This is a genomic window from Candidatus Allofournierella excrementavium (assembly GCF_048526665.1).
GTDB lineage: Bacteria > Bacillota > Clostridia > Oscillospirales > Ruminococcaceae > Allofournierella_A > Allofournierella_A excrementavium.
In genome coordinates this window covers 1-93,614 of sequence record NZ_DBGFPE010000006.1, presented here as the reverse complement: position 1 = coordinate 93,614, position 93,614 = coordinate 1, and the positions used below count along the sequence as shown (strand labels likewise).

93 protein-coding genes, 2 tRNA genes and 1 pseudogene are annotated in these 93,614 nt (G+C 63.2%); 75 read left to right on the top strand and 21 right to left on the bottom strand.

Annotated elements, in window-relative coordinates; all coding sequences use genetic code 11:
* Positions 1 to 15: 15 nt before the first annotated feature.
* From ACMI1Q_RS02380 to ACMI1Q_RS02360, 5 genes are all read left to right on the top strand, one after another.
* Positions 16 to 174 carry a hypothetical protein gene (locus ACMI1Q_RS02380; protein WP_223474880.1) on the top strand — a complete coding sequence of 53 codons (159 nt, stop codon included), beginning with the start codon at positions 16 to 18 and terminating at the stop codon, positions 172 to 174.
* Between the two features lie 165 nt (positions 175 to 339).
* Positions 340 to 1,164 (top strand): purine-nucleoside phosphorylase, encoded by an 825-nt coding sequence (locus tag ACMI1Q_RS02375; protein ID WP_015536935.1) that lies wholly within the window; start codon positions 340 to 342, stop codon positions 1,162 to 1,164.
* 12 nt (positions 1,165 to 1,176) lie between these two features.
* A complete protein-coding gene (locus ACMI1Q_RS02370; RefSeq protein ID WP_005921378.1) occupies positions 1,177 to 1,512 on the top strand; it encodes a pyridoxal-phosphate dependent enzyme in 336 nt (111 codons plus the stop codon).
* Between the two features lie 237 nt (positions 1,513 to 1,749).
* The gene (locus tag ACMI1Q_RS02365) at positions 1,750 to 2,214 is read left to right on the top strand and encodes an Hsp20/alpha crystallin family protein (protein ID WP_419502677.1); all 465 of its coding nucleotides are present in this window, start codon (positions 1,750 to 1,752) and stop codon (positions 2,212 to 2,214) included.
* A 236-nt stretch (positions 2,215 to 2,450) separates the two neighbouring features.
* The gene (locus ACMI1Q_RS02360) at positions 2,451 to 3,488 is read left to right on the top strand and encodes an alcohol dehydrogenase (RefSeq protein WP_419502676.1); all 1,038 of its coding nucleotides are present in this window, start codon (positions 2,451 to 2,453) and stop codon (positions 3,486 to 3,488) included.
* Between the two features lie 82 nt (positions 3,489 to 3,570).
* Here ACMI1Q_RS02360 and ACMI1Q_RS02355 read toward each other — a convergent pair whose 3' ends face one another.
* The gene (locus ACMI1Q_RS02355; RefSeq protein ID WP_419502675.1) at positions 3,571 to 4,287 is read right to left on the bottom strand and encodes a YggS family pyridoxal phosphate-dependent enzyme; all 717 of its coding nucleotides are present in this window, start codon (positions 4,285 to 4,287) and stop codon (positions 3,571 to 3,573) included.
* Positions 4,288 to 4,322: 35 nt separating this feature from the next.
* Positions 4,323 to 4,880, bottom strand: coding sequence for a TIGR01440 family protein (locus tag ACMI1Q_RS02350; protein ID WP_419502674.1), 558 nt, complete (start codon positions 4,878 to 4,880; stop codon positions 4,323 to 4,325).
* A 283-nt stretch (positions 4,881 to 5,163) separates the two neighbouring features.
* Between ACMI1Q_RS02350 and ACMI1Q_RS02345 the strand changes: the two genes are divergently transcribed.
* The 9 genes from ACMI1Q_RS02345 (at position 5,164) to ACMI1Q_RS02305 (ending at position 13,146) form a co-directional block, all read left to right on the top strand.
* Positions 5,164 to 6,717, top strand: coding sequence for an amidohydrolase (locus ACMI1Q_RS02345; protein ID WP_419502673.1), 1,554 nt, complete (start codon positions 5,164 to 5,166; stop codon positions 6,715 to 6,717).
* A gap of 14 nt (positions 6,718 to 6,731) precedes the next feature.
* Positions 6,732 to 7,568, top strand: coding sequence for a sugar phosphate isomerase/epimerase family protein (locus ACMI1Q_RS02340; RefSeq protein ID WP_330056165.1), 837 nt, complete (start codon positions 6,732 to 6,734; stop codon positions 7,566 to 7,568).
* 14 nt (positions 7,569 to 7,582) lie between these two features.
* The gene (locus ACMI1Q_RS02335) at positions 7,583 to 8,425 is read left to right on the top strand and encodes a sugar phosphate isomerase/epimerase family protein (protein WP_330056163.1); all 843 of its coding nucleotides are present in this window, start codon (positions 7,583 to 7,585) and stop codon (positions 8,423 to 8,425) included.
* Positions 8,426 to 8,465: 40 nt separating this feature from the next.
* Positions 8,466 to 9,434, top strand: coding sequence for an SIS domain-containing protein (locus tag ACMI1Q_RS02330; protein WP_419502672.1), 969 nt, complete (start codon positions 8,466 to 8,468; stop codon positions 9,432 to 9,434).
* 26 nt (positions 9,435 to 9,460) lie between these two features.
* Positions 9,461 to 10,324: a PfkB family carbohydrate kinase gene (locus tag ACMI1Q_RS02325; protein WP_177522519.1), complete on the top strand. Its 864-nt coding sequence runs from the start codon at positions 9,461 to 9,463 to the stop codon at positions 10,322 to 10,324.
* Positions 10,325 to 10,407: 83 nt separating this feature from the next.
* Positions 10,408 to 11,208, top strand: coding sequence for a fructoselysine 6-kinase (frlD, locus tag ACMI1Q_RS02320; RefSeq protein ID WP_177522518.1), 801 nt, complete (start codon positions 10,408 to 10,410; stop codon positions 11,206 to 11,208).
* A 32-nt stretch (positions 11,209 to 11,240) separates the two neighbouring features.
* Positions 11,241 to 12,095, top strand: coding sequence for an amidohydrolase family protein (locus ACMI1Q_RS02315; protein WP_330056158.1), 855 nt, complete (start codon positions 11,241 to 11,243; stop codon positions 12,093 to 12,095).
* Between the two features lie 3 nt (positions 12,096 to 12,098).
* A complete protein-coding gene (locus tag ACMI1Q_RS02310; RefSeq protein ID WP_177522516.1) occupies positions 12,099 to 12,527 on the top strand; it encodes a secondary thiamine-phosphate synthase enzyme YjbQ in 429 nt (142 codons plus the stop codon).
* A 7-nt stretch (positions 12,528 to 12,534) separates the two neighbouring features.
* Positions 12,535 to 13,146, top strand: a complete 612-nt coding sequence (locus ACMI1Q_RS02305) for a GDSL-type esterase/lipase family protein (RefSeq protein ID WP_330056155.1) — start codon at positions 12,535 to 12,537, stop codon at positions 13,144 to 13,146.
* 55 nt (positions 13,147 to 13,201) lie between these two features.
* On the opposite strand, the gene ACMI1Q_RS02300 is transcribed toward ACMI1Q_RS02305, so the two are convergent.
* The gene (locus ACMI1Q_RS02300) at positions 13,202 to 13,942 is read right to left on the bottom strand and encodes a UTRA domain-containing protein (protein WP_177522514.1); all 741 of its coding nucleotides are present in this window, start codon (positions 13,940 to 13,942) and stop codon (positions 13,202 to 13,204) included.
* A 203-nt stretch (positions 13,943 to 14,145) separates the two neighbouring features.
* Between ACMI1Q_RS02300 and ACMI1Q_RS02295 the strand changes: the two genes are divergently transcribed.
* From ACMI1Q_RS02295 to ACMI1Q_RS02195, 21 genes are all read left to right on the top strand, one after another.
* Positions 14,146 to 14,958: a BtpA/SgcQ family protein gene (locus ACMI1Q_RS02295; RefSeq protein WP_330056151.1), complete on the top strand. Its 813-nt coding sequence runs from the start codon at positions 14,146 to 14,148 to the stop codon at positions 14,956 to 14,958.
* Positions 14,958 to 16,472, top strand: a complete 1,515-nt coding sequence (locus ACMI1Q_RS02290) for an FGGY-family carbohydrate kinase (protein WP_419502671.1) — start codon at positions 14,958 to 14,960, stop codon at positions 16,470 to 16,472. Before ACMI1Q_RS02295 ends, ACMI1Q_RS02290 begins: the two co-directional genes overlap by 1 nt.
* A gap of 24 nt (positions 16,473 to 16,496) precedes the next feature.
* The gene (locus ACMI1Q_RS02285; RefSeq protein ID WP_419502670.1) at positions 16,497 to 16,931 is read left to right on the top strand and encodes a hypothetical protein; all 435 of its coding nucleotides are present in this window, start codon (positions 16,497 to 16,499) and stop codon (positions 16,929 to 16,931) included.
* Positions 16,932 to 17,138: 207 nt separating this feature from the next.
* The gene (locus tag ACMI1Q_RS02280) at positions 17,139 to 18,563 is read left to right on the top strand and encodes a YfcC family protein (protein ID WP_177522510.1); all 1,425 of its coding nucleotides are present in this window, start codon (positions 17,139 to 17,141) and stop codon (positions 18,561 to 18,563) included.
* A gap of 540 nt (positions 18,564 to 19,103) precedes the next feature.
* Positions 19,104 to 20,333 carry an arginine deiminase gene (locus ACMI1Q_RS02275; RefSeq protein WP_330058079.1) on the top strand — a complete coding sequence of 410 codons (1,230 nt, stop codon included), beginning with the start codon at positions 19,104 to 19,106 and terminating at the stop codon, positions 20,331 to 20,333.
* Positions 20,334 to 20,385: 52 nt separating this feature from the next.
* Positions 20,386 to 21,378 carry an ornithine carbamoyltransferase gene (argF, locus tag ACMI1Q_RS02270; protein WP_330058081.1) on the top strand — a complete coding sequence of 331 codons (993 nt, stop codon included), beginning with the start codon at positions 20,386 to 20,388 and terminating at the stop codon, positions 21,376 to 21,378.
* 4 nt (positions 21,379 to 21,382) lie between these two features.
* Entirely contained in the window at positions 21,383 to 22,321 is a 939-nt protein-coding gene (arcC, locus tag ACMI1Q_RS02265) for a carbamate kinase (protein WP_330058083.1), read from the top strand.
* A gap of 100 nt (positions 22,322 to 22,421) precedes the next feature.
* The gene (locus ACMI1Q_RS02260) at positions 22,422 to 23,834 is read left to right on the top strand and encodes a YfcC family protein (protein ID WP_419502669.1); all 1,413 of its coding nucleotides are present in this window, start codon (positions 22,422 to 22,424) and stop codon (positions 23,832 to 23,834) included.
* A gap of 126 nt (positions 23,835 to 23,960) precedes the next feature.
* Positions 23,961 to 25,268, top strand: a complete 1,308-nt coding sequence (locus ACMI1Q_RS02255) for an AraC family transcriptional regulator (RefSeq protein WP_419502668.1) — start codon at positions 23,961 to 23,963, stop codon at positions 25,266 to 25,268.
* 160 nt (positions 25,269 to 25,428) lie between these two features.
* Positions 25,429 to 25,893 (top strand): arginine repressor, encoded by a 465-nt coding sequence (locus ACMI1Q_RS02250; protein WP_330058089.1) that lies wholly within the window; start codon positions 25,429 to 25,431, stop codon positions 25,891 to 25,893.
* A 54-nt stretch (positions 25,894 to 25,947) separates the two neighbouring features.
* On the top strand, positions 25,948 to 27,606 hold the full coding sequence (gene argS / locus ACMI1Q_RS02245) for an arginine--tRNA ligase (RefSeq protein WP_419502667.1): 1,659 nt from the start codon (positions 25,948 to 25,950) through the stop codon (positions 27,604 to 27,606).
* Positions 27,607 to 27,653: 47 nt separating this feature from the next.
* Positions 27,654 to 27,730, top strand: a tRNA-Arg gene (locus tag ACMI1Q_RS02240).
* Between the two features lie 294 nt (positions 27,731 to 28,024).
* Positions 28,025 to 31,162, top strand: a complete 3,138-nt coding sequence (locus ACMI1Q_RS02235) for an EAL domain-containing protein (protein WP_419502666.1) — start codon at positions 28,025 to 28,027, stop codon at positions 31,160 to 31,162.
* Positions 31,163 to 31,316: 154 nt separating this feature from the next.
* The gene (locus ACMI1Q_RS02230) at positions 31,317 to 32,258 is read left to right on the top strand and encodes a transglutaminase-like domain-containing protein (protein ID WP_419502665.1); all 942 of its coding nucleotides are present in this window, start codon (positions 31,317 to 31,319) and stop codon (positions 32,256 to 32,258) included.
* Between the two features lie 49 nt (positions 32,259 to 32,307).
* The gene (locus tag ACMI1Q_RS02225; protein ID WP_419502664.1) at positions 32,308 to 33,351 is read left to right on the top strand and encodes a type II secretion system F family protein; all 1,044 of its coding nucleotides are present in this window, start codon (positions 32,308 to 32,310) and stop codon (positions 33,349 to 33,351) included.
* 12 nt (positions 33,352 to 33,363) lie between these two features.
* Entirely contained in the window at positions 33,364 to 33,690 is a 327-nt protein-coding gene (locus ACMI1Q_RS02220) for a hypothetical protein (RefSeq protein WP_419502663.1), read from the top strand.
* 38 nt (positions 33,691 to 33,728) lie between these two features.
* Positions 33,729 to 34,196 carry a DUF4860 domain-containing protein gene (locus ACMI1Q_RS02215; protein WP_419502662.1) on the top strand — a complete coding sequence of 156 codons (468 nt, stop codon included), beginning with the start codon at positions 33,729 to 33,731 and terminating at the stop codon, positions 34,194 to 34,196.
* Positions 34,193 to 34,600, top strand: coding sequence for a hypothetical protein (locus tag ACMI1Q_RS02210; RefSeq protein ID WP_419502661.1), 408 nt, complete (start codon positions 34,193 to 34,195; stop codon positions 34,598 to 34,600). The genes ACMI1Q_RS02215 and ACMI1Q_RS02210 overlap by 4 nt, the downstream gene beginning before the upstream one ends.
* Positions 34,601 to 34,624: 24 nt before the next feature.
* Positions 34,625 to 35,044: a hypothetical protein gene (locus tag ACMI1Q_RS02205; protein WP_419502660.1), complete on the top strand. Its 420-nt coding sequence runs from the start codon at positions 34,625 to 34,627 to the stop codon at positions 35,042 to 35,044.
* A 21-nt stretch (positions 35,045 to 35,065) separates the two neighbouring features.
* Positions 35,066 to 36,136, top strand: a complete 1,071-nt coding sequence (locus ACMI1Q_RS02200) for a PilT/PilU family type 4a pilus ATPase (protein WP_177522364.1) — start codon at positions 35,066 to 35,068, stop codon at positions 36,134 to 36,136.
* 23 nt (positions 36,137 to 36,159) lie between these two features.
* Positions 36,160 to 37,368, top strand: a complete 1,209-nt coding sequence (locus ACMI1Q_RS02195) for an AfsR/SARP family transcriptional regulator (RefSeq protein ID WP_419502659.1) — start codon at positions 36,160 to 36,162, stop codon at positions 37,366 to 37,368.
* A gap of 795 nt (positions 37,369 to 38,163) precedes the next feature.
* Here ACMI1Q_RS02195 and ACMI1Q_RS02190 read toward each other — a convergent pair.
* Positions 38,164 to 39,180 (bottom strand): hypothetical protein, encoded by a 1,017-nt coding sequence (locus ACMI1Q_RS02190; protein WP_419502658.1) that lies wholly within the window; start codon positions 39,178 to 39,180, stop codon positions 38,164 to 38,166.
* Here ACMI1Q_RS02190 and ACMI1Q_RS02185 point away from each other — a divergent pair, their 5' ends adjacent.
* Entirely contained in the window at positions 39,181 to 40,854 is a 1,674-nt protein-coding gene (locus tag ACMI1Q_RS02185; RefSeq protein WP_419502657.1) for a hypothetical protein, read from the top strand.
* Positions 40,855 to 41,074: 220 nt separating this feature from the next.
* Here the strand turns inward: ACMI1Q_RS02185 and ACMI1Q_RS02180 are convergent.
* Positions 41,075 to 41,151, bottom strand: a tRNA-Arg gene (locus tag ACMI1Q_RS02180).
* Between the two features lie 261 nt (positions 41,152 to 41,412).
* Here ACMI1Q_RS02180 and ACMI1Q_RS02175 point away from each other — a divergent pair.
* Positions 41,413 to 41,919: a hypothetical protein gene (locus tag ACMI1Q_RS02175; protein ID WP_419502656.1), complete on the top strand. Its 507-nt coding sequence runs from the start codon at positions 41,413 to 41,415 to the stop codon at positions 41,917 to 41,919.
* Between the two features lie 58 nt (positions 41,920 to 41,977).
* Here the strand turns inward: ACMI1Q_RS02175 and ACMI1Q_RS02170 are convergent, their stop codons facing one another.
* Together ACMI1Q_RS02170 and ACMI1Q_RS02165 are read right to left on the bottom strand one after the other, a co-directional pair.
* Positions 41,978 to 43,360 carry an MATE family efflux transporter gene (locus ACMI1Q_RS02170; RefSeq protein ID WP_419502655.1) on the bottom strand — a complete coding sequence of 461 codons (1,383 nt, stop codon included), beginning with the start codon at positions 43,358 to 43,360 and terminating at the stop codon, positions 41,978 to 41,980.
* A gap of 114 nt (positions 43,361 to 43,474) precedes the next feature.
* The gene (locus ACMI1Q_RS02165) at positions 43,475 to 44,131 is read right to left on the bottom strand and encodes a Crp/Fnr family transcriptional regulator (protein ID WP_419502654.1); all 657 of its coding nucleotides are present in this window, start codon (positions 44,129 to 44,131) and stop codon (positions 43,475 to 43,477) included.
* Positions 44,132 to 44,220: 89 nt separating this feature from the next.
* Between ACMI1Q_RS02165 and ACMI1Q_RS02160 the strand changes: the two genes are divergently transcribed.
* A complete protein-coding gene (locus ACMI1Q_RS02160; protein ID WP_419502653.1) occupies positions 44,221 to 44,919 on the top strand; it encodes an ATP-binding protein in 699 nt (232 codons plus the stop codon).
* A gap of 106 nt (positions 44,920 to 45,025) precedes the next feature.
* On the opposite strand, the gene ACMI1Q_RS02155 is transcribed toward ACMI1Q_RS02160, so the two are convergent.
* Positions 45,026 to 45,907, bottom strand: a complete 882-nt coding sequence (locus ACMI1Q_RS02155) for a LysR family transcriptional regulator (RefSeq protein WP_419502652.1) — start codon at positions 45,905 to 45,907, stop codon at positions 45,026 to 45,028.
* A 149-nt stretch (positions 45,908 to 46,056) separates the two neighbouring features.
* Here ACMI1Q_RS02155 and ACMI1Q_RS02150 point away from each other — a divergent pair, with 149 nt between their 5' ends.
* The 6 genes from ACMI1Q_RS02150 to ACMI1Q_RS02125 are packed head-to-tail and all read left to right on the top strand — an operon-like array spanning position 46,057 to position 49,899.
* Positions 46,057 to 46,335, top strand: coding sequence for a hypothetical protein (locus ACMI1Q_RS02150; protein WP_330055713.1), 279 nt, complete (start codon positions 46,057 to 46,059; stop codon positions 46,333 to 46,335).
* Positions 46,336 to 46,337: 2 nt separating this feature from the next.
* Positions 46,338 to 47,504 (top strand): iron-containing alcohol dehydrogenase, encoded by a 1,167-nt coding sequence (locus ACMI1Q_RS02145; protein ID WP_419502651.1) that lies wholly within the window; start codon positions 46,338 to 46,340, stop codon positions 47,502 to 47,504.
* Positions 47,505 to 47,520: 16 nt separating this feature from the next.
* Positions 47,521 to 48,270: a carboxymuconolactone decarboxylase family protein gene (locus ACMI1Q_RS02140; RefSeq protein ID WP_419502650.1), complete on the top strand. Its 750-nt coding sequence runs from the start codon at positions 47,521 to 47,523 to the stop codon at positions 48,268 to 48,270.
* A 17-nt stretch (positions 48,271 to 48,287) separates the two neighbouring features.
* Positions 48,288 to 48,830, top strand: coding sequence for a flavodoxin family protein (locus ACMI1Q_RS02135; RefSeq protein WP_419068283.1), 543 nt, complete (start codon positions 48,288 to 48,290; stop codon positions 48,828 to 48,830).
* The gene (locus ACMI1Q_RS02130; RefSeq protein ID WP_419502649.1) at positions 48,827 to 49,369 is read left to right on the top strand and encodes a cyclophilin-like fold protein; all 543 of its coding nucleotides are present in this window, start codon (positions 48,827 to 48,829) and stop codon (positions 49,367 to 49,369) included. The genes ACMI1Q_RS02135 and ACMI1Q_RS02130 overlap by 4 nt, the downstream gene beginning before the upstream one ends.
* 56 nt (positions 49,370 to 49,425) lie before the next feature.
* Positions 49,426 to 49,899, top strand: a complete 474-nt coding sequence (locus ACMI1Q_RS02125) for a TspO/MBR family protein (protein WP_419502648.1) — start codon at positions 49,426 to 49,428, stop codon at positions 49,897 to 49,899.
* A 44-nt stretch (positions 49,900 to 49,943) separates the two neighbouring features.
* Here ACMI1Q_RS02125 and ACMI1Q_RS02120 read toward each other — a convergent pair whose 3' ends face one another.
* Positions 49,944 to 50,618, bottom strand: coding sequence for a cob(I)yrinic acid a,c-diamide adenosyltransferase (locus tag ACMI1Q_RS02120; RefSeq protein WP_419502647.1), 675 nt, complete (start codon positions 50,616 to 50,618; stop codon positions 49,944 to 49,946).
* Between the two features lies 1 nt (position 50,619).
* On the opposite strand from ACMI1Q_RS02120, the gene bcp reads away from it, so the two are divergent.
* The 4 genes from bcp (at position 50,620) to ACMI1Q_RS02100 (ending at position 53,595) form a co-directional block, all read left to right on the top strand.
* On the top strand, positions 50,620 to 51,084 hold the full coding sequence (bcp, locus tag ACMI1Q_RS02115; RefSeq protein WP_330055723.1) for a thioredoxin-dependent thiol peroxidase: 465 nt from the start codon (positions 50,620 to 50,622) through the stop codon (positions 51,082 to 51,084).
* Positions 51,085 to 51,088: 4 nt separating this feature from the next.
* The gene (locus tag ACMI1Q_RS02110; RefSeq protein WP_419502646.1) at positions 51,089 to 51,442 is read left to right on the top strand and encodes a rhodanese-like domain-containing protein; all 354 of its coding nucleotides are present in this window, start codon (positions 51,089 to 51,091) and stop codon (positions 51,440 to 51,442) included.
* Positions 51,439 to 52,182, top strand: a complete 744-nt coding sequence (gene yaaA / locus ACMI1Q_RS02105) for a peroxide stress protein YaaA (protein WP_419502645.1) — start codon at positions 51,439 to 51,441, stop codon at positions 52,180 to 52,182. Before ACMI1Q_RS02110 ends, yaaA begins: the two co-directional genes overlap by 4 nt.
* A gap of 147 nt (positions 52,183 to 52,329) precedes the next feature.
* Positions 52,330 to 53,595 carry an amidohydrolase family protein gene (locus tag ACMI1Q_RS02100; RefSeq protein WP_419502644.1) on the top strand — a complete coding sequence of 422 codons (1,266 nt, stop codon included), beginning with the start codon at positions 52,330 to 52,332 and terminating at the stop codon, positions 53,593 to 53,595.
* A 64-nt stretch (positions 53,596 to 53,659) separates the two neighbouring features.
* Here the strand turns inward: ACMI1Q_RS02100 and ACMI1Q_RS02095 are convergent, their stop codons facing one another.
* The 5 genes and pseudogenes from ACMI1Q_RS02095 to ACMI1Q_RS02075 all read right to left on the bottom strand — a co-directional run.
* Entirely contained in the window at positions 53,660 to 54,496 is an 837-nt protein-coding gene (locus ACMI1Q_RS02095) for a carbohydrate ABC transporter permease (RefSeq protein ID WP_419502643.1), read from the bottom strand.
* Positions 54,497 to 54,508: 12 nt separating this feature from the next.
* A complete protein-coding gene (locus ACMI1Q_RS02090) occupies positions 54,509 to 55,399 on the bottom strand; it encodes a carbohydrate ABC transporter permease (RefSeq protein WP_419502642.1) in 891 nt (296 codons plus the stop codon).
* Positions 55,400 to 55,497: 98 nt separating this feature from the next.
* Positions 55,498 to 56,370: an extracellular solute-binding protein gene (locus ACMI1Q_RS02085; protein WP_419502641.1), complete on the bottom strand. Its 873-nt coding sequence runs from the start codon at positions 56,368 to 56,370 to the stop codon at positions 55,498 to 55,500.
* A 533-nt stretch (positions 56,371 to 56,903) separates the two neighbouring features.
* Positions 56,904 to 58,325, bottom strand: coding sequence for an FAD-dependent oxidoreductase (locus ACMI1Q_RS02080; protein WP_419502640.1), 1,422 nt, complete (start codon positions 58,323 to 58,325; stop codon positions 56,904 to 56,906).
* A gap of 298 nt (positions 58,326 to 58,623) precedes the next feature.
* Positions 58,624 to 59,061: pseudogene (locus ACMI1Q_RS02075) on the bottom strand (FAD-dependent oxidoreductase); the annotation flags it as partial.
* Positions 59,062 to 59,331: 270 nt separating this feature from the next.
* Here ACMI1Q_RS02075 and ACMI1Q_RS02070 point away from each other — a divergent pair.
* The 14 genes from ACMI1Q_RS02070 (at position 59,332) to ACMI1Q_RS02005 (ending at position 72,586) form a co-directional block, all read left to right on the top strand.
* The gene (locus ACMI1Q_RS02070) at positions 59,332 to 60,267 is read left to right on the top strand and encodes a helix-turn-helix domain-containing protein (protein ID WP_419502639.1); all 936 of its coding nucleotides are present in this window, start codon (positions 59,332 to 59,334) and stop codon (positions 60,265 to 60,267) included.
* 136 nt (positions 60,268 to 60,403) lie between these two features.
* A complete protein-coding gene (locus ACMI1Q_RS02065; RefSeq protein WP_177521822.1) occupies positions 60,404 to 61,072 on the top strand; it encodes a lysoplasmalogenase family protein in 669 nt (222 codons plus the stop codon).
* Between the two features lie 258 nt (positions 61,073 to 61,330).
* Positions 61,331 to 62,101 carry a metallophosphoesterase family protein gene (locus tag ACMI1Q_RS02060; RefSeq protein ID WP_417026496.1) on the top strand — a complete coding sequence of 257 codons (771 nt, stop codon included), beginning with the start codon at positions 61,331 to 61,333 and terminating at the stop codon, positions 62,099 to 62,101.
* Positions 62,098 to 62,811 carry a tyrosine-protein phosphatase gene (locus ACMI1Q_RS02055; RefSeq protein ID WP_419502638.1) on the top strand — a complete coding sequence of 238 codons (714 nt, stop codon included), beginning with the start codon at positions 62,098 to 62,100 and terminating at the stop codon, positions 62,809 to 62,811. The genes ACMI1Q_RS02060 and ACMI1Q_RS02055 overlap by 4 nt, the downstream gene beginning before the upstream one ends.
* A gap of 257 nt (positions 62,812 to 63,068) precedes the next feature.
* Positions 63,069 to 64,391: a sugar ABC transporter substrate-binding protein gene (locus tag ACMI1Q_RS02050; protein ID WP_330058541.1), complete on the top strand. Its 1,323-nt coding sequence runs from the start codon at positions 63,069 to 63,071 to the stop codon at positions 64,389 to 64,391.
* A gap of 63 nt (positions 64,392 to 64,454) precedes the next feature.
* The gene (locus tag ACMI1Q_RS02045; protein ID WP_419502637.1) at positions 64,455 to 65,357 is read left to right on the top strand and encodes a carbohydrate ABC transporter permease; all 903 of its coding nucleotides are present in this window, start codon (positions 64,455 to 64,457) and stop codon (positions 65,355 to 65,357) included.
* A 5-nt stretch (positions 65,358 to 65,362) separates the two neighbouring features.
* The gene (locus tag ACMI1Q_RS02040) at positions 65,363 to 66,217 is read left to right on the top strand and encodes a carbohydrate ABC transporter permease (RefSeq protein ID WP_394978582.1); all 855 of its coding nucleotides are present in this window, start codon (positions 65,363 to 65,365) and stop codon (positions 66,215 to 66,217) included.
* 117 nt (positions 66,218 to 66,334) lie between these two features.
* Positions 66,335 to 67,312: a LacI family DNA-binding transcriptional regulator gene (locus tag ACMI1Q_RS02035; RefSeq protein ID WP_419502636.1), complete on the top strand. Its 978-nt coding sequence runs from the start codon at positions 66,335 to 66,337 to the stop codon at positions 67,310 to 67,312.
* 105 nt (positions 67,313 to 67,417) lie between these two features.
* A complete protein-coding gene (locus tag ACMI1Q_RS02030) occupies positions 67,418 to 68,314 on the top strand; it encodes an adenylylsulfate kinase (protein WP_419502635.1) in 897 nt (298 codons plus the stop codon).
* A 6-nt stretch (positions 68,315 to 68,320) separates the two neighbouring features.
* Positions 68,321 to 69,982 carry a glycosidase gene (locus ACMI1Q_RS02025; RefSeq protein WP_419502634.1) on the top strand — a complete coding sequence of 554 codons (1,662 nt, stop codon included), beginning with the start codon at positions 68,321 to 68,323 and terminating at the stop codon, positions 69,980 to 69,982.
* A 132-nt stretch (positions 69,983 to 70,114) separates the two neighbouring features.
* Positions 70,115 to 70,618, top strand: a complete 504-nt coding sequence (locus ACMI1Q_RS02020; protein WP_419502633.1) for a GNAT family N-acetyltransferase — start codon at positions 70,115 to 70,117, stop codon at positions 70,616 to 70,618.
* A gap of 65 nt (positions 70,619 to 70,683) precedes the next feature.
* The gene (locus tag ACMI1Q_RS02015) at positions 70,684 to 71,541 is read left to right on the top strand and encodes an AraC family transcriptional regulator (RefSeq protein WP_419502632.1); all 858 of its coding nucleotides are present in this window, start codon (positions 70,684 to 70,686) and stop codon (positions 71,539 to 71,541) included.
* A 151-nt stretch (positions 71,542 to 71,692) separates the two neighbouring features.
* Positions 71,693 to 72,076: a rhodanese-like domain-containing protein gene (locus ACMI1Q_RS02010; protein ID WP_419502631.1), complete on the top strand. Its 384-nt coding sequence runs from the start codon at positions 71,693 to 71,695 to the stop codon at positions 72,074 to 72,076.
* Between the two features lie 54 nt (positions 72,077 to 72,130).
* Entirely contained in the window at positions 72,131 to 72,586 is a 456-nt protein-coding gene (locus ACMI1Q_RS02005) for an arsenate reductase ArsC (RefSeq protein ID WP_419502678.1), read from the top strand.
* 52 nt (positions 72,587 to 72,638) lie between these two features.
* Here ACMI1Q_RS02005 and ACMI1Q_RS02000 read toward each other — a convergent pair whose 3' ends face one another.
* From ACMI1Q_RS02000 to ACMI1Q_RS01970, 7 genes are all read right to left on the bottom strand, one after another.
* Complete coding sequence (locus ACMI1Q_RS02000) at positions 72,639 to 72,989, bottom strand: DUF2200 domain-containing protein (protein ID WP_419502630.1); 351 nt, start codon at positions 72,987 to 72,989, stop codon at positions 72,639 to 72,641.
* A 15-nt stretch (positions 72,990 to 73,004) separates the two neighbouring features.
* Positions 73,005 to 73,511 (bottom strand): AAA family ATPase, encoded by a 507-nt coding sequence (locus tag ACMI1Q_RS01995; protein ID WP_419502629.1) that lies wholly within the window; start codon positions 73,509 to 73,511, stop codon positions 73,005 to 73,007.
* A gap of 148 nt (positions 73,512 to 73,659) precedes the next feature.
* Positions 73,660 to 74,589 carry a thioredoxin-disulfide reductase gene (gene trxB, locus ACMI1Q_RS01990; RefSeq protein ID WP_419502628.1) on the bottom strand — a complete coding sequence of 310 codons (930 nt, stop codon included), beginning with the start codon at positions 74,587 to 74,589 and terminating at the stop codon, positions 73,660 to 73,662.
* 13 nt (positions 74,590 to 74,602) lie between these two features.
* Complete coding sequence (locus ACMI1Q_RS01985) at positions 74,603 to 74,926, bottom strand: thioredoxin family protein (RefSeq protein WP_177521593.1); 324 nt, start codon at positions 74,924 to 74,926, stop codon at positions 74,603 to 74,605.
* A 133-nt stretch (positions 74,927 to 75,059) separates the two neighbouring features.
* A complete protein-coding gene (locus ACMI1Q_RS01980; protein WP_419502627.1) occupies positions 75,060 to 75,674 on the bottom strand; it encodes a DUF6553 family protein in 615 nt (204 codons plus the stop codon).
* Between the two features lie 75 nt (positions 75,675 to 75,749).
* Entirely contained in the window at positions 75,750 to 77,870 is a 2,121-nt protein-coding gene (locus tag ACMI1Q_RS01975; protein WP_419502626.1) for an FtsX-like permease family protein, read from the bottom strand.
* A gap of 6 nt (positions 77,871 to 77,876) precedes the next feature.
* Positions 77,877 to 78,620 carry an ABC transporter ATP-binding protein gene (locus tag ACMI1Q_RS01970; protein WP_419502625.1) on the bottom strand — a complete coding sequence of 248 codons (744 nt, stop codon included), beginning with the start codon at positions 78,618 to 78,620 and terminating at the stop codon, positions 77,877 to 77,879.
* Positions 78,621 to 78,854: 234 nt separating this feature from the next.
* On the opposite strand from ACMI1Q_RS01970, the gene ACMI1Q_RS01965 reads away from it, so the two are divergent.
* The 13 genes from ACMI1Q_RS01965 to ACMI1Q_RS01905 all read left to right on the top strand — a co-directional run bounded on the left by ACMI1Q_RS01965 (position 78,855) and on the right by ACMI1Q_RS01905 (position 93,458).
* The gene (locus tag ACMI1Q_RS01965; RefSeq protein WP_419502624.1) at positions 78,855 to 79,568 is read left to right on the top strand and encodes a LytR/AlgR family response regulator transcription factor; all 714 of its coding nucleotides are present in this window, start codon (positions 78,855 to 78,857) and stop codon (positions 79,566 to 79,568) included.
* Between the two features lie 4 nt (positions 79,569 to 79,572).
* Positions 79,573 to 80,841, top strand: coding sequence for a sensor histidine kinase (locus ACMI1Q_RS01960; protein WP_419502623.1), 1,269 nt, complete (start codon positions 79,573 to 79,575; stop codon positions 80,839 to 80,841).
* 200 nt (positions 80,842 to 81,041) lie between these two features.
* Entirely contained in the window at positions 81,042 to 82,775 is a 1,734-nt protein-coding gene (locus tag ACMI1Q_RS01955) for an ABC transporter ATP-binding protein/permease (protein ID WP_419502622.1), read from the top strand.
* Positions 82,772 to 84,433, top strand: coding sequence for an amino acid ABC transporter ATP-binding/permease protein (locus tag ACMI1Q_RS01950; protein WP_419502621.1), 1,662 nt, complete (start codon positions 82,772 to 82,774; stop codon positions 84,431 to 84,433). Before ACMI1Q_RS01955 ends, ACMI1Q_RS01950 begins: the two co-directional genes overlap by 4 nt.
* Positions 84,433 to 84,768, top strand: a complete 336-nt coding sequence (locus ACMI1Q_RS01945) for a nitrous oxide-stimulated promoter family protein (protein ID WP_419502620.1) — start codon at positions 84,433 to 84,435, stop codon at positions 84,766 to 84,768. Before ACMI1Q_RS01950 ends, ACMI1Q_RS01945 begins: the two co-directional genes overlap by 1 nt.
* Positions 84,768 to 85,145 carry a YbaN family protein gene (locus ACMI1Q_RS01940; protein ID WP_419502619.1) on the top strand — a complete coding sequence of 126 codons (378 nt, stop codon included), beginning with the start codon at positions 84,768 to 84,770 and terminating at the stop codon, positions 85,143 to 85,145. Before ACMI1Q_RS01945 ends, ACMI1Q_RS01940 begins: the two co-directional genes overlap by 1 nt.
* An 83-nt stretch (positions 85,146 to 85,228) precedes the next feature.
* The gene (locus tag ACMI1Q_RS01935) at positions 85,229 to 86,164 is read left to right on the top strand and encodes a type I phosphomannose isomerase catalytic subunit (protein ID WP_419502618.1); all 936 of its coding nucleotides are present in this window, start codon (positions 85,229 to 85,231) and stop codon (positions 86,162 to 86,164) included.
* Between the two features lie 319 nt (positions 86,165 to 86,483).
* Positions 86,484 to 87,434 carry an ROK family protein gene (locus ACMI1Q_RS01930; RefSeq protein WP_419502617.1) on the top strand — a complete coding sequence of 317 codons (951 nt, stop codon included), beginning with the start codon at positions 86,484 to 86,486 and terminating at the stop codon, positions 87,432 to 87,434.
* Positions 87,435 to 87,508: 74 nt separating this feature from the next.
* Positions 87,509 to 88,519: a Gfo/Idh/MocA family protein gene (locus tag ACMI1Q_RS01925; protein ID WP_419502616.1), complete on the top strand. Its 1,011-nt coding sequence runs from the start codon at positions 87,509 to 87,511 to the stop codon at positions 88,517 to 88,519.
* Entirely contained in the window at positions 88,516 to 89,277 is a 762-nt protein-coding gene (locus ACMI1Q_RS01920; RefSeq protein ID WP_177522506.1) for a DeoR family transcriptional regulator, read from the top strand. The genes ACMI1Q_RS01925 and ACMI1Q_RS01920 overlap by 4 nt, the downstream gene beginning before the upstream one ends.
* Positions 89,278 to 89,471: 194 nt before the next feature.
* Positions 89,472 to 90,230, top strand: a complete 759-nt coding sequence (locus ACMI1Q_RS01915; protein WP_419502615.1) for an N-acetylmannosamine-6-phosphate 2-epimerase — start codon at positions 89,472 to 89,474, stop codon at positions 90,228 to 90,230.
* Positions 90,231 to 90,259: 29 nt separating this feature from the next.
* Positions 90,260 to 92,539, top strand: a complete 2,280-nt coding sequence (locus ACMI1Q_RS01910; protein ID WP_419502614.1) for a pyruvate formate lyase family protein — start codon at positions 90,260 to 90,262, stop codon at positions 92,537 to 92,539.
* 10 nt (positions 92,540 to 92,549) lie between these two features.
* Positions 92,550 to 93,458 (top strand): glycyl-radical enzyme activating protein, encoded by a 909-nt coding sequence (locus ACMI1Q_RS01905; RefSeq protein ID WP_419502613.1) that lies wholly within the window; start codon positions 92,550 to 92,552, stop codon positions 93,456 to 93,458.
* Positions 93,459 to 93,614: the final 156 nt, after the last annotated feature.

The window sequence follows — 93,614 nt, the reverse complement described above, 5'->3', positions numbered from 1 at the left end:
CGCAATGCGGTCTCTCTGGGCGGCGACAGCGACACCCTTGCCTGCATCACCGGCGGCATTGCCGAAGCTTTTTACGGGATGCCGCAGGAACTGCGGGACGAGACTTTGAAACGTCTGCCGGAGAATATCCGGGAAGGATATGAGCTGTTTCGGTGGAACATCGGCCAGAGATAAGACATTCGGAGAACCAAGGAGCAGATACAACACACTCGTGATGTGAAGTATCTGCTCCTTGGTTTTTAATAAGACTCGATGAAGGGCGTCTTGCATCGGCCTGAAAAATCCGATATACTGAACCCAGAGAGTATATCGAATTTTTTGGGAAAAGGAGAGAACGGTATGGAACATCTTTATGAAAAGGCACTGGAAAGTGCGGAATATATCAAGACGCACACGAAAAAGCGCCCGAAGATCGCGGTGGTGCTGGGCTCCGGCCTTGGCAAGCTGACCGCGGACTTTACGGACACGGAAGAACTGTCCTACAAGGATATCCCCAACTTCCCGGTATCCACGGTGGCAGGACACAAAGGCGCATTGTTGGCTGGCAAGCTGGGGGACACGGAAGTCTACGCCATGGAAGGCCGCTTCCATTTCTATGAGGGCTACTCCATGAAGGAAGTCTGCTACCCGTTCTATGTGTTCAAGCTGTTGGGCGTGGAAAAGGTGGTGTTGACCAACGCCTGCGGCGGCATCAACCGGGAGTTTGCGCCGGGCACCCTGATGCTCATTACCGACTTCATCAACATGATGGGCACGAACCCCCTCATTGGCCCCAACGATGAGCGCTTCGGCCCCCGCTTCCCGGACATGACCGAATCTTACAGTCTGGAACTGCGGAACCTTGCCAAGCAGACTGCCGATGAACTGGGCATTGCCTACAAGGAGGGCGTTTACATGGGCTTTATGGGCCCTTGCTATGAAACGGCGGCTGAAATTCGCGCCTTTGCGGGGATGGGAGCCGATGCCGTGGGCATGAGCACCGTGCCGGAAACCATGGTCTGCAACTACATGGGCATGAAGGTACTGGCCGTCAGCTGCATCACTAACATGGCCACCGGCATCCAGACGGTCAAGCATAGCCACGCCCGCGTGCTGGAGATCGCAAATCAGGCAGGCGATACCCTGTGCCGATGGCTGGGTGCGGTGATTCAGAGAATGAAGTAAAAAAGATATACCATGAAAATCCTTTCGTTTGGTTCCCTCAACTACGATTATGCGCAGAGCATAGATGGCGTTTTGCCGGCGTATGATGTGCCGGAAAGCGCACTTTCCGACTATCTGCGGCCAGACTGGAGCGATGCGTGCATCAATGTCCGCACCGAGGAAGCCTACGAAACGGCCCATGAGGTGCTGCGGGCGGAAGGACTGTTTCTGGGCACATCGGCAGCAGCGGCTTTGCACGCAGCGGTGCAGGTGGGCCGCAGACCGGAGAATCAGGGAAAGAACATCGTGGTCATCGTCCCGGACAACGGCATGAAATATCTGTCTACGCCGATGTACCGGCAGAAATGATAAAAACACGATGATGCGACTGAATTTTGAAAAGATTGCATAGGATTTTATAAAAGTATTATTCTTTCATGAATTTTAGCACTCTTCTATTGACACTGCTAATGAACGGTGCTATAACAGTGGCGTGCTCAGGAGGAAGGGCAAAAGGAGAGCCGCAGGGCTCCCCGGAAAGCCTTTCTGAGTGGACGCTTCAGATTTTTTGCCCCGACCCGAACGCCGGGATTGGAGGAATGATTTATGCTTATGCCGACTGTTTTCCATGAAAACCTGTTCGATGATTTCTTCGATCCGTTCTGGAATGACGCTGCACTGGAACGTATGATGAACCGTGAGGCTCGTGGTGCCTTTGGTAAGCGTGGTGCAAACATGATGAAGACCGATGTCAAACAGACGGACAACGGCTACGAAGTAGCGGTTGACCTGCCGGGCTGCAAGAAGGAAGACGTTCAGATGGATCTGAACGACGGCTACCTGACCATTCAGGCAGTGCGCAGCCACAGCAACGACGAAAAGGATAAGAAGGGCCGCTATCTGCGGCGCGAATCCTTCTCCGGCACCTGCGCGCGCAGTTTCTACGTGGGCGATGTGAAGAAGGAAGACATCCACGCAAAGTTCGAGGATGGCGTCCTGCACGTCGAGCTGCCTGCTCCTCAGCAGACGAAGGCTTTGCCTGAGAACCCGAACCTGATCGAGATCGAGTAAATGCCGACCGTGTGCGCCAAGGCACAACGTACATAAGATGCCCCCGGAGAGCCGCAACAAGCTCTCCGGGGGCATTTTTGTTTCGCTATCTTTTCCGCAAGGGAAAACCATGGTATACTGAGAACAGCAACTCAGAATTTATGGAGGTACCTCACTATATCCTGTGAGCCGGGACAGCGGCTGACTTTTGCGGTATACTCCGTTCGGAAAGATCAAAGCGCATGGAGGTAAAAAGCATGCTGACCTATACCTATGTTTCAGAGGGAACGTTTGCCCTGATGGAAAAACCAAAGCCGGTGCTGCAGCACGAGCGGGACGCCATTGTAAAGGTGACCCTTGCCAGTATCTGCTCCAGCGATCTGCACATCAAGCACGGCAGCGTGCCCCGCGCGGTGCCCGGCATCACCGTGGGCCATGAGATGGTGGGCGTGGTGGAGCAGGTGGGCGCCGCCGTGACCACCGTGAAGCCCGGCGACCGGGTGACGGTGAATGTGGAGACCTTCTGCGGCGAGTGCTATTTCTGCCGCCACGGCTGGGTGAACAACTGCACCGACCCGAACGGCGGCTGGGCCCTGGGCTGCCGCATCGACGGCGGCCAGGCCGAGTATGTGCGGGTGCCCTATGCGGACCAGGGCCTGAACAAGATCCCGGACGCGGTGAGCGACCGGCAGGCGCTGTTCGTGGGCGACGTGCTGGCCACCGGCTACTGGGCGGCGCGCATCTCTGAGATACAGCCCGAGGACACGGTGCTCATCATCGGCGCGGGGCCCACCGGCCTGTGCACCCTCCAGTGCGTGCTGCTGCACCGGCCCCGGCGGGTCATCGTCTGCGACGTGGACGAGAGCCGCCTTGCCTTCGTGCGCGCCCACTGGCCCGATGTGCTGACCGCCGCCCCCGAGGGCCTCAGGGAGTTCGTGCTGGCGCACAGCGACCACGGCGGCGCCGATGTGGTGCTGGAAGTGGCGGGCAGCGACGCAACCTTCCGCATGGCGTGGGACTGCGCGCGCCCCAACGCCATCGTCACGGTGGTGGCCCTCTACGACGGGCCGCAGGTGCTGCCTTTGCCGGAGATGTACGGCAAGAACCTCATCTTCAAGACCGGCGGCGTGGACGGCTGCGACTGCGAAGAGACCCTGTGCCTCATCGCGGAAGGCAAGATCGACACCACCCCGCTCATCACCCACACCTATCCCCTGAAGGACATCGCCGCGGCCTATGACCTGTTTGAAAACAGGCGGGACGGCGTTATCAAGGTGGCGGTTTCCATCGGCTGAACGGCACTGTGAAAAACAAAGGAGGCGGCCCCGCGCCATGGCGCGGGGCCGCCTCTTTTTTGCTTTGTGGTCCGGGCCTGCCTCACGGGCGGCTGCCGTAGTCCCGGGGGCCGTAAATGGCCGTGCCGATGCGCACGATGGTGGCCCCTTCCAGGATGGCGGCCTCAAAATCGCCGCTCATGCCCATGGAGAGGGTGTCCGGCAGGGCCGTCTGGTAGTGCTTTTCCTGCAGGCGGGTCAGCAGGCCGCGCATCTCGGCAAAAAAGGCGCGGGTCTCGTCGGGGGTGGCCCCGGCGGGTGGAATGGCCATCAGACCCCGCAGCCGCAGGTTCGCCGCCGCCTCGGCGGCTTCCGCCAGGGACCACAGCCCCTCGGGGGCGACGCCGCTCTTGCTGGCCTCGGCGCCGATGTTGATCTCGATGAGGATGTCCTGGGTCAGCCCCAGCCGGGCAGCGGCAGCGTCCACCTTGCGCAGCAGGTGCTCGCTGTCCACGCTCTCGATCATGGAGACGCGGCCCACCACCTTGTTCACCTTGTTGGTCTGCAAATGGCCGATGAAATGGCTGGGCTTGCCAAGGTAAGCCCCCGCGTCGCTCTTTTCCGTCAGCTCCTGCTCGTGGTTCTCACCGAACAGGTCGATGTCCAGCAGGGCGCTCTCCCGCACCTCTTCCACCGTGCGGGTCTTGCAGGCGGCGCACAGCAGCACATCCGCCGGGTCACGCCCCGCGGCGCGGGCCGCCTGCGCCATGCGGGCGCGGATGTCCTCCACCGCACGGGCCATCTGTTTCTTCGTTGCCATTGAAAAAACCTCTTTCCCACAGCCCTTCTTCGGGGTCACATTTGCTGATAGACGGCGCGCTCGCCGCCGATGTACTTGGGCCGGCAGCGGGCGCACAGAAAATGCGCCTTGCCGATGTGGTCAAAGCTCAGCCGCACCGGCACCGCCACCCGGCGCAGATGCATGCCGATCAGTGTGCCGCCGATGTCCAGCCCGGCTCCGGCGCGTATCTCCTCCACCAGCACCGGGTCAGTGAACGCCTGCCAGCAGTTGGTGGCCCAGCTGCCGCCGGCATGGGGCTGAGGCACGGCGTTGACCTCTTCATAGCCGTATTTCTCCGCCGCGGCCCGCTCCAGCACCAGGGCGCGGTTCAGATGCTCGCAGCACTGGGCGGCGAGCCAGAGCCCCCGCGCCTGCACGGCGGGCAGCACGCCCTCCAGCACGGCCCGGGCCGCCTCCATGCTGCTGTCCTTGCCGATGTGGCCGCCCACGATCTCGCTGCTGGAACAGCCCACCACAAAAATGTCGCCGGGCTTCAAATCTGCGGTGTCCAGAAGTTCCTCCGCCGCGGCGCGCGCCTGGCGGGTGATCTCGCAAAGCATTTCCTGCTCCATGCGAATGCCTCCCTTTCCCTCAAAAGTCCCTCCGGGGCGGCCGGCGCCCGCCGGCCGTCCTCTTTTTTGCTGTGACTACAGCATAGCATCGCGGCCGGGGCATGTCAAATCAAGTCTCCCTTTATATATATGTACGGCCGCCGCGGCGGCCTTTCCGGCAATTGAACAGAACGGACAAAAAACCGCCCGCAAACTTGTACAGTTTTTAACTTGTATTATAACGTTATATTATGATATTATGAGTTTGGAAAAAATACCACGGAGGAAAGGTGAGGTTTTGGGCATGAAAGAACGTCAGAAATGTCTTGTTCTGCTTTCGAAGAACGTGTTCCCGGCCACCGGCGAAGCGCCCTTCGACGGCTTTGTGGCGGTGGAGGGCAACCGCATCGCGGCGGTGGGGCCCCGGGCCGAGGCCGGCGAATGGGTGGAAAAGGCCACCCAGGTGCTGGAACTGGGCGACCGGGTGGTGACGCCCGGCTTTGTGGACGTGCACACCTTCTTCACCGGCTGGGCGCTGCTGAGCCTGGGCGCGGATTTCTCCGATGTGAAAACCGACGTGCAGAGTGTGGCCGCGCTGAAAGAATACGAAAAGACGGCCCCCGAGGGCACGGCGCTGTTCGGCCACAGCTGGCAGCCGGACGGGTTTGAAGTCACCGACGAGGCCCTGCTGGACAAGACCTGGCCGGACAAGCCGGTGGTGGTGTTCACGGCGGACCGGGGCACCTGCTGGATGAACAGCGCGGCCCGCCTGCGCTACGGCTTCGGACCGGAAAAATGCTATGCAGAGATGATCTGGAAGATGATCCGCGAGTATCTGCAGCTGCCCGGCATGAAGGAAAAGTACAAGGAATACATGCAGATGCTCAACGAGCGGGGCGTCACCACCATCAAGGAGATGACCTTCGACACCTACTACGGCTTTGCCGACAAGATGGAGGAGCTGGAAAAGGAGGACGCGCTGACCGTGCGCGTTTCCATGATGAGCCAGCCGGTGGGCGAGGGCATCAACATCGAGCACGGCAAGGAGATGTGCCGGCGCTTCACCGGGCCCTTCGTCTCCTTCTCCGGCTACAACCGCATGACCGACCGCTCTATCCCGTCCTCCATGGCGGAACTCATCGAGCCCTACAAGTCCCACCCCGGCATGACCAACACCGTGCCGGTGGAGTGGGACCTCATCGAGAAGGAGACCCACCTGGCGGACGAGAACGGCTTCCGCTACTCGCTGCACTGCCAGGGCGACGGCGCCATCCGCCACACGGTGGCCCTGTTCGACTCCTGCCAGAAGGATGAAAACGGCAAGCTCAAGCACCGCCACGCCATCACCGACCTGGAGTATTCCAACCCCGCCGACCTGGAAAAGTTCGGCGCGCTGGGCGGCATCGTGGAGGTCTATGCCCAGATCCAGTCGCTGGACAACAAGCAGGACGTGCTGGACATGATCGACGCGCAGCTGGGCGGCGACCGGGGCAAGAACTACTGGAACCGCCGCAAAATGTGGGATTCCGGCCTCACCGTCACCTGCGGCACCGACCTGCCCCTGCTCATCCCCAACATCCCCGAGGCCATCTACTGCGGCGTGGGCGGGCACTTTGCCGACGGCGGCACCTACAACGAGCAGAACATGCTCACCGTGGCCGAGATGCTCACCGCCTGGACCCACAACGGCCAGTACAACTGCTTCAACGAGGACCGTCTGGGCACCCTGGAGGCGGGCAAACTGGCGGACATCGCCGTGCTGGACGCCGATGTGTTCACCCTGCCGGTCGAGCAGGTGAAGGACGTGAAGGTGGCGCTCACCATCTCGGACGGCCGCATCGTCTACGACGCGCTTTAAAAAAGGAGGACCTTATGGCACACATCAGGCGGGAACAGCTGGCGGCCATCGGCATCCATTATGTGTATTACCCGCTGGACTACATGCTGGACGCCCAGGCCAAAGCCGGCTACAAGACCATCGAGATGCTGGGCATGGCGCCCCACTACCTCATGGACGAGACGGGCTTTCAGGACCCGGTGGAACTTCGGAAAAAGGTGGAGGCCCGGGGCATGACCATCGGGTGCTTCACCCCCGAATGCGCCACCTATTATTACACCATGAACGCCCCGGAAGGCGGCTTCCATGACCGCAGCATGGAATACTTCAAGCGCGGCATCGAAGCGGCGGAAAAGATGGGGGCAAAAAAGCTGCTGACCAACTGCATCGGCGCGCCCTTTGACGAAGAGTACGACCGGGCCTATGACCGGGCGGTGCGCAGCCTGCGGGAGCTGGCCAAAACCGCCGCCGACCACGGCGTGACCATCGCGGTGGAGACGGTGCGCCCGGAGGAGAGCCGGGTGGTCATCACCCTGCCGGAACTGGTGCGGCTGCTGAAGGATGTGGACAGCCCCTGGGTGAAGGCCGGCCTGGACACGGTGGCCATGGGCGTGGCGGGGGAGACGCCCCGCCAGTGGTTCGAGACCCTGGGCAGGGACATCGTGCACACCCACTTCATCGACGGGCGGCCCTACGCCCATCTGGTGTGGGGCGACGGGCTGTATCCCCTGGAGAAATACCTGGACGTGCTCAACGAGTTCGGCTACGAGGGGCTTCTTGGCCAGGAGATCACCGACGGGCGCTACTTCGACGACCCCGCGGCGGCGGACGCGCGCAACTTCCGGGCGTTCGAGCCGTTCTTTGAAAACTGAAAGGGGGAGACGAGATGGCGACGCCGAAACTCCGCCGCGAACAGGTGGCGGGCATGAACATCCACTATGTGAACTATTCGCTGGACTACTTCCTCGACGCGCAGCAGCGCCTGGGATTCAAGACCATCGAGCTCTGGTGCGCGGCTCCCCACGTCTGGCTGGACCACATGCGCTATTATGACGCAAAGGACATCCGCCGCAAGATCGAAAGCCGCGGCCTGGCCGTGCATGTGCTCACACCGGAAAACTGCACCTATCCTTATCAGTTCGCGGCAAAGGAGCCGGAGCACATCCGGCGCTCCTTCGGCTATTTTTCCAACGGCATCCGCCTTGCCGCCGAGCTGGGCTGCGAGTACATGGAAGTGAACTCCGGCTGGGGCTACTGGAACGAGGACAAGGAAGAGGCCTGGAAGCGCAGCGCCGACATGCTGCACCGGCTGGCCGAGGTGGCCAAAGAGAACAACGTCACGCTGGTGATGGAGTCCATCCGCCCGGAAGAGAGCCAGCTGGTGATCGACCTGCCCGCGGCGCAGAGGATGCTGCGGGAGGTGGACCACCCCAACCTCAAGGCGATGGTGGACACCTGCGCCATGGGCGTTGCGGGCGAAACGCTGGAGGACTGGTTCCGGGCCCTGGGTCCCGACATCCGGCACATGCACTTCATCGACGGCACGCCCTACGGCCATCTGGTGTGGGGCGACGGCAGCCATCATCTGGGCCGGTTCATCGAGACCCTCAACCGCTGCGGCTACGAGGGGTATCTGGGCCAGGAGATCACCGACGGCCGGTATTTCATGGACCCCGCCGCGGCGGACGCGCGCAACATGAAGAATTTTGAGCGCTACATCGAAGATTGACTTTTTCAAACCATATTCACTGCAAAAGGAGAAGAGAATCATGAAAGCAAATGAAGTTATCAAGAAGGTACTGGCGGAGCACGGCGAGATCACCGAGGTGTACTGGGTGGCCTGCGGCGGCAGCCTGATCGACCTGTATCCCTCCCACTTCATGATGACTGTGGAGAGCGCCAAGACCTCCTCCGGCTGGCACACCGCCAAGGAGTTCCTGGTGGCCACCCCCAAGAAGCTGGGCAAGCACAGCATGGTGGTGATGTGCAGCCACTCCGGCAACACCAAGGAAGCGGTGGACGCCGCTGTGCTGGCCTATGAGCGGGGCGCGGCCGTGGTCACCCTGACCGACAACGCCGGTTCCAAGGCGGACGACCCCCGTTTCATCGCCTGGGTCTACCCCTGGGGCGACGGCGTGCCCACCGCCGAGGTGCCGCTGGGCATCTGCCCCATGCTGGCCGCCGAGCTCATCAAGGCCCAGGAGGGCTTTGACAAGTACGACGCGCTGGTGGAAGGCATCGCCAAGATGGACGGCATCATCGCCAAGGCCAAGGTGAAGGTGAACGCCGAGCTGGGCGAGAAGTTCGCCGACCTGTGCGAGGAGAACAAGTTCTTCTACATCCTGGGCTCCGGCGCCAACTTCAGCCAGACCTACGGCTTTGCCATCTGCAGCCTGATGGAGATGCAGTGGCAGAACTGCTGCTACATCCACTCCGGCGAGTATTTCCACGGCCCCTTCGAGTGCACCGAGCCGGGCGTGTTCTACTTCCTGCAGATGGGCTCCTCCTCCGCCCGGGTGATGGACGAGCGGGCGCTGGCCTTCCTCAAGACCCACACCGACCGCCTGATGGTGCTGGACGCGCTGGAATACGGCATGGCCGATGTGGACGAGGGCGTGCGCGCCTATCTGGAGCCGGCCCTGTTCTACGCCATGAACGTGGAGCTGCGCGCCGCCCGCGGCAAGCGCTTTGACCACTCTCCCGAGATCCGCCGCTACATGGGCATCGAGAAGTATTGATTTTTAAGAAAAGGAGCGAAAGAACGATGGCATATCAGGTGAAGGTCCTGGGCTTTGGTGACAATGTCGTGGACAAATACGAGCACATCAAAACCATGTACCCCGGTGGCAACGCGGTGAACTTTGCCGTGTTCGCCAAAAAGCTGGGGGCCGAGCGCAGCGCCTACATGGGCATCTTCGGCTCGGACAAAGAGGCCGAACACGTCATCGCCTCCCTGCAGGAGGAGGGCGTGGAGCTGGTGAAGTGCAAACAGGTCATCGGCGAGAACGGCGCGGCCCGGGTGACGGTGAACCCCGAAAACGGCGACCGCATCTTCCTGGGCTCCAACGAGGGCGGCATCCGCGGCGACATGCTCTATGCGCTGGACCGCTTCTCCATCGAGTATGTGAAGGGCTTCGACCTGGTGCACTCCGGCAACTACTGCTTCACCGAGCGGGAGCTGCCCAAGATCAAGGCCGCGGGTGTGCCCATCAGCTTTGACTTCTCCGACGATTCCACCGACGAGTACTACGAGCGCATCGCCCCGCTGGTGGACTACGCCTTCATGTCCTGCAGCGACATCTCCAAAGAGGAGACCTACGAAAAGCTGAAGAAGGTGTCGGCCCTGGGGCCCAAGTTCGTCTGCGCCTCCCGCGGCGACGAGGGATGCATCGCCTATGACGGCGCCGAGTTCTACGTCCAGGGCATCAAGCCCGTGGAGAACATGGTGGACACCATGGCCGCCGGCGACAGCCTGCTCACCGCCTTCCTGGTGAACTACCTCGCCCGCGAGAAAGAGGGCAAGGGCGGCCCCGAGGCCATCCGGGAGAGCCTGGACCTGGCCGCCGGCTTTGCCGCCAACACCTGCGGCCTGGCGGGCAGCTGGGGCCACGGCAAAGTGTACGAATAAAAAGCACCGCCTTGTTACCAGAGCGGGAGCGGCGGCGCCGCTCCCGCTCTGCGCTATTTTGCAGCAAAAGGAGGAGAAAGAGAATGGAAAAAACTGTGGCGGCCGTGGGCTTCTGCTGCGCGGACGTGTACGAAAAGCTGAACAAGTTCTATCCCACCGGCAACGGCGTGGACTGGGGCGTGCATCTGGCCCGCATGGGCGTGCCCGTGAGCGTGGTGAGCGTGGTGGGCACCGACAGCTACGGCGAGAAGATGAAAGAGGCCCTGGCGGCGGAAGGCATCGACATCTCCCATCTGCGCACCGAGCCCGGCGACACCTGCAAGATGATGATGGACCTGAAAAACGGCACCGACCGGGTGCATCTGGAAGAGATCGAAGGCGTCATGGCCGACTACGCCCTCACCGATGAGGAATTCGGGTTCGTGGCGGGCCACACCATGCTGCACACCGACCTGTTCGGCAAAGTGCTGGACCGCCTGCCCGCCTGGAAAGCCAAGGGCGTGCAGGTGGTGATGGACTTCTCGGTGTTCAGCGAGGACCCGGAATACCAGTGTGAAACTCTGTTCCCCTATGTGGACTATGTCTTTCTCTCCTACGACGGCAAGAAGGACGAGCACATCAAGGAGTGGGTGAAGAAGATCCACTCCTACGGCCCCAAGCTGGTCACCGCCACCATGGGTGAACTGGGCAGCATCTGCTACGACGGCACCACCCTGTATGAGTACGGCATCGTGCCCACCGAAGTGGTGAACACCGTGGGCGCGGGCGACAGCTACATCGCCGGCTTCACCTACGGCATCCTGAACGGGTGGAGCGTGCCGGAGTGCATGAAGAAGGGGGCGGAAGTCTCCAGCGCGGTGGTGGCCCGGTTCGAGCCGTACTGAGCGCGGAAAACACAGAAAGAAGGGAAACGACCTTGCTGATCGATATGCACATCCATCCCATTTTTTACGGGCCCATCTGCGGGGATGAAAAGGAAGTGGCCTTCCGGGGCGACACCTTCGGGGTGTGGAAACAGGGGCCCATGGAGTTCGACGAGCTGTTTGCCGAGTGGGACGTCTGCGGGCTGACCCAGGCGGCGCTTCTGCCGCTGGACGTGACCACCACAGCCGGCGGCTGGGTGGTGAACAACGACCAGGTGGAGGCGCTGTGCAAACTGCACCCGGACAAGTTCTACGGCTTTGCCAGCGTGGACCCCCACCGGGCGGATGCGCTGGAAGTGCTGGAACGGGCCTTTTTCCAGCAGGGGCTGCGGGGGTTGAAACTGAACCCCGCCAAGCAGCGCTTCGACCCGGCGGACGAAAGGATGGAGCCCATCTACGCCTTGTGCGAGCGGGAGAACAAACCCATCATCTTCCACGCGGGCCTCTCCTGGGAGCCCAACACCCCCAGCCGCTTTGCCCATCCGCTGGCCTTTGAGGAGGTGGCCATCCGCCACCCGGGCCTGCGCATCTGCCTTGCCCACTTCGCCTGGCCCTGGGTGCGGGAGATGGTGATGCTGATGATAAAATACCCCAACGTCTACACCGACACCGCCCTGCTCTATGTGGATTCCCCCGAGGAGCAGATGATGGAGCTGTTCACCAAAGACATGGGCCCCATGTGGTTCGAGCGGTGCTTCCCCCGGCAGGTGATGTTCGGCTCCAACGGGCCCCGCTTCCGCGCCTTCAAGCTCAAGCGTGCGCTGGACAAGGTGCCCATGCGGGAGTTCGCCCGGGAGGATCTCTACTGGAAAAATGCGCTGCGCTTTCTCAGCGGCGGGGAGGTGTGAGTCATGGTCGTGCTGAAGACCATCCGGCATTTGAGCAAGGATGTGGAAGAGTATTTCAACATCACCCGGCAGGTGCATGACATCGTGCGCCAGAGCGGCGTGAAAAACGGCCTTGTGGCGGTCATCACCGCCCACACCACCACAGGCATCCTGGTGAACGAGGCGCTGCCCTGCGTGGAGGCGGATATTTCGGAGATGCTGGAAAAAACAGTTCCGCTGGAAGCGCCCTATCTCCACGCCCATTTCCTGCCCACCTACGGCGCCACCAGCAACAACTCCCAGGGGCATCTGAAAAGCGTGCTCACCGGCAACCACTGCCTGTTCCCCGTCATCGACGGCGAGATCGTCTGCGGCGGGGCGCAGGACATCTATCTGGCGGAGTTCGACGGCCCCCAGCTGCGCAAGGTGTATGTGGAAGTGATGGGGGAGTGACGGCCCCATGAAAACGATTTTGTGCTTCGGAGATTCCAACACCTTCGGCAGCGTGCCCGGCACCGGCGGGCGCTACGGGCGGCAGGTGCGCTGGCCCTGCCGCATGGAGCGGCTCTTGGGCGAAGGATACGAGGTGGTGGCGGAGGGCCTTCCCGGCCGCACCACCGTCTTCACCGATTACATCGAGCCGTACCGCGCCGGCATCGAGCAGATCGTTCCGGCGGTGCAGAGCCACGCGCCCGACGTGCTGGTCATCATGCTGGGCACCAACGACACCAAGGCCCGCTATCATGTGAGCGCCGCGGAGATTGGCTTCGGCATGGAGGAGCTGCTGCTGCGCCTGCGCACGGCGTATCCCTTTTCCGATGTGCCGCAGGTGGTGCTTGCGTCGCCCGCGCCGCTTCGCTGCGCGCCGGGGGCGGAATTCTCCGCCGAGAGCGTGGAGAAGTCCCGGCTCCTAGCCCCCATCTATGAGGACATTGCCCGGCGGTTCGGCTGCGCCTACTTCGACGCGGGCGCGTTCGCGGCCCTGGGGCAGGACGGCATCCACTTCACCCCGCAGGACCACGAGGAGATGGCCCGGCGGGCCGCGGCCGCCGTCAGAGCGCTGTTCGAATGAAAGGAAAAAGCCTGTTCCGGCTGTGCCGGAACAGGCTTTTGCAAAAGGGCGGGATTCAGATGTTGAACACGAAACGGCTGCCCACGATGTACTGCCGCCCGATCACCAGCGGCTTGCCCTCGCCGTCCAGGAAATAGGCGTTCATATAGAACATGGGGTCGCCGGTGATGACGCTCAGGTAAGAGGCCTGCTCCGAGGAGGCGCGCACGATCTCCAGCGTGCAGGACACGGTGGATTCCGGGCGGCGGCCGTAGCGGCTCTCCAGATAGTCGAACAGGGAGGCGTTCGTCAGGTCCTCGTAGGCGGTGAGAAGCCCCTTGAAGGGCTCGTAGGGGAAGAAGTTGTTCTCCAGCATGATGGGCTCGCCGTCCGCCGTGCGCACCCGCTGCAGAAAGATCACATCCGACTGGGGCGGCAGGCCCAGAAAACGCACTTCGTCCGAGCGGGCGGGGCAGCGCAGAATGTTCACCACCTGGGCGCCCGGCTCCATGCCGCAGGCGCGGCAGGCCTCGGAAAAGCCCATCACGTCCTTGTCATGGGTGATCTTGCGGATGACCTTGGGCTGGCTGACATAGGTGCCTTTGCCCTGCTTTTTCACAAGATAGCCCTCGCTGCAAAGCTCCTCCACCGCGCGGCGCACCGTGATGCGGCTGACGTGATACAGCTCGGACAGTTCCGACTCGGAGGGGATCTTTTCATCCGGGGCATATTTGCCTTCCGTCAGCGCGGCCTTGATGTCCTCCATCAGCTGCTGATACAGCGGAATGAGCGAATCCTCGTTGAGTTGAAAATCCATGGTTTGGGTTCCTGCCTTTCGCCCCGCGTCCACGGCGCGGGAAGTTGGTATACAGTATTCTATCGTATTTTGCTGAATGTTTCAAGAAGCGGTTGGGCAGAACGACAAATTGCTGTGTTAAATTTGAAAAAAACTGGTGGATTGTGTTATAGATATGTTATATTATGTAACATAACGTTATAAAACAGCATGGAGGGAAAACAATGTCGTTTCTCAAGGAACTGTTTAAAACGGAAAAACCCATCATCGGCCTGCTGCACCTCAAACCGCTGCCGGGCGACCCCTTTTATGCCCCCGGCGGCAGCATGGACGATGTGATCGCCTGCGCCCGGGCGGACCTGGACGCGCTGCAAAAGGGCGGGGTGGACGGCGTGCTGGTGACCAACGAGCTCAGCCTGCCCTATGAGAAAAAGGTGTCCGGCGTCACGCTGGGGGCCATGGGCATGGTGGTGGGGGTGCTGCGGGAGCAGTTCCGGGTGCCCTTCGGCGTGGAGGCCATCTACGACGGCGACGCCACCATGGAGCTGTGTGCCGCCACCGAGGCCGACTTCACCCGCTGCCTGTTCACCGGCGCGTGGGCGGGCGACCTGGGCCTTGTGGACCGGGACGTGGCCAAAACCCTGCGGCTCAAAGCCGCCCTGCGGCTGGACGCGCTGAAACTGTTCTACTTCGTCACCAGTGAGGGCGAGGTGTATCTGAACGACCGCTCCACGGTGGACATCACCAAGAGCATGCTGTTCAACTGCCGGCCGGATGCGCTGGTGGTGGGCGGCGCGGCGGCGGGGGTGGGCCCCGGCGGCGAGCTGCTGGAGCAGGTGCGCGCCGCCGCCGGAAAGGTGCCGGTGGTGTGCGGCACCGGCTGCCGCAGAGAGACGGTGGCGCAGATCCTTCAAAACTGCGATGGGGCCTTCGTGGGCACCACCTTCAAAAAGGACGGCGTGTTCGAAAACCGGGTGGATGAACAGCGGGTGAGGGAGTTCATGGACGCGGTGAAAGCGATGCGGGGGGATGCGTGATGAAATACTTTATGGGCATCGACGTGGGCACCAACGAGACCAAAGGCGTGCTCATCGACCAGACCTGTGCCATCGTGGCTTTCGCCAGCCGCGGGCATGAGCTGCTGAATCCCCGGCCCGGCTTTTTCGAGCATGACGCGGAGGCCACCTGGTGGGGCGATTTCTGCGCCGTCTCCCGCCAGCTGCTGCAGGAAAGCGGAGTGTCCGCCGCCGACGTGGGCTGTGTGGGCCTCTCGGCACTGGGGTGCGACTGCGTCCCGGTGGACGCCGAGGGCACGGCGCTGTGCAATGCCATCCTCTACGGGGTGGACAGCCGCAGCCACAAGGAGATCGAATGGCTCTATGACTACTATGGCAGGGAAGAGGCCGAGCGGCTCTACGGCCACGAGCTCTGCTCCTCGGACATCGCCCCTAAAATTCTGTGGGTGAAGAACAACCTGCCCCAGGTCTACGCCAAAACGGCCAAGTTTCTCACCGGCTCCTCCTATCTCTGCGCCAAGCTGACGGGGGAGTACACCATCGACCGCTATCTGGCCGAGGATTTCGCGCCGCTCTACGACCTGAAGCGCGACACGGTGGACGAGGAGCACTGCGGCCTCTACTGCCGGCCGGACCAGCTGGCCCGGGTGATGAACGCCACCGACGTCGCCGGCACGGTGACGGCAAAGGCGGCGGCCCAGACCGGCCTTGCCCAAGGCACCCCGGTGCTGGTGGGCACGGGGGACTCCGGGGCGGAGGCCATCTCCACCGGCGTGTTCCGCCCGGGAGACATCATGGTCCAGATGGGCTCCAGCTGCTACTTCGTCTACCTCACCGACCATCTGCTGAACGAGCCCCGGCTGTGGCCCGGCACCTTCATCATCCCGGGGGTCTATTCGGTGTGCGCGGGCACCAACACCGCCGGCACCCTGACCCGGTGGATGCGGGACGAGTTTTACAAGGACGCCCTGGCCGCCGAGGCGGCGGGGGGCGAAAACGCCTACACCGCAATGGTGCGGGAGGCGGCGGCCATTCCCGCCGGCAGCGAGGGACTGGTGTGCCTGCCCTACTTCGCGGGCGAGCGCACCCCGCTGAACGACCCCTTTGCCAAGGGGGTGTTCTTCGGCCTTTCGGTCAAGCACACCCGAGCCCACATGGTCAAGGCCGGGCTGGAGGGCATCGCCTACACCATCGCCGCCCACCTGGACCTTCTGGAAAAGGAGCACGGCGAGCCGCTGCGCCGCATCATGGCGGTGGGCGGCGGCACCAAGAACCCCGTATGGCTGCAGGCGGTGGCAGACGTGACCGGCCGCCAGATCTGCACCGCAAAGGTGACGGTGGGCGCGGCCTTCGGCGACGCCATCATGGCGGCGCTGGCGGGCGGAGCCTACGCGGACTGGGACGAGCTGGCGAAGGTCATCACCGCCGACCGGGTCATCTGCCCGGACATGCAGGCCCACGCCGTCTATGAAAAGCAGCGGGTGGTGTTCAACGAGCTGTATGCCCGCAACCGGGACCTGATGAAGAGCCTGTGACGGGGCGGAAAGGAAGATGTGAAAATGGAACAGTGCGAATTGTGCGGCCGGCGGGAAGGCGTGCGGGAGGCCGCCGTCTATCTGGACGGCGAGAAAAAGACCGTGCCGGTGTGCGCCCCCTGTGTGTATGAGGCCATGCGCAAGAACCGCTACGGCCTCGGCTTCGGCCTGGGGCTGCAGCTGTGCTGGTTCGTGGTGGCAGGGCAGGGGCTGCTCAGCGTGGCGGGGGCCTTTGCCGCGGTGATGGCGGTCTATGGCCTTGTCCGCCTTGTGCTGTTGCTGGCGGCGCATCTGGCGCTTCGGGCGGGCGGGGAGAAGCCCGTGCCCGACTGGGTCTGGAAATACGCCATGGCCCAGGCTGTGACCGAGGACGCACTGCGGGACGCTTTTTCAGAGAAAATATGCAACGTGAAGGTGCAGACGCCCCGGGAATACGAGCGCACTCACACCGCAAAATAACGGGCCTGTCCGGCCTGCGCGGACAAAGTGTAAAACCGCTTTTTACAAAACGTCAAAAAATGAACCGAATATTTATAATAAACTCTGAAAATGACCCGACAGGGTTGACGAAGGTAATAACACGTTATATTCTATATATAACGTTATAATACAACTTAGAGCGTTGTATTATGGCCCTGCGGGGCGAATCTTTAAGGAGGGTATCGTATGCAGAAAAAGAAGAAATTCGAACTGCCTCATGTCTATACGATCGCGTTCTTGCTGATCATCCTGTTCGCGGTGTTGACATGGATCGTTCCTTCGGGCCAGTTCGAGCGCACCGAGATGGAAACGGCCGCCGGCACCCGTGAGGTCGCGGTGGCGGGCACTTATCAGGAGGTGCCCAAGGTGGACGAGGAGGGCAATGACCTGCGGCAGGGCCTTGCCGAAGTCCTGATGGCGCCCACCCGCGGCATTCAGCAGGCCAGCGACGTGGTGGCTTTCGTTCTGCTGATCGGCGGCTCCTTCGCCATCCTCACCAAGACCAACGCCATCAACGCCGGCATGAGCCGCGTCATCAAAAAGCTCAAGGGCAAGGACATCCTGCTCATCCCCGTTGTGATGATCCTGTTCAGCATCGGCGGCACCACCTTCGGCATGTCGGAGGAAGCCCTTCCGTTCTATGCCATCTTCATGCCCATCATCATGAGCCTGGGCTATGACTCCATGACCGCCTTCATGGTTTGCTTCCTCGGGCCTCAGATGGGCTACATCGGCTCCACCGTCAACCCCTTCAACGTGCTGATCGCCCAGGGCGTTGCGGGCATCCAGGGCAACCCCCAGCTGTGGTTCCGCTTCATCCAGTACGCGGTGTTCACCGCCATCGGCATCGTCTGGGTCATGATGTATGCCCGCAAGGTGAGGAAGAACCCCACCTGCTCCATCACCTACAAGGACGACTTTGCCAAGCGTGAAGAGTTCGCCGTGGAGGGCGTCAATGCGGACATGCCCTTCACCCTGCGCCAGAAGCTGGTGCTCATCGTGTTCGCCGTGGGCATGGGCGTCATCGTCTGGGGCCTGGTGACCAAGGGCTGGTACATGGACGAGATCAGCATGGTCTTCCTGGCCATCGGTCTGCTGTCCGGCATCGTGGGCGGCCTCGGCGAGAAGGAAATGGCCGAGGAGTTCGTGAAAGGCATGGCGGACTTCGTCTACGCCGCTGTGATCATCGGTATCGCCCGCGGCATCCTGGTGGTGGCCGAAGGCGGCATGATCATCGACACCATCCTGAACGCCCTCGCCAATCTGCTGGCCGGCGTGCCCGCCGCGGTGTTCACCACCATGATGTACTTCGCCCAGGCGTTCCTGAGCATCCTGGTGCCCTCTTCCTCCGGTCTGGCCGCTCTGACCATGCCGGTCATGGCTCCGCTGACCGACCTGATGGGCGTCAACACCGAAGCCTCTGTCACCGCTCTGTGCATCGCCAACCAGACCATGAACACCATCAGCCCCACCGCCGGCATGACCGTTGCCGGTCTGGCGGTGTGCAAGATCAGCTTCCCCCAGTGGTGGAAGACCTGCTGGAAGTTCATGATCGTGGTTGTGGTCGTGGGCATCGTGTTCACCGCCATCTCCGGCATGCTTCCCGCCTGACCGGGGCAAACCAACCGATCCCTTGTCCCCCGGGTGCGGCGCTCTCGCCGCACCCGGGGGCTTTTTTTGCCCGCGGCAGGGGAGAAGGGGCGGACTGGCACCTTCGGCTCCCCATATAAATAAGGAATATAAGAGGAGCCGCTGCGGGGAAAAAGCGGAGGCCCTTTTCAGAAAAATGTACATTTCCTGATTTTGGCCTTCCATTTTTTGTTTCGGGAAAAACTGCCAAAATGCATCCTGCGTGAACAAACGTGTATATTATTTAACAGCAGTTCCCGCATTTGGTTTTATCAGGTGACGGGTTTATTCATTTATTCACGGAATTTGGAATTTTATGCGCTTTCTTTGAGTAAAGTGCTGAAAAATTTTCCCGTATCGGGCAATAAAGTTGGCAAAATCGTACAATTTGTGATATAATAAAAGTCCAATGAGGGGCCTTCGAAAGGGTTATTATAATGGCAGATCATGAACTTGGTTCCACTTTCGCGCGGGTGGTATCCAAAATCCACATTCATGTACATTTTAAAAGTAGGAGAAGCTATGAAAGGTATTTGTGTTCGCAGTGAGATCAATCCTCTGAAGAAAGTTCTTCTTCATCGCCCCGGCAAGGAGCTGCTGCATCTGACCCCCGATCGTCTTCCCGAGCTTCTTTTTGATGACATTCCCTTCCTGAAAGTTGCTCAGCAGGAGCACGACGCTTTCGCCCAGATCCTGCGGGACAACGGCACCGAAGTGGTCTATCTGGAAGACCTGATGACCGACGTGCTGAACCTGCACCCCGAACTGGTCGAGCCCTTCCTGTATCAGTGGCTGTTCGAAGGCAACATCAAGACCAAGCGTTGGCAGGATAAGCTGTATGACTACCTGATCAACAACTTCAAGGGCAAGGCCCTGGTCGAGAAGACCATGGAAGGCATCACCCTGAAAGAGATGGGCGGCGCTTCCGCTTACTCCCTGCAGGACCTGATCGCCCCCGCCGACGACCTGATCGTCGATCCCATGCCCAACCTGTACTTCACCCGCGACCCGTTCGCCTCTGTGGGCACCGGCGTGTTCCTGCACAAGATGCGTTTCCCCACCCGCTGCCGTGAGACCATCTACGCCGACTACATCTTCAAGTATCATCCCGACTTTGAGGGCCTGATCACCCGCTACTACGACCGTGACTTCCACGCCAACATCGAGGGCGGCGACGTGCTGAACCTCACCGAGGACACTCTGGCCATCGGTATCTCCCAGCGCACCAGCCCCGACGCGATCGAGATCGCGGCCCGCAACCTGTTCACCGATCCCAATGCCAAGATCCGCACCGTCCTGGCCTTCGACATCCCGGCCTGCCGTGCGTTCATGCATCTGGATACCGTGTTCACCCAGATCGACGTGGATAAGTACACCGTGCATCCCGCCATCCTGGGCCCCCTGACCGTCTACGAGATCACCCCGGGCAAGGACGATCCCGCCGATCTGCAGATCAAGCGCGTGGATTCCGACCTGGAGCACATCCTGGAGCACTACACCCACGTGGACAAGGTCCATCTGATCTACTGCGGCGGCGACGACCTGATCGCTGCGGCTCGCGAGCAGTGGAACGACGGCTCCAACACCCTGTGCATCGCCCCCGGCAAGATCGTTGTCTATCAGCGCAACGATGTGACCAACGCCATCCTGCGCGACGCCGGCATCACTGTTCTGGAGATGCCCTCCGCCGAGCTGAGCCGTGGCCGCGGCGGCCCGCGCTGCATGTCCATGCCTCTGATCCGGGCAGAATAACAAAAACATCAGAAAAATCAATCTATACTTTCCTTAAGGAGGAAATTACACAATGGGAATCAACATTAGAGGCCGCAGCTTCCTGACCCTGCTGGACTTCACCCCCGAAGAGATCAACTACCTGCTGGACCTGTCCGCCGAGTTCAAGCGGATGAAGAACAACGGTGTTGAGCACAAGTGGCTGACCGGCAAGCAGGTAGTCCTGCTGTTCGAGAAGACCTCCACCCGCACCCGCTGCGCCTTCGAAGTGGGCGCCCGCGACCTGGGCATGGGCGTGACCTTCCTGGATCCCGGTTCTTCCCAGATGGGCAAGAAGGAATCCCTGGCCGACACCGCCAAGGTTCTGGGCCGTATGTACGACGGCATCGAGTACCGCGGCTTCAAGCAGTCCGTGGTCGAGGATCTGGCCCGTTACTCCGGCGTGCCCGTGTGGAACGGCCTGACCGATATGTTCCACCCCACCCAGATGCTGGCTGACATCATGACCGCCCGCGAGGAGTTCGGCGATCTGCGCGGCCGCAAGCTGACCTTCTTCGGCGATGCCCGCAACAACGTGGCCAACTCTCTGATGGTCGTCAGCGCCAAGCTGGGCATGCACTTCTGCGCCTGCGGTCCCAAGGACCTGATGCCTTCTCCCGAGCTGGTCGAGAAGTGCCAGGCCGTTGCCGCCGAGACCGGCGCCGTGCTGGAGTTCACCGACGACGTCAAGAAGGGCGCCGAGAACTGCGACATCGTCTACACCGACATCTGGGTCTCCATGGGCGAGCCCGACGAGATCTGGGCCGAGCGCATCAAGCTCCTGCTGCCCTACCAGGTGAACAAGGAACTGATGGCCATGGCCAAGCCCACCGCCATCTTCCTGCACTGCCTGCCCTCCTTCCATGACCTGGAGACCACCGTTGGCCAGGACATCTACAAGAAGTTCGGCCTGCCCGCCATGGAAGTCACCGACGACGTGTTCCTGGGCAAACAGGCCCGTCAGTTCAACGAGGCTGAGAACCGTATGCACACCATCAAGGCTGTGATGTACGCGACTCTGAAGTAAGACTATGGGTAAGAGAATCGTAGTGGCGCTGGGGGGCAACGCCCTTGGAAATACCCCCGAAGAGCAGCTGAAGCTGGTGCAGGAGACAGCCAAGCCCATCGTGGACCTGGTGGAAAAAGGCTACGAGGTCATCATCGGCCACGGCAACGGCCCCCAGGTGGGCATGATCAACCTGGCCATGGAGTTTTCCGCCAACAAGGGCGGCAACACCCCGTATATGCCGTTCCCCGAGTGCGGCGCCATGACCCAGGGCTACATCGGCTATCACCTGCAGCAGGCCATCCAGGCCGAGCTGAACGCCCGCGGCATCCGCAAGCCCTGCGCCACCGTGGTCACCCAGGTGGTCGTGGACGAGAAGGATCCCGGTTTTGCCAAACCCACCAAGCCCGTGGGCAGCTTCTACACCAAGGAAGAGGCCGACGCCATCGCCGCTGAGAAGGGCTTCATCTTTGTGGAGGACTCCGGCCGAGGCTACCGCCGGGTCGTTCCTTCCCCCATCCCTCAGCGCATCGTTGAGCTGGACGTGGTGGAGCAGCTGGTGTCTGCCGGCGCCATCGTGATCACGGTGGGCGGCGGCGGCATCCCCGTGGTGGAGACCGAGACCGGCCTCAAGGGTGTGGCGGCCGTCATCGACAAGGACCGTGCCAGCGCTCTGCTGGCCCGGGACGTGAAGGCTGACGAGCTGATCATCCTCACCGCTGTGGACCGCGTGTGCATCAACTTCAACAAGCCCGACCAGCAGGAGCTTCCCTCCATGACGCTGGCCGAGGCCGAGGAGTACATCGGCCAGAAGCAGTTCGCGCCCGGCAGCATGCTGCCCAAGGTGCAGTCCTGCATGGAATTTGTCAAAGGCAACACCAACGGCGGTGTTGCGCTCATCACCTCCCTTGCCCGGGCGGCGGACGCTCTGGAAGGGAAAACCGGTACCATCATCAAACCGTAATCTTCCGAAATAGTAAAAATCGCTTTAAGAAAAGAGGAGAAATAGTATGGGCAACAAGAAAAAACGCCGTTCGCTAAGCACATTTGCGATCCTGATCGTTGTGCTTCTGCTCGTGTCCGCCGCCACCTGGCTGGCCAGCGGTCAGACCTACACCGACGCTGAGACCGGTGAGCAGGCCGTCGTGGTCGGTGCGAGCCTCAGCGACATCCTGATGGCTCCCATCGGCGGCTGGCACGACGCCGGCGACGTGATCGGCTTCGTGTTCTGCCTTGGCGCCTTCCTGTCCATCCTGAACGCCACCGGCGCGCTGGAGACCGGCATCCATGTGCTGGTGAAAAAACTCCACGGCAAAGAGCTGGCCCTTGTTTGGATCCTGATGTTCCTGTTCTCTGTGGGCGGCACTACATACGGCATGGGTGAGGAGACCGTTGGCTTCTACATCCTGCTCGCTGCCACCATGATGGCTGCCGGCTTCGACCCGCTGGTCGGCGCCGCGACGGTTCTGCTGGGCGCCGGCTCCGGTGTTCTCGGCTCCACCATCAACCCCTTCGCCACCGGCGCTGCGGTTGCCGCTGCTAGCGACGCAATGAAAGCCATGAACACAGAAGTGAACATGGGCATTGTTTACGTCGAGGCCATCATCCTGTGGCTGGCCACCTACTTCATCTCCGCACTGTTCGTTACCCGTTACGCCAAGAAGGTCAAGGAGGGCAAAGGCTCCATCCTGACCGCCGACCAGCTGGACGAGTGCAAAAAGGCTTACGGCTCCTCCACTGAGATCGACGCCAACGTGAAGCTCACCGGCCGCCAGAAGGGCGTGCTCGTGGTCTTCGGCCTGTCCTTCGTGGTCATGATCCTGGGCTTCATCCCCTGGGGCTCCCTGAACGAGGGCATCTACAACACCCTGAGCTTCTCTCACTGGCTCACCGGCAACGGCTTCGGCGACTGGTGGTTCGATGACGCCGCCACCTGGTTCCTGCTCATGGGCCTGCTGATCGGCCTGATCGGTCTGGAAGACAAGAGCAAGCTGATGCCCAGCATCGTGGCCGGCTTCGCCGACATGATCAGCGTCAACCTGGTCATCGCTCTGGCCCGCGCCACCACCGTTATCATGAGCACCACCGGCCTGGGCACCTGGCTGGTCGAGGCTTCCGTCACCGCGCTGTCCGCTTCCGGCCTGCCGGCTCCTGCCTTCGGCGCTCTGGACTACCTGCTCCACATCGGCCTGAGCTTCCTGGTTCCTTCCTCCTCCGGCCTGTCGAGCCTGTCCGCCCCGATCGTTTCGCCGATCGTTGTCGGCATGGGCTGGTCCGTGGAGACTTCCATCATGATCAACGTCGCTGCCAACGGCCTGGTCAACCTGTTCACCCCCACCTGCGGCTTCATCATGGGCGGTCTGGCTCTGGCCCGCGTGCCCTACGAGACCTGGCTGAAGTGGGCTGGCAAGCTCCTGGCCATCATCGCTGTGGTCGCCGGCGTGGTCCTGACTGTGGCTATGCTCGTGCTGAGCTGATGATGCTCTGAGCAAGTAAATCTTACTCCCTCATTTCATAGGAAAACCGGCCGTATATCCCGCGTATACGGCCGGTCTTTCCTGTTTCTTTCTGCAAACTCTCAGAAAAGGCGAAGGTGATGCATTTTGAACAGACTGATAACCCTTCAGGAGAATCTTTCCGACGCATACGATCCGGCCACGATCTGCTCCTTTGACTACGAGGCCATCCAGGCGGCCACCAAGCCCCTGATCCACCAGTCCGCCCGCTTTTTGTACATCAAAAAGGGCGAGGGCGTCATCGAGATCAGCGGCGTGCGCTACGACATCCGGCCCAACATGCTGGTGGCCATCACCCCCTGGACCATCTCGGAGATCACCGAGGTGACCGCGCCCATCCAGCTGATGCGGATCGTCTACGACTACCAGTACATAAACTCCGTTCTGAAGGGTGTATCCGGTCTGGAAGAAGACAGCTCCGAGCTGCTGCAGTTTTTGTCCATGGAGCCGGTGGCCTATCTGGACTCCATCCAGACAGACTACATCGACCTTCTGGCGGAGCAGCTGCGCGCCGAACTGGGCGTGGAGTCCACCCACAGCGCCCCCACCGCCCAGCCTCTCTCTCAGCTGTATGTCACCAACAAACTCATCGAACTGATGATTTTGTACCGGCGGTACGTGATGGCCGTCCGGGGCGAAAAGGACTACGAAAAGGGCATTTCCCAGGAAAACGCCATCCTCAGCTACATCTATGCCCACGCCACCGAAAAGCTCACCCTCAGCAGCGTGGCCGGGGCCTTCTTCATCTCCGAGTCCACGCTCTCCAAGCGCATCTCCGACATCACCGGCACCACCTTCACCAAACTTCTCACCAGCATCCGCATCGAAAAGGTCTCTGACTTTTTGGTCTACACCGACCTGACCCTGGACGAGATCGCCGCCCTCACCGGCTTTGTGGATGCCTCCCATCTCTCCAAGCACTTCACCTCCAAGGTGGGCGTGACCCCCATCAAATTCCGCAAGATCTACGGCAAGTCCAAGACCAAGTTCAACCGCACCAACAAGAACATCGCCTTTGAAATCGCGGACTACATCCACCAGAACTACGCCCAGGAAAAACTGAGCGCCGGTGAGGTGGCGTCCAAGTTCGGCATCTCGGTGGCCGAGATGAACCGCCTGATGCTCTATTACTCCACCATGAACTTCGAGGCGCTGCTCAACTTCGTGCGCATCAACCGCGCCTGCGAGCTGCTGGCCTCCACCGATTACTACGTCATCGACGTGGCCTTCGAGGTGGGATACAACAACATCAAGACCTTCAACATCAACTTCTTCAAGTACAAGGGGATGACCCCCTCGGACTTCCGAAACCGCATCACGCTGCAAAAATCCGACGGCAGCGAAACAGGCAAAACCAAGAAAAAAACCACCCGCAAGCCCGAAGAAGAGGAGTAAAACGTGCCTTTTGGGGCTTGGGATGCAACAATATGCAATTTTTTGAATCTATTGTGCATGGACATTCCTCGTTTTCTGTGATAATCTATATCGAACGAGTGCATTTCTTGCAATGGTCCATCGTTGACCTGGCCGCGAGAGAAGGCCGTGGAGGTACCCCATGAGGGAAGAACGCCAGAAAATGATACTGGAACTGATCCTCACGCAGCCCGTGGAGACCCAGCAGCAGCTGATGGAGCTCCTGCGGCAGCGGGGGTTCCACTGTACCCAGGCCACCCTGTCCCGGGACATCCGGGCTCTGCATTTGTATAAATCCAGCGTACCGGGCGGCGCGTCCCGCTATGCGGTCAATGCGCTGGACGCCGTCAGCGAGAACAAAGACAAGCTGACGAGCATCGCCCGTCTGGGCATCTGTTCCTTTGACAAGGTCGACAATTTCATCGTGATCAAGACCCTTCCGGGCATGGCCAAAGCGATCTGCACCTGTGTGGATGTGCTGGACGACAGCGAGCGCCTGGTGGGCCGCGTGCCCGGCAACAACACGGTGCTGGTGGTCATGCGAGGTCCGCAGGAAGCGGACGACATGTGCAAAACGCTGGAAGAACTGGTGGCAAGAAAGGCCTGAGCCTTTCCCGCCCCGGATATCGCAAACTCGTTCATTTGGGAGGAAAGTACCTGTATGAGCAATTTCGAAGGAAAAATCTATGACGTTACCAAACAGGCCGTGAAGGAAGTCTACGGCCTGGACGTGGGTCCCGACACCCTGGTGGTGGAAGTTCCCCGCAACAAGGACAATGGCGACTACGCCACCGGCGTTGCCATGAAGCTGGCCCGCGAGCTGCACAAGAACCCTGTGGAGATCGCCGAGGCCATTGCGGCAAAGCTGCGCGAGCTGCTGCCCGAGGCCGAGTCCGTCATGGTGGCGAAGCCCGGCTTCATCAACTTCAAGCTGAGCAGCGAGGCGCTGACCAGCCTGATCAACCAGGTCCTGGACCAGGGCGACAACTACGGCCAGAACGAATCCGGCAAGGGCGTGCGCATCCTGGTGGAATGGGTGTCCGCCAACCCCACCGGCGACCTGCACTGCGGCCATGCCCGCAACGCCGCCTGGGGCGACTCCATCTGCCGCCTGCTGGAAAAGAGCGGCTACGACGTGCTGCGTGAGTTCTATGTGAACGACGCCGGCAACCAGATCGTCATGCTGGGCGAGTCCCTGGTGTCTCGTTACTTCGAGTACTTCGGCAAGGAGTACCCCCTGCCCGAGAACGGCTACCACGCCGACGACGTGAAGCAGATCGCCCAGGACATCGCCAAAGAAGACGGCGACAAGTGGCTGACCGCCGACGCCAACGAGCGCCTGCACTACTTCATGCAGCAGGGCATCGACCGCGAGCTGGCCAAGATCGACCGCGACCTGAAGCTCTACCGCGTGAACATCACCTCCTGGATGCACGAGACCTTCTTCTATCAGAACGATATGAAGCGCATCAAGGACTGCCTGAAGATGATGGACGACAAGGGCCTGCTGTACGAGAAGGACGGCGCTCTGTGGTTCAAGAGCACCGACTACGGCGACGACAAGGACCGCGTGCTGCGCAAGAGCGACGGCACCCTGTCCTACCTCACCCCGGACATCGCCAACCACGTCTACAAGATGGAGCGCGGCTACCCTGTCATGGTCGACCTGTGGGGCGCTGACCACCACTCCTATGTGACCCGTATGCAGGCGGCCCTCACCGCTCTGGGCTATCCCAAGGGCACCCTGTCCGTGGAGCTCATCCAGATGGTCCGCATGGTGGAGAACGGCGTCGAGGTCAAGATGAGCAAGCGTACCGGCAACGCCATCACCCTGCGCGAGCTGTGCGAGGACGTGGGCGTGGATGCCGCCCGCTGGTTCTTTGTCTCCAAGGACATCACCACCCAGATGGACTTCGACATCAAGCAGGCTTCCGCCAAGAACTACGACAACCCCGTCTACTACGCGCAGTACGCCCACTCCCGTATGTGCTCCATCCTGCGCAACCCGGAGATCCCCGAGTTCCATCGCGAGGACAGCTATGACCGGCTGACCAACGAGAAGGAGCTGCAGCTGCTGAAGATGATCGGCGAGTTCCCCGGCGCCGTGGCCAAGGCTGCCAAGACCCGCAAGCCCAACACCATTGCGGAGTACATCCTGTCTCTGGTGAAGCTGTACCACAGCTACTACAACGTGGTGCATGTGAACAACCCTGACGACCCCGAGCTGACCAACCAGCGCCTGGGCCTGGTCCTCGCCCTGAAGACCACCCTGCGCAATGCTTTGGATCTGCTGGGCGTCGATGCTCCCCAGTCCATGTAACAACCAAAAACAGAGCGCTCCGCCAAGGAGCGGGGCGCTCTTTCCATGCGTCCGTAGCTCAGTTGGATAGAGCGTTCGGCTCCGACCCGGAAGGCCGCTGGTTCGAATCCAGTCGGGCGCACCAAGGTCGCCGCAAGCTTGTGAATCGCTTGCGGCGACCTTTTTGTGAAAAGCCGCGGACACGCCTGTTCCGCCGCGGTCCGCCCCTGCCCGCGCGGGGGCGGCGGGCGGGGAGCCGGGTGCTGTTCCGTTCAAAAAGCTCAGCCGGCCGGCTGGGCTTTTCTCATGCGTCATCGCCGTTCGCGCTGTGCCGCGGGCGGGGAGAGATGTTGTCATAAAAGGCTTTGTGTGCTAAAATAAGAAATAATTGCAGAATTGACGCGGGCGGCATTGCCCGCACCGCGGGATGGTGAAGAGGATGAAACACGAACAGACCATCAATCAGTACCGTAAGGGCATGCTCCTGACGATGCTGGGTCTGAGCATCGCGATCCTGGTGACCGGCACGCTGTTCCTGATGAACGGCTTCGCGATCCAGAATGCCACCGAGCAGCGCACCCAGAACTGGCTGCTGGATGTTTCGGACCAGATCGCGACCCTGGTGGACAGCCGCCTTTCCCAGTCGATGGAAAGCATGAACATCATCCGGGACAGCGCCGTGCTTCTGGACGAGGAGGCGCTGCCGGAATTTTTGGCGCGCAAGGCGTCGGTGTCCGGATTTGACGAGCTGTATCTGGCGGCCAATGCGGAGGAAGCCAAGGCGTGGATCAGGGAGCGCTGTTCCTCGCTGGCGGGCGACGATATGGTGCATGCCGGCACCACCCAGCTGATCATGTCCCGCGAGCCGGAACTGGGCGTCTACTACTCCGCCGGCGAGACGACGGGGGACCAGGTGCTGCTGGGCGTCAAGAACGCCAGCCTGCTCACCAGCATGCTCTCCACCCAGAGCTTCAACGGCGAGGGCACGTCCAGGGTCATCACCCGGGACGGCGAACTGCTGGCCGCCGGCGAAAGCAATGAACTGTCCACCCTTCTTCGGGATACCTGGCTGAACGGCACGGAAGAGGAGCGCGCCCAGTTCGGCCAGATGTATGATGACATCCACGCGGGCCGGCCCGGCGTGGCAAGGATCGAAAAAGGCGGCGCGGCGGTGCTGGTGAGCTACATCCCGCTGGTGGCCAACGACTGGTATGTGCTCACCATCATTCCCGCAGACCTGCTGGGCAAGACCATCGACCCGCTGGTGACCGAGAACCTTTGGCTCACCCTGCTGCTGGGCGTCGTGTTCGGCGGCGTGCTCATCGCCATGACCATCCTGCGCCGCCGCTATCAGTCCAGCCTGGAGTACATGGCCTTCGTGGACCCCCTCACCGGCGGCAAGAGCGACGCCCGTTTCCGCTACGACGCGGCGGCGCTGCTGGAAAAGAGCAGCGACTACACCCTTGTCTCCGCGGACATGCAGGGCTTCAAGCTGGTGAACAACATCTATGGCATCGAAGAGGGCAACCGCACCCTGCGCTATCTCTACAACACGCTGAAAAGCTGCCTGCGCCCGGGCGAGCTTATCACCCACGCCTCCGCCGACCTGTTCTATATGCTGCTGGAGGGGCATGACAAGGAAGAGATCGTGCAGCGGCTGCAGGAGATGTATAAGAAAGCCAACGCATTCAACGCGAACCGGGAAAACCCCTATTATCTGGAGCTTCGCTTCGGCGCGGATACGGCCCGGCCCGGCGAGACCGACGTGACTGCCATGGAAGAGCGCAGCAGCACCGCGCGCAAGATTGGCGATAAGATGCACGGGGGCTGCACCTTCTACGACGCCGCCTGGCAGCAGGCCCAGCTGGAAGAAAAAGAAACGATCAACTGGCTGGACACCTCGCTGCGGGCCGGCGACTTCAAGGTGTATTACCAGCCCAAGGTCCGCCTGGAGGACCGGCGGGTCTCCGGCGCCGAGGCGCTCATCCGCTGGCAGCACCCCAAGCGGGGCATGCTCTCCCCGTCGGTGTTCATCCCGATGCTGGAAAAGTACCGCTTCGTCACCAGCGTCGACCAGTTCGTCTTTGAACAGGTCTGCCGCGACCTGGCCCGCTGGAAACAGCAGGGCAGGGAACTGTGCGCGGTGTCGGTGAATCTCTCCCGCCAGAACCTGGGCTCCCCGGACTTTTTAGAAAAATATCAGACCATCCGCGACAAATACAAGGTGGACCGGGGCCTCATCGAGTTCGAGCTCACCGAGACCATCCTGCTGGACGACCCCCAGGGCGTGCGCCAGCTCATCGACCGGATGCACGAGGCGGGCTTCGGCTGCTCGCTGGACGACTTCGGCTCCGGCTACTCTTCGCTGGGCCTGCTCAATCAGCTGAATGTGGACGCCATCAAGCTGGACCGCAGCTTCTTTGTGGGCGACAACGACTCGCACCGGGGCCGCTGCGTGGTGGAATCCATCATGAAGATGGCCGGCAAGCTGCACATCAACACCGTGGCCGAGGGCGTGGAGAACATGGAACAGGTGCGTCACCTGCGCCATGCCGCCTGCGACACCGTGCAGGGGTATGTGTTCTTCCGGCCCATGCCGGTGGAGGAATTTGAGAACGCCGGCTGGGAAAACGGGCGGCTGAGCTGCGTGGCCCCCGAGGGCGCACTGCTCTCCCCCCAGGCGGCCGAGTGGGCCGAGGACAAGAAACGGGGCAGCATCGTTACGTTCCAGTACCGCCCGGACACGGGCAGTATCCGCTTCTCAGCGGCTTTCTCGCCGGTGATGGAGGGAAGAACGGAATTCCCCGACGCCATTGCCTTTTTGCGCAGTTCGGGCCTCCTGAACGAAAACGACGAAGAGGACTTCCTGGACATGGTGGGCCGCTGCGCCCGGGACGAGATCCCCTGGGTGGAGGGCACGGTGCGCATCTGCGTGTCTGACGGCGGATACGAGTGGATGGAGCTGCACCTGCAGCGGGAGGAAAGCAAGAACGGCGCGGTGATCGAAGGCGTTCTGGTGAACACCGCGAACTGGCGCAACGAGCTGGACCGCTGGAAGGAGCAGGCCAACCGGGACGGCCTGACCGGCCTGTACAACCGCACCTACTTCGAGCACAATGTCCACGAGCGGCTCACGAAGGGCAAACTCACCTGCGGAGCGCTGATCTTCATCGACGTGGACGACTTCAAAAAGGCCAACGACGCTTTGGGCCACATGGTGGGCGACGACATCCTGCGCTGCATTGCCCAGCGCATCCAGAGCGTGTTCCGCCACTCCGACGTGGTGGCCCGCTTTGGCGGCGACGAGTTCGTGGTGTTCGTCTCCAACGTGACCCGCGAAGTGCTGGAAAACCGCCTGGAGCGCCTTTGCAACATGTTCCGCAACCCCTACCGCAACGGGGACATCCATTACCAGATCATGGGCAGCATCGGCGCATCCCTCTTCCCGGAGCACGGCAGCGACTATGACGCTCTGCTGGCCAACGCGGACGCGGCCCTCTATGAGGCCAAACGCCGGGGCAAAAATCAGTACCGCATTTTCCACGGAGAAGGTCCGGGAGCAACGTCCCATACGTGATGTGTTTAGGCTCTGCCGGGCGGAGCAGGCTCGCCGCAGCGCGGCGGGCCTGCTTACATATACTTTACTTTACTTTTCACACAGGGCCGATATAATTAACATTAGAGTGAGCGCGCGGGGCGGGATGTGCCCCGCAGAAAAAGGGGGGAAGGGGATGCAGCGTCGATGGCTCTGCGCGCTGCTGGCGGTCTGCGTGCTGTTTTCCGCCTGCGGCGCGGGCGAAGGCAGCGCCCCGGCCCCGTCCACCCCGGCCCAGAGCACGGCGGTGTCGGAAGAACAGGCCGGCGGAGGCTATCAGGCCCCGCCCATGGCCGAGTCGGCCTTTGACGCGGCTGCCGCCACCGGCGAAAACGACTGCCTGCTGGACACCAGCCATCTGGCCCAGGGCTATGTGGCAGTGAGCGCCGTGAGCGAAAAACGCCTGAAATTCCAGGTGGTGTTCGGCGACGTGAAATACAACTACGACCTGCCCGGCGACGGCACCCCCATCGTCTGTCCGCTGCAAAGCGGCGACGGGGAATATACCTTCCGGGTGATGGAGAACGTGGCCGACACCCAATACAGCGAAAAGTACGCCCGCACCGAGCAGGTGCAGCTGGCCAGCGAACTGGAGCCGTTCCTGCGGCCCAGCTGTTATGTGAACTACGCCGCCGGCGACGACTGTGTGGCGCTGGCCGGGCAGCTGGCGGCGGGCGCGGCGGACGAGGCGGGCATGGTGTCCGCCGTCTATGCCTACATCGTGGACCACATCGCCTACGACACCCCCAAGGCCGAGACCATCGGCACGGGCTATCTCTCCGACGCGGATGAGACCCTGGCCACCGGCAAGGGCATCTGCATCGACTACGCGGTGCTGGCCGCGGCCATGCTCCGCAGCCAGGGTGTGCCTACCAAGGTCATCACCGGTTATGTGGCCCCCAACGACCTCTATCATGCCTGGAACATGATCTGGCTGGAGGAGGCCGGCTGGATCACCGTCAAGATCGAGGTGGACCGCAAGACCTGGACCCGGGTGGACCTGACCTTCGCCGCGGGCGGCGCCGACGCGGAATTCATCGGCGACGGCAGCAACTACCGGGAGTACAAGACCTATTGACCGCGGGCCCCGTGGCCGGCGCGCATCGTATGGGAAAGGAAGAGGCATCATGGCAAAACGGGAACTTGACGCGCTGGCGGTGAGCGCCCTGTGCGAGAATATGGCGCTGCTGCTGGGCGCGGGCATCCAGCTGGACGAGGCCGCCGGCCTGCTCAGCGAGGACAGCGCGGCGGGCCCCTTCAGGGAGGCCGCCCGCACCATGCAGAAGGCGCTGCTGCTGGGCGAGAGCCTGTCCTCTGCGGTGGAACAGACCGGCGCGCTGCCCGGCTACGCCGTGCGCATGATCGCAGCCGGCGAAAAGGCGGGCCGCACCGAGGCGGTGCTGAACAGCCTCGCCCGGTATTACGCGTCTCAGGCGCGCCTGCAAAAGAAACTGCGCAGCGCCGTGGTCTATCCCGCGGTGCTGCTGGGCCTGATGGCGGCCATCCTGGCGGTGCTGCTGGCCTGGGTGCTGCCGGTGTTCACCGGCGTGTACGAGGGCCTTGTGGGCGACATCGCCACCAGCAGCTACGGCTATATCCGTCTGGCCTACTGGGTGGGCGGCGTGGCGCTGGCGGTCACGCTGGTGCTGGCCGTCCTGGTGGCGGCGGGGGCCGTCCTGGGCCGCACCGCCGCGGGCCGCGCCCGGTTGAGCCATGTGTTCCAGCGGCTGCCCCTCACCGCCGCGGCCAGCCGCAAGCTGGCGGTGGCACGCCTTGCGGGCGTGCTGGACATCTTCATCGCCAGCGGCCTGGACGCCGACACTGCCATGGAGGCCGCCGAGGGAATGGTGGACCACACCGGCCTGCACGCGGCCATCACCGCCGCCCGGGGCCAGATGGCCCAGGGCTCCGGCCTTGCCACGGCGGTGCACGACCAAAAGCTTTTTGAGCCCCTGTATGCCCGGATGCTGCTCAGCGGCGAGCGCAGCGGCAAGACCGAGCAGGTGCTCGCCCGCCTCACCAGCCTGTTCACCCAGGACGCGGACGACGAGCTGGACCGGGTGGTGGACATGGTGGAGCCGGCGATCTCGGCCTTCCTCACCGTGGCGGTGGGCATCACCCTGCTGTCGGTGATGCTGCCGCTCATCGGCATCCTCGGCACGGTGGGATAAGGAGGCGCTTCCATGTATCACGACCGAACGCCTCTTGCCCGCGGCAGGCTGCTGCTGCGTGTGCTGCTGGCGCTGGTGCTGGCAGCGGCGCTGGCTCTGGGCTGCGCCTGGGGCCTGGGCCGCGTGGACGTCGACCTGGACGGCCAGGGCGCCGCGGCGCTGAGAAACGCCGTGCTGCGCAGCGCCGTCCAGTGCTACGCGGTGGAGGGCTATTACCCCCAGGACCTGGATTATCTCACCGACCATTACGGCCTGCAGATCAACCACGACCGCTACATCGTGGTCTATGAGGCGTTCGCCTCTAATCTGCCGCCGGAGGTCACCGTGCTGCAAAAATGACCGGCCTCACAGGCCGCTGAGTGAAAGGAGGGCATCCCATGCATCGTTCGTCCGGCCGGGCAACACCGGCGTTTTCCCTGGCGCTGTTCGTGCTGATGCTGGGCTGCATCCTCTGGCTCACCGCCCTGGGAGCCGGGCTTTACGGCAGCCTGGAAGCCAGCCGGACCGCCAACGAGCAGACGCGGGCGGCGCTGGGCAGCCTTGTGGCCCGGGTGCGCTCGGGCGACGCCGCCGGCACGGTGCGGCTGGACAGCGGCCCCGAAGGGGACATGCTGGTTTTGACCGAACAGGAAAGCGGCTATGAGTTCCGCATCTATCTGGCGGACGGCTGGCTGATGGAGCAGTTCTGCGCCGCCGACGCCGCCACCGACCCGGAGGCCGCCCAGCCGCTGGCCCCGGCGCAGGAGTTCACCGCCCAGTGGGCCAGCCCTGCGCTGCTGCGCCTCACGGTGGACGGAAACACCGCTGACGCGGCGCTGCGCAGCGCCGGGGGAGGTGCGGCATGAACCGGCACAGATCCATGGCTTTTTATGTGGAATGCCTGCTGCTCACGGTGTTCCTGCTGGGGCTGACCACTGTGCTGGCCCAGCTGTTCAGCGCGGCCCGCACGCAGGCGCTGGAGGCCCGCCGCCTCACCGACGCCCAGCGTCTGGCCCAGAATGTGAGCGAAGAATTCTATGCCGCCGCGGATGAGGCGGATTTCCTGCGGCTGGCAGGGCTGGAAGAAACGGACGCCGCGGGGGGCGAGGTGGAGCGCACCGGCCCCAGCGGCGAGTCCTACCGCCTTTCCATGGAGCTGACGGAGCAGCCCCAGACGGCGGGCCGCACCGTCACCCTGCGTCTCGCGGTGCGCACCACTGCGGGCGAGGAGCTCTGCAGCTTTGATTTTGTGCGCTACTGGCCGGACTGACCGGTCGGAAGGGAGGAGGCCCCCATGCGGTATAAAGAACATGCCCATATGCCGGTGCGCTCCGGTGCGCTGACGCTGCTCATCGCGGTGGTGGCGGTGTGTCTGGCGGTGCTGGCGGTGCTGGCTTTCTCCACCGCCCGGGCGGACCTGGCCCTGGCGGAGCGGGCGATGGAGCGCTTTGAGCTGGATGCGGAATGTGAGAATGAGGCTTGGCGCTGGCTTGCCCAGGTGGACACCGCCCTGGCGGAGGGCACGAGCCTGCCCGGCGGCCTTGCGGCGGACGAACAGGGCGTTCTGGAGACCGTGATAGAAGGAGAGGAGGGCCGCCGCCTGACGGTGCGCCTCGTCCTTGCGGAGGACGGCGGCTGGCGCATCGACTCCTGGCAGCTGAGCCAGGAATGGCAGGCGGATGAGAGCCTGGATCTGTGGGACGGCAGTTTTTGACAGAAGGTGAGGAGAGGGAACATGGAGATCACCGACATTCTCAAGCGGGCGCTGGACCTGGGCGCTTCGGACATTTTCGTGGTCGCCGGCCTGCCGCTGACCTATAAGATCAGCGGGCGGCAGCGCCGGGAGGGCGAGCCGCTCATGCCTGAGGACACCGGGGCCGTCGTGGAGGCCATTTATGCCCTCTGCGGCCGGAATATGGCCCGGGTGGCAGCCGGCGACGCGGACGATGACTTCTCCTTTGCCATCCGTGAGATGGGCCGCTTCCGGGCCAGTGTGCTCCACCAGCGCGGGTCGCTGGCGGTGGTGCTGCGGGTCATCCGCTTTGGCCTGCCCGACCCGGCGGCGCTGTCCATCCCTGAAGAAGTGCTGGCCGCCGCCGATCGGATGAAGGGGCTTGTGCTGGTCACCGGCCCGGCGGGCAGCGGCAAATCCACCACGCTGGCCTGCATGATCGACCGCATCAACCACCGGCGCGAGGGCCACATCATCACCATGGAGGACCCCATCGAATACATCCACCGCCACGGCAAGAGCATCGTGACCCAGCGGGAGATCGGCAGCGATTCCCCCAGCTATCTGGCGGCGCTGCGCAGCGCCCTGCGGGAAAGCCCGGACATCATCCTTTTGGGCGAGATGCGGGACCGGGAGACCATCGAGGTGGCCATGACCGCTGCCGAGACCGGCCAGCTGCTGTTCAGCACCCTGCACACCACCGGCGCCGCCAGCACGGTGGACCGCATCGTGGACGTGTTCCCCGCCAGCCAGCAGAATCAGGTGCGCATCCAGCTGAGCATGGTGCTGCAGGCGGTCATCAGCCAGCAGCTGGTGCCCACCGTGGACGGCGGCCAGACAGTGGCCTTTGAGGTGATGTATTCCAACACCGCCATCCGCACCCTCATCCGGGAGGCCAAGTCCCACCAGATCGACGCGGCCATCCAGGCCGGTGCGGCGGAGGGCATGTGCACCATGGACGCCAGCCTTCTGCGGCTGGTGCAGCAGCAGCGCATCACAAAAGAGACCGCGCTCACCTACAGCATCCATTACGAAGCCATGGAAAAACGCCTGGCCGCCCTGGCCGCGCTTTGACCGGGCACGAAGGGGAAACAACGATGAATAACGTGCTTCTTCAAGTGGAAACTCTGGGCGGACTGCGCATCAAAGCAGGGGACAAGGTCCTGCTGGAGCAGGGCGCCCGGATCAACAAGCCTTGGGAACTGCTGATCTTCCTTCTTTTGAACATGGACGATCCGCTCACCAACGAGCAGATCTGCGAGGCTCTCTGGGAAGACGACGAGGTGGCGAACCCCGCCGGCGCGCTGAAAAACGCCGCTTATTCCCTGCGCAAGCACCTGACGGCGGCGGGCCTGCCCGCCGACTGTGTCATGACCCGGGACCGGGAATACTGCTGGAATCCGGCCACGCCGGTGCAGCTGGATGTGAAGACCCTCAATGCCCTGTTCCGCCAGGGCCGGTCGGAAAAAGACCCCGCGCGCCAGCTGGAGCTTTGCCGCGATTTTCTGGAGCAGTACACCGGCGACTTTTTGCCCAGCCTTTCAGGGCGGCGCTGGGTGCTGCCCAAGGCCAGCGCGCTGAGCCAGAAGTATCTGTCGGTGGTGCTGCGTGCCTGCGACCTGCTGCTGGCGGGCGGCGAGCGGAGCAGCGCCCAGGAAGTGCTGGACATCTGCAGCCGGGCCCTGCTGCTGGAGCCCCTCGGTGAGGAGCTGTATCTGCGGCATTTCACCGCCCTCAAGCAGCTGAACATGAAGAACGCCATCCTGAACCATTACCCCATCATTTCCAACATGTTCCTGGACGAGACCGGCGAGGTGCTGGGCCCGGAACTGCAAAGCATTTTCCGCTGGGCCAGCGAGGGCACCAACACGGTGGACGACATCCACCAGATCCAGAAGGACCTGGACGAGGTCACCCGGGACGACCGGCCCATCCGCGGCGCCTATTTCTGCCCCTATGAAGTGTTCAAGCACATGTATCATATGGTGGTGCGCAGCGCCGTGCGGGTGGACAACACAGTGGTCCTGCTGCTGGTGGGGCTGCAGAGCACCGGCGGGCAGGCCATGAGCAAGCAGGAGACCGCCCGTGTGATGCTGCAGCTGCGTGAGATCATCAAGAACACCCTGCGCAAGGGCGACGTGTTCAGCCGTTACAGCCGCAACCAGTATGTGCTGATGCTCTCGGTGCGTCAGCCGGGCGACAGCGGCGTGGTGGCCGAGCGGCTGCTCAAGGGGTGGAAGGCTTCCGGCCTCAGCTCCAGCATGCGCATCGACATCTCTACCGGCCTGCCCGAGCCCATCGTGTGACCGGGCATCGGGCCGGGCCCCGGTCACAAAAAGCAGGCGCCGCCGCAGGGGCATGCTGGGGCGAAATCAAAGGGTCGGCAAACTGCTGATTTTTTGGTTAGTAATTTGACAGAAATTATAAAAAACCACCCGTTTTTTTGCCTCTAAATAAGATTCGTTCCGATTTTCCCCCTTAAAGCCGATTTTTTCACATCCCGCGCAGCTGCGCGGGATTTTTTTGTGACCGGTTTGTGACCGGCGGCTGATATGATGATACCGTAGCGGGCAGTACCCGCTTGTTGTGCTCCCCTTTTTTGGGGAGCCGGCACCGCGCATTGTGTCACCGCGTCCGCCGAAGGGCGCGTTGGAAAAGGAGGATTCTTTATGAAGAAAAAGTCAGGAGCGGCTCAGCGGCTTGTCAGCCTGGTGCTCGCGCTTGGGCTGATCTTCACGCTGGCCCCGGCCAGTGTGTTCGCGGGCGACGAAGTCCCTGCGAGCAGCACTGTCACGGCCATCGCGGATGAAGAGCCTGTTGTGGATACCACCGAGCCCGTGGTGGACAACACTGAGCCCGCTGTGGACGGCACCGAGCCTGTTGTGGATGACAGCGAGCCTGCCGTGGACGGCACTGAGCCCGTTGCGGACGGCACTGAGCCTGTTGCAGACGGCACTGAGCCCGTTGTGGACAGCACCGAGCCTGCTGTGAAAGTGGAGCCTGCACAGCAGAAGACCCTTGCGAAGGCTTCTGCGCCTGCGGTGATGAGCCAGAGTCCGTCGCTTTTGGGCAGCGAAGAATGTACTTATAAAATCGTAGATTCAGTTCTTCCTGTTTATGCGGTTGAAAAAAGACACGCTTTGGACAAGGGCAATTGGATAGACAGTGGAGAACCCATCACGGAATATACTAGATGGATGGCTACTCTCAGTGACCAGATTTATTTCCTTGTGAGTGTGCCTGAGAATCAGGAAATCAACGTCAGCTATTACGAAGATGGAACGCTCGATCCTAACGGTCAGGTTCATGAAATTAAGGACGGAAATATTCCTCTCGCGAATGAGGCGCTGGCAAAAGGACTGACGCACTACTTCGTCTTTTCCGGGCCTAACTACGATGACATTGATATTACTGTCTCTTTTGTGCAGAACGATGCCTATTTCTACCTGCACCGCTATGATGTGGCTGCTGATGAACTGGAAGCTACGGATTTCTACTATATCGGCAAGGGCAAAGTTGACCTGAGCACCGCGGCGAAAGGCATCACTATCACTGAAGGTGTTGACTCGCATATTGCTGCAGGGCCGGACGGTTATAACGATATTGTCTTGAATGATGATGTGAATCAGCGTTATCCGGGCCTGATGACCTACACTTATTCTGCTAATGGCGGTGCGGGCACCTATTCCGTTGCAAAATGGGATACGATCAAAGGCGAGGATGGTGCGACCGAGGCATACCCGAACGAGACGGAACTTGTTGCAAGCGGGACTCCGACCTGGCATGTGGACGGAACAGTTTCTCTTAACAGGCCTGATGCCCAATTTTACGCACAGGTAGAAGGAGACAACACTGCCGTTTATTCCATGGGCTCTGGATATGTGACCTTCAGACAAGTAAAGCCCGGCGATAAAGTCGACCTTGCGCAGATTATCCCCGATAAGGCTTCGGAAAAAGACATTTTGACCGTTCCGGCCAGCTTCCCCGAAATTGAGTATATGGGCCATACCTATACCTATGCCGCACAAGATGAAGGGAAAGCCTACACCTACACAGTTAAAAGTTGGGATGAAGCAGTCGGAGTTTCTGGCGAGAATGGCGGTAAAACCGAGTGGCATGTGAATGGCAAGATCAAACTTAACATCCCGCCGGAGTTCACCGATGAGATGAAGCCCGAAGTGGTGGGCACCACCGTTACCTACGACGGAAATGCGCACGACCTGACCATCAATTACAAGGAAAACTACCCCGGAAAGTACTTCGAAGTGACCTATGAAGTCTGGAACGAGGAGACCAAGACCTGGGACGAGCTTCCCCTTGGGCAGGTGCCCGCGCAGACCGAGGCTGGCAGAATGGATGTGCGGGTGACCTTTGAATACCGCTCCACCGTGGACCCGCATCTTCCCCTGACTGTTGAGGCGTCCATTGTTGTCAAGCCTCGCCCGCTGACCCTGACGGTGTCGGATGCCGCCATCATCGCAGGCAAGACCCCCACCTTCACCGTCATTCCTTCCGCGGAAGGGGCGGATACCGGCCTGCTGACCAGCCTGGGCCATACACTGGTTGATTGGAAGGTCAACGAGAACTACAACAAGGACGTGGCCGGCGAGTACAGCATCACCCTGGATCTTAGTTCCTTGAAAATCGTGGACAAGGATGGGAACGACGTTACCAAGAACTATTCCTTCAATCTTGTTCCCGGCACGCTCACTGTGAAGGCGCTGCTGCCCGCCGATCTGCAGCCCACTGTGGGCAACACCTCCTCCACCTATGACGGCCAGGCCCACGGCCTGTACATCAGCTACCCCGACGGCACCTCCGCCAGCGACTACAAGGTGGAATACCAGATCGCGGGCGGCGCCTGGAGCGAGACCGCTCCCAGCCTGACCAACGTGGATAAGGTGGAGAACGTCAAGGTGCGCTTCACCTCCGGCAATTTCGCCACCTACGAAGCCCCCGGCGAGTACAGCGTGGAAGTCACCAAGCGGGCTCTGACCCTGCGGGTCAACGATGACAAGATCGAAGACGGCGAGCGTATCCCCGCGTTCAGCTACACCATCACCTCCGGCAGCCTCGTCAGCGGCCAGAGCATCACCGGCGTGACCTACGGCGGTTATAAGGATGAGCTGGGCATCTACGATGTCAACATCCTGACCTACAAGATCGTTGCGGGCGCGACCGATGTGACCGGCAACTATGAAGTGACTCTGCTTCCCGGTGTGTTCACCATCGGCACCGCTGGTGGCGGCGGCAGCACCACCCCGACCCCGAATCCGAACCCGAATCCCACCCCTGTGCCCGTGCCGGTGGAGCCCGAGACCCCGGTGACCCCTGTTGCCCCTGTGACTCCGGATGAGGAGGAAGAGGAGCCCGCGGAGGTCGAGGATATCGAAGAGGAGGAGACTCCTCAGGCTTCTCCCGACACGGATGCCGACAAGGAAGAGGATAAGACCGAAAACATCGAGGACGAGGAGACCGCGCAGGCGGGCGCTCCTGGTGAAGGCAACTGGGCTTTGCTCAACCTGATCCTGATGGCGCTCACCGTTGTGGCTGGTCTGGTCATGCTGGCGCTGCGCTTCGCGCGCAAGACCGGTATGGCGCATCTGCTGGGCATCGTTCCCGCGATCGTCGCCCTGGTCGCCTTCTTCGTGACCGAGGACATGAGCCTGCCCATGGCCATGACCGATAAGTGGACCCTCATCATGGCGCTGATCGCCGTGGTGCAGGTGGTGCTGCTCGTGCTGGGCCGCAACGGCGCCCAGGAGGACGACCAGCCCCGTGAGCAGTACTGATGCTGCGCGCAGGTCCTGAAAAACTCTAAGCGATAAAGCCGGGCGGTGTGTCCCCCAAAAGGGGATGCACCGCCCGGCCTCTTTGCAGAAAAAGAAATAAGCCCCCGGGAAATATTTTTCCGGGGGCCTCGTTTTTTGCCGCGGAAGGCGGGGACCATGCCGCGCCCGGTGTCCGCAGAAAATAAAAAATGCCGGAGCAAAGCGTACTTTGCTCCGGCATTGGTGCGGTTGGAGGGGCTCGAACCCCCGACCTATTGGTTCGTAGCCAATCACTCTATCCAACTGAGCTACAACCGCAAAACCTAGTATATTTTATCGTTTTCGGGTGGGTGAAATGGTAATTTTATGCGTGTTTTCTTGTATAAAATCGTAAACAGCCTTTGCGGAGCATGAGAAGAAACGGATGAAAAACTTACGGATTTTGTGCAAAACTTCCTTTGCCAACCGGCGTGCCATCCGCTAAAATAAAAGGCGAGACGTGTGGCATTGAACTGCGTAAATCCAGTTGAATGCCACGCGTCTTTTATTTTTTGCAGCACAGGGAAGGAGTGCGGCGCAATGCCAAAAAACAAGTTTCAGGCGGCGGTTTTCGGCGTCATCATGTCCTACGCCATGGCCATCGGGATGGAGGTCTACAACGTGGCCATGCGGGAGGGCGTGCAGCTCACGCCGGGAGGCCTGAGCAATATGACCAACAGCGTTTTTCTGGGGGCTCTGGAAGAAGCGTGGTACATGGGCCTTTTGGTGGTCCTGTTTTCCAATTTGTGGGGCAACCGGCTGGGGGCGGCCATCGGGGCCCGCTGGTGCGACGCCCGACGGGACTCGCCTGCCTTCTGCCAGCTGATGCGGCAGGCGGGCACCGTGGCGGTGATGTGCCCCACCATGAGTCTGGCGGCCACCATCCTGTTTTACGGGATACTGGGCGGCACGCCTGTGCTTCAGCTGCCCGCCGTCTGGGTGGGCACCGTGCTGAAAAACTTCCCCATGGCCTTTTTCTGGAATATGTTCGCCGCGTCCCCGTTCACCCGCTGGGCCTTCCGGCGGCTCTTTGCGGTCAAAGGCTGACTGCCTTTTGAGGGAAAAAACGCCCTGCCTTCGTCCATGGAGGCAGGGCGCTTTCTGTTTATTGGAACTGCTGGATGTACCGGGCCGAGCGGCGGAACCGCCAGTACACATAGAGGGAGAGCAGAACGGTCAGGCTGTCTGCCACGGTTTGGGACCAGACCAGTCCATACATGCCCACCAGGGCATTCAGCAAAAACAGCATGGGGATGTTCAGCACCAGCCACCGGGTCACGCCCAGGAACAGGGCAATGCGCCCCTGGCCGAAGGCCTGGAAGAGATAGACGGTGAAAAAGCTCAGGAACATCAGCGGCGTGGCCAGCACCCGGATGCGCAAAAATTGCGAGGCCAGCTCCACGGTGCGGGCATCCGCGATGAACAGGTGAGAAAACTGCACGGCGAACAACCCATACAGCAGGATGCTCACCGCAGCCACCGCGAGGCCGGTGCCACGGGCCAGCCGCACAGTGCCCTCCATGCGGCCGCGGTCGCGGGCGGAGTAGTTGTAGGCCACCAAAGGCATCATGCCCTGGCAGATGCCGATGCCCACGTTCAGCGGGAAGCGCTCCACCTTTAGCACGATGCCCACCGCCGCCAGCGCCAGATCGTCGTAGGCCACCATCAGTTTGTCGATGATGACATAGTCCAGGTCAAAGAGGAAGGTGGTGATGGCCGAGGGCACCCCTACACTGAAAATGGCGGAAATGCTCTCCACCCGGGGCATGCCCGCTTTGGGGGAGAAGGTGACGGCGGCGCCACGCCCCATCCGCACCAGGACCACCGCAAAGAAGAGGAAGGCCACGCAGTTGGAAAGACAGGTGGCAAGCCCCGCGCCCAGCACCTCCTGCCCGTCCGGCAGAAGGACGAACATGAACAGCGGGTCCAGGGCGATGTTCAAAACGCCGCCCAGGATGATGCCGGCGCTGGCCTCGCGGGAGAGGCCGATGCTTCGTATCAGGTTGGAAAGCACGTTGGAGAGCACCGTGGGCACGCCGCCGACAACGATGACGCACAGGGCGTACTGCCGGGCGTATTCATAGGTGTTGGCCCCCGCGCCCAGCAGCTGCAGCACCGGCTCCATGAACACCAGAATGCCCACGGCAAACAGCGCCGCCACCGCCAGCCCAAGATACAGCGAGAAGGCGCTCACCCGGCGGGCCTCCTCCTCGTCGCCTTCGCCCAGCAGCCGGGAAATCAGCGAGCCGCCGCCGATGCCCGCAAGGCCTGCCAGACACAGAGTGATGTTGAACACCGGCAGGATGAGGGAGGTCGCCGCCACCATGTAGGGGTTGTTGGTCTGGCCCACAAAAAAGGTGTCGGCCATGTTGTAGATCAGCACGATCAGCTGGCTGGCCACCGCCGGAAGCACCATTTTGGCCAGCGCGGAATGGATGGGGAGGGTGCGGAAAATGTCCTCCCGGGATAAAGTTGCGTTTGACTGCATTGTTTGCACCTGTTGCCCGTGGCCGCCGAAAAACGCCCCGGCGGCCTGTGATGATTTGACGTTAACGATTAATCATAACACAAAACGGCGAAAAATACCATGAAAAGCCGCTTTTCAACGCTCGATGGTGCGGTGCAGCTGAAAGTGATTCTTGCGGAAGGTCAAAATCCCCTCGTTCCGCATGCGGCCCAGCTCTTTGGAGAGGGCGCTGCGCTCCACGTTCAGATAGTCCGCCAGCTGCTGGCGGTCGAAGGGAATGGAAAACTCGGTGGAACCTGCCTGCGCGGCCTGCGCCGAGAGATACATCATCACCCGGCTGCGGATGCCCTTGGCGGAAAGGCAGAACACCCGCCCGGACCAGGCCAGATTTTTCCTGGCAAAAAGCAGCGTCAGGTTGCGCAGCAGCTTGGGGTACCAGGGCTGGGCGCTGTTCGCCTCGTCCAGCAGAGCGGCCAGCCGGATGAACAGTACCCGGCTGGGCTGCACGGCGATGACGTCCGCCATCATGGGCACGCCGCACAGCGCGTAGGTCTCGGCAAAGGCATGCCCGGCGGGGATGCTGTGCAGGATGACCCGGTTGCCCCACAGATCGCCGCTTTCCACATGCACTTCACCCGAAAGCAGCACCCCGAACTCCCCGGTCACATCCCCGGTGCGGAACAGCACCGCCCCTTTTTCAAAATCCGCGGTGCGCACACAGCCCAGCGCCATCATCTCGCCGCACTCTTCGGGCGGAATGCCCCGAAACAGCGCAAGGGAAGAAATTTCCATCCAAAACCCTCCATTTCGTGGTCAAAACCACATACTTGCAAGGATGATCGTACTATACTCAGAGCATAAAAACAAGGAGGTTTTACACCATGATCCGAAAAATCATCCACATCGACCAGGAAAAATGCAACGGCTGCGGCGCCTGCGCCGACGCCTGCCACGAGGGCGCCATCGGTATGGTGGACGGCAAGGCCCGCCTCTTGCGGGACGATTACTGCGACGGCCTGGGCGACTGCCTGCCCGCCTGCCCCACCGGGGCCATCACCTTTGTGGAGCGGGAGGCCGCTGCTTACGACGAGAAGGCGGTGGAGGCCAACCGCAAGGCCAAGGGCATGCCCGCCCCCGGCGGCTGTCCCGGCACCCGGGCCCGACAGATGCACCGGCAGGAGACCGCTGTTCCCGCCGCTGCGGCCGGCCCGGAAATGTCCCAGTTGGGGCAGTGGCCCTGCCAGATCAAACTTGCCCCGGTGAACGCCCCCTGGTTCGACGGGGCGAAGCTGCTGGTGGCGGCGGACTGCGCCGCCTATGCCTATGCGTCCATGCACCGGGATTTCATGCGGGGCAAAATCACCCTCATCGGCTGCCCCAAGCTGGACGGCGTGGATTACAGCGAAAAGCTGACGCAGATCCTGGCGGAAAACGACATCCGGAGCGTCACCGTGGTGCGCATGGAGGTGCCCTGCTGCGGCGGGCTGGAACTGGCGGTGAAAAAGGCCCTGCAGGCCAGCGGCAAGTTCATCCCCTGGCAGGTGGTGACCCTGTCGGTGGACGGCCGGGTGCTGGACTGACCGGGCCCCGAGACGGGGCGGGGGAGGAGCGGCCGCCCGATGGGGCGCCTGCACAAAAACGCGAGGACGATGAAGAGAAAACGGGAGGCCGGCCGGCCTCCCTTTTTTATTCTTTTCCGCTTTCTTCCAGCAGCTCCAGATACTTTTCCGCCGCCCGGGAAAACACCTGGTATTTTTTCCAGATGATGTGCATGCCCGCCTCCCGCCGGGGCTCCAGCGGGCGGAAGCAGAGGGGGCTGTCTTCGCCCAGGTTGATGATGCGGTCCAGGCACAAAGCGCAGCCCATGCCGTCCTCCACCATCAGTGAGCCGTTGAACGCAAGGGTGTAGGTGCCCGCGATGTTCAGTGCGTCCAGCCCCGCGCCGAACCACTCGGGCAGCAGCGGCCCCTTGAGCACCTGCCGGGAGACCAGCAGCGGCTGATGGATGAGGTCCGCGGGGGTCACGGCCTCCTTTTCGGCCAGCGGGTGATCCTTGCGCACCAGCACGCCCCAAACGTCCCGCCAGGGCACCGGAATGGCGTTGTACTTCGAGCGGTCCACATGGTCGAACACCAGGCCGAAGTCGATGAGGCCCTTGTCCAGCAGTTCGCAGACTTCCATGCCGTCGCCGCTGATGATCTGAAAGCGCACTTCGGGATACCGCCGGCGCAGCTCCTGCGCCGCTTTGGTGAGAAAATGCACCCCCACCGTTTCGCCCGCGCCCACGCTCACCTCGCCGGTGAGCACGTCGTCCCCCAGCGAGACCTCCCGCTCGGTCTTTTCCACCAGTTCCAAAATTTCTTCCGCCCGCTTGCGCAGCAGCATCCCCTCGCCGGTGAGCGACACGCTGCGGCTGCCCCGAACCAGCAGCGGCTGGCCCAGTTCCTCTTCCAGCTCGTGGATCTGGCGGGAGAGGGTGGGCTGGGTGATGTGCAGGGCATTGGCCGCATTGGTGATGCTGCCCTCCCGGGCAACGGTGAGAAAATAGCGCAGCAGCCGCAGTTCCATAAGGCAGCGTCCTTTCCGTTTTTCTTTTATTATACCGCGGCCAAGCGATGCCCGCAAGGCATGAAACGGGATACGATATAAGTATTTGCTATTTCACCGCCCCTGGTTTACACTGGAATCAGAGAAAAACCGCAAAGGGGGAGGAGCGAATGGGATGTTCGCAGCCGGAAGGGCAGAAGCCCTGGGCATGCGCCTGCTGCGCCATGGAAGCCGCCGAGCTGGCCCAGACCCTGCGGGACGCGGGCTGCACCGAGGAGGCCGCCGCCGCGCTGATGGCCGACGTCCGGGACTCCCGCCGCCTGCTGGAACTTCTGGCACGGCACCGGGCGGCCCTGCTGGACGAAGTGCATAAAAGCGAAAAGAAAATCGACTGCCTTGACTACCTGATCTATCGCATCAAACAGAATCAACACAAACGGGAGGAATGAACATGCTGGGAAACTTCACCTATTGCAACCCCACCCGGCTGCATTTCGGCGAACAGGCGCTGGAACAGCTGGCGGGCGAACTGAAAGAATACGGCGGCCGGGTGCTGCTGGTCTACGGCGGCGGCTCCATCAAGAAGACCGGCCTTTATGAAAAAGTCACCGCCATCCTGAAAGACTGCGGCAAGGAAGTGTTCGAGGTGCCGGGGGTCATGCCCAACCCCACGGTGGAAAAGCTCTATGAGGGCTGCCGCGCGGCCAAGGAAAACAACGTGGACCTGATTCTGGCGGTGGGCGGCGGCTCGGTGTGCGACTACGCCAAGGCGGTGTCCGTCTCCGCCTGGTGCGAGGAGGACCCCTGGGACAAATATTTCCTGCGCATGGAGGATGTGGCGAACCCCATCATCCCGGTGGGCTGCGTGCTCACCATGGTGGGCACCGGCTCCGAGATGAACGGCGGCGCGGTCATCACCCACCCCGGCCAGAAGCGCAAGATCGGCCATGTGTTCGGCAGCAATGTGATGCCCCGCTTCTCCATCCTGGACCCCACCCTCACCTACACCGTGCCCATGAACCAGATGGTGGCCGGCATCTACGACGCCTTCAACCACATCTGCGAGCAGTACTTCTCCGGCACGGACGACAACACCACCGACTACATCGCCGAAGGGCTGATGCGCTCGCTGGTCGCCAGTTCCCGCGTCGCGCTGCGTCAGCCGGAAAACTACGAGGCCCGCAGCAACATCATGTGGACCGCCACCTGGGCGCTGAACACCCTGCTGGCCATGGGCAAATCCACCGACTGGGAGGTGCACATGATCGGCCAGTCCATCGGCGCCTACACCAACGCCACCCACGGCATGACCCTCTCCGCTGTGTCCCTGGCCTACTACCGCTATATCATGGAGGACGGCCTTGCCAAATTCGGGCGCTTCGCCGTGAACGTCTGGGGCGTGGACCCGGCGGGCAAGAGCGCCAAAGAACTGGCCGAAGCGGGCCTTGCGGCGATGGAGCGCTGGATGGAGGAACTGGGCGTGGCCCTGAACATCCGTCAGCTGGGCGTCACCGAGGATATGCTGGAGGGCATCGCCGACGGCACCTTCCTGATGACCGGCGGCTACCGCGCCCTTACCAGGAACGATGTGCTGAACATCCTGAAAGCAAGCATGTGAAAGGGAGGAACGAAAAATGGCAGTGAAACAGACGGCAGGGCGGGACTCTCTGGGCCGGTTCGCCCCGGAGTTCGCCCATCTGAACGACGATGTGCTGTTCGGCGAGGTGTGGAGCAGGGAGGACGCCCTCAGCCTGCGGGACCGCTCCCTCGTCACGGTGGTGTCGCTGATGGCCCAGGGGCTGGTGGATGAGTCCTTCCGCTATCACCTGACCACGGCGAAGCAGAACGGCATCACCCGCACCGAGATCGCCGAAATTCTCACCCACGCGGCCTTCTACGCCGGCTGGCCCAAGGCGTGGGCGGCCTTCCGCATGGCGAAGGACGTGTGGGCCGAAGAGGAGAGCGGCGACGAAAAGGCCCGCCATCAGAGCGAGATGGTGTTCCCCATCGGCGCGCCCAACGACGCCTACGCCCGGTACTTTGTGGGCCAGAGCTACCTTGCGTCCCTCTCCTCCAGCCAGGTGGGGGTGTGCAACGTCACCTTCGAGCCGGGCTGCCGCAACAACTGGCACATCCACCACGCAAAGAGCGGCGGCGGCCAGATCTTGGTCTGCGTGGCCGGCCGCGGCTGGTACCAGGAGGAGGGCAAGCCCGCCCGGGCGCTGTACCCCGGCGACGTGGTGAACATCCCCGCTGAGGTGAAGCACTGGCACGGCGCCGCGGCGGACAGTTGGTTCTCCCATCTGGCGCTGGAGGTGCCCGGCGAGGAAACGAACAACGAGTGGTGCGAACCGGTGAGCGACGCCGAGTACGCCGCACTTTGACAAAAGGAGGAAACATCATGAGCAAACGGGTGCTTGTCATCTCCACCAGCCTGCGCGGGGATTCCAACTCCGACCTGCTGGCGCAGCAGTTCGCCCAGGGCGCGCGTCAGGCGGGCCACGAGGTGGAGGTCATTTCGCTGGCGGGCAAAGACATTCGCTTTTGCAAGGGCTGCCTTGCCTGCCAGACCACCGGCCGGTGCGTCATCCATGACGACGCGGATGCCATCGTGCAGGAGAAGATGCTCCATGCCGACGTGCTGGTGTTCGCCACCCCCATCTACTACTACGAGATGAGCGGCCAGATGAAGACCCTGCTGGACCGGGCCAACCCCCTCTATTCCGCCGACTACGCCTTTCGGGAGGTGTGGCTGCTGGCCTGCGCCGCCGAGGAGGGCGACGAGGTGTGGAAGCGGGCCGCCGAAGGGCTTGGCGGCTGGGTGGAGTGCTTCCCCAAGGCGAAGCTGGCGGGCGTTGTGTTCGGCGGCGGCGTCACCGCGCCGGGCGAGGTGCGCGGCAGCGAAGCGATGCAGCGTGCCCTGGACGCGGGCCGGGCGCTGTGAGCCGGGCGGTGCGTCCGGGCCGGGCGCTGGCCCTGCTGCTGGCGCTGGCGCTGACCGGCTGCGGAGCTGCCTCTGCGCCGCAGAGGGCGGAGACCGCGCCGACGGCCGAGCCCTTTGTGTCGGGCACGCCCAAAAAGAGCGCCCCGCAGGAGACCGGCGGCCCCTCTGCCGCCCCACAGGAGGAAGAAACGATGCTGTACATTCAAATCGGAGATGCCACCCTCACCGCCGTGCTGGAGGATAACCCCTCTGCCCAGGCGCTGGCGGAGCTGCTGGAGGATGGCCCCGTCACCCTGGAGGCGGAAAACTACGGCGGCTTTGAAAAGACGGCCCGGCTGCCCGAGGCTCTGCCCCAAAACGATGCCCGCATCACGGCAGGGCCGGGGGATGTGATGCTGTATCAGGGGGATACGGTGGTGCTCTTCTACGGCAGCAACACCTGGTCCTACACAAAGCTGGCCCATATCACCGAGACCGAAGGCCTCGAAGCGGCCTTGTCCGGCGGCGAGACCGCTTTCACCCTCTCGCTGCAGCCGTGAGGGGCCGCGGCGCATAGCTGTGCCCTTTGCTGCATACCCTACCAGAGGGTGATACAATGAAAAAATTTCCCTGGAAGACCTATGCGGCGTGGATACTGTTGGCCGAGGCGGTGGGCGGCCTGGCGGGCTGGCTCACCCGGGAGGGCACGAAGCTCTACACCGAGAGCATCGTCCAGCCGCCGCTCTCGCCGCCGGCCATCGTCTTTCCCATCGTCTGGGCTGTGCTCTACGCCCTGATGGGCGTCAGCGCCGCCCGCATCTGGATGGCCCCGCCTTCCGGTGACCGGCGGCTGGGCCTGCGGCTTTTCGCCGGACAGCTGGCCTTCAACTTCTTTTGGAGCATCATCTTTTTTGGCCTCCAGTGGTTCGGCTTCGCGCTGGTGTGGCTGGTGGCGCTGTGGGCGCTCATCGCGGCCATGGTGCTGGTCTTTTACCGCGTGGAACTGCTGGCGGCGCGGCTGCAGCTGCCCTATCTTGTGTGGGTGGCCTTCGCGGGCTACCTCAACGCCGGGGTGTGGCTGCTGAACTGAAACAAAAAAGGATGGACCCCCGCGGGGCCCATCCTTTTGTTTTGTCACATCTCGATGCCGGTGCGGGCGGGCACCCCGGCGTGGAAATAGTGCTTTACTTCGCCCATCTCGGTGACCAGGTCCGCCCGCTGCATCACCTGCTCGGCGGCCCAGCGCCCGGTGAGCACCAGCTCGGTGTGCTCCGGGCGCTCGTCCATCAGCCGCAGCAGGTCCTCCACGGCCAGCAGGCCCAGATGCTCCGCCACAAGAATTTCGTCCAGCACCACCAGATCGTACCGCCCGCTCACGAGGGCAGCCCGGGCCTTTTCATAGCCCGCCCGGGCGCAGGCGGTGTCCCGTTCCCGGTCCGGGCCGAAGAGCTCCCCGCCGCTGCCGTACTGCTCCATTGTCACGGCATGGCCCAAAAACCGGCGCAGGGCTTCGGCCTCGCTGGTGTCGCCGGTCTTCATGAACTGGCCGAAGTAAATATCCATTCCCGCGCCGGCGGCCCGCAGCATCAGGCCCAGGGCGGCGGTGGTCTTGCCCTTGCCGTTGCCGGTGTACACCTGCACCTTTCCCTCAGAAAGCTTGTTCATTCGTTTCTCCTTTTCAGCGCCGCAGCGCCGTTTTTTCTCTATTATACCCGGAACCGCCCGCCCCGCCAAGCCCGCCGCCGGTGATGTTATCACGGTGGGCGGCCGGTTTTGTGATATAATAAAAATAAAAAAGGGGATGGGCATTATGTTGGAAGTTGGCATGAAAGCGCCGGAATTCACGCTGCAGGACCAGGACGGACGCGAGGTGAGCCTTGCGGATTATCGGGGCAAAAAGGTGGTGCTCTATTTTTACCCGAAGGACAGCACTCCCGGCTGCACCCGGCAGGCCTGCGCCTTTGCGGGCTCGGTGCGCGAAATCGAAGCCGAGGGCGCGGTGGTCATCGGCGTCAGCAAGGATTCCGTCGCCTCCCACCGCAAGTTTGCCGATAAAAACGGGCTGCCTTTCACGCTGCTCAGCGACCCGCAACTGGAGGCCATCCAGGCCTACGGCGTCTGGCAGGAAAAGAAACTCTACGGCAAGGTGAGCATGGGCGTTGTGCGCACCACCTTCCTCATCGACGAGGAAGGCGTTGTGGCGGCGGTGATGCCCAAAGTCAAGCCGGACACCAACGCCGCCGACGTGCTTCGGCTGCTGAAAGGGGAGGAGTGAAACGATGAACGGACTGTTTTCCACCCTGTTCGGGGCCGGGCCCAAGGGATACCAGCAGATCAGCCAGCAGGAAGCCAAAAAGCGGATGGATGCCGGCGGGGTGCTGGTGCTGGATGTGCGCGAACCCGATGAATACAACAGCGGCCACATCCCCGGCGCGGTGCTGCTGCCCCTGAGCACCATCAGCGAGGCCAGCGCCGCCTCGGTCATCGGCGGCAAGGACGCCGAGGTGCTGGTCTACTGCCGCAGCGGCAGCCGCAGCAAACAGGCGGCGGCCATGCTGGCCCGGCTGGGCTATACCAACATCTTTGAGTTTGGCGGCATCATGACCTGGCCCTATGAGGTGACGGCGGAATGAAGATCATCATTTCCCCGGCCAAGAAGATGAAGACGGACGACGTTCTGCCCTGGCGGGACCTGCCGGCCTTTCTGGAAAAGACCGACCGGCTGCTGGCGGCGCTGCGGGCGATGCCCGCCGCCCGGCTGAAAAGCCTGTGGAAATGCAGCGACACCATCGCCGAGGAAAACCTGCGCCGGCTGGAAAGGATGGACCTGCGCCGCGGTCTCACGCCGGCCATTCTGAGCTATGAGGGCATCCAGTACCGCTACATGGCGCCGGATGTGTTCACCGACGCGCAGTTTGGTTATCTGCAGGACCATCTGCGCATCCTCTCCGGCTTTTACGGCCTGCTCCGCCCCTTCGATGGGGTGACGCCCTACCGGCTGGAGATGCAGGCGAAGCTGTCGGTGGACGGCGCGAAGGACCTCTACGCCTTCTGGGGTGCGGACCTGGCATCAGCGCTGACACAGGATGCCGGCTGGGTGCTGGACCTGGCCTCGAAAGAATACAGCGACGCGGTGGCAAAGCACCTGCCGCCTTCGGTGCGGCTGGTGCGGTGCGTCTTCGGCGAGGAGCAGGAGGGCCGTGTGGTGGAAAAGGGCACCCTGTGCAAGATGGCCCGGGGCGAGATGGTGCGCTATATGGCTGAGATGGGCGCCGAACGCCCGGAGGACCTCCTTGCCTTCGACCGGCTGGGCCACCGCTTCTCGCCTGAGCACTCGTCGGAAAATGTGCTCGTGTTCCTGCGAAATGGATGAAGCGGCCTCCAAAGCGCTCCCGGGCAGCCGGGAGCGCTTTCTTCCGTTTGGAACAAGGCGGAAAAAACTTGCGTTTTTCGTGCCTTTCCCGTACAATAAACTGCGGCCGGCCATCCGCCGGCATCACGCAAAACCAAGGAGAACACAATGGAACGAACCTTTGCCCTGAAGGGCAATCTTATTTTTACGCCTGCCTGCGGCCGCCTGGAAGTGCGGCCGGGGCAGTATCTCGTCTGCGAGGACGGGCTGGTGGCAGGGATTTTTGAGACCCTGCCGGAGCGGTTCGGGGGCATCCCCGTCCATGACCACGGCGACCGGCTCATCCTGCCCGGACTGGTGGACCTGCATGTCCACGCCAGCCAGTACGCCTACCGGGGCCTGGGCATGGACATGGAGCTGCTGGACTGGCTGGAAGAAAACGCCTTCCCAGAGGAGGCCCGTTTTGCCGAACAGGAGTACGCCGCGGCGGCCTACCGGGTGTTCACCGATGAACTGACCCGCAGCGCCACCACCCGGGCCTGCGTCTTTGCCACGGTGCACCAGCCCGCCACCCTGCTGCTGATGGAATTGATGGAAAAGGCGGGCCTGCGGGGGTTTGTGGGCAAGCTGAACATGGATTCCAACTGCCCGGACTATCTGCGGGAGACCACCGACGGCTCGCTGGCCGAGACCCGCCGCTGGCTGGAGGAGAGCGCCGGCTTTTCCGCCGTGCGCCCGGTCATCACGCCCCGCTTCATCCCCAGCTGCTCGGAGAAGCTGATGAACGGCCTGGGCGAACTGCAGCGGCAGTTCGGGGCGGCGATGCAGTCTCACCTGTCGGAGAATCTCTCCGAGATCGAGTGGGTCAAACAGCTGCGCCCCTGGGCCCGGTTCTACGGCGAGGCCTACAGCCGGCCGGGCCTCTTCGGCGGCGAGTGCCCCACCGTGATGGCTCACTGTATCTGGAGCGGCGAGGAGGAGCGGGCCCTGATGAAGGAACAGGGCGTGTTCCTGGCGCACTGCCCCCAGTCCAACATGAACGTGTCCTCCGGCATCGCCCCGGTGCGCACCTGGCTGAACGAGGGCCAGAAGGCGGGCCTGGGCAGCGACGTGGCCGGCGGCGCGCATCTTTCCATCTTCCGCGCCATGACCGACGCCATCCAGTGCTCCAAGCTGCGCTGGCGCCTGGTGGACGACAGCCTTGCAGCCCTCACCCTGCCCGAGGCGCTCTATCTTGCCACCAAGGGCGGCGGCGAGTTCTTCGGCAAGGTGGGCAGTTTTGAGCCGGGCTATGAGTTCGACGCCATCGTCATGGACGACAGCACCCTGCCCACCACCCGCCAGTGCACCCTCACCGAGCGTCTGGAACGGGTGGTCTGGCTCTCCGACGGGCTGCCCCTCGCCAAGTATGTGGCCGGGCGGCGGCTGTTCTGAAACGCAAAAACAATAAAAGAGCGGCATCCACGGGGATGCCGCTCTTTTTTGCTTCTGAAAAAATTTATCCCTTCACCGCGCCGGAGGTGAGGCCCTGGATGAAGTAGCGCTGCAAAAAGACGAAGATGATGGTCACCGGCACGGCGGACACCAGCGAAGCGGCCATCATGGCGCTCCAGTTGGTGGACGCCTCGCCCAGGAAGGTCATCACCAGACCGGGCACCAGGGTGCGGCGGGCGGTGTCGGTGACGAGGGTCATGGAGTAGAGCAGGTCGTTCCGGCTCCAGGCGAAGCCGTAGATGGCGATGGAGATCATGCCGGGCACCGCCATGGGGAAAATGATCTGGAACATGATGCGGGCGTGGCCCGCGCCGTCGATCTTGGCGCTCTCGATCAGCGCGTCGGGCAGCTGGTCAAAGTAGCTTTTCAGCGTCCAGGTGCCCACCGGCAGGGTGAACACCACATAGCTGATGAGCAGCGCCCAGTAGCTGCCCAGAAGGCCGGTGCGCTGCATCAGCACATAGATGGACAGCAGCAGGATGGCCTGGGGGAAGGCCTGGCTCATCATGAACAGGCCCATGATGAACTTGCGCCCCCGGTAGCGGAACTTGGAAAAGCTGTAGCCCGCGAAGGCGCACACGATGGTGGCCATGAAGCTGCTGGCGAAGGACACCAGCAGGCTGTTGCGCAGATAGCCCATGATGGTGGGATCCCTGATGATGTTCAGGATGTTCTCCAGCGTTTTGGGCCCGGTGAAGAAGGTGAGGGTGAAGGTGTCGGAGCTGGGCTTCAGCGCCGTGTTGATCATCCACAGAAGGGGCAGGAACACGAACGCGCCGATGAGCACCAGGAACACCCAGAAGAAGATGCGGAACCCGATGGTTTTCTGAAACATTTTCATTCCGTCACCCCCTTAGTCGGATTCATTGACCTGCCGCAGATACACGAAGCTGAAGCAGGCCAGCAGCAGTGCCCAGATGGTGCCCACGGTGGCCGCCTTGCCCATGTCCCAGTTCTTGAAGGCGGTGGTGTACACCTCGATGGACAGGGTGGTGGTGGCCCGGGCGGGGCCGCCCTCGGTCATGGTCCAGGGCAGGTCGAAGTGCTGCAGGTTGCCGATGGTGCCCAAAGCCAGCACCAGCGTCACGATGGAGCGCATCTGGGGCAGCACCACGTGCAGGAAGGTCTGCCAGTTGCCGGCACCGTCGATGCGGGCGGCCTCGATCTGGTCCGTGGAAACGCCCTGCAGCCCGCCCAGCAGGAAAGCCATGTACCAGGGCAGCATCTGCCGGGAGCGGGCGATGACCACGCACAGCAGCGCCGTCTGGGTCTGGCCCATCCAGGAAACGCCCTTGTCCAGGATGCCCAGGTTCGTGAGCAGGCCGTTGAGCACACCGTACTGGCCGTTGAAGATCCAGCTCCACAAAAAGCCGATGGCGATGCCGGGGATGATCCAGTTCACCAGCGTCAGGCCCCGCAGCAGCTCGCTGCCCTTGAAGCCCTGGTTGAGCAGGATGGCCCAGATGAAGCCCAGCACGAAGGGGATGAGGGTGGCCAGCACCACGAAGAGGGCGGTGGTGCCGAGGGTGGGCAGGAAGTAAGGGTCCTTGAACACCTTGACGTAATTCTCCAGCCAGACCCAGTCGTAGTCCGGGTAGAGCAGCGATCGGTCGGTGAAAGACATGAGCACCGCGTCCACAAAGAGATACAGGATGATGGCGGCGAATGCTGCCAGACCGGGCACCACCAGCAAGAAGCCCACCTGACGGTCGGTGAGCCGGCCGCCGTTTTTGATACCTTTCACGGAAAAGCCTCCTTAGCAGCCGGGGCCGTCCCGCGTTTTGGGGCGGCCCCGGTCAGGTCAGTTGTGCCCGGCAAGGGATTTGCGCAGGCGCAGGGGGGTTACAGGGCGTTCAGGCGGCTTTCCATGTCGGCCACGGCCTGTTCCGCGGTCTTCTGGCCCAGCAGGGCGGCCTGCAGTTCTTCGGTGATGACGCTCTTGACTTCGCTGGCGTTGGTCATGCGGGCGGTCTCCTCCAGCCGCGCGGTGGCGGTAGACTCCAGGAAGCCGTTCAGGTAAGCGTCGTTCTTGACTTCTTCCTTCTCGGAAGCGCTCACGGTCACAGGGGGCATGCCGTTGTTGGTGAAGTAGTCCATGGCGACGTCGTCGCTCACCAGGGTCAGGGCCAGATCGGCGGCCTGCTCCTTGTATTCGCTCTTGTCAAAGATGACCAGCATGTGGCCCCACATGGTGGACTGGGGCTGGTCGCCGGCGTTCAGAACGGGGCGGGGCATGGCGCTGCAAACATTGACCACGTCCTCGGGGGCAACGCCGTTGCTCACGGCCTGGCCCTTGGCGACAACAGCGTCGTCATAGAAGGCCATCTTGCCCTGGGCGAACATCTGACGGGCCTCGCTGCGGCCGGTGTCCATGGCGATGTAGCCCTTGGCCAGCATGTCCTGATACCACTTGACGCACTCCACGGCGGCCTCGCTGTTGATGGTCACAGAGCCGTCCTCGCCGAAGATGGCGCCGCCGAAGGTCCACAGCCAGGGCATGAAGTCGCCGGCGCAGGTGTCGTCCTTGGTGGAAACGCCGTAGGGCACGATGCCCTCGCCCAGCGCGGCCACGTCGGCCAGGCACTGCTCAAACTCTTCCATGGTGGTGGGCACGGTGTCCCAGCCGGCGCGGGCCAGGATCTCGGGGTTGTAGACCATGGTGATGGAGGCCATGCTCCAGGGAAGAGCCAGCTGCTTGCCGTCCACATTGCCCACGTCCAGGGCGGACTGGGTGAAGTCTCTTTCAGATACTCCTCGCCCAGGATGTCGTTCCAGTCGGCCAGAACGCCCGCCTGCGCCACGGTGTTGAAGATGCCGATGTCCACCTGGGCCAGGTCAAGCTGCTCGGAGCCCTGGTTGCGGATGAGCAGCTGCTGAGCGGTGTCCGCCCAGGTCCAGCCCACTCAGGTCACGGTGTTGCCGCCGGCCTCTTCGCAGGTGGTGCGCATGCGCTGGAAGATCTCCTTGGAGGCCTCTTCCTCGCCGGACCAGCCGGCCCAGACGATGTTCACCGGCTCGGTGGACCCGGAGCCGCTGTCCCCGGTGGAGGCAGGGGTGGAGCCGCCGGTGGAGGCGGGGGTGCCGCCTCAGCCGGCCAGAAGGGAAACAGCCATGAGCGCGCTGAGGCTCAGCGCCAGCATTTTTCTCATTTTCATTGTGATTCTCCTTTGTCCTGTATTTGATGTTCGGATGATTGAATGGGCCCTATCAAACCGGTGATCCTGCGTTTGGGCGTCCCCGTGCTCAAATCACCGGTGTTGCCTGTATACGCGCACCTCGAACAGATGCGCCCGTTCGTCGCCCCAGGTCTTTTCGCAGACCAGGCGCAGCGCCGTGGCCGTCACGGCCTCCCCGGCGGAAAGCTCCAGCAGCCGCCGCCGGTTGCCGGTGCAGCAGGCCACCGTCCGCCAGCCGTTTTCCGTCAGCGCCTGCACGCTCACATCCCGCATCAGCTGGGGCGGCATGCCCTTGCGGGCGGCGAATTTGTGGTGATCCTCCCAGTGGTCGGTGCGGCTGCTGGGGATCTCCATCGAGAGCTCCGGGTCAAGATACAAAAGGATGGTGTCGAAGGTGCGGGGCGTGTCCCAGCGCAGCTCCAGCCAGGGCGCGGCCTCGGGGGCCGAGCACCACAGGTGGGGCTGCCGCCACACGCGGCTGCATCCGTCGACCACGTTCTCCGGGGCGTAAAAGCTGTTCTTTCCGGGCAGGAAGAGGGAGTCGCGGTATTCCGGGGCGTCGGCCCTGCCGCACAGGATGCCCGGCGCTCTTCGCTCCGCCAGTGCCAGCGAGACGCCGGGGGCGGGGTCGAATACAAGCATACCATACTGCCCCTGCGCCTGGGAAGGGAAGAGGGCGTCCAGCCAGTTCTCCCCGGCGGTCAGCCGCCAGCTCTGTTCACCCGCCGGCTGGCCGGGGCACAGGCGGCTGGGCAGGGGGCAGCAGTGCCAGACCGCCTGCAGCGTGGCGGGCGCGTCGGCCCGCACCAGAAAGCGGCCGCGGGGCTCGTCGGGGCAGGGGCAGGCGACGAAGCCGCCCTGTTCCAGTGAGAACCAGCCGGCGGCAGGCCCTTCTTCGGGCTGGTAGCGGGAGCTGGCGGTCACCGCCGCGTCCCGGGCCAGGTCCTCCGGGTCCTGGTTGGAGAGGCCCGGCAGGAACATGTCCTCCCGCAGCAGGGTCTGGCGGATGCGCTCCACCTCTTCGGGAGCCAGCGTCGCGGGGCTTTTGCCCCACCGCAGGCAGCCCCAGGCCAGCGCCGCGGCGGCCTGGCCGGAAAGGCCGCAGGTGTTCATCACCCGGGTGGAGACGAAGGCCTCCCGGCGGGTGCCGATGTTCCGCCCCGCGAACAGCAGGTTGGGGAAATCGGCGTGATACAAACAGCGCAGCGGCACGGCGTAGACGTTCACCGGGATCTGGGTGCAGTTGTCCTCGTCGCTGCCGATGCCCTCGGCGGGGTGGAAATCCATGTACCATCCGCCGTAAAAGCCGCCGTCGGCAAAATCGGTGTGGCGCAGCACATCCTCCTGGCTGAGCAGATAGGCGGTGTCCATCCGGCGGGATTCCCGCTTGCCGGGCAGGCTGCCCACCCACTCCAGGGTGTAGCAGGCGGCGTTGAAGCGGCCGCTGTTCTTTATGTAGTTCCAGATGCCCATCACGATGCGCCCGCAGCTCAAAGGCGATGTCCTGCGCGTCGGCGATGGTGTTGCGCAGCCCGCCGTATTCGAACCACCAGCAGTCGCTGCCGCTCTGGGTCTCGGACACGATGCGCCCGCCCCGGCCCAGCGGGGCCTCCACCTCTTCTAGGCTGTAGGCGTAGGAGGGCGGCACAAAGGCCACCGGGTGGTCCTCCTTTTTTACATAATAGAGGATGGAACTGCCCAGCAGTGCGGTGGGCTCGGGAGCAGCGTCCTTGCGGAACAGATGCTCGCCGATCCAGTAGGGCACGCCCGCCCTCGCCCCCACCGACCCGTCGCCGGTGGCGTCGATGAACATTTTGGCGTGCACCCGCCAGGTGCGCTCGCTGGCCTGCTGGCTGCCCTGCACCCAGAGCAGTCTGCGGTCCCGCACCTCCACTTCGGTGACGTCGGTGTTCAGAAGAAGGGTCAGGCCCGGCTGACTGGTCACCGCGTCCAGAAGCACGTCGTCCCAGAACAGGGGGTTGCCGTCGGGATTGGTGTAGAGGTTGCGCATCTTCAGCGCGCCCAGCACGCCCATCTCCTCGCTGAACAGGTTGCCAGCGCCCACAGCGCCCCGGGTCCACACCCGGATCTCGCTGCTGGAATTGCCGCCCAGCACCGGGCGGTTCTGGATGAGCACGACCTCAAGGCCAAGGCGCGCGGCCTCCAGCGCCGCACAGACGCCGGCGGGGCCGCCGCCCACCACGGCCAGATCGGTGTATAACTCTTTCATGCTTCCACACACCTTTGTTGAGAGCAGATTATTCCACTTGAACAGGGCCTTGCCCGCAAAAGGATTCGCCTGTTTTCCCGTTAAACATAAAAAATCAAGAAAAAGAAGAAACTTTTTGTTTGATTTGTCTCCATTCTAACAGCAAATGCGGCCCGCCGCCATGATTGTTTTGCTTTGCTTCTGGATTATTCTGCACTAAGTTGTTGACGCTGAGCGAAAGATGGGCTACACTGGATGCAGAGAAACGGCCCGGCAAAGGAGGGAAAAAGGATGGCAAACCCGTACCAGAGCGTGGGGGATTATCTGCAGTTCATCCGGGACAAGTACAACGTCCAGATCTGCGTGAAGGACTTCGGCGGCTTCATCCACATCAACAAGGACCTGTCGGAGGCGCTGGACCCCTTCCTTGCCCACACCAACCCCTTATGCCTGTACATGAAAAGCGAGCCGGAGCGCTTCCACGTCTGCCTTTCCATGATACGCAAGATGCACGACAAGCTGCTGCGCACCCAAAAGCCTTTCTTCGGCGTCTGCCACGCGGGGCTGGGGGAGTATGTGGTGCCGGTGTATTCCGGCGATCTGCTGCTGGGCACGGTGAACGCCGGCTTTTTCCAGACCAACGAGGCCCGCACCCGCTGGTGCATCGCCCACGCCTGCCGCTGCAGCGAGGGGCTGGAGACCGAACGGGCGCTGGAACTCTATGCCGCAAACATCGCCACGCCCACCATCCCGGTGGACGATTTGCTGGTGGAGCTGCAGCTGGTGGCGGGGCACCTGGGCCAGTCCTATCAGGCGCTGAACAACACCCACGCCGCCCCCAACATGGCCCGGCGCTACCAGAATTCCAGCGAGGACACCATCTTCTCCCACGCGGTGGAATATGTGCACATCAACTGCACCCAGCACGTCTCGCTGCCCGAGCTGGCGCGCTTCTGCCATTGCAGCGAGAGCTACCTCAGCCACCTGTTCAAGCGGCACGCCGGGGTGAACGTGAGCACCTATGTGAACAAGGTGCGGGTGGAGCAGGCCAAGGGCATGCTGCGCTACAGCCTGCTGCCGGTGGCGGACGTGGCGTGCGCCTGCGGCTTCAACGACCCGAACTATTTTTCCCGGGTGTTCGCCCGCATCATGGGCATCCCGCCCTCGGAGTACCGCCGCCGCTTTCTGGACATCGAGACCCGCCAGCCGCCGCCGCAGGCGCGGTGAAGAACTGCGGGGCAGATACAAGAATCGGCCGCCGCGGCGGGCAGACAGGACCCCCGGTGATGTGCTATCCTTAAAGAAATGAAGCGACCCGCCCCCGCGCACAAGAGCGCAATGAAAACAAGGAGGGGACCGCCCTGTGAACGCCGCCCTGATCGCGGGCATGCTGCTGGCCTACACTGCCGCGCTGTGCCTGCTCATCCGAAAAGCCTGTTCCGCCCGCAAAAGCTATCTGGCAGAAAAAATTCTGTGCAGCCTGCTGTTTGTGGCGGTGGCGGGCGTGTCCGCCAAGCTGGGCAGCCGGCCCGAGGCCTTCGTGCACCTTGCGCCCGCTTTGGGCTGCTGCGTGACGGGGGACGTGCTGCTGGCCGTCTACAACCGCCGCCGCAGGCTGCCCTGGTTCGTGGCGGGCGGCGTGTGTTTTCTGGCGGGGCACGGGCTGTTCGTGTGGGGGCTGTGCCGCCTGCAGCCGGTGGGCTGGCCGGTGCCTGTGGCTGCCGCCGCCGGCGCGCTGGGGGTGCTGGCGCTGAGCCGCCTGCCCGGCATGCGCTTCGGCCGCCTGTTGCCCATGGCGGCGGTCTACGCGGCTTTCGTCTCCGCCTTTCTGGGCAAGGGGTTCCAGCTGGCGGCGGGCCTGGGCCAGCCCTGGTGCTTTCTGGTGCTGGCAGGCGCGGCCCTGTTCTGGGTGTCGGACCTGCTGATCTTGTTCCTTTATTTTTACCGCACCTCCCACCCGGCGGTGCACGCCGCAAATCTGGCCACCTATTATTACGGCATGTTCCTGGTGGCCATCAGTCTGGGCTTTTGAGCAAAACGAAGCGCAGCGCCTCCCGGCAGGGAAGGCGCTGCCTTTTTTTGCCCTTTTTCGCAGCGGGCTTTTCCCGGGAAAAGCCCGCTGCTGCGGCACTTTCGGGGGCTTTCGGCACGCTGCGCGGGCAGGGGAGAGCCCGCGTGCCCCTCTTGCACTTTGACGGTGCCGGGGTTAGAATTACATCTGTGACGCACCAGCGGACGGACTGCCGCCGGGGCGCGTCGGATATTTGGCTGACCGAAGGGGGATACGGAAATGAAGGTTCTGGTGATCTCGGACGTGCACAGCAACGTCTGGGCGCTGCGGGAAGTGCTGCGGGCGGAGCAGGGGTTCGACCTGCTGGTGTGCGCGGGCGATTATGTGGACTACGGCATCGCGCCCAAAGAGACCATCGCCCTGGCGCGCTCGGTTCCCGGCGCGGTGCTGGTGCAGGGCAATCACGACAAGCTTCTCACGGAAATTTACGACAGCGGTGAATACCGCACCAAGAAAGGCCATGACTTCAAGTGGTCTCACGACAACTGCCTCAAGATGGACGGGGAGGACATCGAGTTCCTGCGCACGCTGCCCATCCACCAGTCCTTCGAGGCGGACGGAGTGCGCTATCTGGTCCAGCATCAGTACAAGAGCGACTACTCCACCGTGGAGTGCCGCTTCCTGTTCGACCAGTTCTGGGCCGAGCACGCGCCCGCCGCGCCCGACGGCGTGCGCCGCTGCATGATCTTCGGCCACTCTCACCGGCAGGCGGCGCACTGGCTCTCCGGCGACCGGCTTTGGCTGAACCCGGGCAGCGTGTCCTACCGCCGGCCGGACGACCCGGAAAAAACGGCCCAGTACGCCGTCATCGAAAACGGCGAGATCTCCCTGCGCCAGGTGCCCTACGACGCCTCCGCCCAGCTGGCGGCGGCCAAGGAGTACCTCGCGAAGGACGCCATGATGGAGACCGAACTGCAGGACTTCTTTTTCTTCTTCGGCAACGCAAAAACTTCCCGTGACCCGCTGGTGCGAAAGGAGAGCGACAAATGAGCATGGTCCGGCGCATCCCCATGGACGGGGTGATGAACTTCCGCGACCTGGGGGGCTTTGCCTGCCCCGGCGGCGTGACCCGGTGGAACCGCATCTATCGCAGTGCCGCCCTGGCCGACGCTTCCCCCGAGGATGTGGAACGGCTGCGCCGCAGGAACATCAGGCTGGTGCTGGACCTGCGCTATCCCCATGAAGTTCAGGCGCGGCCGGACGTGGCCATCCCCGGTGTGCAGAACCTGAACTTTCCCCTACTGGGCGACTTCCCCATGGACAAGCTGCCCATCAACGGCGAGGTCAAAAGCACCAGGAGTCTCTACCGCATGTACCGGCTGATGCTGCGCCACGGGGGCGAGGCCATCCTGGGCGCTTTCCGGGCGCTGCTGGCGTGCGACGGCGCGGTTTTGTTCCACTGCGCCGCCGGCAAGGACCGCACCGGCGTTTTCACCATGCTGCTGCTGGCGCTGGCGGGGGTGGAATGGGCCGACATCCTGGCGGACTACACGGTGAGCGAACTCTATCTGGAGGGCCTCACCACCGACATCTCCGGCTCCAACGTGCACAACATGCGCATGCTGCGCGCTTTTCTGGAAAAGGAGTACGGCTCGGCGGAGGAATATCTGCTGGAACTGGGCGCCTCGAAGGAGGAACTGGACGCCTTCCGCAGCCTTTTCGTCTGCCCCGAGGGGGACAACGAACAGGGCGGTTGGTGATAACGCACAAAGGAATGGTGACCTCTTTGGATGATACAATGAAATTTATGTCCACCGGTTGACATTTTTCTTTGCGGTTTTATAATTAAGACGTGCTCAAGGGAAAAGCGAAATCGACAGATGAGCGGAAGAAAGGCGGAGCAGGAGGGATTTACTGCCCCCGCCGGTCCTTCTGTTCTGATGATTTTTTCTTGCAAAATATGTCAATCGCTTGACCGAAAAAAGACGGATGTTGCTTTGAAAGGAGAAGTATCCAAATGAAGAAAATGATGAAACGGGTCGTGGCCGGCGCTCTGGCTCTGTCCATGACGGTGCTGATGGCGGCCTGCGGCGGCTCCGATGAATCCACCGGTTCCGTTGCCCAGACTTCCAGCGGCAGCACTGCCGGCGCCACCTCCATCAAGGTGTGGGTGAGCTCCGGCGCGGAGGACGATGTCTACCGCGAGACCTTCGACAAGATGGAGACCGAGCTGGGCATCACCATCAACGACGAGTACTATCCCAAGGACGAGCTGGACAGCAAGCTGCAGGTCGCGCCCGTGGTGGGCGACGCCCCCGACATGATCGTGGCCGACTACCTGCTGATCCCCGGCTACTATGAGACCGGCATGATCCAGCCCATCGACGAGTACATCAGCGACGATCTGAAGAGCGACCTGCTGCAGTCCGTCATCGCCGAGTCCACCTACGACGGCAAGATGGTCTCCACCGCGCAGTTCGACTCCGGCCTGGCTCTGTGGGCCAACAAGTCCATGCTGGAAGAGGCTGGCGTGCGCATCCCCACCAGCTACACCGATGCCTGGACCAAGGAAGAGTTTGAGGATGCTCTGGCCAAGCTGAAGGCCAGCGGCGTGGAGTACCCCATGTACCTGCGTCAGAACAACCCCTCCTCCCTGTACTACACCTACATGCCCTTCGTGGTCAGCTTCGGCGGTGACTACATGAACCGCGACACCATGCTCACCGAGGGCGCGCTGGACAGCGAAGCCAGCATCGCCGCCTTCGACTACATCTCCTGGATGATCGACCAGGGTTATGTGAACGCCGCCTGCGACTATGAAGATGCCTTCTACGGCCGCAAGGAGAGCGCGCTGTCCCTGACCGGCCACTGGATGTACACCCAGCATGTGGATGCTCTGGGCGACGACGCCATCATCATCCCCATCCCTGACTTCGGCAACGGCGTGTACACCTGCACCGGTTCCACCGTCTGGGCCATGACCACCGCCGCCGTGGACAACGGCGTGGCCGACGCTGTCTGGAGCGTGATGGAAAAGAGCATGGACCCCGAGTACATCAACATGGTGACCGACGTGAACGGCGCCATCCCCTCCCGCCTGTCTGTGATGGAGCAGGACCCCGAGCTGCAGGAAGGCGGCCGGCTGTACCTGTACCGCGAGCAGCTGGAGGCCAACATCGCTGTGCAGCGGCCTCTGACCCCTGCCCACATGACCATTTACAGCGCTATGCAGTCTGCCATTGCTGACATCATCGCCGGTGCGGACGCCGGTGAGACCCTGACCGCGACCGCCCAGTCCATCGACGACATCATCGTTGAGAACGGCTGGAATAACGAGTAACACTGGAAGGGGGAGCGCCGCCGGCGCTCCCCCTTTTCTTCTTCATAAAGGATGTGAAACTGGTTGAAAAAACTTCACTTCAAGGGCATGAAGACCCGCACCCAGGAGGCGCTCACCGGCTGGCTGTTCAGCGCCCCGGCGCTGATCGGCGTGGCCATCTTCATGATCGTGCCCTTCTGCATGTCGGTGGTCTATTCCTTCACCAACAAGATGCTGGTGCAGAAGCCGGGCGAGCCCCTGCAATTCACCTTTCTTGACAACTACATCAAGCTGTTCACCAACGATCTGGCCCATCAGGCTTTCATGAACACCCTGCTCTACGCCGTGATGGTGGTGCCCACCACCATCCTGCTGGGCACCCTGCTGGCGGTGTTCGTGAACAGCAAGCTGCGGGGCGTGAAGATCTTCCGCACCATCTACTTCAGCCCCCAGGTGGTCACCATGACCGTTGTGGCGGTGGTGTGGTCCTTCATCTTCTCCTCCAGCGAGTCCGGTCTGATGAACTCCGCGCTGCAGCTGTTCGGCCTGGAGCCTCAGCGCTGGCTGCAGGACACCCACTGGGCCATGTTCTGTATCGCGGTGATGTACATCTGGCAGTCTCTGGGCCTGCAGATGCTCATCGTGCTGGGCGGCCTGCAGTACATCCCCGAGGAACTGTACGAGGCGGCCTATCTGGACGGCTGCAACACCTTCCAGAAGTTCTGGCGCATCACCGTGCCCATGCTGAAAAACACGCTGGTTTATGTGCTCATCTCCACCACCATCAACACGCTGAAACTGTTCACCCAGGTCTACGTGCTGACCAACGGCGGCCCGCAGAACGCCACCACCTCGGTGGTCTACCTGCTGTACAAATCCGGCTTCATCAACCAGCAGGTGGGCTATTCTTCCGCCATCGCCGTGGTGTTCTTCATCATCGTGTTCGTGATCTCTGAGATCCAGAACTACATCATCGGAAAGGAGTGAGACGATTGACCACTGCAGCAAGCAAACAGAGAAAAATGTTCTCGCTCCTGGCGCACTACATCGGCTATGTGCTGATCGCCTTTCTGTTCATCGCGCCCATCGTCTATCTGGTGGTGTCCTCGCTGAAGAACGACACCCAGATCGTGGCCGACATGTCCACCTTCAAGGCGTTCCTGCCGGTGGGCGAACTCTCGCTGGACAACTACGTGGCCGTCATCCAGAAGGTGGACTTCCTCAAGTTCTTCAAGAACTCCGCCGTGGTGGCCGTGATCTATGTGGGCGTGGCCACCATCATCAACGGCATGATCGGCTATGCCCTGGGCATGCTGGAGTTCAAGGGCAAGCGGCTGGTCATCTCGCTGGTGATCGCCCTGTCGGTCATCCCCACCGAGGCGGTCATCATCAACCGCTTCCTGGTGGCCAACGAGCTGGGCATCCTCAACTCCTACATCGGCCTGGCCATCCCCACGGTGGCCTATCCCATGTTCATGTTCCTTTACTACAACCACTTCAAGGGCATGCCCAAGGAACTGATGGAGGCCGCCATCGTGGACGGCGACAGCTACGCCGGCATCTTCTGGCACATCATGTTCCCGCTGTCCAAACCCATCATCGCCACCGTGGCCATCATGGGCTTCATCCGCTCCTGGGGCGATCTGCTCTGGCCCACCCTGGTCACCCGTGACGAGACCTACCGCACCCTGCCTCTGGCGCTGCGTGCCTTGTCCACCGACGTGTACATCTTCTGGGGCCAGATCTTCGCTTTCGCCACCCTGATGACCATTCCGGTGTTTGTAATCTTCCTTCTGTTCCAGAAGCAGTTTATCCAGTCGCTGGCCATGAGCGGCATCAAGGGCTGACAAAGGCTCTGCCGCCGCGCCGGGCCCCGCAAAGTGGCGGCGGGGCATCTTCCCTCCTGCCGCTTTGCGCTGTATAATAATGGCAAACGAGCTTTGCAAGGCAGGAGTGATTGCAGTATGGCAACGATCAAAGATGTGGCGCTGCATGCCGGCGTCACGGTGACCACGGTCTCCCGCGTGCTGAACAATCGGGGCTACATCAGCGAAAAGACCCGCCAGAAGGTGTATGAGTCCATGCGGGCGCTGAACTATCAGCCCAACGAGCTGGCGCGGGCGCTGTACAAAAAGCAGAGCAAGGTCGTGGGGGTCGTTGTGCCCTCGCTGCTGCATCCGTATTTTTCCGCCTGCGTCCACTACCTGGAAAAATACGCCGCCCGCCAGGGCTACAAGATCATGGTGTGCAATTCCAAACGGGAGCGCAAAAGCGAGATCGAATACATCGAGATGCTCAAGTCCAACAAGGTGGCGGGCATCGTGCTCTGCACCCGCACCGGCGAGCTGGCCGACATCCTGGACGATTCGCTACCGGTGGTAACATTGGAGCGCTCCATCTCCGACAAGATACCGGCCATCATGTGCGACAACTACCAGGGCGGCGTGCTGGCTGCCCGGTGCCTGCTGGACCGGGGCCGCAAAGGCATCGCAGTCTTTCCCGGCCAGCCCAAGGTGCAGCTGCCCGGCGAATTGCGCGTCACCGGATTTCTGGACACCTGCCGCCAGGCGGGGGTGGAGCCCATCGTGGTGACCACCGACGAGAGCCAGTTCGCCGCGCGGGACTACCGCGGCACCATCCGGGCGGCGCTGCGGGCGCACCCGGAGATCGACGGCGTGTTCGCCACCAGCGACGTAATGGCGGCCCAGGTGATCCAGGAGTGCGGCAAAATGGGCCGCAGCATCCCGCAGGACGTCAGCCTGGTCGGCTTTGACGATGTGGACATCGCCAGCCTGACAACCCCCCCGCTGACCACCATCCATCAGCCGCTGGAACAGATGTGCGAGTATGCAGTGGATGGCATCCTGCGCAAATTGAGGGGAGAAACCGTGCCCGTAAAAACCATCCTGCCCGTTTCGCGGGTGGATCGGGAATCGGTGTAGCGCATCGCCTGTGCTCTCAAAGCACGGCGGTGTGTTCCGCCGTGCGCTTATGGCGCGTCCCGGCCCCGCACACAGCAGGGCGGGCATGCTCATAAGGAGAAGAGTATGAACACGAATACCATTATGCACGGCGACATGCCGGGCGATAAGGTGGAGATCAACGATTCCCACCGGACCAAAGCGGCCCGCATCCTGCCGGTGCTGCTGGAAAAACTGGAGCCCATCCGGGCTGCCAACCCCCACGGCCGCGCGGTCGTCTGCGTGTGCGGCGGCAGCGGCGTGGGCAAAAGCGAGATCGCCAGCCTGCTGGGTCAGGCTTTGCAGGACGGCGGCCTCGGCTGCTATGTGCTCAGCGGCGACAACTACCCCCACCGCATCCCCGCCCAGAACGACGCCGAGCGGCTGCGGGTGTTCCGCTGCGGGGCCCTCAAGGGCCTTGTGGGCAGCGGGCTGTACACCGAGCAGGTGAAGAACGAGCTGCTGGACCTGCAGCGGCAGGATGTGGACTGCGATCCGGCCCAGGCTGCCGGCCGTCCCTGGCTGCAAGTCTACCAGCAGGAAGGGAAAAAGGCGCTGGCGGGCTATCTTGGCAGCGACAAAGAGCAGGATTTCGCCCAGCTGAGCGACATCATTTCCCGGTTCAAGAACGGCGCCGGGAGCATCTATCTCAAGCGCATGGGCCGCACCCCGCTGGACCTGTGGTACGACCGGGTGGATTTTTCCGACAAAAAGGTGCTCATCATCGAGTGGACCCACGGCAACAGCGACGGCTTTTCCGGGGTGGACCTGCCCATCCTGCTGAACAGCACCCCCCAGGAGACGCTGGAGCACCGCCGCAGCCGCAACCGGGACGGCGGCGTGGACCATCCCTTCACCACCATGGTGCTGGAGATCGAGCAGCGCCTGCTTGAATCGGCGGCCCACAAGGCGGCCATCATCGTGGCCAAAAACGGCGACCTGCTCACCTACGGGCAGTACCGCGAACTGATGGCACGGGGGTGAGCGGCGATGAAAGAATTGTCGAGCGGGCCGATGCTCAACGCCTATCCGGACAGCATCGGCGGCCAACTGGCGGACATCGTGGCCTTTTTGAGCCGCGATGAACTCAAGAACGTTTTCTCCTCCTTCTACATCCTGCCCAGCGTCTTCAACACCGACCTGGACCGGGGCTTCTCGGTGGTGGACTACTCCCTCAGCGAGGACCTGGCCCGGCGGGAGGATCTGGACGCGCTGCGCGCCCTGGGGCTGGATCTCAAGCTGGACTTCGTGCTGAACCACGCCTCGGTGCTCAGCCCCCAGTTCCAGAGCATGGTCCATGACCCCGACTCGCCCTACAAGGATTTCTTCATCGACTGGAACGAGTTCTGGAAGGGCGAAGGGGAGATGACCGAGGAGGGCTACATCCTCCCGGACAAAAAACATCTGGACCGCATGTTCTTCCGCAAGCCGGGGCTGCCCATCCTGATGGTGCGCATGCCCGACGGGCGGGACGTGCCCTATTGGAACACCTTCTATCAGCAGGTGGATTATCAGGTGCCCACAGTGCAGCAGCTGATGCATGCCAGCGGCCTGCAGTACACCCGCGCTTTGCGCCTGCACCAGCGCATCGCCCCGGCCCTGGCGGAGGGCAAGACCCCCGCCGAACTTGACTTCACCGGCTTCGAAGGGGAAAAGCAGACTGTGTGCGGTTGGCTGGAGGCTCACCGGGAATACCTGGGCCAGATGGATCTGAACATCCGCTCGCCGCTGGTGTGGCAGTTCTACGACGACACCCTCAAGACGCTGGCGGGCTACGGCGCGCGCATCGTCCGGCTGGACGCCTTCGCCTACGCGCCCAAGGCGGTGGGGGAGAAGAACTTCCTCAACGAGCCGGGCACCTGGGACCTGCTGGCCAAGGTGGACGAGCTGGCGAAGAAGTACGATCTGGACCTGCTGCCCGAGATACACGCCAGCTACGGCGAGAAAATTTACGAAAAAATCGCCCGAAAAGGCTACATGACCTACGACTTCTTCCTGCCGGGGCTGCTGATCGACGCCTTTGAGCACAAGAACGCCGACTATCTGCGCCGCTGGGCGGGCGAAATCCAGGCGGGCGGCCTGCGTGTGGTGAACATGCTGGGCTGCCACGACGGCATCCCTCTGCTGGACCTGAAGGGCCTGATGCCCGACGAGCGCATCCAGGGCCTCATCGACGCGGTGGTGGCCCGGGGCGGCTACGTCAAGGACCTGCACGGCGCCAAGAACATGTACTATCAGGTGAACGCCACCTATTACAGCGCCCTGGGCGAGGACGACGCCAAAATGGCGCTGGCCCGGGCCATCCAGATGTTCATGCCCGGCAAGCCCCAGGTGTGGTATCTGGACCTGTTCTGCGGCAAAAACGACCACGAGGCGGTGCGCCGCGCCGGCCCCGGCGGCCACAAGGAGATAAACCGCACCAACATCCCGCCGGAGGCCATCGACGGCCTGCTGCAAAATCCCTGTGTGCTCGAACAGCTGGACCTGCTGCGCCTGCGCAGCACCCACCCGGCCTTTGGCTTCGACAGCGAGCTGGAGATCGGCGGCGAGGGCAGCACCCTGGAGCTGACCTGGCGCAAGGGCGGGGAGTGGGTCTCCCTCCACGCCGACCTGGCCAGGGCGACGTATTCCATCACCGGCACTTCTCTGTAAAAAAAGCAAACCGGCCGCGCCGCGGCGGGCGTTCTGCCCGCTGGGGCGCGGCCCTTTTTTTGCGCCCGGGAAAGACAGCGCGCCTTCCCCTGTGCTATACTGAGAGCAGCAAGCCGAAGGAGGAAACGAAACATGGAGCGGTCGGCGCGGCAAAAAACGAAAGAACAGCAAACGGCGGTCCGGCTGGCCCGTCCGGAGGACATCGACGCCTGGATGGAGCTGGTGGACCGGGTGAAGGCGGACTTCCCGGGCCTTGAGACTGAGGCGGCCTTGGCGGAGCACCGGGCCGCGGTGCTCCGCTTCATCGAAAAGTCCTCCGCGGTCTGCGCGGCGGGAGAGGGGCGCATCCTGGGGGCACTGCTGTTCTCAAACGAAAACAGCATGCTCTGCTTTCTGGCGGTGGACCCGGCCAGCCGCAGGCAGCACATCGCCCGGCGGCTGGTGGACTTCATGCTGGCGCGGATGGACGCAGGCAGCACCGTCACCGTGACCACCTACCGGGAGGGCGACCCGCGGGGCGCCGCCGCCCGGGCGTTTTACAGGCGCATGGGCTTTTCGGAAGGGAAGCTGGGGGAGGAGTTCGGCTGCCCCGTGCAGGAGTTCACCCTCAAAGGAAAGGCCGCCGGACAAAGATGAGCACGGAAAATCGGGCGCGGACGGCCGCTTTCCGGTATGCTGGAGCCAGAAGGAGGGTGTGACCAATGGACTGGGTAGAGAGCATCCCTCCGGCGGTCCGGTATATCGAGCAGCATCTCCGGGAGGAGCTGACCATCGGGGACATCGCACGGCAGGCGGCCCTTTCGCCCTTTTATTTTCAAAAGGGCTTTGCCATGCTGTGCGGCATGACGGTGGGCGACTACATCCGCCAGCGCCGGCTTTCCGCCGCCGGGCTGGAGGTCCTCACGACGGACCGGAAGATCATCGACATCGCGCTGGAATTCGGCTACGACTCGCCGGACAGCTTCACCAAAGCCTTTGCCCGCTTCCATGGGCTCACACCTGCCGCACTGCGAAAAAGCGGAGGCGCGGCCCGTTCCTTTGCTCCGCTTCGGATCAAAGTGACATTGGAAGGTGGTCAAAACATGGATTGCAAGATCATGAAAAAAGAGGCGTTCACCGTGCTCTGCCGGGCAAAGAAATTCAAGTACGAGGAAGGTGCGGAGGCGGTGCCCCGGTTCTGGGCCCAGCACTTTGCCGCGGGCGGCGGCAAAGTGGTGCGCGGGGTCTACGGCATCAACCTGGACGAGAGCATGGGCGGCAGCGAGTTCGAGTATCTCATCGCGGACAACTACGACCCCGCCGCCGAGGTGCCGGAGGGCTTTGTCACCCGCACCATCCCGGCCCACACCTGGGCGGTGTTCCCCTGCACCGGGCGCATGCCCCAGGCGCTGCAGGGGCTGAACCAGCAGATCTTCTCCCAGTGGCTGCCCACGAACCCCGACTACAAGATCGCCGCGGGCATCAACGTGGAGCTGTACAGCGACGCCAGCAGGTTCGAACGCGGCACCCAGCACCAGGACTACTACTGCGAGGTCTGGCTTCCGGTGGAAAAGAAATAAAAGCATCCGGCTCCCGTGTTCGGCGGGAGCCGGATGTTTTTGCCTTTGGCCGAAGATTGACAGACCCGCGCCGGGGACGGTATGATAGAGAAACGAAAAAACGCCGGCGGGGCCGCCCGGCCCCGGCCCGGTTCCATTGGGAGGTCCACAGATGAAACGATTCCTTGCCCTGCTGCTTGCCCTTTGCCTTCTTGTGCTGGCGGGCTGCGGGCAGCAAGCCGATGCCGCCTACCGGCAGATCAGCCAGGAAGAGGCCAAAGAGATGATGGACGCCGGGGACGCGGTGGTGCTGGACGTGCGGGAACAAAGCGAATACGACGAGGGCCACATCCCCGGGGCGGTGCTGCTGCCGGTGGGCTCCATCGACGAGGACACCGCCGCCGCCGTCATTCCCGAAAAGAGCGCCACGGTGCTGGTCTACTGCCGCAGCGGCAACCGAAGCAAGACCGCGGCCGCCGCGCTGGCGGAACTGGGCTACACCGATGTGTGCGAGTTTGGCGGCATCAACACCTGGCCCTATGAAATTGAGCAATAAGAAAAGGGGAGAATGAGCGTGGACCGAGAAGAATGTCTGCCCTGCAAAGCGCCGATGGAAGGCCCGGCCCGGGACGAAAAGACGGAGCGCGCCGCCCGCCGCAAAAAGCCGAAGGTGGCCTTCCTCTGCGTGCACAATTCCTGCCGCAGCCAGATGGCGGAGGCGCTGGGCAAAAAGCTGGCCGCGGACGTGTTCGAGAGTTTTTCCGCCGGCACCGAGCCCGGCGCGAGGATAAACCCCGACGCGGTGCGCCTGATGAAGCAGGTCCACGGCGTGGACATGGAGCTGACCCAGCACAACAAGCCCCTCTCGGAACTGCCCCCGGTGGATGTCGTGGTCACCATGGGCTGCGGGGTCAAATGCCCCTTCCTGCCCTGCGCCCACCGGGAGGACTGGGGCCTGGATGACCCCACCGGCCGGGAAGACGGCGCGTTCTTGGAGGTGATGGCCCGCATCGAGGAAAAGGTGCTGGACCTAAGACGCCGCATTTTGTCGGGGGAACTGAAATAAAGGGAAAAGGCCGCACGAAAACCGTGCGGCCTTTTTTATCTGCGGCAGGCGCTCAGCCCCGCAGAATTTTCTCCATGGGGCGGCCCTTGGCCAGTTCATCCACCAGCTTGTCCAGACGGCGTATCTCCTGCATCAGCGGGTCTTCGATGTCCTCCACCTTCACGCCGCACACCTTGCCGGTGACAAGAGTGCGGGCGGGGTTCATGGCGGGAGCGCCCCGGAAAAAGTCGCCGTAGCTGGTGCCGTCCTGCTCCATCCGGGCCAGGTCCCCGGGCGTATAGCCGGTGAGCCAGCCGGTCACCCGGTCCACTTCCTCCCGGGTGCGGCCCTTCTTCACGGCCTTGGCCACCAGCAGGGGATAGAGCTTTGCAAAGGGCATCTGTGTCACGTCAGCGCGGGGCATGAAAACGCCTCCTTTTCAAAAATCAACAGAATAGTCCTTGTCGATGAGGATGTACTCGGCGCCGTGCTCGCGGCAGGCCTCCAGCGCCAGGGCGTTGTCCCGAAGAAGGCCCTCCAGGGTGCAGTCGTCGCTCGTTCGGCGCTCCGCGTCGCAGGCATGGGCCAGAATGTCCCCGTAATGGGCGCGGATGTAACTTTCGCTCATCACAAGGCAGCGGTATCGGATGTGGGCAAGGTACTTTTCGGAAAAGTCCTTCGCCCAGTCGAAGGGGATGTAGCACCCTTCCACGATGAGGTCCTGCCCGTTTTCGATGGCGGTCTTGACCATCTCCCGGGCCACCGGCCACAGAAGTTCGGTCAGCTCGCGGTCGCTGCTCAGAGGGGTCAGGCGGGTGCGGCCGCTGCGGATGAGGCCCATCTTCAGATGGTCGAGGGAAAGGCAGAAGCAGCCGTACCGCTTCACCAGCCGCTGGGCAAGGGCGGTCTTTCCCGTGTGGGATGCCCCCGCGATGAGAATGATCATGGCGCTGACTCCTCCCGGCGCGTTTTGGCGGGGCGGCTGCGGCCGCCCGCAGCTTCATCATAGCACGGGCGGCGCCGTCTGGCAATCGGAACAAAATGAAAAAGCACACCGCGGGCAGTCCGGGGTGTGCTTTTTGGCTTGGGGGCGCTCACGCGCCGCCCGCCAGATATTCCTCGGCCATGTGCACCGCCATGGCCCCGTCGGCCACCGCGGTGACCACCTGACGCAGAGGTTTTGTGCGCACGTCGCCCACGGCAAAAACGCCGGGCACGCTGGTCTTTGTGGTCTCGTCCGCCACGATGTAGCCGCTCCCGTCCAGTTCCAGCTGGCCCTCGGCCAGTTGGGTGGCGGGCTTGCGGCCCACGCTGACGAACAGCCCGTCGCAGGGCAGAAGGGTCTCTTCGCCGGTGTTCACGTCCCGCAGCTTCACGCCGGTGAGCTTGTCGTCGTGGAGCAGTTCGGTGACGGTGCTGTTCCAGCGGAACTCCACGTTTTCGGCATCCATCAGCGGTTGGTGATAGACCTTCGTGGCCCGCAGGGTGTCCCGGCGGTGGACCAAAATCACCTTTTCGGCAATGCGGCTCAGCAGCAGGGCATCCTCCGCCGCGGAGTTGCCACCGCCCACCACCACAACGGTCTTGCCCTTGTAGCGCATGCCGTCGCAGGCGGCGCAGTAGGCCACGCCCCGGCCGGTGAGGGCCGCCTCATTTTCCAGCCCCAGCTGCCGGGGGTCGGCCCCGGTGGCCAGCGCCACGGTGCGGGCGTAAAAATCGCCCTCGCTGGTGTGCAGCACCTTGGGGCTGGCGGTCAGGTCCGCCCGCTCCACCTGGGCGTACTCGGTCCTTGCGCCGAACCGCTGGGCCTGCTGCTGCATCTTTTCCCCCAGGGTGAAGCCGTCGATGCCCTCTTCGTAGCCGGGGTAGTTGTCGATGACGTCGGTCAGGGCCATCTGCCCGCCCGCCGAAAGCTTTTCCAGCACCAGCGTGTCCAGCCCGGCCCGGGCGGCATAGAGGGCGGCGGTGTAGCCGCCGGGGCCGCCGCCCACCACGATCATATCGTAAACATGGGTGTCGCTCATGTTCGGTGTCTCCTCACTGCTCCAGCGTCTCCCGGATGAACCGGTCGATGGCCGCCTTGGAGTCGGGGGCGACGATGGAGCCCAGCGCCTTGCCGTCACGGTAGAGCACCAGGGTGGGGATGACCTCCACCCCCGCGTCCTTCGCCAGCTGGCCGTCCTCGTCGATGTTCACCTTGGCCACCGTCAGCCGGTCGGAATACTCCCCGGCGATCTGGTCATAGGCAGGGCCGATGCGCCGGCAGTAGCCGCACCAGGGGGCCCAGAAGTCCACCAGAAGGGGCTTGTCCCCCGCGGCGCTCTGCTTGAATTGTTCTGCGTTTATGTTGATGGCTGCCATACCGGTCAGCTCCTTTCCTTTTGTTTGAGTTTAGTATACCCCCAAACGCGGCTTTTTTCAGTGATGACGTCACTCAAGGGCCGCAAACAAAAACAGGACCTCCGCCGGAGGTCCTGTTTGTTTTTCGTTGTGCTCACGCTTCGGCCTGCCCGCACTGGGCAAAGGCGCGTTCCAGCGCCTCGGTCCCGGCGGGGAACACCAGGGCGAAGGCCTCCCGGGCGGCGGGGGCAAGGGGGGCGAAGGCATCGTCCATGCCCGCCCAGCGGGGCACCGTCAGGGTCACCTCCGCCACTTCCTTTGCCGCCTTGCCGACGATCTGCTCGTCCTTCATGCGCATCATGCCCATCAGCATGGTGCCGTAGTTGCTCTGGACGCAGGTGGTCAGATACAGCCGCACCGCGTGCATCAGCTCGCTGTGCAGCAGCGGCTGCACAAGGCCCGCGTCGCCCTCCGGCTGCAAAAGACCGGTCATCTTTTCCAGCTCCTTGCGGGCGGCGCGCACCTGACGGGGGGCGAGCCCCACCTTGCGCCAGTGGTCCAGCGACAGCCACAGGGCGATGTAGCGGTCCGCCAGCGGGGCGTTCTTCCGGGGCTGCACATAGCGCAGTTCCCACAGCCTGCGGCGGATCTCATTTTCCGCCGCGTCGCCTTCGCCCGCGGCCATGGCCTCGTCCAGCAGCCTGCGCCGCCTTTCCGGGTCAAACTCTTCATAATACCGCTCGGGCCAGGAAGTTTGGGGATGTGCCATGATGGGGCCTCCTTCGCGCGCAGGCGCAGTTTTGCTATAAGTATCCCACGCGGCGGGCCGGATGTCAACGGCGCGTCAAAGCCCCAGCACACGAAAAACGCCCCGCACCGCCAGCCGGTACACGCACCAGAGCGCCGCGGCCACCGCCGCCGCCAGCCCAAGGCAGCTGACAAGGCCCGCCAGCTCCCCGGCGGTGAAACTGCCGTCGTTGAAAAACATGATCATGCCGTAAAAGGCGTACATGAGGCCGATGCCCGCGGCGGTGGGCACGGTGAACACCCGCCGCACCTGGCTGCGGGCCGAGCGGCGCATCCAGTCCGCCGACGCGCCCAGCCGGCGCAGATCGCCGTAGACCCGGCGGTTTTCCAGCGCGATGGTGAGGCTGCGCACGAAACCGATGACCGCCGCCGCCGCAAAGCACACGGTGCTGATGAAAAGGAACAGCATCAGAAACACCGCCAGCGTGCGCACAAAGTCCGCCTTGTCCAGCGCCCGGAACTGGGGCATGTACTGCCAGAACAGGCGGAACTCGGAGCTGTCCCGCAGGGCGTAGTCGATGGCGCTCTCGCCGTTTGCCAAAAGGGTCTCCCGGTCCAGGAAATAGGAGCCCTCTTCCTCGATATAGCGCTGGCGTACCACCGGGTCCCAGCCGCTGTGCAGAGCCACCTCCGGGCCGGAGCGGTCCACGATCTCGTTGAAGAGCGCCTTGGCAAAGGCGTATTCATCGCCGCCCTCCGCCGCGTCAAAAAAGACCATCTGCTCCCGCCAGTCGCCGGGCAGGCCGGCGGTCATCGCGGCCCAGTCGCCGTCGTCCAGCACGAAATGCCCGAACAGCATGTCGCTGCGCAGCGGTGCGGCGGCGCTGACGGGCAGGCGCCGGTCGGTGACGGTGTTGGTCACAAGGCTGATGCCGGGGGAGAACCTGCCCTGGCTGCTGCCGGAAGCGTCCAGTACCGCCGCGGCCTGCCCCGGCGCGATGTCCACGCTCTCGCCGGTGAGGGCGTTCCAGCCGCTCTCGGACAAAAACAGCTCCGAGGAATTCAGCTCGCTGTACACGGCCTCCCAGGTGGTGCCCAGCGGGCCCTCGGTCTCCACGTCGTGCTCGCCGTCCACCCCCAGGCGCGCCATGGGCGCCTCGGCCCAATGGGTCACCTCCACGCCGTGCTCTTCGGCCAGCGCCAGCACCTCGTCCTTCTGGGGCATGTCCTGGTCGGCCCGGTAATGGAAGGCGAAGTCCACCGGGCGGGCGTCGTAGCTGAGCATGGAGCCGGTGCCCAGCATGGGCGCATAGAAGCCCGCGAAGCACGCCCCGCCGATGAGCACCGTCATCACCAGCATGTTGCGCACCGTCTGGCGGCCCTCAAAGCGCATCATGGACACCGAGAGGATGTCCCGGTGCCAGGCGGCTCTGCGGCCCCAGCCGTTGACCACCGTGTGCAGCAGCATCATATACAGCCCCGCCAGCGCGGGCAGATAGAACGGCGCGGTGAAAATGGCGGGGGCATACCAGTGCAGCCACCGCACGCAGATGGTGGGCACGAGATAGCCGCACAGGCAGCCCGCCGCCGTCAGCAGGATGCCCAGCCAGCCGTAGAAGCGGGGCACCGCCCGCACCGGCTCGGCGGTGTGGCTCTGGCGCACCACCTCCATGATGCTGGCCCTGTGCACCGAGCGCCGGCCCATCCACAGCAGCATGAGCACCGTGTAGGCGGCAAAGGCCAGCGGCCAGGCCAGCGCGCCGAAGTCAAAGCGCAGGGGCATCTCGCCGCTGTCCACCACAAAGGCGCGGAACAGCTGCCACAGCCCGAAGGCCAGCGGCACGCCCAGCACAGCCCCCGCCCCGCAGGCGGTCAGTCCCAGCACGCACACCTCCGGCAGCAGCAGCGCCTGCACCTGCCCCCGGCTGGCCCCCAGCGCCAGAAACACCCCCGTCTCCCGGGAGCACTGGCGGAAAAACAGCCCGGCGGCGTAGGCGGTGAACACCCCGCAGCCCAGCACCGCCAGTGCAAAGACCATGATGACCTGCTTGCGGCTGTCTCCCCCCTCGGGCAGCACCTCAAGGATGGTGGGCGCGCGCATCATCAGGGCGTAGGCGGTGATGAGCAGCGTGGAAAAAAAGCAGCACCCGGCCAAAAGGGCGTAACGGCTGCGGCCGCGGCTGCGCAGCCGGGCCCACACGGAAGTAAAGCTGTTCACGGCGGCTCACTCCTTTCCCATTTCCCGGATGGCGTCCAGCAGCAGGTCCTGAAACGCGCTGCGCTCCATGCCGCCCTTTTCCAGCGTGCGGCGCACCCGGCCGTCCTGCAAAATGACCACCCGGTCGCAGTGGGAGGCGGCGTAGGAGTCGTGGGTCACCATGAAAATGGTGGCCCCCAGCGCCTGCCGGGCCTGCTCAAAGGTGCGGATGACCGCCCGGGCGGACTTGGAGTCCAGGTTGCCGGTGGGTTCGTCCGCCAGCACCAGCAGCGGATGGTTGATGAGCGCCCGTGCCACCGCCGTGCGCTGCTTTTCGCCGCCGGAGATCTCGGCGGGGTATTTGTCCCGGATGCCGCCGATGCCGAACACATCGCACAATTGGTCCGCCCGGGCCTCAGCGGTGCTGTTGATGTGCCCGCTCAAAATAGCCGGCAGCAGGATGTTCTCCCGCACCGAGAGGCCGTCCAGCAAAAGAAAATCCTGAAAGACGAAGCCCAGTTTCCGGTTGCGCACCCCGGCCAGTTCGTCCTCCTTCAGCCGGGCCAGCTCCACCCCGTCCAGCAGGATGCTGCCGGAGTCGGCGGGGGTGTAGCAGGAGATGCAGTTGAGCAGGGTGGTCTTGCCGGAGCCGGAGGGCCCCATCACCGCCACGAACTCGCCTTTTTTCACCGTCAGGCTCACCCCGCTCAGCACGTCGTAGGTGGAGCCGCCCACCCGGTAGGATTTGTAAAGGTCTTTCACCGTGAGCATGTCGTGTTCCTTCCTTTCCGGGGCCGAAAAAACGCCCGGCCCTCTGCTTTGAGGGTAACGCCGGCGGCCCGGCGGCGCAAACGGGGCGGTCAAATTCGGGCTGGGCGGGGCCAGCTTTTGCGCGGCGGGGGCGGAGCATGTAAAATTTGGCGGCTCTGCCGTCAAGTTTGGTTTGGCGCTTCGGGCCCCGCCGTGGTACAATACCCGCAGAAACCCGGAAAGGAGGGGAGCGCCGTGCTTCGCATCGGCATCTGTGACGACGTGTACGACGCCCGGCTGGTGCTGCGGGCCGCGCTGGAGCGCGCGGCGGAAAAGCGCCGCATCACTGCCGCGTTCTTTGAATTTTCCGCCGGGGAGAACCTGCTGCGCTGGCTGGAAGGCCACGCGGGGGAGCTGGACCTGGTGTTCCTGGACCTGGAGATGGGCGAGGTGGACGGCATCGAGACCGCCCGGCGGCTGCGGGCGGCGGACGAGGGGCTGCAGATCGTGTTCGTCACCGGCCATGCCGACCGTGTGTTCGACGGCTACGGCGTGGGGGCGCTGGGCTATCTGCTCAAGCCCCCGGCCCCCGAGGCGCTGGAGGAGATGCTGGACCGGGCCGGGGCGGCGCTGTGCCGCGCGCTGGAGCGGGCCTATGTCTGCCGCAGCGGCGAGGTGTATTACCGCATCCCCCTGCAAAAGATACTTTACTTTTCCTCCGACCGGCGGCAGGTGACCTGCGTGACGGCGGACCGTTCGTATACCTTTTACGGCAAGCTGGACGACGTGGCCGCCCAGCTGGGGGCGGATTTTGTGCGGGTGCATCAGCGGTATCTGGTGCGGGCGGCGGCAGTGGAGCGGCTGGAGGGCGCGGAGGTCTATCTCGCGGGCGGCGCTTCGCTGCCGGTGAGCCGCTCCTGCCGGCAGGGGGCGCTGCTGGCCATGGCCCGGGCGGAACTGGGGGACTGACGCGATGGATGAACTGCTTCTGATTTTTCTGAGCCTTGCCTGCTCCGCCTGCATCGGCGCGCCCGCCTTTCTGCTTTGCCGCCCCTTTGCCGACCTGCGGGGCCGCCGGTGGCAGAAAGCGCTGATGCTGGTGGGCCTGGGCTACATGGGCAGCCTGCCCATCTGGGTGGGGGACCCGAACCTGCTCTACGCGCTGCCGGTGTTCCTGGCGGCGTTTTTGCTCTGCACCCGGGGCGACCTTGCGGGGCGGCTGGCGGTGGGGGTCATCCTCTTCTGCCTCATCATGTCGCTGAGCGCCCTCATCGACAACTACGCGGCGGAGGTGCTCTGGGGCGGCTTCACCAGCGACGTGTTCTCCCTCATGCTGCGCGCCGCGGCGCTGACCGGGGTGTGGCTCGTGCTGAAAAAACGCCTGCCGGAGCAGCCGGTGAGCCTTTCGCCCCGGCTGTGGCGGCTGGTGCTGGGCCTTGCGGCCATGCCCCTGTGCTCGCTGGCGGCGGTGGTGTTGCTCACCGGCGGGGCGGAACCCTCGCCCCAGGTGGACGGTCTCGCCTTGAAAATGGGCCTTGCGGTGCTGCCGGTGGCGCTGGCCACCTCGGTGCTGCTGCTCTTTGCCATCCTCGTGCTGGCCGAGCACGAAACGCTGGAACAGGCCCGGCGGCTGGCCTCTCTGCGGGAGGCCTATTATCAGGCCCTCCGCGCCCGGGAGAGCCAGGTGCGCCAGCTGCGCCACGATCTGCGCAACCACCTCTCGGTGCTGGGCGGGCTGATGGAGCAAAAGCGCTGGGCGGAGGCCTGCGCCTATCTGGACGAGCTGGGCCGCCAGGAAGGGCTGCAAGGCCCCGTGCGCTTTTGCGAGAACGAGGCGGCCAACGTGGTGCTGGCGGTGAAGGCGGCGGAGCTGGAGCAGGCGGGCGTGCGGGCGGATTTCAAGGCCCAGCTGCCCTCCTCGCTGCCCCTGTCGGACACCGACCTCTGCGCCCTTTTGGGCAACGCGCTGGACAACGCCCGGGAGGGCGCGGCCCGCTGCCCCGACCCCTGGGTGCGCCTGCGCTGCCGGCAGGATAAGGGTCTGTTCATGCTGCGGGTGGAAAACCCCGTTTCCGGCCCGGTGGACCCGGATCTTGCCACCACCAAGGCGGACCGCGCCGCCCACGGCTTCGGCATCCCCGGCATGCGGGAGATCGCGCAGCGGTGCGGCGGAACATTGCAGGCCGGGGCCGATCAGGGACGCTTCTGCCTGCTGGTCAGCCTGCCCTCCGTGCAAAGCTGAACCGCCCGCCCCCGTGCCATCGGGAGGGATGCGCCCGGCCGCTGCCCGTTTGCGCCGGGCCGCCCTCCCGCATTTTCCCTTGACAAAGAGGAGGAGAGTGTGGTATCCTGTACCGTGGTTAGCCAAGACTAACCAACTTTTTTGGATTTGAAGTTAGATAAAACTAACATTGCGCCCGAAGGCGCGGGGGGAGAGAAACGATGATCAACACACGGCTGATCGGCATGGTCAGCGAGAGCAAAAAGTACATCGCGGCGGGGGTGGCGTTCCAGTGGGTGTCGCTGGCGGCGAATATCCTGCTCACCGGCGCGGTCTGCCGCCTGCTGGCGGCGCTGTGGGCGGGCACGGCCGACCCGGCCGGCCTGCTGCGACTGGGTGCGCTGGCCGCCGCCGCGCTGGCGGTGCGCTTTGGCTGCACCCTGGCCTCGGCGGGCATGAGCTGGCGGTCCAGCCGGGCGGTGAAGGCAAAACTGCGCCGCCTTATCTATGAAAAGCTGCTGCGGCTGGGCGCGGCGGGCCGGCAGCAGGTGCGCACCAGCGAGGCCGTGCAGGTGGCGGTGGAAGGGGTGGACCAGCTGGAGGTCTACTTCGGCCAGTACCTGCCTCAGTTCTTCTACGCCATGCTGGCGCCGCTCACCCTGTTCGCGGTGCTGGCCCCGGTGGATGTGACGAGCGCCGTGGTGCTGCTGGTGTGTGTGCCGCTCATCCCGGTGTCCATCGCGGCGGTGCAGACCTGGGCCAAAAAGCTGCTGGGCCGCTACTGGGGGCAGTACACCGCCCTGGGCGACACTTTTCTGGAAAACCTGCAGGGTCTGACCACCCTGAAAATTTACGGCGCGGACGGGCAGAAGCACGCCGAGATGAACCGGCAGGCCGAGCAGTTCCGCCGCATCACCATGAAGGTGCTCACCATGCAGCTGAACTCCATCACCATCATGGACCTCATTGCCTACGGCGGCGCGGCGGCGGGCATGGCCCTGGCGGTGAGCCGTTTTGCCGCCGGCCGGGGGGACCTGGCGGGGGCGCTGTTCATCATTCTGCTGGCGGCGGAGTTCTTTCTGCCCATGCGCCTTTTGGGCAGCTTCTTCCACGTGGCCATGAACGGCATGGCCGCGGCGGAGCGCATTTTCCGCCTGCTGGACCTGCCCGAAGCGCCTGCGGCGGGCGGGCAGGTGCCCGAAGAGGGCGGCGTCGCTCTGCGGGGCGCGGCCTTTGCCTATGAGGCGGACCGCCCGGTGCTGCGGGGCGTGACCATGGAATTCCCGGCGGGCAGCTTCACCGCCGTGGTGGGCGAGTCCGGCTGCGGCAAGTCCACCGTGGCCTCGCTGCTCACCGGCCGACGCCGCCCGGATGAAGGCAGTGTCACGGTGGGCGGGCGCAGCCTTTCGGACATCGACGAGGCGGCCCTGGCCCGGCACATCACCTATATCTCCCACAACAGCTACCTGTTCAAGGGCACCGTGGCGGAGAACCTGCGCATGGCCCGGCCGGATGCGCCGGACGAGGCTCTCTGGCAGGCGCTGGAGCAGGTGAACCTTGCGGACTTTGTGCGCGGGGAAGGGGGCCTGGACGCCCCGGTGGCGGAGAAGGGCTCGAATCTCTCCGGCGGCCAGTGCCAGCGCCTTGCCCTGGCCCGGGCCCTTTTGCACGACAGCCCCGTTTACATCTTCGACGAGGCCACCTCCAACATCGACGTGGAAAGCGAAAACGACATCATGGCCCGCATCACCGAGCTGGCAAAGAGCAAAACGGTCATCCTCATCTCTCACCGGCTGGCCAACGTGGCCGGAGCGGACAAGCTCTATGTGCTGGAGAACGGCCGGGTGGCGGAAGAGGGCGGCCACGCCGAACTGCTGGCCCGGGGCGGGGTTTATGCCCGCCTGTGGAACGCCCAGCAGGAACTGGAACAGTATAAAAGGGGGGACGCGGTATGAAAAAGGAACGAAGCGGCTTTGCCGTGATGGCCCGGCTCATTGGGCTGGTAAAACCTCTGGCGGGCTACATGGCGCTGGCCGTCCTGATGGGGCTGGCGGGGCACCTGTGCGCCTCCTTCATCACCATCTTTGGGGTGTTCGGCCTGCTGCGGGTGCTGGGCCTGGGCGGCCCGCTGCCCCTGCCCGCCCTCTTCGCCGCCGCGGCAGTCATGGCCCTGGCCCGGGGGCTGCTGCGCTACGGCGAGCAGGCCTGCAACCACTTCATCGCCTTCAAGCTGCTGGCCCTTCTGCGGGATAAGGTGTTTGCCGCTCTGCGGCGGCTGGCCCCCGCCAAGCTGGAAGGGCGGGACAAGGGTGACCTGATTTCGGTCATCACCAGCGACATCGAGCTGCTGGAGGTGTTCTATGCCCACACCATTTCGCCCGCCGCCATCGCGCTGCTTTTCTCGGCGGGCATGACGGTGTTCATCGGCGCGGCGCACCCGCTGCTGGGGGCCATCGCCCTGGCCGCCTACCTCACGGTGGGGGTGCTGGTGCCGCTGGCCGCCAGCAAGGCCGCCGGCGGGGCGGGCATGGAGTTCCGCCGCCGCGCGGGGGAACTGTCCGCCTTTGTGCTGGACAGCCTGCGTGGCCTGCCGGAGATCCTGCAGTACGGCGCGGGCGGCCGCCGCCTTGCGGAGATGGAGCGCCGCACCGCCGAGCTGGCGGAGCACGAAGGGCGCATGAAGCGCACCGCGGCCTTCAATGCCGCCGTCACCAACACCCTCATCCTGGTGTTCGATCTGGCGATGCTCTTCGCGTCGGCGGCGCTGTGCATGTCCGGCCGGCTGGAGTTTGCCGGCGCGGCGGTGGCCACCGTGGCGCTGATGAGTTCCTTCGGCCCGGTGGTGGCTCTGGCCAACCTGGGCGCCGGGCTGCAGAACACCTTTGCCGCCGGCAACCGGGTGCTGGACATCCTGGAAGAGACCCCCGTCACGGCGGAGGTGGAAGGCTGCCCCGCCACCGGCTTTTCCGGCGCGAAGGTGGAAAACGTGACCTTCTCCTACGGCGACGAGCTCATTCTGGACGACCTTTCCCTGGACATCCCTCAGCACAGCGTCATCGGCGTCGTGGGCCGCAGCGGCAGCGGCAAATCCACCCTGCTCAAGCTGCTCATGCGCTTCTGGCAGGTGCGTCAGGGCCAGGTGGAAATTTCGGGCCGGCCCATCGACGGGGTGAACACCGCCGACCTGCGGGCCATGGAGGCCTATGTTACCCAGGAGACCCACCTCTTCCGGGATTCCATCCGGGCAAACCTGCGGATTGCAAAGCCCGGCGCCACCGACGCGGAAATCGAGGCCGCCTGCAAAAAGGCGGCGGTGCACGACTTCATCCAAAGCCTGCCCCAGGGCTACGACACCCCGGTGGGCGAGCTGGGCGAGACCCTCTCCGGCGGCGAGCGCCAACGGCTGGGCCTTGCCCGGGCCTTCCTTCACGACGCGCCCTTCCTGCTGCTGGATGAGCCCACCAGCAATCTGGACAGCCTGAACGAGGCGGTCATCCTGCGCTCGCTGGGGCAGGAGAGCACAGGACGCACGGTGGTGCTGGTGAGCCACCGGCGCAGCACCCTGCGCATCGCCGACCGGGTGGTGAGCGTGGAGCGTGGGCGGCTGAGCTGATGGACCTGCAAAGCAAACGCCGGCGGGAAAAGCAGGTGGTGGAGGCTATGATACGCCTCTACTGCCGCAAAAAGCACGGCGGCCGAAAGGAGCTCTGCCCCGAGTGCGCGGCCCTTCTGGACTATGCCTGCCAGCGCAGCGACCGCTGCCCCTTCATGGAGACAAAGACCTTCTGCTCCAACTGCAAGGTCCACTGCTACCGCCCCGAGATGCGCCGGAAAATACGGGAAGTGATGCGGTTTTCCGGCCCGCGGATGCTGCTGGCCCACCCGGTGCTGGCGGTGCGGCATCTCATCGAGAGCCGCCGGGAGAAAAAACAACAGGAGAGTGTTTGATGAAACTGAAAAAAGCGATGTATCTCACCCTGGGCTTTTTGGGCCTGGCGCTGGGCGCCGTGGGCGCGGTGCTGCCCCTGCTGCCCGCCTTCCCCTTCCTTTTGCTGGCGGCCTTCGGCTTTGGCAAAAGCAGCGAAAAGCTGAACAACTGGTTCAAAAACACCCGCCTTTACCGCGAGAATCTGGCGGACTATGTGGCGGGCAAAGGCATGACCCGCAGGACCAAGATACGCATCATGGTCACCGTGACCCTGCTCATGGCGGTGGGTTTTGCCATGATGCACGCCGTGCTCGTCGGGCGCATCATCCTGGGGGCGGTGTGGGTGTTCCACATCCTCTATTTCACCTTCGGGGTGCGCACCATCCCCGCCGAGTGATTTTGGGGCCGGGATTGATTTCGGTCGGCGGTGTGCTACAATAGGGGGCAGAAAAACCAACGACGGAAAAGGAGCGATGCCCCATGCCCATTCTGAAACTGAAGCCCGCCTGCAAGGACTATCTTTGGGGCGGCAGCAAGCTGCGGGAGGAGTACAACATCTCCTCTGATTTGAATCCGCTGGCGGAGGCCTGGGTGCTCTCCTGCCACCCGGACGGGCCCAGCGTGGTGGAAAACGGGCCCGACGCGGGTCTGACCCTGCCCCAGTACATCGAAAAGCACGGCAGGGGAGTGCTGGGCAAAAGCTGCGCCCGGTTCGAGGATTTCCCCATCCTCGTCAAGTTCATCGACGCGAAGGGCGATCTGTCCATTCAGGTGCACCCGGACAACGCCTACGCCCTGGAGCACGAGGGCCAGTACGGCAAGACCGAGATGTGGTACGTGCTGGAGGCGGAGCCGGACGCCTTCCTTTATTACGGCTTCAAGCACCCCATCGCCAAAGAAGAATACAAAGAGCGCATCGAGAACAACACCCTCACCGAGGTGCTGAACGCCGCCCCGGTGAAGAAGGGGGACGTGTTCTTCATCCCGGCGGGCACGCTGCACGCCATCTGCAAAGGCATTGTGATTGCAGAAATTCAGCAGAACTCCAACGTCACCTACCGGGTCTGCGACTACGGCCGCCTGGGCGCGGACGGCAAGCCCCGGCAGCTGCATGTGGCCCAGGCGCTGGAGGTGACCCGGTGCGTGCCGCCCCAGCCCCAGGACTTCGGCGGGCATCTGGCGGCCTGCCAGTACTTTGTGGCGGACGCGGTGCAGGGCGGCGCCGAAGGCATGTGCGACGACAGCTCCTTCACCAGCCTGCTCATCACCGGCGGGGAGGGCGTTCTTTCCTGCGGCGGCGAGGAACTGGCGGTGCGCAAGGGCGACAGCCTCTTTCTGCCCGCCGGCAGCGGCGGGTGGTCCCTCGCCGGCACGGCTTCGGCACTGGTGTGCCGTGTGCCTGCCCCACGGAACTGACCATCTGAAAAGCCTCTGCGCAAATGCGCAGAGGCTTTTCAGATTTTGCAAAAGATATCACAAACTGGGGGTTGCGCAAAGATTTTTAACACTCCTGCGTTTTGATGCAAACTTGGCGGCAATGCGTTGACGTTGCACACGGTTATTGTATAATTAGTACCAGGGATTTTTAAGGCCGCCGGATAAACGGTTCGAGCGGCGCATTTTTGCCGCCCGGGAAGGGCAAAAAACGGCCCAAAAATGGATGCAGCGGGCGCAAAGCCCCCTTCGAAAAGGCGAAAACATACAGGAAACAACGCAACGAGAGGCAGGAACATTTATGAAGCATTACCTCGGCATCGACCTTGGCGGCACCAACATCGCCGCCGGCGTCATCGATGAGAACCACCAGTTCGTTGCCCGCCACAGCGCGCCCACCAGGGGCGCCCGCCCCTTTGAGGCGGTGGTGCGCGACATCGCCGCCGCCGCCCGCGCGGTGGTGAAACAGGCCGGTCTGACGGAGAAGGACATCGGGTATGCGGGCATCGGAGCGCCCAGCACCATCGAGCCCGGCACCCAGCGCGTCGTGTTCGCCAACAACCTCGGCTGGAAGAAGGCCGACCTTGTGGGCGAGTTCAAAAAGCACTGGGACGTTCCTGTGCACATCGCCAACGACGCGGATTGCGCCGCCCTGGCAGAGTCCATCGCGGGCGCCGCGAAGGGCTATGACAACGTGCTGATGCTGACCCTCGGCACCGGCGTGGGCGGCAGCTTCGTGATGAACAGGAAAATTTATCTGGGCGGCAACGGCTACGGCTGTGAGCCCGGCCACTCCATCCTGGTCTACAACGGCGTGCAGTGCACCTGCGGCCGCAAGGGCTGCCTGGAAGCCTACGCCTCGGTAACGGCCCTCATCCGCGAGACCATCGAGATGATGGCCGCCTGCCCCACCAGCCTGATGTGCGAGATGTGCGGCGGCAACATGAGCCGCGTCAGCGGGCGCACCGCCTTTGACGCCGCCAAACAGGGCGACGAAGCCGCGCTGCAGGTGGTCCACAACTATGTGGAATATCTGGCCGCGGGCATCGGCAGTCTGGTCACCGCCTTCCGGCCCACCGTGGTCATCCTGGGCGGAGGCCTGAGCAACGAGGGCGAATACCTCCTGGGCCCGGTGCGCCGCCGCGTGAGCGAGACGGTGTATGCCTCCGACCTGATGGACCCGCCCGCGATCCTCAAGGCCACCCTGGGCAACGACGCGGGCATCATCGGCGCCGCGCTGCTGGGCGCGTAACGCCGGCATCTGCAAGCAAAGACCCCCACAGCACTCTTGTGGGGGTCTTTTTCGCAAAAGAGAGGGGAATCAAGATGAAGGTGCGTTTTGGCATCATCGGCAGCAATTTCATCGTGGACTGGTTTCGCGAAGCCGCGGCCCTCTGCCCGGACTGCGAGCTGACCGCGGTGTATTCCCGCACCAAGGAGCGGGCGGAGATGCTTGCGCGGGAGTGGGGCGTGCCCCATGCCCACCACACGCTGGAGAGCCTTGCGGCGGACGAGACGGTGGACGCGGTGTACATTGCCAGCCCCAACGTCTGCCATGCCGAGCAGGCCATTCGAATGATGGAGGCGGGCAAGCACGTGCTGTGCGAAAAGCCCATGGCCATCGACGCCGGGCAGCTGGCGCAGATGGAAGCGGCGGCCAAGGCCAACGGCGTGGTGCTGCTGGAGGCCATGCGCAGCGCCCACGGCCCGGTGGTGCCCGCCCTGCGCAGCGCCATGGAAGAAATCGGCCCCATCCGCGGCGCGTCCTTCTCCTACTGCCAGTATTCCTCCCGCTACGACAAATGGAAGGCGGGCATCGTGGAGAACGCCTTTGACCCGACGATGGGCGGCGGCGCTCTCACCGACCTGGGCGTATACTGCGTGCACATACTGGTCATGCTGCTGGGTCAACCCCGCGCCATCAGCGCCCACGCCGATTTCCTGCCCGGCTCCATCGACGCCATGGGCGACCTCACCGCCCGGTATCCCGGCTTCAATGCCAGCCTGACCTACAGCAAGATACACGAGAGCAGCTGCCCCTGCGAGGTGGCCGGCGAAAACGGCACCATCCAGTTCGGCCCGGTGGGCGCGCCCCGATGGGCACGCTGGAAAAAACGGGGCGGGGAATGGAAAACGATAGGGCTTGCTATTTGCGACAAGGACATGTATTATGAGATAGAAGACTTTATCGCCATGGTGCGGGGCGAACTGGACCCGGCGCCCTGGCGGCGTTGGTCCGGGATGGCCGCGAAGCTCCTGGACGAAGCCCGCAGTCAGGCGGGGATCGATTATCGGCCGCATGCTCCGCGGCCGGAAGAAACGAGGGATTTTGTATGATCGCATCGGAACGCAGCCTGTACATCCTGCGCGCGATCCATGAACGAGGCGTTATCAACCTGAAAGAGGTGGCAGTGGAGCTTGGCACCTCGGAAGCCACCATCCGCCGCGACCTGGAAAAGCTGGAGCGGGCGGGCAAGCTGACCCGCGTCCAGGGCGGCGCCACCAGCAACGGCGGCGGCGAGGAAAGCGGCGACATGAGCGAGCTGGCCATGCGCAGCAAAATGCAGATCAACCATGCCGAAAAGCTGGCCGTGGCCGCCGAAGCGGCGAAAAACGTGCAGGACGGCGACACCGTTTTTCTGGACTGCGGCACCTCCATCGCGCCGCTGGGCGCCATCCTGATGCGGCGCAAGGTGCGCATCGTCACCTACAGCACCCTGCTGCTGAGCCAGGTGAAGATGCCCAAGGCCGAGCTGGTGATGCTGGGCGGCTCCTACGACCCCCACCACAGCATCTTCACCGGCACCATGGCCGAGCAGATGCTGCGCAGCTTCCGCTTTGAGCACGCCTTCATCGGCTGCTACGGCGTGTCCCTCACCGAGGGCAAGTGCTACGACCTGGACATGGCCAGCACCAACATCAAGCTCATCGGCATGGAGAACGCCGTGCACCGCTACCTGCTGCTGGACGACTCCAAACTGGAGAAGCGGGGCTTCTACGGATTTGCCGACCTGGCAGCCTTCGATCAGGTGTACTGCACCCGCCCCCAGCAGCCTATGGACCTTCCGGGGAATTTTGCACTCGTTCAAAAATGAACAAAAATGTTCAATTTTGAAAAGAATAGTATTAAAAATGCAAACCGCTTGCGCTATTATTGTTATGGAAACAAGGGCTCGGCGGTTTGCATTTTTTTGCATCCGCGGCAGCGCAGGGGCTCGCCCCATAAGTACGGCGCACCGCGGCCGGAACGGCGGCTTTCCGCCCGGCGGGGTGGGGAAAGGAAGGAATCATGAAAACCCAGGATCCGAAAAAGCGCGCCATCCTCGAAAGCTTCAAAAACGGCCTCATCGTGTCCTGCCAGGTCCAGTGGGACGATCCCATCTACACCGATGACATGGTGGTGAAAATGGCCGAGGGCGCCCGCTGGGCCGGCGCCGTGGGCATCCGCGCCAACTCTCCCGAGCAGATCCGCGCCATTAAGGAGAAGGTGGACCTTCCCATGATCGGCCTTTACAAAATTTGGCACGACGACACCGACGTGTTCATCACCCCCACCCTGGAGGCCGCCCGCGAAGTGTGGGAGGCCGGCGCCGAGATCATCGCGCTGGACTGTACCGACCAGATCACCCACGAGGGCCGTCCCGCCTGGGAGTTGCTGCCCATCGTGAAGAAGGAAATTCCCGAGGCGATGATCTTCGCCGACGTCTCCAACTACAACGAGGCCAAGCGCGCGGTGGAGCTGGGCGCGGACATCGTGGGCCCCACCCTCTACGGCTACACCAAGGAGACCGCCTCCATCGAGTATCCCGACCTGCGCGAGTTTGCCCGCATGTGCCGCGACATGGGCGACGAGGCATACTTTGTGATGGAGGGCCACATCTATTCGCCCGAGGACGCCATCAAGTGCCTGTGCCTGGGCGCCCACAGCGTGGTGGTGGGCAGCGCCATCACCCGCCCGCACCTGACCGCCAAGCGCTTTGTGGACCTGATGAGCGGCTATCAGAACAACTGGCGCGACGCCGAAAAGAGCAAACACCAGAAGAAGTAAGCATCCTTAGATAAAAGAAGGGGACCGACATGGCAAAATTCAATGTGGACGGCATTCAAAATGTGGAAGTCAGCAAAAAGCTGCCTCCCCAGATGTCTCCCAGCGAACAGCTGGCGCTCATGCAGCGGTACACCGACACCCACCGCGCCTGCGCGGACCTGAGCAAGGAAGAGAGGGAAGTGCGCTGCCTGCGGGTGCTGTATCCCGCGCTGCTGCGCCGGATGGAGCCGGGCGACCTGTTCCTGGGCCGGCTGGACTTTCTGCCCATCGGCTTCGGCTGCGTCACCTCTCTGGGCGGCGTGGGGCACTACTGCGTGTTCGGCAAGCTGAAGGCCATGCGGGAGACCCTGCCCACCGAGGCAGAAAAGCAGCAGCTGGACGCGCTGTATCAGTACTGGCTGGACCATGACTGCAAGACCATCTACTGCAATGAGGTGCTGATCGACGACGTGATCGGCCGCTTCATCGACTGCGAGACCCCCCTCATCGCCACGGCGCGCCTTTCCGGCATGATGCTGGACTACGAGGCGCTGCTCAGCGGCGGTGTGGACGGCCTGCGCGCGCGCATCGACGCGGGCGCGGCGGCCAACGGCGAGAACGCCTTCTACGCCGCCTCCCGGCAGGCACTGGACCTGTTCTGCACCTGCGCGGAGCATCTGCGCGGTGAGGCTTTGGAGGCGGCCAAAACCGCCGAAGGCCCCCGTGCCGCCCAGCTGAACGCCATGGCCGCGGTGCTGGCCAACATCCAGCACGGCGCGCCCAAGACCTTCCCGGAGGCGTTGCAGCTGTTCTGGCTCTACGCGCTGATGGCGGGCGTCATCAACTACGGCCGCCTGGACGACCTGCTGGGGCCCTACCTCGCGGCGGACCTGGAAGCGGGCCGCCTCACCGAGGACGAGGCCTATGAGTACGTCAAGTGCCTGTGGCGGATGATCGAGAACCGCCGCACCACCGTCAACGGGCGCATCATCGTGGGCGGCCGCGGCCGCAAGCACCCCCGCGAGGCGGACGTGTTCCTGCGCCTTGCCATGCGGGCGGCCACCGAGCTGCGCTATGTGGAGCCCCAGTTCACCCTGCGCGTCACCAAGGACATGCCGGAGGAGATCTGGGATTCCGCCCTGGAGGCGCTGGGCCGCGGGGCCGCCTATCCCACCCTCTACAACGACGACGTGAACGTGCCCGCGGTGTCCTACGCCATGCGGGTGGACGAAAAGACCGCCGAGCAGTATGTGCCCTTCGGCTGCGGCGAGTACGTCATCGCCGGCCAGAGCACCGGCACCCCCAACACCTGCATCAATATGCTCAAGCTGCTGGAGATTTCCCTCAACGAGGGCATCGACCCCATGGACGGCAAGGACAAGAGCGACGGCGTGCCCCTGGCCCCGGCCAGCGAACTGCACACCTTCGAGGAGCTGTGGGCGCAGTACACCCGCCTTGTGGACCACTACCTTGACCTTTCCATCCACGCCCAGGTCCATTCCTACGAGGTCATGCGCCGTCAGGTGAGCTTTTTGTTCACCAGCCTGCTGATGGACGACTGCATCGCCCGGGGCAAGGCCGTGCTGGACGGCGGCGTGCGCTATCTGGGCGGCACCAACGAGACCTACGGCAACATCAACACCTCCGACGCGCTGTGGGCCATCAAGGACCTGGTGTACGACCAGAAGAAGTACACCCTGCCCCAGCTGGTGGCCGCGGCCAACGCGGACTTCGCCGGCGCGGAGGACATCCGCACCGCCCTGTGGAAGTGCGACAAGTACGGCAACGACCTGGACACCGCCGACGGCATGGCCGACCGGCTGTATCAGTTCGTGGCAAACGGCGTGCGGGACCGGGGCATCGCCGCGGGCATGCAGTACTACCTCATCGTTATCAGCAACAACCAGCTGAACACCGAGTGGGGCCGCCGCACCGCCGCCTCGCTGGACGGCCGCCATGCGGGCCAGTACATGAACCCCGCCAACAACCCCCAGGGCGGCGCCAACACCCACGGCCCCACCGCCATGCTCAACTCGCTGGCCAAGTTCGACGCCCGCCTCCACGGCGCGTCGGTGCAGAACATCAAGTTCGCCACCTCCTTCTTCCGGGAGAACCGGGAGAAGATAAAGGCCATGTTCAAGACCTACTTTGCCCGGGGCGGCTGCCATCTGATGGTCACCGTCATCGACCACGGCGTTCTGGAGGACGCGGTGGCCCATCCCGAGCGCTACCCCGACCTCATCGTGCGGGTCAGCGGCTTCTCGGCGGTGTTCGTCAATCTGGAGCCGGACATTCAGCAGGAGCTGATGAGCCGGGTCATGTATGAATGAGAGGCGCGCCATGACAAAGACCCTGCGGGTGATGGATGTGGAGCGGTTCGCCACCAAGGACGGGCCGGGCATCCGCACCACCGTGTTTTTAAAAGGCTGCCCCCTCCACTGCCCCTGGTGCGCAAACCCCGAGTCCCAGAGCGCGGCGGCCCAGCTTTTGTGGTTTTCCAATAAGTGCACCGCCTGCGGCGGCTGCCTGACCGCCTGCGGACAGGGGGCCAGAAGCGGCCGCCCGGGGGAAAAGCCCCGGCTGGACCGGGCAAAGTGCATCGCCTGCGGCGCATGCGCGGCGGTCTGCCCCGCCGGAGCGCTGCAGATTTCGGGAACCGAGCGCACCCCGGAATCACTGCTGGAAGAGGTGCTGCGGGACGCGGACTATTATGAGACTTCCGGCGGCGGCGTCACCGTCTCCGGCGGCGAGCCGCTGACCCAGCCCGAGGCGCTGGCGGAGTTTCTCTCCCTCTGCAAGCAGCACGGCCTGCACACCGCCGCCGAGACCTGCGGCGCGTTTACGCCCGCGGCGCTGGAGACCTGCGCGCCGTATCTGGACCTGTTCCTCTTCGATTTGAAGAGCGCCGACAGCGCCCGCCTTGCCGAAGTGACCGGCGCGGACCTCGACCGTGTGACCGCCAACCTGCGGCGCGCGGTGGAGCTGGGCCGGGAGGTGGTGGTCCGGGTGCCGGTGATCCCCGGCTTCAACCACGACGAGGCCAGTATGAAGGGCATCTTTGCCCTGGCGCTGGACTGCGGCGCAAAGCGGCTGGACCTCTTGCCCTACCACACGCTGGGCAAAAACAAGTACGCCGCGCTGGGCCGGGACTACCCGCTGGGCGACACCCCCATGCTCACCAAAGGGGAAGTGGAACCCTGGCGGCAGCTGGCCTGCTCCATGGGGCTGGACGCCCGGGTGGGCGGCTGAACAACAAAACAAAAGACCGCCGCATCGGTGTTCCGATGTGCACCTGTAAACTGAAAGTAGACACTCACAAAAGTGTGGGTGTCTACTTTTTTCGTGGTAAGAAGAAGAAAAGGAGGTAGAAAAATGGGAAAGAAAGGGACACCGCATCGAAAGTGG

Coding starts and splice junctions, on each gene's coding strand:
- ACMI1Q_RS02375 (WP_015536935.1), top strand. CDS start 340: ATGGAACATCTTTATGAAAAGGCACTGGAAAGTGCGGAATATATCAAG.
- ACMI1Q_RS02370 (WP_005921378.1), top strand. CDS start 1,177: ATGAAAATCCTTTCGTTTGGTTCCCTCAACTACGATTATGCGCAGAGC.
- ACMI1Q_RS02365 (WP_419502677.1), top strand. CDS start 1,750: ATGCTTATGCCGACTGTTTTCCATGAAAACCTGTTCGATGATTTCTTC.
- ACMI1Q_RS02360 (WP_419502676.1), top strand. CDS start 2,451: ATGCTGACCTATACCTATGTTTCAGAGGGAACGTTTGCCCTGATGGAA.
- ACMI1Q_RS02355 (WP_419502675.1), bottom strand. CDS start 4,287: ATGGCAACGAAGAAACAGATGGCCCGTGCGGTGGAGGACATCCGCGCC.
- ACMI1Q_RS02350 (WP_419502674.1), bottom strand. CDS start 4,880: ATGGAGCAGGAAATGCTTTGCGAGATCACCCGCCAGGCGCGCGCCGCG.
- ACMI1Q_RS02345 (WP_419502673.1), top strand. CDS start 5,164: ATGAAAGAACGTCAGAAATGTCTTGTTCTGCTTTCGAAGAACGTGTTC.
- ACMI1Q_RS02340 (WP_330056165.1), top strand. CDS start 6,732: ATGGCACACATCAGGCGGGAACAGCTGGCGGCCATCGGCATCCATTAT.
- ACMI1Q_RS02335 (WP_330056163.1), top strand. CDS start 7,583: ATGGCGACGCCGAAACTCCGCCGCGAACAGGTGGCGGGCATGAACATC.
- ACMI1Q_RS02330 (WP_419502672.1), top strand. CDS start 8,466: ATGAAAGCAAATGAAGTTATCAAGAAGGTACTGGCGGAGCACGGCGAG.
- ACMI1Q_RS02325 (WP_177522519.1), top strand. CDS start 9,461: ATGGCATATCAGGTGAAGGTCCTGGGCTTTGGTGACAATGTCGTGGAC.
- frlD (WP_177522518.1), top strand. CDS start 10,408: ATGGAAAAAACTGTGGCGGCCGTGGGCTTCTGCTGCGCGGACGTGTAC.
- ACMI1Q_RS02310 (WP_177522516.1), top strand. CDS start 12,099: ATGGTCGTGCTGAAGACCATCCGGCATTTGAGCAAGGATGTGGAAGAG.
- ACMI1Q_RS02305 (WP_330056155.1), top strand. CDS start 12,535: ATGAAAACGATTTTGTGCTTCGGAGATTCCAACACCTTCGGCAGCGTG.
- ACMI1Q_RS02300 (WP_177522514.1), bottom strand. CDS start 13,942: ATGGATTTTCAACTCAACGAGGATTCGCTCATTCCGCTGTATCAGCAG.
- ACMI1Q_RS02295 (WP_330056151.1), top strand. CDS start 14,146: ATGTCGTTTCTCAAGGAACTGTTTAAAACGGAAAAACCCATCATCGGC.
- ACMI1Q_RS02290 (WP_419502671.1), top strand. CDS start 14,958: ATGAAATACTTTATGGGCATCGACGTGGGCACCAACGAGACCAAAGGC.
- ACMI1Q_RS02285 (WP_419502670.1), top strand. CDS start 16,497: ATGGAACAGTGCGAATTGTGCGGCCGGCGGGAAGGCGTGCGGGAGGCC.
- ACMI1Q_RS02280 (WP_177522510.1), top strand. CDS start 17,139: ATGCAGAAAAAGAAGAAATTCGAACTGCCTCATGTCTATACGATCGCG.
- ACMI1Q_RS02275 (WP_330058079.1), top strand. CDS start 19,104: ATGAAAGGTATTTGTGTTCGCAGTGAGATCAATCCTCTGAAGAAAGTT.
- argF (WP_330058081.1), top strand. CDS start 20,386: ATGGGAATCAACATTAGAGGCCGCAGCTTCCTGACCCTGCTGGACTTC.
- arcC (WP_330058083.1), top strand. CDS start 21,383: ATGGGTAAGAGAATCGTAGTGGCGCTGGGGGGCAACGCCCTTGGAAAT.
- ACMI1Q_RS02250 (WP_330058089.1), top strand. CDS start 25,429: ATGAGGGAAGAACGCCAGAAAATGATACTGGAACTGATCCTCACGCAG.
- argS (WP_419502667.1), top strand. CDS start 25,948: ATGAGCAATTTCGAAGGAAAAATCTATGACGTTACCAAACAGGCCGTG.
- ACMI1Q_RS02235 (WP_419502666.1), top strand. CDS start 28,025: ATGAAACACGAACAGACCATCAATCAGTACCGTAAGGGCATGCTCCTG.
- ACMI1Q_RS02230 (WP_419502665.1), top strand. CDS start 31,317: ATGCAGCGTCGATGGCTCTGCGCGCTGCTGGCGGTCTGCGTGCTGTTT.
- ACMI1Q_RS02225 (WP_419502664.1), top strand. CDS start 32,308: ATGGCAAAACGGGAACTTGACGCGCTGGCGGTGAGCGCCCTGTGCGAG.
- ACMI1Q_RS02220 (WP_419502663.1), top strand. CDS start 33,364: ATGTATCACGACCGAACGCCTCTTGCCCGCGGCAGGCTGCTGCTGCGT.
- ACMI1Q_RS02215 (WP_419502662.1), top strand. CDS start 33,729: ATGCATCGTTCGTCCGGCCGGGCAACACCGGCGTTTTCCCTGGCGCTG.
- ACMI1Q_RS02210 (WP_419502661.1), top strand. CDS start 34,193: ATGAACCGGCACAGATCCATGGCTTTTTATGTGGAATGCCTGCTGCTC.
- ACMI1Q_RS02205 (WP_419502660.1), top strand. CDS start 34,625: ATGCGGTATAAAGAACATGCCCATATGCCGGTGCGCTCCGGTGCGCTG.
- ACMI1Q_RS02200 (WP_177522364.1), top strand. CDS start 35,066: ATGGAGATCACCGACATTCTCAAGCGGGCGCTGGACCTGGGCGCTTCG.
- ACMI1Q_RS02195 (WP_419502659.1), top strand. CDS start 36,160: ATGAATAACGTGCTTCTTCAAGTGGAAACTCTGGGCGGACTGCGCATC.
- ACMI1Q_RS02190 (WP_419502658.1), bottom strand. CDS start 39,180: ATGCCACTCGGTTTTACCGCCATTCTCGCCAGAAACTCCGACTGCTTC.
- ACMI1Q_RS02175 (WP_419502656.1), top strand. CDS start 41,413: ATGCCAAAAAACAAGTTTCAGGCGGCGGTTTTCGGCGTCATCATGTCC.
- ACMI1Q_RS02170 (WP_419502655.1), bottom strand. CDS start 43,360: ATGCAGTCAAACGCAACTTTATCCCGGGAGGACATTTTCCGCACCCTC.
- ACMI1Q_RS02165 (WP_419502654.1), bottom strand. CDS start 44,131: ATGGAAATTTCTTCCCTTGCGCTGTTTCGGGGCATTCCGCCCGAAGAG.
- ACMI1Q_RS02160 (WP_419502653.1), top strand. CDS start 44,221: ATGATCCGAAAAATCATCCACATCGACCAGGAAAAATGCAACGGCTGC.
- ACMI1Q_RS02155 (WP_419502652.1), bottom strand. CDS start 45,907: ATGGAACTGCGGCTGCTGCGCTATTTTCTCACCGTTGCCCGGGAGGGC.
- ACMI1Q_RS02150 (WP_330055713.1), top strand. CDS start 46,057: ATGGGATGTTCGCAGCCGGAAGGGCAGAAGCCCTGGGCATGCGCCTGC.
- ACMI1Q_RS02145 (WP_419502651.1), top strand. CDS start 46,338: ATGCTGGGAAACTTCACCTATTGCAACCCCACCCGGCTGCATTTCGGC.
- ACMI1Q_RS02140 (WP_419502650.1), top strand. CDS start 47,521: ATGGCAGTGAAACAGACGGCAGGGCGGGACTCTCTGGGCCGGTTCGCC.
- ACMI1Q_RS02135 (WP_419068283.1), top strand. CDS start 48,288: ATGAGCAAACGGGTGCTTGTCATCTCCACCAGCCTGCGCGGGGATTCC.
- ACMI1Q_RS02125 (WP_419502648.1), top strand. CDS start 49,426: ATGAAAAAATTTCCCTGGAAGACCTATGCGGCGTGGATACTGTTGGCC.
- ACMI1Q_RS02120 (WP_419502647.1), bottom strand. CDS start 50,618: ATGCCCATCCCCTTTTTTATTTTTATTATATCACAAAACCGGCCGCCC.
- bcp (WP_330055723.1), top strand. CDS start 50,620: ATGTTGGAAGTTGGCATGAAAGCGCCGGAATTCACGCTGCAGGACCAG.
- ACMI1Q_RS02110 (WP_419502646.1), top strand. CDS start 51,089: ATGAACGGACTGTTTTCCACCCTGTTCGGGGCCGGGCCCAAGGGATAC.
- yaaA (WP_419502645.1), top strand. CDS start 51,439: ATGAAGATCATCATTTCCCCGGCCAAGAAGATGAAGACGGACGACGTT.
- ACMI1Q_RS02100 (WP_419502644.1), top strand. CDS start 52,330: ATGGAACGAACCTTTGCCCTGAAGGGCAATCTTATTTTTACGCCTGCC.
- ACMI1Q_RS02095 (WP_419502643.1), bottom strand. CDS start 54,496: ATGAAAATGTTTCAGAAAACCATCGGGTTCCGCATCTTCTTCTGGGTG.
- ACMI1Q_RS02070 (WP_419502639.1), top strand. CDS start 59,332: ATGGCAAACCCGTACCAGAGCGTGGGGGATTATCTGCAGTTCATCCGG.
- ACMI1Q_RS02060 (WP_417026496.1), top strand. CDS start 61,331: ATGAAGGTTCTGGTGATCTCGGACGTGCACAGCAACGTCTGGGCGCTG.
- ACMI1Q_RS02055 (WP_419502638.1), top strand. CDS start 62,098: ATGAGCATGGTCCGGCGCATCCCCATGGACGGGGTGATGAACTTCCGC.
- ACMI1Q_RS02050 (WP_330058541.1), top strand. CDS start 63,069: ATGAAGAAAATGATGAAACGGGTCGTGGCCGGCGCTCTGGCTCTGTCC.
- ACMI1Q_RS02035 (WP_419502636.1), top strand. CDS start 66,335: ATGGCAACGATCAAAGATGTGGCGCTGCATGCCGGCGTCACGGTGACC.
- ACMI1Q_RS02030 (WP_419502635.1), top strand. CDS start 67,418: ATGAACACGAATACCATTATGCACGGCGACATGCCGGGCGATAAGGTG.
- ACMI1Q_RS02025 (WP_419502634.1), top strand. CDS start 68,321: ATGAAAGAATTGTCGAGCGGGCCGATGCTCAACGCCTATCCGGACAGC.
- ACMI1Q_RS02020 (WP_419502633.1), top strand. CDS start 70,115: ATGGAGCGGTCGGCGCGGCAAAAAACGAAAGAACAGCAAACGGCGGTC.
- ACMI1Q_RS02015 (WP_419502632.1), top strand. CDS start 70,684: ATGGACTGGGTAGAGAGCATCCCTCCGGCGGTCCGGTATATCGAGCAG.
- ACMI1Q_RS02010 (WP_419502631.1), top strand. CDS start 71,693: ATGAAACGATTCCTTGCCCTGCTGCTTGCCCTTTGCCTTCTTGTGCTG.
- ACMI1Q_RS02005 (WP_419502678.1), top strand. CDS start 72,131: ATGGAAGGCCCGGCCCGGGACGAAAAGACGGAGCGCGCCGCCCGCCGC.
- ACMI1Q_RS02000 (WP_419502630.1), bottom strand. CDS start 72,989: ATGCCCCGCGCTGACGTGACACAGATGCCCTTTGCAAAGCTCTATCCC.
- ACMI1Q_RS01995 (WP_419502629.1), bottom strand. CDS start 73,511: ATGATCATTCTCATCGCGGGGGCATCCCACACGGGAAAGACCGCCCTT.
- trxB (WP_419502628.1), bottom strand. CDS start 74,589: ATGAGCGACACCCATGTTTACGATATGATCGTGGTGGGCGGCGGCCCC.
- ACMI1Q_RS01985 (WP_177521593.1), bottom strand. CDS start 74,926: ATGGCAGCCATCAACATAAACGCAGAACAATTCAAGCAGAGCGCCGCG.
- ACMI1Q_RS01980 (WP_419502627.1), bottom strand. CDS start 75,674: ATGGCACATCCCCAAACTTCCTGGCCCGAGCGGTATTATGAAGAGTTT.
- ACMI1Q_RS01970 (WP_419502625.1), bottom strand. CDS start 78,620: ATGCTCACGGTGAAAGACCTTTACAAATCCTACCGGGTGGGCGGCTCC.
- ACMI1Q_RS01960 (WP_419502623.1), top strand. CDS start 79,573: ATGGATGAACTGCTTCTGATTTTTCTGAGCCTTGCCTGCTCCGCCTGC.
- ACMI1Q_RS01955 (WP_419502622.1), top strand. CDS start 81,042: ATGATCAACACACGGCTGATCGGCATGGTCAGCGAGAGCAAAAAGTAC.
- ACMI1Q_RS01950 (WP_419502621.1), top strand. CDS start 82,772: ATGAAAAAGGAACGAAGCGGCTTTGCCGTGATGGCCCGGCTCATTGGG.
- ACMI1Q_RS01945 (WP_419502620.1), top strand. CDS start 84,433: ATGGACCTGCAAAGCAAACGCCGGCGGGAAAAGCAGGTGGTGGAGGCT.
- ACMI1Q_RS01940 (WP_419502619.1), top strand. CDS start 84,768: ATGAAACTGAAAAAAGCGATGTATCTCACCCTGGGCTTTTTGGGCCTG.
- ACMI1Q_RS01935 (WP_419502618.1), top strand. CDS start 85,229: ATGCCCATTCTGAAACTGAAGCCCGCCTGCAAGGACTATCTTTGGGGC.
- ACMI1Q_RS01930 (WP_419502617.1), top strand. CDS start 86,484: ATGAAGCATTACCTCGGCATCGACCTTGGCGGCACCAACATCGCCGCC.
- ACMI1Q_RS01925 (WP_419502616.1), top strand. CDS start 87,509: ATGAAGGTGCGTTTTGGCATCATCGGCAGCAATTTCATCGTGGACTGG.
- ACMI1Q_RS01920 (WP_177522506.1), top strand. CDS start 88,516: ATGATCGCATCGGAACGCAGCCTGTACATCCTGCGCGCGATCCATGAA.
- ACMI1Q_RS01915 (WP_419502615.1), top strand. CDS start 89,472: ATGAAAACCCAGGATCCGAAAAAGCGCGCCATCCTCGAAAGCTTCAAA.
- ACMI1Q_RS01910 (WP_419502614.1), top strand. CDS start 90,260: ATGGCAAAATTCAATGTGGACGGCATTCAAAATGTGGAAGTCAGCAAA.
- ACMI1Q_RS01905 (WP_419502613.1), top strand. CDS start 92,550: ATGACAAAGACCCTGCGGGTGATGGATGTGGAGCGGTTCGCCACCAAG.